The following is a 109989-nucleotide window of genomic DNA, read 5'->3' on the forward strand; positions in this document are numbered from 1 at the left end:
CCGCAGGATCCGGGAAGCTGGGACCCGGTCGACACCTTCCTCGTCAACTGGGCATCCGTCGCCACCAATATCTACGACGGCCTGACCTATCGCGGCCCGGACCTCAAGCTCGTGCCCGGCCTTGCAACCTCGTGGGAAGAGCTCGACGGCGGCAAGCGCCTGCGCTTCACGCTGCGCGAAGGTGTCAAGTTCCACAATGGTGAGCCCTTCAACGCCGAAGCGGTGAAATTCACTTTCGACCGCCTGCTCGGCGAAGAAGGCTCCAAGGGCCCGCAGAAATCCAACTATGCCGTCATCGAGAAGGTCGAGATCGTCGACGAAAAGACCGTCGACCTGGTTCTCAAGACCCCGGATCCGGTGCTGCTCACCAAGCTTGCCGGCTATGGCGCGATGATCGTGCCGCCGAAGTACATCCAGGAAAAGGGCGAGGACTATTTCAACGCCCATCCGGTTGGAACAGGCCCGTTCAAGTTCATCTCCTATGAGCCGAAGGTCGGGATCAAGCTCGAAGCCTTTGCCGAGCATTGGGGTGGCGCGCCGAAGCTTTCCAACCTCAACTACCGTTTCATCTCGGAGCCGGCGACCGCCGTTGCCGAACTGCAGGCCGGCCGCGTCGATCTCGTCATCCCGCCGACCATACCGATCGGCATGATCCCGACGATCCAGGACGACAGCAATCTGGAGATCGTCACCAGCGCCGGCCCGACGGTCTATGCTCTGCGCTTCAACACGCGCGACGGCATCACCAAGGATCCGAAGGTCCGCAAGGCGCTGATCCTCGGCGTCGACCGCGACACCATCATCCAGTCGATCCTCGGCGGCCAGGCAGACCCGATCGCCAGCTTCCAGGGCAAGCTCTCCTTCGGCTTCGATCCGGCGATGAAGCCGCTGCCCTATGATCCGGAACAGGCCAAGGCGCTCCTGAAGGAAGCCGGCGTCGCGCCGGGTGCCTCGGTGCAGATCGACGTTCGTGGAAACGAAGCGACCTTCAACGAGGTCGTGCAGGCGATCGCGAGCTATCTGCAGCTCATCGGCATCAACGCGACGATCAAGCCCTATGAAACCAACGTTCTCCTGAACGACATCATCCCCGCCGGCAAAACCGGCGCGATGTTCCAGCAGTCCTGGGGCGGCTGGACGCTCGACTACGACAACACGGCGTACTCGATGTACCACTCCGGCGAAAAGTGGAACCCCTACGACCAGGATCCGGAGCTCGACAAGCTGCTCGAATCCCAGCGTTCGATCACCGACCAGGCCAAGCGTGAGGAGATCCTCAAGCAGATCGCCAACTACGCCGCCGACCGTGCGCTCGAAATGCCGCTCTACAACCTCAACGCCATCTTCGGCGTGAGCAAGCGCGTCAAGAACTTCGTGCCGGTACCGGACAGCCGCCTGCGGCTGACGGATGTGACGGTCGAGTAAGCAAATCGGTCCGCCGCTCCACCTTTTGAGGCGGCGGACCATTCTCTTTAAAGGGCGGGTCACTTGGCCGGATTTCTGATCAAACGTTTTCTGCAGGCGGTCTTCGTCGTGTTCGTCGTGACACTGACCGTCTCCTATGCCATCCGGTTTACCGGTGACCCCGCGCTGATGCTCGCGCAGGGTGCGGGCAGCGTGACCGAGGCAGACCTCGTGCGCATCCGTGAGGGGCTCGGCCTCAATCAGCCGTTCCTCGCGCAATATGCCGATTTCATCAAAGGCATGTTTACCCTCGATTTCGGCCGTTCGTTCCTCGGCGGCACCCCGGTTTCGCAGCTGATTGCCACGGCACTGCCGGCAACCATGCTGCTCGCCTTCACCTCGCTGATCGTTTCGATCCTCATTTCCGTTCCGCTCGGCATCCGTGCCGCCGTCGCACGCGGCAAATGGGCCGACCAGGCGATCCGCATCCTGTCGCTGATCGGGCTTTCCTTCCCGAACTTCTGGCTGGCGATCATGCTGGTGCTGTTGTTCTCGATCGTGCTCAAATGGCTGCCGCCGAGCGGAATGGACGGTTTCGCGAGCTTTATCATGCCCGCGCTGACCATGGGCATCATCCTGACGGCGACGAACGTGCGGCTGGTGCGTACCGCCATGCTCGAAACCCTGCAATCGCAATACATCATGGTTGCCCGCGCCAAGGGCCTCAGCGAAAGCAAGGTGCTCTACAAGCATGCGCTTCGTAACTGCGCGATCCCGCTGATCACCTATTTCGGCCTGCAGTTCGGCGGCCTGCTCGGCGGCATCGTCGTCGTCGAGCTCGTGTTCAACTGGCCGGGCATGGGCACGCTCGCCTTCGATGCGGTCGCGTCCCGCGACTATCCCGTGCTCCAGGCGGTCATCACCGTGCTCTCGCTGATGATCGTGTTCGTCAATCTTCTGGTCGATATCGCCTATGGCCTCGTCGACCCGCGCATCCGGACGGAGTGAGCCGATGACGACCAAGGCTGCAAACTCCCGTTTCGCCCGTTTCCGCAATCTCGAATTCATCCTCGGCGCGCTTCTGACGGGTGGCATCTGCCTCGCAGTGCTCCTCTCCAGCGTGCTGTTTCCCGGTGGCGTCGACAAGATCGACCTGATGGCGCGGCTGACCCCGCCCTTCGTCAACTGGGCGCATCCGCTCGGCACCGACCCGCTCGGCCGCGACGTGCTTGCCCGGGTGGTTGCCGGCGGCAAGATCTCACTGCTGGTCGGCCTGACGTCGGTCGCCGGCGCTGTCGTCGTCGGCGTCGTCATGGGGCTCGTCTCGGGTTACTATCGCGGCTTCTGGGACATGCTCGTCATGCGCTTTGCCGACGTGCAGCTGGCGCTCCCCTTCATCCTGCTCGCGATCACCTTCATCGCCATCGTCGGCGGCGGGCTTGGCAATACCATCATCCTGCTGATCGTGTCGCAATGGGTGCAGTATGCCCGTCTCGTGCGCGGATCTGTGCTGTCGCTGCGCGAACGCGAGTTCATCCAATCGGCCCGCGCAATCGGCGTGCGCGACTACAAGATTCTGTTCCAGCACCTGCTTCCGAATCTCATCGGTCCGGTCATCGTGCTGATGACGTTGAACGTCGCCAACAACATTCTGCTCGAAAGCAGCCTCACCTTCCTCGGCCTCGGCGTCGATCCGCTGATCCCGAGCTGGGGCGGCATGCTCGCCGACGGCCGCACCTACCTGCAGAACGCCTGGTGGGTCAGCGTCTTCCCGGGCCTTGCGATCCTGCTCACCGTTCTCGGCCTCAATCTTCTCGGCGACTGGCTGCGCGACAGCCTCGACCCAACCGGTAGAACCTCACGATGACGACGATTTTCGAAGGCGCCTTCGAGCGCACGCTCGCTACCCTTCTCACCACCTACGGCAAGGAAGCCGCCCGCGGCACCAAGCTCGAAGCCTGGCTTTTCGACGATGCCGCCAGCCGCAAGGCCGCCGAACAGAAACTCGCAAGCTTCGGCGTCGAGGCGGCGCTCAGGAGCGCCTACAAGCCGCTGCTGCATTTCTTCCTCGAAGAGGTCGACCGCGCAGCGCTCGCCAGCGTCGTCATCCGCTATCCCCAGCATGAAGGCGCCGCACCGAACCGCTTCCTGCTCGAAGCCTATCCGCTGGCTGCCCTTGTCGGCGATGCCGAGATTAGCTTCGAAGCCGGCAGCGCCAGGGCTTTCACCTACGATGTGGCCCTGACCTTCCGCAGCGGACGTCAGGAAAATCACGCGGTCTTCGCACCGAACCGCATCCACACCGACTTCATCGGCGAGACGCTGCTGTCGCCGACCGGCTGGATCCGTCTGGACGAGGGTTGCGACAAGCATCGCGAATGCCACCTGGAGACCGATTACGAGCGGCTCTTTTCCGGCACGATGCGGGCGATCGCCGATCATGCCTGGGGCGACAGCGAGCCCTATTTCGAAGAGCTCAACATCCGCGTGACCCTGCCGATCACCGACTTCCGTCTGCCCGTCGGCGAAGAGGTCATCAGCCTCCGCGAGGCGCTGCACGAGGATTTCTATTTTTCGCTGCTCGAAGTCTTCCAGAAGAAATCGGGCCGCCCACTCGGCGACCGCGGTCTGAAGCCCGGCCAGATCGTGCCGGAGATCGTCTTCGGCGTCGGCAAGCCGACCGTCATCGTTGAGGCGCGGCCGCTGCAGGCGACGGATGTCGACGGCGAGGCCCAGCCGATCGAGACGGCCGAAGCGCCGCTGACGGTCGCTCAGATCCATGCCGAACTCGCCGCAATCGAAGGCCAGCCCTTCGAGGCGCAGTCGCGCGCCGGCCGCGCGGTGAAGGCCCGCTATCGCAAGGGTACCGATGCACCAGTCATGATCAGCGGCGGCCAGCATCCGAACGAGACGACGGGCATTGTCGGCGTGCTGCGCGCCGCCCAGACGCTCGCCGCCCGCGCCGGCAGCCACTTCACCATCTCGCCGCTCGAAAACCCCGACGGCTATGCGGTGCACCAGCGGCTGCGGGTGGACAACCCGCTGCACATGCACCACGCCGCACGCTACACAGCACTTGGCGACGACCTCGAATACCGCACCGGTGCCGCGCTCAACGAGCGCGAAATCCGTAAAGAAGCCGAGCGCCTGACCGGCGCGCAGCTGCACGTCAACCTGCACGGTTATCCCTCGCATGAATGGACGCGGCCGCTGTCGGGCTACGTGCCGCGTGGCTTTGCCATGTGGACCCTGCCCAAGGGCTTCTTCCTGATCATGCGCCATCACGCCGATTGGGCCGATCGCGCCGAGCAACTGATCGAAGCGGTTACCTTGCGGCTCGCGGCCGTACCGGGCCTGCTCGCCTATAACGATGCCCAGATCGCGCTCTACGAGATCCATGCCGGCGAAACCGGCTTCCGGATCATCAACGGTTTCCCGTGCATGATCTCGATCGACGATCGCCACACGGCACCGCTGACGCTGATCACCGAATATCCGGACGAGACGATCTACGGCGATGCGTTCATCGCCGGTCATGAAGCCCAGAAGGAAACGGTGCTTGCGGCCTACGACGCCTTCCAGCGGATGATGGCCATCGCATAAAGCCTTGCGGGGCGACGGCACCCGGTGCCGCCGCCCCGACATTGGCGCCTGGCCGCCACGTTTACGTTAATCCGACACCCTCGCCACCGAATACGGTAAAGCCCGACTGCGCCGCATTGCCGGGTCCCGGCCCGTGCCGCTAGAACCGGTACACGCCGCGCACGCATGCGCCGCAACGTTGCTGCAATCCTGGTCGCCCAGACGTTACGCAACATCTATCGTATTCGGAGAATTCAATGCGCCTGCTCCTTGTCGAGGACGAGCTGGAAATGGCGACGGCGCTCAGCGCCGCGCTCGGACGCTACGACATGATCCTGGATCATGCACCGACGCTCGACCATGCATTGGCGGCGCTCGCCAATCACGTCCATGACGGCATCATCCTCGATCGGCAATTGCCCGATGGCGACGGGCTCTCGCTGATCCCACGTGTCCGGGCGCTGAAGTCCGGAATTCCCGTGATCGTTCTGACCGCGCGTGGCGCTGTCGACGAGCGTGTCCGCGGCCTCGACATGGGTGCCGACGACTATCTCGCCAAACCTTTCGCGGTGGAGGAACTGTTGGCGCGCATCCGCGCCCTGATGCGGCGCTCGCCGGATATCGCCCCCATGACAGCGCGCATCGGCAAGCTCGTCTTCGATTTCGACGGCAGGCAGGCCCAGGTGAGCGGACAGGTGCTCGACCTGCCTCGCCGGGAACTGCTGGTGCTGGAAACGCTGGCGCGACGCCAAGGTCGCACTGTCCAGCGCTCGACGCTGGAGGAATCCGTCTACGGCTACGACGACGAGATCCAATCCAACTCGCTCGACGCTCATGTCTCGCGGCTGCGCCGGAAGCTTGCCGAGTCCGGCGCCGGTGTGGAGATCCACAGCATCCGTGGCGTCGGCTATCTGCTGAGGCCCACCCCATGAGCACGTCTTCGGTCAACTCGTTGAAGAAGCGCCTGATCTGGCAGATCCTCACCTTTCAGGTGCTGCTGCTGATGGCAGTCATTGCCGGCTTCATGGCCTTGCTGACCCGCGCCGATCTCGGCGGAAAGTTCCTCGATGCCGACGCAGCCTCGGTTGCGGCTGGCGCGATCCGCTCGCAACCCGCGGGCGGGCTGACGCTGGTCGAAACACCGCAGTTGCTCGCCATGCGAGCCGATTCTCCTGATTTCTGGTTCGTCGCCAGAGACGAACGGGGCGCCATGATCCGCAGCGGGCCCGTGCCGGACGCCTATGACAGCATTGGCGAACATCTGGATCGGATCGCCTTTGGCGACATGCGGGATAACGTCGAGCCCTACACCCTCTCGTCGATCGTGCGCTCGGTGACCACGCAGGACGGGACCTTTACGGTGCTCGCGGGCGGCGGCCGGCTCTGGAGCGCATCCTTCGCGGTCTTCCTGCTGGCCAACCTTCTGCTGCTTCCGATCGTGCTGATCGTCGTGCTGATCCCCGCCCTTGCGATCCCGATCATCGTCCGGCGCGCCTTTGCCGGCCTCGCCGACATGGTCGATCAGGCCAAGAAGATCGACGTCGATCGCCGCGGCGCCCGGTTGCCCGATCACCGGGTTCCCGGCGAAGTGCGTCCGCTCGTCGAGGCATTCAACGGTGCACTGCAGCGACTGGACGAGGGATACGAACGGCGGCAGCGCTTCATTCTGGATGCGGCACATGAACTGCGGACGCCGGTCGCCATCCTGCAGACGCGGCTTGAAAGCATGGACGCCGGGCCGCTCAGAAACCGCTTGCTCATCGATTCCAATCGTATCGCCGGACTTGCKGAACAGTTGCTGGACCTGGAGCGGATCGATCGCGACGGCGCGGACTTCGTCTCGCTCGATCTGGTATCGCTCTGCCGAGACGTGGCCGCCGATCTGGCACCGCTCGCGCTTTCGGCCGGTTGTGAGCTTTCCTTCGCACCGGGTGTCGACCAGGCACTCGTGCGCGGCGACGCCGGCGCGATAGCGCGGGCCGTCACCAACCTCGTTCGCAATGCCATCGAACACGCCGGCGGCCTCATCACCATCCGCGTCGAACGCGGCGGCGTCATCGAGGTTACCGATGAAGGTCCCGGCATTCCCGAACGCGAGCGCGAGCGGATCTTCGAGCCGTTTCACCGCCTGCAGCCGCGCGACCATGGCACGGGCCTCGGCCTGCATCTGGTGAGCGAGATCATCGGTCGCCACAAGGGACATATCTCAGTCGTCGATGAGCCCTCGGGCGGCGCCTGCTTCCGCATCAACCTGCCTGCGGCGTAGGCGGGTCCGGCGCGGAAAACGTGGTTAACATATAATTAATAGTAAAATCAGCAGCTTAGTCAATTTGTGCAATGTTGGCGCAATCCGTGGAGCCGACAAAGGACGGGCATCTTCCAAGGTTTGCGACCGCGCTACCCGGCACGAGACGCGAAACGGGAGAACGAAAGCGCCGCGAAGGGCGCCCTATCCAATCCACGGAGCAATATCATGCGGCATTTCAGCAAGTTTTCGATCTGGTCCAGTCTCACCCTGCTCACCGTCCTTGGCGCCCAGCAGTCCCATGCGGCCGACTTCTCTGCGCCCGATTATCAGGATCCGCCGGCCTTTAGCTGGAGCGGCGGCTATGTCGGCGCGCATGGCGGTCTCGGTTTCACCGGCAGCCCCAATCCCTTCGCCGATCGCAACGGCGTGGCGCTCGGCGTTCAGGCCGGTTACAACATGCAGGCCGGTCCCGGCATCGTCGGTGCGGAAATCGAGGGTTCCTATCTCGGCGACACCGAACACAAGGTCAACGGCGGCAAGCTCAAGGAGAAATGGCGCGGCGCGATCAAGGCGAAGGCCGGCCTGACCTTCGACCAGACGCTGGTCTACGGCACAGCAGGCTATGCCATGACCAGCTACAAGAAGGGCGGTGACGTGCGCAACGACGTCGGCTTCAAGGGCGGCTACCTGCTCGGCGCCGGCGTCGAACAGGCGTTTGCCGGCGGCCTTTCGGCCAAGCTCGAATACAACTACATCACGACGCCGGACGTCCGCACCAGCACCGTCTCAGGCTCCAGCGAGAAGGACATCAACAGCCACGTCATCAAGGCCGGCATCAACATGCGGTTCTGACGGCAGCTTCGGCTTGCCGAGGCGTTGCCTTCCCAGCGACACTCCCGACAAGCCAACAGCCTGGCCGAGAGCGGGCTTGCAATTGCAGGCCCGCGCTCGGCAAACCATCACTCCGCCGCTTCCCGCGCCTGGGGTTCAGGCGTCGCCAACCGACGCCAAATCGGCGCCATGGCGGCGGCGATGTCGCCGTAAAGCGCAAAGCGCCTCTCATAATGCGCGGCAAGCGCCGGGTTCGGCCGGTAGTGGCGCTCGGTCTTGACCATCGCCGCAGCGCCCGCAGAGATGTCGGCAAAGAGATCGATGCCAGCGCCCGCCGTGATCGCAGCACCGAGCGCGCCCGTCTCCCGCGAGCGCGCGACCGTCACCGGTACATCAAGCACATCGGCAAAGATCTGCGGCCAGATCTGGCTGCGCGATCCGCCGCCGGAAAGCACCGCCTCATCGAAGCGTGCCCCGGCCGCGCGTAGCGTCGCGATATGCTGGCGATGACCGAAGGCGACGCCCTCAAGCACGGCACGGACCAGATGCCCCTTGGTGTGCCAGCCGGCAACGCCGTAGAAGCCCGCCCGCGCATTGCCGTCCTGCTGCGCGCCATAGAGAAACGGGTGGTAGACCGGATCGTTCGCAGCCGGTTCGATCTCAGCCGCCAGCTGGCAGCAAAGGTCGAAGGGCGAGCGGCCATCGCTGCCGTCATGTGGAAAAAGCTCGCGCACCAGCCATTCGAGATTGGCCGCCGACGTCGCGCTTGCCTCGATCGCCATGTAGCGGTTTCGGTCGAAGGTCGAGAACATGAAGATCGGATTACTCAGATCCGGCTGATCGATGATGACCTGGTTGATGCTCCAGGTGCCGGCGATGATCGACGCCGCACCCGTGCGGGTGACGCCCGAGCCGATTGCCGAGGCCACGACGTCGAAGAGACCACCGACGACCGGCGTGCCGGCGGCCAACCCGGTCTCAATTGCCGCCTCTTGGCTGACCCGACCGACGACATCGGCGCTCTCGACAAGATCCGGCAACAGGCCCATGCAGTCGCCGAGACCGTAAGCCTTCATCAGCGCCGCATCATAGCGTCGGCCGGCAACGTCGAGCAAGCCTGCGCCGCTCATATCCGAAACGTCGCTGACGCGTGCGCCGGTCAGTCGATTGACGACGAAATCCTTGCAGAGAAAGACCGTGCCGATCTTTGCAAACTGTTCCGGGCAATGGCGTTTCAGCCAGGCAAGCAGCGTCGGCGTCTGCGACGGCCAGGGTCTCTGCCCGGCGATCGGGTAAGTCCGATCGCCGACGCCTTCCGCCTGCCACTCTTCGACGAGGCCGGCAGCGCGGGTGTCGAGCGACTGGATGCCGAGAAGCGGTGCGCCGTCGCGATTCAGCGCATAGAGGCCGTTGCCGTGGCCGGCGCAACCGATCGCCGCGATCTCGCTGGCATCAATGCCAGCGCGCTCGATGCAGGCCCGGATCACCACCTTCGCGTGACTCCAGAGTTCGCCGAGCCCGCGTTCCACATGGCCCGGCGTCGGCACATGACTGTGCCCCTCCTCTGCTGCCATCGCGATCTCGTTGCCGGTGCGATCGAAAATCACCGCCTTGATCACGGTGTTTCCGACGTCGATGCCGAGCAGATACTCTCCCATAGGCGAACCCCTCCCAAGGTTCTCAATCCATTCGCTGAAACGCCGCCGGTGTTCTTGCAGCGGCAGCGTTTCCTTTCGTCCCAGGTCATCGCTGCTCAAGCGAGATGCCGACCGGCGATGTTAACCGCGCTGGTAGAGCGCGTAGGCTTCCTCGCCGCATACATCCTGATGAATAATCGCCATCAGGCCGCGCACGACGGCGCTCGGATTGGCGTGCTGATAGATGTTGCGGCCATAGACCATGCCCATTGCGCCCTGGCGCATCAAGGCCGCAGACTTGTCGAAGACGTTGCGCAAGTCCTCCTTGCCGCCGCCGCGCACCAGAACCGGGCAGCGCGCCGCCTCGACCACCCGGTGGAAATCCTCGGCATTGGTCGTCGGATCCGCCTTGACGATATCCGCGCCCATCTCACGCGCGAGCCGGGTCAGCGTCACGATCTTCTCGGCATCGCCATCGACCATGTAGCCGCCGTGTTCGGTGACCGGCTGCATCACCAGCGGCTCGATCATCAGCGGCATGCCGTACTTGTCGCAATCGGCGCGCACGCGCGAAATGTTGGCGACGCATTGGCGGAAGAGATCGGGCTCATCCGGCAGCATGAACAGGTTGACGACGACGCAGGCCGCGTCCATTGCCAGCGCGCCGATCAACGGCTCGGCTTCGTTTTGCAGCACCGCCCACATATGCCGGTGGCGGATGCGATTATAGGGGTTGCCCATGTCGAGGCGCATGACCAGCGCCGGCTTGTCCTTGCCCGGCACCTCCTGCAGCAGATCCGACTGGCCAAAATTCATCTGGATCGCATCCGGTGCGGCCGCGACCAGCGCCTTTACAACGGCGGACATGTCTTCAAGACCATTGAGGAAGGACGGTTCGTTGCAGACGCCATGATCGATCGCCACGYCGAGGCAACGTCCACCGCCGAACAGACGGTTCATCCGGACCTTGCTGTTGTTTCGCATAATGCACTCCTTTGTTCGTTCCGTACGGATAGGGTTTCCTCATCGACGCCATGGCGTTCGGCGAGGATGGTAAGAAATCGCTTACGCTCTGCCGCCGTGAGTGCCGGCGACCAGTGTTTTTCGATCGCGAGCAGGCCGAGCACCGCGTCCGCCATGTCGAGCGAGAGCTCGCCGGTGATCGCGAGCGTCGTGCGGCGCAGCAACAGATCGTCGAGATGCTCCGCGCCTTCGTTGCGGATCAGGAACTGCATCTCGCCTGTCGAATACGCGGGATGCGGCAAGGCCTGATCCGTGCCAGCGGCGATGAAATCGGCGATCAAGGTGCAGTCGGTTCCATAGCGGGTCAGCAGAATATGCACCCGTTCCCTGGAGAGACCAGTCGCCGCGGCGACATCGTGAACCCAAGCGTCGCGGTCAGACGGAAAGTGCCGGCCACCACCAATGGTACGCTCGCCGGTCGACAAAAGACGCGGTCTTCCCAGGCGCTCCAGAGAGAGGTCGGCGGCAAGCTCGCCGAAGGAGCGGAACGTCGTCCACTTGCCGCCGATCATGCAGAGCACAGGCGGACCACCGTCAACACCCTCCACGAAGGTGCAGAAATGATCGCGCGGAATACGACCGGTGAAGCTGTCCTTGCTCGCCGGCAGCGGCCGCACGCCTGCGAACTGGAAGACCACCTCTTCCGGCCGGATTCGGATTTCGGGCAGGACGAAGGCGAGTGACTGCAGGATGTAATCGCGCTCGTCCCGCTCGCAGCGAACTGTCTCCGGGTCGTCGACGCGGATATCCGTCGAGCCCACCAGCACCTTGCCGAGATAGGGAAAGAGGATGCAGATCCGCCCATCCTCGTTCTCGTAATAGATCATGTGACCATCGAGCGCGTCCATGAGCTTCGCATTGTCGATGATCAGATGCGATCCCTTGGTGCCGCCCATCAGCGGCGCCGGCTTTGACGGTGAGGGAAACAGCGCGCCGTTGGCGATATCGATCCAGCCGCCTGTGGCGTTGATGATGAGGCTCGGCTCGATCGCGGCCACAGCATCTGTCGTGCCGTCCTTCACTTCGTAGCGTCCGGATGCAGCGAGCGTCAGTTCCGCGTAGTTGAGCGCACGGGCGTGAGAACCGGCGGCAAGGCCGTCCTTCAGAAGCTCGATGCCGAGGCGTTCCGGCTGGCTGACCCAGGCGTCGTAGTAGGTGGCGGAACTCTTGATGTCAGGGTTGAGCGCCGGCCAGCGGGCAAGCGTGGCGCGCCGCCCGCGAAAGGCGTGCTTGGGCATCAGCGCCCGCTTGCGCGTCAGGAAATCATAGATGCCAAGGCCCATCTTGACGGCGATGGCGCCACGGCGGCTCGGCCGGCGCGTCAGCCCCAGGAAGCGCACGGCGCCATTGGCAAGACCGGAAAAGATGTCGAAGACCGGCACCGTCGTCGGCAAGGGCGCCACGTAGTGCGGCGCGTTCTTCAGCAGCCGGTCGCGCTCGACCAGCGATTCCCTGACCAGGCTGAACTCGCCATTTTCGAGATAGCGAAGGCCGCCATGCACCATGCGCGACAGCGCAGCACTGGCGCCCGAACAGTAGTCGTGCTTTTCGACGAGCAGTACGCTCACCCCCTGCAGTGCCAGTTCGCGAAAGACGCTGAGGCCATTAATGCCGCCGCCGAGGACGCACACGTCCACCTTCGGGCTCTTGGCGAGCCCGTTGAAAATCTCTTCCCGGTTCATGATGGCAGTCCGTTAGCTGTCCATGTTGACGAGCGTCGCCGCGATCGCCGCGTCGATCCCCTTGAGATCGTCTTGGTCGAGCCGGATCGTCCCGGCCCGTGCATTGTCGAGCGCCTGTGCCGGATTGCGCGCACCGCAGAGCGCGAAGGTCACGCCGTCCTGCGCAAGCGTCCAGGCGATGACGATCTGGGCGATCGTCGCACCATGCTTCTCCGCGACCGGCCGGATAGCCTTGGCAAAGGCCGCGACCTTTTCGCGATTGCCGACCGAGAAGCGCGGATTGTCGCGCCGCTGGTCGTCGCCGGAAAACACCCGCTCCGGTCCGATGCCGCCGGAGAGAAGGCCGAGCGCCAGCGACGAATAGCTGAGCGTCGCGACGCCGCTGCGGCGCGTCAGCGGCAGCAGATCGGCCTCGATCTCGCGATCGATCATGCTGAAGCGCTCCTGGATGGCATCGAGCCCGCCGATCGCGATATATTGCTCCAGTTCGCCGCGAGCAACGTTGCTGGCGCCAATCGCCTTGATCTTGCCGGCCTTGCGCAGATCTTCGAGTGCGGCCATCGTTTCTTCGATCGGCGTCGTCGGATCCTGCCAGTGGGTGATGTAGAGGTCGATATAGTCGGTGCCGAGCCGCTTCAGGCTTTGTTCGACTTCGTGGTGGATGGCATCGCGACCGAGGTAGCGATGCACAGGCTTGCCGTCCTGATCGAAGAAGTGCCGCCCCTTGTCCGTATGCCAGACGAGCCCGCACTTGGTGGCGATGATTGCCTTRTCGCGGCGGCCGGCCAAGGCCTTGCCGACGATATCTTCCGAACGCCCGAGACCATAGGCAGGCGCCGTATCGATCAGCGTCACACCGGCGTCAAGCGAGGCCTGGATCGCCGCGATCGATTCCCGCTCGTCCGTGCCGCCCCACATCCAGCCGCCGATCGCCCAGGTGCCGAGCCCGACGGCCGAAGCCTTCACGCCCGATCGGCCGATCTCCCGCATCAATTGATCCCCGCTCATGCCAGAAGTCCCTTTTCTTGTGCCATGGCGAGCACGCGCTCGCCGGTCGCCTCGTCTGTCACCAGCGTGTCGAGGTGGTGTCCCCGCATGACGCTGAGGATCGGCCCCGCCTTGTTCGGTCCGCTCGCCACGCCGATCTTCGTCGGGATCGAGGCGAACTCCTCGAGCGTCAACGACACCAGCGAACGGTTGAGGCTGTAGTCGCAGACACGTCCCTCATCATCGAGCAGATGGGCGAGCAGTTCGCAGGTTGCGCCGGAGCGCTCGATCGCCGCCCGGTCGGTGCTCGAGGACGGATGCAGGTCGTAGTAACTCGAATCGTCCGAGAGGATCGAACCGATGCCGACGACCGCCACCTTTGCCTCGCGCGCCCTCCCGAAGACATCCGCCACCGAGCGCATGTTGATCAGCATCGCGCGCTCGGCAGCACTGTCGGCAAAGAGCGGCGCGTGGATCTGGAAGGATCGCCCGCCGAGCCGATCGGCCATCAGCGTCGAGACGTGGTTCACATCCGTATAGTGCTTGCCCTGGACGCAGCCGGTCGCCGGGATCACCTCGACATCGAAGCGGCGCGGCGCCTGCAGCCCGGCAACAACAGCGCTGACGCCCTTGCCGCCGGTAATGCAGATGGTGTCGCCATCGCCGATCTCTTCGAGCAACAGCCGGGCCGCCGCCTCGCCGACAGCCTGGAGGGCGGTCTGCTGGTTGTCGGAAACCGTCGGCACGACGATTGCCCGGCGGATACCGCCGATCGCAAGCAACTGCTCTTCCATGTCGACCAAGGGCTCGATCGGCGACTTGATCTTGATCTCGACCAGACCGAGCTGGCGGCCGCGCTTGATCAGCCGATTGACGGTGGGCTGCGAGATGCCGAGCCGTTCGGCGATCTGCGACTGAGTCAGCCCTTCGAGGAAATGCAGGACGAGCGCCTGGTGCATCTGCCGTGCGACGACGAGTTCTTCTCGCGCGGTTGAGGCCGGGGACAAAATGGGTTTGGCAATCGGCATGGTCAGGCGGCCTTCCGCTTGTGCAGCAAGTGGTCGATGGAAACGGCAGCCAAGAGAATGCAGCCTTTGATCATGTCCTGCCAATAGACGGAGACGTCGAGCAGGATCAACGAGCTGGTGACGACCGAGAGCAGGGCCATGCCGAGGATGGCGCCGAGGATCGTGCCGGAGCCGCCGTTGAGCGAGGCGCCGCCGATGACGGCGGCTGCGATGATGTTGAGCTCCATGCCGACGCCGAAGGTGGGGGTCGCGGCACCGAAGCGCGACATGTAGATGACGCCGGCGACGCCCGCGAGCGTCGAGCACAGCACCGTCACCCAGAACTTCACCTGCTTGGTCTTGATGCCGGAATAGAGCGCCGCCTTCTCGTTGCTGCCGGTGTAGAACACCTTGCGGAAGGCGGTCGCCCGCCGCAGCAGGAAGTCGAAGAGCACGACGACGGCGACGAAGATCAGGATGACATAGGGCACGCCGTGGAAGGTGCCCTGCCCCACCGCCTTGAACGACGCCGGCAGCGTGAAAAGCGACAACGGCGTGCCCTTGGTGATGACGAGGCAGAGGCCGCGTACGATTACCATGGCCGCCAGCGACGTGATGAAATGGTTGAGCCCGACGACAGTGACGAAGAAGCCCATGATCATGCCGATGATGCTGCTGGCGAGGATGCCGACCAGCGAGGCCGTCCAGGGGTCGACACCGGCGAGGAACAGCGAGCCGGCCAGCACCATGGCGAAGCAGACGACAGAGCCGACAGCAAGGTCGATGCCGCCAACAATGAGCAGGATCGTCATGCCGACGACGACGATGCCTTCGACCGAGAAGCTCATCAGCATGGCGCGCATGTTGCCGAAGGTGAGGAAGTGCGGCGAGGCGAAACTCATGACGATGCCGAGCGCCAGGATGATGGCGATCAGACCCGCCTCGCGCATCGTGCCGATGCGTTTCCAGGCGGGCGCCTGTGCTTGAGTTGCAACCATCGTATCAACAGCCATTTCCGCCTCCCCGGCTCTGTCAGTTCTTTCAGGCGACATGATCCACCATCCGGCCGGCCTCGGCCGTCTGCGTCACCCCTGAGGCCAGGCGGATCACCGCCTCCTCGCTCATTTCTGTGTCGTCAAGCTCGCCGGCAATCGCGCCCTCGCGGACCACCAGCACCCGGTCGCAAAGCCCGAGCAGCTCCGGCAATTCCGACGAGATCACGACAATGCCGATGCCGGTTTCTGCCAACTGCCGCAGCAACCGGTGGATCTCGGATTTGGCGCCGACATCGATACCGCGCGTCGGCTCGTCCATCAGAATGACTTCAGGTCGAACGGCCAGCTGCTTGGCGATCGCCACCTTCTGCTGGTTGCCGCCCGAGAGCGACGACACCGGCATGTCGATACCGCCCATGCGCACGCCGAGACGGCGGACGAAATCGCGAGCGAGATCCGCTTCAGCCCTGGCGTTCAACAGCCCGAGCGGGCCTGTCAGCGTCTTCAGGTCGAGGACTGAAATGTTCTGGGCGATCGACAGCTCGGTGAAGACGCCGGACCCCTTGCGATCCTCCGACAGATAGACGATGCCGGCATTGACGGCGTCCCGGTAGTTGCCGATACGCTGGACCTTGCCGCGCAGGCTCACCTCGCCCGTCGACTTTGTCCTGAGACCGCAGATCGCTTCGGCGATCTCCGTGCGGCCGGACCCGATCAGCCCGCCGATGCCGAGGATTTCGCCGCGTTTCAGCTCGAAGGAAACATCATCGATCCGGGTTCCGTCGCCCAACTTGCGGACCGAAAGGATGGTCTCGCCTGAGCGCGCTTCCACCGCCTGCTTCGGCGGATAGAGCTGGCTGATCTCGCGGCCGACCATGCGGCGCACGACGTCGTCGGGCGTCACGTCGGCGATCTTTTCGGTGACCACATGCCGCCCGTCGCGAAACACGGTGACCCGGTCGCAGAGCGAGAAAATCTCGGCCATGCGGTGGCTGATATAGATGATGGAAATGCCCGCGGCTTTCAGATCGCGGATGATGGCGAACAGGGCCTGGGCTTCGGCCTCGGTCAGCGCTGCGGTCGGCTCGTCGAGGATCAGCACGCGGCAATCGAGCGTCAGCGCCTTGGCGATCTCGACGAGCTGCTGGCTTGATATGGCGAGGTCTGCGACCTTGCGGCGGACGTCGATCGGCGCCAGCCGGTTCATGACGACCTGGGCTTCGCGTTCGAGCGCGCCGTAATTCATCAGCGGCGAACGCCGGCGGTTGGTGGCCGCCATGAACATGTTTTCCGCCACCGTCGCATCCGGGCAGAGGGCGATTTCCTGGTGGACGAGGCCGATGCCGAGCGTCTGGGCGATCGCCGGTGAGGCGATCTTCACGGGCGCTCCATCGACCAGCACCTCGCCGTCATTTGGCAGCAGCACCCCGGCAATGATGTTCATCAGTGTGGATTTGCCGGCGCCGTTTTCGCCGCAGAGCGCGTGGATTTCTCCCCGCTCGAGGCGAAAATCCACCTCCGCCAGCGCCTTCACCGCACCGAAATGCTTGGTGACGCGCCGGACCTCCAGAACCGGTTGTGCTGTCATGCTGTCCTCCACCCGCAGTCCTGGCTGCCCGGATTGAGCCGGGCAGCCAATTCACGATCTTACTCGTCGATGCCCTTGGTGCCACGACGCTTCAGGTACTTGTCCCAGTAGAAGTCGTCTGCATTTTCGGCGGTAACGATCGAAAGACCGTTGTCGACGAAGGGGATGCTCATCGGGTTGAAGCCGGAACGCTTGGCGTCGTTCATCGGATCGATCAGCTCCGGGTGCTTGGCCATCCACAGGAGCATGAAGCCCATGTAACCCTGCATGCCCTGGTTCGGGTTGATCGAGCCGAAGACTTCGCCGGCCTTGATCATGTCCAGGATGTTGGCGTTGACGTCGGCGCACATAACGAGCACCTTGCCGCCGCTTTCCTTGCTGGCCTGGGCCGCACCGATCGCGGAGTTGGCTTCCGGCATGAACACGGCGCCGAGGTTCGGATTGGCCTGGATAAGGCTCATCAGGCCCTGATAGGCCTTGTTCGGATCCTGGTTCGAGGCCGCGCGGCCGACAAGCTTCATGTCCGGCCACTTCTCGGCCATGCGGTTGACGAAGGCGGTGATGCGCTTGTCGTGGTTGTCCTGGCCGGGGTTTTCAAGCACGGCATATTCGCCCTTGCCGCCCATCTTCTCGGCAATCGCGTCGGCGGCATAAATGCCTTCGCGGGTGTTGTCCGAGGTGATGAAGGAGACGCGCTTCGACAGCGGCGAGTCCGCCGCAAAGGTCACGACCGCCGTGCCCTGGTCGATCGCCCTGTTGATCGGCTCGATGAACGGATCGGAGTTCATCGGGTGAACCAGAATACCGGCCGGGTTCTGGGCAAGCGCCTGGTCGAAAGTGGCGATCTGCTTGTTGACGTCATATTCCGGCGTGCCGGTATATTCGGTCTCGCAGCCGAACTGCTGGCCGGCCTGCTTGAACATTTCATAGACCGGGAACCAGTATTCGACGCCGGAAACCATGACGTTCATGACGTATTTTTCGCCGGGCTGGCAGCGAAACGGGTTTGCCGTTTCGGCACTTGCCGAACCTGCCCAGAACGAAGCTGCAATGACCGCCAGAGCGGTCGTGCTGAGAAATTTGCGCACGCGTCCTCCTCGAGGCCGAAGCCCCTCCCAAAAACCGATAGGGCCGTTTGCTTGCGGCCGCTGAATGTATGAGCTTGCCGGAACTCCTCCTCGACTTCCGACGATTGCGATTTAAGCCGGGGACTCATTTTCTGTCAATATAATTCATGGCATGAATAATAATTCATGCGCGACGTGGAAAACCTTGAGCCGGGTCCTTCAATCTGCTGTCACGCAGACCCGTTAGAGCGCGACCATGGTTACCCTGCAACAGATTGCCTTTCATGCCGGCTGCTCGCTGGCGACCGTTTCCCGGGTGCTGAAGGGCGAAGGCCCCGTCAGCGACGAGATGGTGCGCCGCGTGCGCCGGGCCGCGGCCGAACTCGGCTACCGGCCGCAGCCGGCCGCGGGCCGCACCGCCAACCGCAGCCAGCCGGTCGTCGGCGTGCTGGTGCCAAGCGTCACCAATCCGGTGTTTGCGGCATCCCTCGGAGGCATCCAGCACCGTTTGCAGGCGGCAAACCATGGCGTGCTGATTGCCCAGTCCAACTACGATCCTGCTCTTGAGGCACGCGCCGTGCGCTCGCTGCTCGAACAGCGGCCGACCGGGCTGATCCTGACGCTCTGCGACGCCAAGACCAGCGAGGCGCTTTCGGCGGCGCTGCCGCCGACGGTGCTTCTCAACAACCGGCCGGTCGCCCGCTTCGCCGCCGCCGTCACCGTCGACAATTACCGGGCCGGCTTCGATCTCACTCGCCACATCCTCGACCACGGTCATCGCCGTATCCTCGTCGTCTCCGGCCACTTCCGTTCGTCCGACCGCGCGCGCCTGCGCTACGACGGCTATTCCGCCGCCATGCAGGGGGCCGGTGTCGAGCCGATGGCCGCGGTGGAGATCCCCTTCGTCGACGGCTATGAGAACCTCGACCTCGCGACCGTTGTCGCACAGCACCGCCCGACGGCGATCATCGCTTCCAACGATCTTCTGGCGCTCGGCGTCATCGCCGCGCTTAGGCGCGAGGGTCTTGCCGTGCCGGAAGATGTCTCCGTCGCCGGCTTCGACGGCATCGCCCTTGGCCGGCTGATGACGCCTACGCTAACCACGATCTCCATGCCCGACGGCGATATGGGGCTTGCGGCGGCCGCCCTGCTGCTCGACATCGCCGAAAATGCGTCGGGCTGTCGCCATCTCAATCTCGACTGCCGCCTTTATCCGGGCGGGACGGTTCGCCACCTCGCCTGAGCAAACACGAAAACGCCGCCCCGAAATTTCCTTCGGGGCGGCGTCTATCGATTCGGCTATAGGATCAGCTGCGCGGCAGCAGGCTTTCGATTTCGGCCGCGGCTTCATCCAGCGCTTCCTTCGGCGTGGCCTGCTGCTCGACGATACGCGACAGGTTCTCAACGATCGTCTGCGTGACCTTCACGCCGTTGCTGCCCGGGAAGGCATACCAGGGGCGCATCAGCGGCATCTGATCGAGGCCGGCGCGGAACAGCGGGTTTTCCTTGTAGAAGTTGGCGAGATACTCCGGCGACTTGGCAGCCAGCTCGTTGTTCGGCACATAGCCGGTGCCGGGAACGACGACCGAGGCGCCGTAGGGGCCGGCGGCGAACTTCGCGAACTTCCAGGCGGCTTCCTGCTTCTCGGCGTCGCGCGTCAGGATGACGACGGCATTGCCGCCGGTCGGCAGCTTGCCCTTGGCCGGATCGATCAGCGGAATATGGGCGGTGCGCAGGTCGAACTTGTCGCCGACATTCTTGATGGTGTTGCGAAGCGCGCCCGTCGTCTGGAAGGCGAAGCCGACCTTGCCGGCAACGAAGGCCTGCTCGCCGGCCTGCTTGGTCAGAACCGGCAGCCCGCCTTCCTTGACCATGCGGTCGAGCACCTCGACGGCCTTCTGGCCTTCGGGACCGTTGAAGGTGACCTTGCTTTCGTCAGCGCTCAGCATGTCGCCGCCGGCGCCGAAGAGCAGGGCCGAGAGCATCCAGTCGTCACCCTGCCAGCGGAAGTCGATGCCCTCGTTGCCGTCGCCCAGCGCCTTGATCTTGCCCCCGAGCGCAATGACCTCGTCCCAGGTCTTCGGCGGGGTGTCCGGATCGCCGCCGGCTTTGCGCACCAGATCGGCGTTGTAATACATGATCGGGTTGGAGGTGGCGAAAGCAAGGCCCACCTGCTTGCCGCCCACCTGGGCGAGCTTCAGGATGTTTTCCGAAAAGCCCTGCTCGGCCATGTTGCCGTCCTTGGCGATGAACGGGCCGAGGTCGACAGGAATGTCACGCTCGTTGACCATGCGCAGGCGGTTGAGGCCGATGAAGGTCAGATCCGGCATCTCGGCGGTGCCCGCCTGACGGATGATCGTCTGGATGCCTTCCTCATAGGTCGCCGACGGATTGGCGAATGTGATCTTGATATCCGGGTTTTCTTCCATGAACTTCTKCGAGATCGTGTCCATCACGTCCTTGAAGAAGCCGGGCATCGGATAGTGGACCGTGAGCTGGGTCTCGGCGTTGGCGGGTGCGGCAAGCATCAGCGATGCGGCAGCCGCGGCAAAAAGCTGTCTCAGATGTGTCATGGGTTGCGCTCCAGGTTGGACCGTTCAGCCTTTGAGACCGGTCATGGTGATGCCCTCGACGAAGCGCTTCTGCGCCAGCAGAAATGCAGAAACGAGGGGAAGGGTGATGATGAGGGTGGCGGCCATCAGCGCACCGTAGTCGTCGCCGGCTTCCGCGGCACGGAAATAGAGAAGACCGAGCGGCGGGGTGGCGTAATCCTGGTTGGTGACGACGATCAGCGGCCAGAAGAGGTCGTTCCAGTGGGCGACGACCGAGAAGATCGCGAAGGCGGTAATCGCCGGCCAGGCGTTCGGCACGATGACGCGCACGACAATGCCCGCCTCGGACATGCCGTCGAGCCGTGCTGCATGGATCAGATCGTCGGGCATGGCACGAAAGAACTGCAGGAACAGGAAGATCGCGAAAACCGAGATCGAGAACGGCGCCACCAGCGCGGTATAGCTGTTGAGGACCGACAACCGGTCGAAAGCCACGTAGATGGGCAGCGCCGTCGCATGGATCGGCACGAGCAGGCCGAGCATGACCAGCACCATCATGGTGCGGGCGGCGCGGAACTTCAGCTTCGCCATGGCATAGGCACAGGGGATGGCGACGACGATCTGGATGACGAAGATCAGTGCGCAGACGATCACGCCATTGAAGAGCAGCTTCGACATCGAGACGCGCGACAGCGCCTTGGAGAAATTCTCGATATATGACCATTGCTGCGGGATCAGCGACAGCGACGAGGAGAAGATCTCGCTCTGCGCCTTGCCGGCGGTCGAGACCATGAAGATGTAAGGCGCAAGGAAGAGGAGAGCGCCAAGCGACAGCGCCGTCAGACGGGCGATGCGTGCGACGGAGAAGGCGTTGCTGGTCATGCGTAGTGCACCTTCCGGTCAAGCACGCGGTACTGCAGGAACATCAGGACGACGAGGATGGCGAGGAAGACCACTGTCATGGCCGAGGCGTAGCCGACGCGGAGATAGACGAAGCCTTCCTGGTAGATGGTGAAGAGCAGCACTTCCGACGCCTTGTTCGGGCCACCCTCGGTTAGCGTCTTCACCGTCTCGAACACCTTCACCGAATTGATGATGCTGATGGTGGTGACGAACAGCGTCGTCGGCCCGAGCATCGGCCAGGTCACCAGCCGGAAACGATCGAACCACGATTTGGCGCCATCGACTTCGGCGGCAGCGTAGAGTTCCCGCGGGATGGCGGTGAGGCCGGCGAGGAACAGCACCATGTTGAAGCCGACCGACTGCCAGATGCCGATGATCGAAAGGCCGTAGAGCACCGTGCCGGAAGCGCCGAGCCAGTTGGGACCGGCAATGCCGAAGAGCGCGAGGAAGGTATTGATCGGGCCGATGGTCGGGTGGAACAGGAACTGCCACACGGTCGCCATGGCGACGAGCAGCGAGGCGACCGGCAGGAAATAGACGGTGCGGAAGAAGGCCCTGCCCTTGGTTTCCGCCTCGATCAGCATGGCGATTGCCAGCGCCAGCACGATCGAAACCGGCGTGACGATCGCGGTGTAGACGGCGGTGTTCCACAGCGAGCGACGGAAGGTGCGGTCGCCGAGAAGCTCGGCATAGTTCTCGAAGCCGACGAAGCGCCAGTTGCTGTAGCCGAGCTCGAAATCGGTGAAGCCGAGCACGATCACGGCTGCGGTCGGCAGCAGGATGAAGAGGAAGAGGAGCGTGATGGCCGGCAGCGCCAGCAACCAGGCGATGCGAGCATCCCGCATCTCAGGCGCGGCGATCGCGGTTTCGAAGGTTGCGACACTAGCCATGAATCTTCTCCAGCGTCGCGGCGATGGCGACCGGCTCGGCTGCCACCCGGGTTCCCTCACCGTCGAACAGCATCGCCCGTTCCGGCATGAACTCGACATCGACGGGCTGACCGATCACAAGCGCCGCGGCCTCGGCAGGTGCTGACTTGGCGGTGACCACCTCGCCGATCGCATCGAGACGGGCGTAGACGATGACTTCGGAGCCGAGAAACTCCATGCGCTCGACCCGCGCAGTCAAGCGGCCGGCGCTTGCCGCATGGAAGCGGACAAATTCCGGACGGATTGCAAGCTTCACCGGCGCATCCGGCGCCTGTCCGCGGCCTGCCAGAAGCACCAGATCGCCGAAACGCACGATGCTCGCCGTATCCGTACGGGTCTCCAGCACGTTGATCTTCGGCTGGCCGAGGAAGCGCGCGACCTCGATATGGGAGGGGTTGTCGTAGATCTCCTTCGGGCTCGCCAGTTGCAGCAGGTTGCCGCCGATCATGACGGCGACCCGATCGGCCATCGATAGCGCTTCGGACTGGTCGTGGGTGACATAGAGCGTCGGCACACCGGCACGACGATGCAGATCCACGATCTCGCCGCGCGCATGGACGCGCAGGTTCGCGTCGAGATTGGACAGCGGCTCGTCCATCAGGAAGGCGGCCGGACGGCGCACCATGGCGCGGGCGAGCGCCACGCGCTGGCGCTGGCCGCCGGACATCTGGCCGGGCTTGCGATCAAGCAGCTGGTCAATCTTCAGCGCTCCGGCCATTTCCTTGACCTGACGCTGGATATCGCTGCGGATCTGCTTCTGGCCCGGCAGGAAATTTCCGATGACCGGCAGGCGCTGCATCGCCGTCAGGCGTCGCATGGCGAGCGGCACGGCGATGTTTTGACCTGCCGTCAGGTGCGGATAAAGCGCGTAGGACTGGAACACCATCGCAACGTTGCGGTCGGCCGCCGCCATGCGCGCGACACTGCGGCCACCGATGACGATCTCGCCGGCATCAGCGTGATCGAGGCCTGCGACAATGCGCAGAAGCGTGCTCTTGCCGCAGCCGGACGGGCCGACAAGGGCGATGAACTCACCGGCCTCAGCCTCCAAGCTGACGCCCTTCAGGATTGCGTTGCCGCCATAGGACTTGGTGATACCCTTTAGCGAAAGCACACTCATTGCGCCGCCTCCACTCGGACCTTCTTCTTCGCCGCTTGCGGATCGACGATCGGATCGAGCACATGGCTCGTCAGCCCCGGTACCGCGACGATCTCGCTCGTGACGCCGGCGTCGGTCAATTCGTGCACGACCACGCCGACCAGCCGCTCTCCCGGCATCGGCCGCTCCAGCGTGTCGATGATGAAGGAGGTCGGCGGCGCCCAGACGAGCGACGTCCCGGCATATTCGCCGGTCCAGGCCCAGTGCAGGTGGCCGCTTGCATGCAGCGCCACGTCGGAACCCTCGATCAGATCGAAGAGGCGCTGGCGCTGGTGGGGGCGAACGCTCCAGTATCCGGTGTCGCCTTCATCTGGCGCGTCGACGAAGAGCGGCTTGTGGGCGAAGATCGCCACTTGGCGCCCGCCGCGGCTCCGCAACTGCGCCTCAAGCCAGGCGAACTGCGTTTCTTCTTCCTCATCTTCGAAGCCGAGGAGCAGGCTGTTGAGCCCGATCAGCCGCCAGCCCGCGTGATCGGAGACCCAGTAATCCGGTCCGGCGAGGTGGCGCCAACGGGCAAGCCGTACCGGATCCACCGGCTGGTGCGAGCCTGGCAGATGGCCGACATCGTGATTGCCGGGCACGATCAGCATCGGCATCGACAGCTGACCGATCAGGTTGAGCGAAAAGGTGATGTCGTCTTCGTGGTCAGCGCCGTCGATGGTCACATCACCGGTGTGAATGACGAGATCAGGCGCCACCGCCTCGATCCAGGCGCGAAGTGGCTCCCAATTGTCGTTGAAATGGCTCTTCGCCGGGCTGAGATGGGTGTCGCTGATCTGGACGATCTTCATGGAAACGGCCTCCGACGATGGCTTCAAGGCAAGCGCTTCGGAGAGTTGTCATCTCCCCTCCGGCTGCGGTTGGCCGCAGTCTTTAGGGAGCTGCCATGTCAGTTTGGTAACAGCCGTTCTCAGCTGATTTTCAGATTTTCCATGAAAGTTTCACCTTCGCCCGAGAGCGCCAACCGAGAGTGGTTGCAGCGAAACAACCTGCAAGGGAAATCGTCACGGGGGTTTAGACCGAAACAGGCCCCTGCTCTCCCATCACGGACGAAAGAAGCGCATTCGACGCATCCGCCTCGGCGATGATCCAGTCGCGAAACGCCTGAATCTTCTTCTGCGGCCGACTGCTTTGCGGATAGACCAGCCAGTAGGCACGGCCGTCGCGAACCACATGGTCGAACGGCCTGATCAATCGGCCGCTCCTAAGTTCGTCCATCAGAAAGGTCGAAACGGCAATGGCGATGCCATGGTCGTTGAGTGTCGTGGTGACATCCATCGCCTGGACGTCGAAGATCAGCTCGGTACCGTTGCTTGCCGGCGGCTCCACCCCCGTCTCGATCATCCATCGCCGCCACCAGCTGGCATTGCCGAAGCGCCGCACGCGCAGCACGTCGGAGGGATGCCTGAGCTGGTGCTTTTCCCGGAAAGAAGGGGTGCAGACCGGCATGTAATCGATCGGGAAAAGCGGAAACACGTCGTTGCCGGGCCAGTCGCCATTGCCGCTACGCACGACAAGATCGATTGCATCACGCTTGAAGTCGATCAGCTCAGTCGACATGTGCACCCGAATGCTGATGTTCGGATGGGCCGTCTGGAAGGAGGCGAGCCTGGAGCGAGAAATCGCTTTGCGCGAAGCGGCAAAATTCCTCACTTTTTTCGCGAACACAACAGCAAAAACAAAGAGGATAGCAATGCTTAGCGCGCTGCGATCAACGATCCTTCATGTCCTGAAGCGGGCCGGGAACGTGCTCAGCCCAACCATCGCCATCGATACCTTCAGCGAGTTCCAGCTGAGGGATATCGGCCTGACGCGGGACCACGAGAACATTCGGGCGCGCGTCGGCGACGTTGCCGATCCGTGGCACTGGCCGAAGGACGACAACGCACAAAAGCCGCAGCCCTCACCGACGCGGGACTGCGTTGACATGCCGCGCGTGGCGCGGGCTTCGCCTCGCGCCCAGCCCGGAGAGAACAAAGACGTCAGCATGTCGCTCTGCGACTGAAGCGGTAACAATTCTCAGCTGTCGCAATCTGCCACCTGCCAGCCGCCGGATCGAATGAGCAGAAATTCGCTCCGGCGCTTCCTGGAATATCGTACCCTCCGCAAATGATGGACAAAGGCGCGAGCGCGCGGCATCGAAGCCGAGAGCGTCCCGCCAACGGGCTTTGCAGCGCCCCTTCATTTACGCCCTGTTATCCACATGGCGAAAGAAATCACCTCCCCACCCGGGCCGGAGGCACCTCACACCTATTGACGCGGATATGCGATCAACTACTATATGTAGTGTTCGAGGTTCTTCCGATTCGCAAGGATTGGGAGCTAAGACGGGAATACGGTGCGCCGGCGGGTTTCCGCCCGGCTATGCCGCAGCTGCCCCCGCAACTGTAGACGGCGAGCGACTGTCCGGAATTGGACCACTGAGGCATGAGGCCTCGGGAAGGTCGGGATGGAAGCTTTGACCCGTGAGCCAGGAGACCTGCCTCGAGCAACAAACGTCCACGGGCGGGGTGTCCGGAGGGGTTGAGTGCGTGGCAGGATGAGCCTGCCCGATCGTCTCGACATCTCCCCGGCAGCCTGTCGAAAGCTTCGGGGTGAAGTCATGTCAGTTTCTTCCAGTTCAGATCCACCTTCTGCGGACGGGTGCGCATTGTTGCGCGCCTGATCGAAAGGCCGCGCCCTGAAAGCCCGCACCCGCGGAAATCCTGAGCGCCCGACAAGAACGAGCCGGCCCGGTTGCGTAACCGACCTGGGGCCAGCTTACCGGCGTCAACTCCGGTCGAGGCGACCGGGGAACGATGTTTTGTGCCCTATCGCCAAGCCTGCGGTTCGCGTTCGCGCGACCCGACGACTTTTTGCGCCCATTTGCGAGACCCTCACGAGGAACCCATGTCGATCACCGTCTACAGCAAGCCCGCCTGCGTCCAATGCACCGCCACCACCCGCGCACTCGACCGCCAGGGCACCGATTACCGCCTCATCGATATCTCCGAGGATTCCGATGCGTTCGCGCTCGTGCAGGGTCTCGGCTACCGCCAGGTCCCGGTCGTCGTCGCCGGCGAGCGCCATTGGGCCGGCTTCCGCCCGGACATGATCAGTGCACTTGCTTGAGGGCTAGCGATGGGGCTGATCGTCTATTTTTCCAGCCGCTCGGAAAACACCCATCGTTTCGTCGAAAAGCTCGGCCTTCGCGCAACCCGCATACCGCTCAACGAAGGTAAGGGTTCGCTTACGGTTACGGAGCCCTATGTGCTCGTCGTGCCCACCTATTGCGGCGACGACGGCCGGGGCGCCGTGCCGAAACAGGTGATCCGCTTCCTGAACGATGCGGGCAACCGCTCCCACATCCGCGGCGTGATTGCCGCGGGCAATAGCAATTTCGGAGCGACCTACGGGATCGCCGGCGACGTGATCTCGGCCAAGTGCCAGGTGCCCTACCTCTACCGGTTCGAACTGCTCGGAACCGAAGAGGACGTCGCCAATGTCAAAAACGGGATGGAAAGATTTTGGACGTCTCAACACTCGAACGCCCCCTGAAGGCGACGGAACCGGCGCTGGACTACCATGCGCTCAACGCGATGCTGAACCTCTATGACGAAGAGGGGCGGATCCAGCTCGACAAGGACCGGCAGGCGGCGAAGCAATACTTCCTCCAGCACGTCAACCAGAACACCGTGTTCTTCCATAACCTTCGCGAGAAGCTCGATTATCTGGTGACCGAGGGCTACTACGAGCAAGAGGTTCTCGACCAGTATTCCTTCAACTTCGTGCGCGATCTCTACGACCACGCCTATTCGAAGAAGTTCCGCTTCCCGACGTTCCTTGGCGCGTTCAAATACTACACGTCCTATACGCTGAAGACCTTCGACGGAAAGCGTTACCTGGAGCGCTACGAGGACCGCGTCTGCATGGTGGCTATGACGCTGGCGCGCGGCGATGAAGAGCTTGCCCGCGACCTCGTCGACGAGATCATTTCCGGCCGCTTCCAGCCGGCAACACCGACCTTCCTCAATGCCGGCAAGAAGAGCCGCGGCGAACTCGTCTCCTGCTTTTTGCTCAGGATCGAGGACAACATGGAGAGCATCGGCCGCGCGATCAATTCGGCGCTGCAGCTTTCCAAGCGCGGCGGCGGCGTGGCGCTGTCGCTCACCAACATCCGTGAGATGGGCGCGCCGATCAAGCAGATCGAGAACCAGTCCTCCGGCGTCATCCCGGTCATGAAGCTTTTGGAGGACTCGTTCTCCTACGCCAACCAGCTTGGCGCGCGCCAGGGCGCAGGTGCTGTCTATCTCCATGCCCACCACCCCGACATCATGCGCTTCCTCGATACCAAGCGCGAAAACGCCGACGAGAAGATCCGCATCAAGACGCTGTCGCTCGGCGTCGTCATCCCGGACATCACCTTCGAGCTCGCCCGCAACAACGAGGACATGTACCTGTTCTCGCCCTATGACGTGGAGCGCGTCTACGGCGTGCCGCTCACCGAGATCTCGGTGACGGAAAAATATCGCGAGATGGTCGAGGATGCCCGCATCCGCAAGCGGAAGATCAAGGCGCGCGAATTCTTCCAGATCATCGCAGAGATCCAGTTCGAAAGCGGCTATCCGTACATCATGTTCGAGGACACGGTGAACCGGGCAAACCCGATCGCCGGGCGTATCACCATGAGCAACCTCTGCTCGGAGATCCTGCAGGTGAACGAGCCGAGCGAATTCAACGACGACCTCTCCTACGCCAAGATGGGCAAGGACATTTCCTGCAACCTCGGTTCGCTGAACATCGCAGCAGCGATGGACTCGGCCGATTTCGGCAAGACCATCGAGACCTCTATCCGGGCACTCACCGCCGTCTCCGAGATGAGCCACATCTCGTCCGTGCCCTCGATCGAAAAGGGCAATGACGACAGTCACGCGATCGGCCTCGGTCAGATGAACCTGCACGGCTATCTCGCCCGCGAGCGCATCTATTACGGCTCCGAGGAAGGCATCGATTTCACCAATATCTATTTCTACACGGTGACCTATCATGCCATCCGCGCGTCGAACCGGCTGGCGGTGGAGAAGGGCAAGAGCTTCGCCGGCTTCGAGAACTCGAAATACGCCTCCGGCGACTATTTCGACAAATACACCGAGGCCGAGTGGCTGCCGGCGACCGAAAAGGTGAAGGCACTATTCGAGGAAGCCGGCATCGCGATCCCGACGCAGGAAGACTGGCTGGAACTGAAACGGGCGGTGATCGAGGGCGGCCTCTACAACCAGAACCTTCAGGCCGTGCCGCCGACGGGCTCAATCTCCTACATCAACCACTCGACTTCCTCTATCCACCCGATCGTGTCGAAGATCGAGATCCGCAAGGAAGGCAAGATCGGCCGCGTCTATTACCCCGCAGCCTTCATGACCAACGACAATCTCGACTATTACCAGGACGCCTACGAGATCGGGCCGGAAAAGATCATCGACACCTACGCGGCGGCCACCCAGCACGTCGACCAGGGCCTGTCGCTGACGCTGTTCTTCCGCGACACGGCGACGACCCGCGACATCAACCGCGCTCAGATCCACGCCTGGAAGAAGGGCATCAAGACCATCTACTACATCCGCCTTCGGCAGATGGCGCTTGAGGGCACGCAGGTCCAGGGCTGCGTTTCCTGCGCGCTCTAACGCCGCGTTCCAGCAACTGCTCAAACGGCCCCCACCCTAACCCACTCCCCGCAGGCGGGGAGTGGGGACGTGCCATACCAACGCCCGAGATGCGGGCGGCCCTGATGATGTTAGGCGGTGCGGCATTGTCCCTTCTCCCCGTACGCGGGGAGAAGGTGCCGGCAGGCGGATGTGGGGCCATACCCGCACCGCGCAGATGTGGGGCACACACGATCACAAAGGTCCAACGACATGAACATGCACGCCAAACCCGCAAGCCGCATCCGCGCCATCAATTGGAACCGCATCGAGGACGACAAGGATCTGGAGGTCTGGAACCGCCTGACCGGTAATTTCTGGCTGCCAGAAAAAGTGCCGCTCTCCAATGACATTCCCTCCTGGGCGACGCTGAAGCCGGAAGAGCAGAAGCTCACCATCCGGGTCTTCACCGGCCTCACCTTGCTCGACACGATCCAGAACGGCGTCGGCGCCATCAGGCTGATGGAGGATGCGGCCACGCCGCATGAAGAGGCGGTGCTTTCCAACATCTCCTTCATGGAGGCGGTCCACGCCCGCTCCTATTCCTCGATCTTCTCGACGCTCTGCCTGACGCCCGACGTCGACGACGCCTATCGCTGGTCGGAGGAAAACGAGTTCCTGCAGAAGAAATCGGCGCTGATCATGGCAGAGTATGCCTCCGGAGATCCGCTGAAGAAGAAGGTCGCCAGCGTCTTCCTCGAAAGCTTCCTGTTCTATTCCGGCTTCTATCTGCCGATGTACTGGTCGAGCCGCGCCAAGCTCACCAACACCGCCGACATGATCCGGCTGATCATCCGCGACGAAGCGGTGCACGGCTACTATGTCGGCTACAAGTTCCAGCGCGCACTCGAGCGTTTGAGCGAAGAACGCCGGCAGGAGATCAAGGACTTCGCCTTCGACCTGCTTCTCGAACTCTACGACAACGAGGCGAGATACACCGAGGCACTCTATGACGGCGTCGGGCTCACCGAGGACGTGAAGAAGTTCCTGCACTACAACGCCAACAAGGCGCTGATGAACCTCGGCTACGAGGCGCTGTTCCCGGCGGAAGCCTGCAAGGTGAACCCCGCCATTCTATCGGCCCTGTCGCCCAATGCCGACGAGAACCACGACTTCTTCTCCGGCTCCGGCTCCTCCTATGTCATCGGCAAGGCGGTCGCGACCGAGGACGAGGACTGGGATTTTTAAAAGCGAGCCGATCGGTCACACCTGACAACAAAAGGCCGGCGAGGACACCCTCGCCGGCCTTTTGGTTTAGCGTTAGCAGTCCCTACTCCGCTGCCGCCACACGGCTGCGGCCGATCGTTGCCTGGGTCAGGAGGAAGGCGGCAAAGGCGCAAGCGGCGATCGCCCCGGCCATTGGCAGGGCCGTTCCGTCGAAGAAGAGGCTCGCGACCACCATGGCGACGGCGGCGGTGACGAAGTGCAGCGTACCCATCAGCGCCGACGCCGTGCCGGCGATCTCGCCATGGTCTTCGAGTGCCAGCACCGCCGAGGTCGGGATCACCAAGCCGAGCACCCCGTAGCCGACGAACAGGAAAGCGGCCATGACGGGCAACTGGTTGAAACCGAGGCTCATGACGACGAACATCGTGACCATGGTCAAAGCGAAGGCGCCGACGGCGAGATGCATGACCCGTACCAGGCCAAAACGCTCGCCGAGCCAGCCGGTCGCCTGCGACACCGCGAAGAACGACACGGCGTTCATCGAGAACGCCAGGCTATATTGCGTCGGCGTCAGCCCATAGTGGTCGATCAACACGAAGGGCGAGTTGGCGAGATAGACGAGGAACCCGGAGATCCCAAGCCCGCCGATGAAGGTAAGCGTCAGGAAGTTGCGGTCTGAAAGCAGCAGGCGGTAGGCGGCAAGCGCGCTTGCCACGCTGCTGCCGGCACGGTCCTTTTTCGGGCGGGTCTCCTGCAATTGCGTCGACAGGAGGATCAGGCCGATGAAGGCGGCGATCATCACCGCGTAGAAGACGCCCCGCCAGCCGTAGAACTGGATCACGGCGCTGCCGGCGAGCGGCGCCAGGATCGGCGAAATGCTGAAGACCAGCATCAGCAGCGACATCAGCCGCGCCGCCTGGACGCCGGTATGCATGTCGCGGACGACGGCGCGCGGAATGACCATGCCGGCGGCGCCACCAATGCCCTGCAGGAAGCGGAAGGCGATCAGGGTCTCGATGTCGGTCGCAAGGGCGCAGCCGATGCTGGCGACGGTGAAGAGGCCGATGCCGAGATAGAGCGGCGCCTTGCGGCCCCAGATATCCGACAGAGGGCCATAAATGAGCTGCGAAATGGCGAAGGAAATGAAGAACGACAGGAGGCTGAACTGTACCACGCCGTTTTCGGCCGCCAGGTCTTTGCCGATCGACGGTAAGGCGGGCAGATACATGTCTATTGCGAAGGGACCGATCGCCGAAATCAAACCGAGGACGATGGCCGTGCGGAGGAAGGACGCTGTCATGGCAATGATCTTTCAGAAATCGCGACAATGTTCCGGCGCAAGGCCGGCATCGCTGCCGCCAGGATTGAAACTCGAAAGATGACGGTCGTGCCAGGATCGAACGTTGGGAGACGCATCCTGCGCTGACTACTAAGTCCATTAATTTGGACACAGGTGTAAAATTAGACACCATTGTCTAAATCGTCAATGGGCCTTATCTTCGCTCCATGAAAAAACATGACCCCGCCTCGCCTGATGTCCGCGTGCAAAAAGGGCAGCTTGCGAAACGCGTCTCGATCCTCGAAGCCGCTGCAGACGTTTTTTGCCGCGAGGGCTTTTCCGGTGCGAGCATCGACGAGATCGCCGCCGAAGCCGGCGTATCGCGCCAGACGGTCTACAACCACTATCGCGAAAAAGAGACGCTGTTCATGGCGGTGATCCAGGACATCATGGATCGCACCAACGGCGTGCTCTTTTCGATCCTCGCGACCTTCCCTGAACGCGCCGACAATCTCGAAGAGGACCTTGCCGCCTTCGCGGTGCGTCTTAACAAGAACTGCATCTGCAACCAGGACGCAAAGTTCATCCAGAAGCTGATCGCGACCGAAGGCAATCGCTATCCGCATCTCTTTCAGTTCTGGCGCGAACAGGGGCCAGGCAAGACCGATCGTGCGCTGGCTGCACTTTTTGCGCGGCTTGCGCACCGGGCGCCGCTCGATATCGATGATTTTGACCTCGCCGCCCGGCAGTTCATCGCGCTGATCAAGGCGGACCTGCAGATGGGGGGACTGTTCGGCGAGGCTCCAGGCGGGGCCGAACTTGAGGAAAGTGCCCGCAAGGCGGTTCAGACTTTCCTGCGGGCCTATGGCCGACCGACGGGCGAGCAGAAAACGAGCAAGCTCGAAGCGCAACGTTGATTTCGCGCTTGGGCGATGGCCGCCCGGTCAAAACCAGGCGGCGGTAGTTTCGGCTGAAGGCCTGCCTATCGGGTGATTCGAAAGCCGCTGACACCCTCCGGCGCTTCGACGAACTCAGCAACAACCTTCGAAACCCATGCGGCCGGCGGGCCGTCATGCAGGCGCTCGAGCATAAGGGTGACCGCGTCCTCCGGGCCGCTGATCAGAGCGGCAACCGAGCCATCGGCCTCGTTTCGAACCCATCCGTCGAGACCGAGCTTCTGCGCCTCGTCCCGCGCCCAAACCCTGAAGCTAACACCTTGTACCCGCCCGAGGATTCGGACCAGCGCCGTCCTGTTGACCTTCGTCATGATCTCGTCTCCGTCGCCGTTTGCCACGCTATCTGGCGCAATGCGGGATAAAGGCAAGCCATCCCCGCTGCGAACTTGAACAACCTCGTCCCGCCACGCCGTCGGGCCAGTGACGAACGGTGGCGTGCTCATCTAAATTTTCTCGTTATACATTTAATTGTTTGTTTGCGTATTTTTAAAAATTGACGCGCGCAAAGTTTTGTGGTTTTTACGCCTTCACCAAGACGGCGGCGAGGGGGCCTCGCCAGCTTGGATCGCAACACGAAGGCCCACGCCGTTTCCAGGGAGGAAACCATGAACATGTCCCGCATTCTGAAGTCGCTCGTCGCCGGCACGGCGCTGTCGCTCCTCGCCTCCACCGCCTTTGCCGACGGCATCGGCGCATCGCTGCTGACCCAGCAGCATCCGTTCTACATCGAGCTCGCCGACGCCATGAAAGCCGAGGCCGAAGCCAAGAACGTCAAGCTCGAGGTTTCGATCGCCAACCAGGATCTCAACAAGCAGCTCGCCGACGTCGAGGACTTCATCGTCAAGGGCGTCGACGTCATCGTCATCTCGCCTGTCGACAGCCAGGGCGTGCGCGCCGCGATCGAGAAGGCCGAGAAAGCCGGTATCAAGGTGATCACCGTCGACGTTCCGGCCAATGGCGCGACCGTTACCTCGCATATCGGCACCGACAACTTCACCGGCGGCGTCAAGGCCGGCGAACTGATGGCCAAGGTTCTCGACAACAAGGGCAAGGTCGCCGTCATCGACTATCCGACGGTCCAGTCGGTGGTGAACCGCGTCAACGGCTTCAAGGAAGCGATCGCCAAGCATCCCGACATGGAGATCGTCGCGATCCAGACCGGCATCACCCGCGCCGAAGCACTGGCCGCCGCCCAGAACATGCTGCAGGCCAATCCTGATATCACCGGCATCTTCGGCTTTGGCGATGACGCGGCACTTGCCGCCGCCGTTGCGGTGAAGGCTGCGGGTCTCGAATCCCAGGTCAAGGTCATCGGCTTCGACGGCATGAAGGAGGCCCGCGACGCGGTCGACACCAACCCGGTCATGGTCGGCGTCATCCAGCAGTTCCCGGACCAGATGGGCAAGCAGGCGGTCGACACGGCCGTCAAGGTTGCCGCCGGCGAGACCGTTCCGGCCGAACAGCCGATCGTTCCGGGCGTCTACACCGCGAAGTAAGTCCTCCCAGGACTGCCGCCGCCTCAAGGGCGAGATCAGGAAAAGTGCGTGCGGTTGTCCGCCCGCGTCCTGCTCCGATCGAAAGGCGGCGGCAAACATTGGGGTGCACGCCCCGGCCCTTGGCCGGCGGCGTCCCCTCGGCTGACCCGAAGGAGGCCGCCATGCATGGTTCGAACACGGATACCATTCTCGAAATCGACAACGTCACCAAATCCTTCGGCCAGGTCGCGGCGCTGAAGGGCATGCGCCTCAAGGTCCGGCGCGGCCGGGTGCACACGCTGCTCGGCGAAAATGGTGCCGGCAAATCGACATTGATGAAGATCCTCGCGGGCGTACACGCGGCAACCTCGGGAGAAATCGCCCTCGATGGGCGCGCCTACCGGCCGCGCAATCCGCAGGATGCCGCCGCCCTCGGGCTCGCCATCGTCTTCCAGGAACTCAGCCTCTGCAGCAACCTGACGGTGGCTGAAAACATTCTCGCCACCCGCGAGCCGCGCCGCTTCGGCTTCATCAACGACAAGGAGCTCGTCGCCAGGGCCCGCGCGATCGTCGCCGATCTCGGCCTGCCTATCGATGTCAGCGAGAAGGTCGGCAATCTCTCGATCGCCCAGCGCCAGCTGGTCGAGATTGCCAAGGGCCTCAGCCACGAGGCCAAGGTCGTCATTCTCGACGAGCCGACGTCGTCGCTCAGCGACAGCGAGGCCGAGATCCTCTTCGACATCATCGCGCGGCTGAAGAGCCGCGGGGTCGCCGTCATCTACATCTCGCACCGCATGGAAGAGATCATGCGGCTCAGCGACGACATAACCGTCATCCGCGACGGCGAATATGTTTCCACCCATGATCGCGACGATGTCACCATCGAGGCGCTGATTGCGCTGATGGTCGGCCGCCGCATGGACGAAATCTATCCGCCAGCGGCGCATGAGCAGAAGCCGAGCATCGCCCCCGTTCTCTCCATCGATGGCCTCACCCGCGACGGTGAGTTCGAGGATATTTCCTTCGACATCAGACCCGGCGAGATCCTCGGCTTCTTCGGGTTGGTCGGTTCCGGCCGCTCGGAGGTGATGAACGCGCTCTTCGGCATGAAGGCCGCGACCGGCACGGTGCGCTTCGAAGGGCAACCTGTCCGCTTCCGTTCACCGGCAGAGGCAATTGCCCGCGGCATCGGCTTCGTCACCGAAAACCGCAAGGAAGAGGGCCTCGTGCTCAGCCACAGCGTCGGCTGGAACATCTCGATGGCCGCCCTTCCGGATTTCACCGGCCCGCTCGGCTTCACCCGCAACCGCGCCGAACGCACGGCGGCAGCCCAGGAAGTCGGCCGACTGGCGATCAAGACCCATTCGCTCGACACGCCCTCGGGGTCGCTCAGCGGCGGCAACCAGCAGAAGATCGTGCTCGCCAAGTGGCTGCTCACCCGGCCCAAGGTGCTGATCCTCGACGAGCCCACCCGCGGCGTCGACGTCGGTGCCAAGTTCGAAATCTACAAGATCATCCGCCAGCTGGCGGCCGAGGGAACGGCGATCCTGCTGATCTCCTCCGAGCTGCCGGAGGTTCTCGGAATGAGCGACCGGGTCGTCGTCATGCACGAAGGCGTCATCGGCGCAACGCTTTCCGGCGCCGACCTCAACCCGGAAACGATCATGGCGCACGCAACGGGATTCCAATCATGACACAGCAATCCGAGACCCAGGCCGCCTTCCTGCGCGCGCTGAAACAGTATGGCGGCATCCTTTTGTCGCTGGTGATGCTCTGCGTCATCTTCTCCTTCCTCAACCCGCGCTTCATGTCGGTCGTCAACTTCATGAACATCCTGCAGCAGGTGGCCGTGGTGGCGATCGCCGCCTTCGGCATGACCTGGGTGATCCTGCTTGGCGAGATCGACCTTTCGGTCGGCTCGATCATTGCGGTTGCCGGCATGGTCGGCGCACAGTGTTTCGCCTTCGGCCTCGGCTTTGCGCCGGCGCTCGTCGTTACGCTTCTCGCCGGCGCCCTGATGGGCATGCTGAACGGCGTGCTGACGGCGAAACTGCTGCTCCCCTCCTTCATCGTCACCGTCGCGACCATGGGCATCTACCGCGGCATGGTCAGCTTGCCGACCAACGGCGCGCCGGCGATGATCGAGAACTCGACCTGGACCGCCATCGGCACCGAAAGCTTCCTCGGCCTGCCGATCATCATCTGGGTCGTCGCCGTGTTCTTCCTCGTCAACCACATCCTTTTGAGCAAGACGAGCTTCGGCCGCCGCGCCTACCTCACGGGCGGCAACCGCGAGGCTGCCGTCTATTCCGGCATCAAGGTGGATCGACTGAAGATCACCATCTTCATGATCTCCGGCGTCATGGCGGCAATCAGCGGCGTGCTTTTGTCCTCCCGCCTGTTCTCCGCCCAGACCAATGCCGGCATGAGCTACGAGCTCGACGCGATCGCCGCGGCCGTACTCGGCGGCACCTCGCTTGCCGGCGGCGTCGGCACCATGGTCGGCACGCTGATCGGCGCGCTCATCATCGGCGTCATGAACAACGGCATGAACATGCTGTCGGTCCCCTACTTCTACCAGCTCATCGTCAAGGGCCTGGTGATCCTGATCGCCGTTTGGCTCGACGTGCGCGCCAAGCAGGCAAAGCGCTGATCTTTCCGAAGAGAAACAACCCCATGCACAAGATACTGACGATCGGCGAAATCCTCGTGGAGATCATCGCCACCGAAAAGGGCGATGGCTTTCGCCAGGCGACCCCTTTGATCGGCCCTTACCCCTCGGGCGCGCCGGCGATCTTCATCGACCAGGTCGGCAAGCTTGGCCAGGCAGCGGCCATGATCTCGCGCGTCGGCAACGACGATTTCGGCCACGTCAACCTCGATCGGTTGAAAGCAGACGGCGTCGATATCTCGGGTATATCAGTCGATCCGCTCGGCACCACCGGCAGCGCCTTCGTGCGCTATCGCGCCGACGGCAGCCGTGCCTTCGTCTTCAACATCCGTCACAGCGCCTGCGGTACGATCAGGCTCGATGAGGCAACCCGCGCGCTGGTCGGAACCTGCAGCCACCTGCATGTGATGGGCTCGTCGCTCTACGCCCCGAGCGTCGTCGAGAGCATCATCGCGGCGATCGAGATCATCAAATCGACGGGCGGCACGGTCTCCTTCGACCCGAACCTTCGCCCCGAAATCCTCGACAGCCCCGGCATGCGCGAGGCGCTCCGCACGGTGCTCGCCAAGACCGACGTCTTCCTGCCGAGTGGCGCGGAGCTCTTCCTCTTTACCGAGGCGAAGACCGAGGCCGAGGCGGTTTCGGAACTGCTCGCGACTGGCATCAAGGTCGTCGTCGTCAAGCGCGGTGCCGAGGGCGCCAGCTACTTCGATCGCGAAACGACGCTTTCGCACCCCGGCTTTGCGGTCGAGGAAATCGATCCCACCGGCGCTGGCGACTGCTTCGGTGCGACCTTCGTCACCTTCTGGCTGAACGGGGCGAAGCCGGCTGAAGCGCTGGAATTCGCCAATGCCTCGGGCGCGCGCGCCGTCTTGATTTCCGGCCCGATGGAAGGCGCCTCGACGCGCGCCGATCTCGAAACCTTCATCACCGCGAAAAAGGGCTGACCGCCATGCAACAGAATCTTCTGATCGACATCGCCCGCTGGTCCGAACGCCCCGGCCCGCGCGGTATTCCCTCCGTCTGCTCGGCCCACCCGCTGGTAATCGAAGCCGCCATGCTGCGCGCCCGCAACGAAGATGCCGCTCTGCTGATCGAGGCGACCTGCAACCAGGTGAACCAGGACGGCGGCTATACCGGCATGACGCCCGCTGATTTCACCCGCTTCGTCGCGGAGATCGCCGATCGCGTCGCCTTCCCCAAGGAAAAGATCATCCTCGGTGGCGACCATCTCGGCCCGAACCCGTGGAAGCACCTGCCGGCGGATGAGGCTATGGCCAAGGCCGAGACGATGATCAAGGCCTATGCGAAGGCCGGCTTCACCAAGCTACATCTGGACACCAGCATGGGCTGCGCCGGCGAGCCCGTAGCTCTGCCCGATGCCGTGACGGCGGAGCGCGCAGCGCGCCTCGCAGCGGCCGCAGAATCCGCCATTCGCGGAGAGAATGGCGTCGCCCCCGTCTATATCATCGGCACCGAAGTGCCGGTTCCGGGCGGTGCGCTGGAAGAGCTCGACACGCTGGAAGTCACCGCACCCGAGGCTGCAATCGAGACCGTATCGATACATCGTCAGGCCTTCGAAAAGGCTGGTGCTGCCGACGCCTTCGGGCGCGTCGTCGGCGCGGTGGTCCAGCCGGGCGTCGAGTTCGGCAACGAGAACGTCATCGCCTATGACAGGGCGAAAGCGGCAAAACTCAGCGACAGCCTGAAACAACTCGACGGCGTCGTCTTCGAGGCGCATTCGACCGACTACCAGACGCCGGAGGCGCTACGCGCTCTCGTCTCCGACGGCTTTGCCATTCTCAAGGTCGGTCCGGGTCTGACCTTCGCTCTGCGCGAAGCGCTTTACGGCCTCGACCAGATTGCTGCCTTCCTCTTTCCTGACGCCCGCAAGCAGACGCTGGCGTCGGTCACCGAGGCAGTGATGCGCGAGGAGCCGGCGAACTGGGGCAAGTATTACCACGGCTCGGCGGAAGCTCAGCGGCTGCAGCGGCATTTCTCCTATAGCGACCGCATCCGCTATTACTGGCCGCACCCGGAGGTCGCGGCGGCCGTCGAAGAACTTCTCGCACTGCTCGACGGCGTCACCATACCGGAAACGCTGATCAGCCAGTATCTCCCCGGCAGTTACGAGCGCGTTCGCGATGGCGAAGTCGCCGCCAAAGCAAAACCGCTGGCTCTTGCTGCGGTCGACAGGGTTCTTGAGGATTATTTCATGGCCTGCCGAGCGTAAGCGGCATGCGGAAAAGTGTATGCGGTTTTCCACCCGCATCCCGCTCTTGAGAGAAGCGGCCATGCATTCGGTGAATATTTGCCGGCCGGTACTGCCTATCCCCTCGAAATGAACCTATAAACGAAATCAAAACAATATGGGGCACAGCAACCGTGGACAGACAGATCAAGACCATGGAGGATTTTTCGGAGTTCGTCGGCCTGTCGCGCCCGACGGTCTCCAAATACTTCAATGATCCGGGCTCGGTCCGCAAGAAAACCCGCGATGCGATCGAGGCGGCGATCAAGCAGTCAGGTTTTCGCCCGAACATCTTCGCCGTCAACCTCAACCGTCGCCGCACCAATATCCTCGGCGTCATCGTGCCGAACTCGACCGACCCGTTCTACATGGCGCTGACGCGCCGGATCGAGCACATCGCCAACCAGGCGGGTTTCCTGGCCTTCGTGCTTTCCTCCGACGGGCGGCCGGAGATGGAGGAACGGGCGATCGAGACCTTCAAGTCGATGAACGTCGCTGGTGCCATCATTGCCCCGCTCGGCGTGCAATCGCACCACAGGACGCTGACGACGCTCGGCGACAGCATTCCGCTGATCTATGTGGACTCGCCGCTCGACGACAGTTCCTCCTTCGTCGGCACCGACAACCGCCAGAGCTTCCGGCTGATGGTCGACTACCTCTGCCGCTCCGGCAGCCCGCCCTGCTACTTCGGCATGCCGCCGGTCAACAACAACGCCATCGCCCGGCGCGACGCCTATCTGGAAGCGATGCAGCAATTGAAGATGGAGCCGGCGCTGGTCGAGACTACGCCGAATGCCGCCTGGGATTTCGAAAAATTCGGCTTCGACGAGACCCTGCGCATCCTCGGCGCCGGCGGTTTTCCAACGCAGACGGTGCTTTGCGCCAACGACCGCGTCGCCTTCGGCGTCATCGCCGCCGCCTTCCAGTCAGGCCTCAAGGTCGGGCGTGATGCCGACGCCGATATCAGGGTTGCCGGCCATGACGACCATCCGCTGTCGCGCTATACCTGCCCGCCGCTGACGACTGTGGCGCAGAACTACAACGAGATCGGCCGGCTGGCGATCGAACTCTTGCTGTTCAAGCTCGGGGAGACCGCCGACGATGGCGGCGCCTTCCCCGAGGACGAGCGCATTCTCTTGAGTGCCGAGATCATGCTGCGCGGCTCGGCCTAACAGACTTCGACCGGCAGTTCTGCCGGATCACGACCTTTCGGAAAAGTCCGCCCAGACAGGCGCCCGACAATCAGGACCGGCGCGCCAGCGCGAGAACCTCGTCGGTCGTCAGGATGTCGCCGAAGGTGTCGTCGATCGTCGCCAGCGACGAACGATGCAGCACCGCATGCGGAACGACGCCGCCATCACCCGTGTCGAGGTCGCGCGTGGCGCAGGCGTCCGAAGCGACGATGACGTTGAAGCCGAGCGGCACGGCATCGCGCGCCGCACCGGCAACACAGGCATGGGTCATCAGCCCTGACATGACGAGCGTATCGACGCCTTCCTGCTTCAGCTGCGCAGCGAGATCCGTACTGGCAAAGACACTGACCGACGATTTGCGCACCACCGAGTGATCGGCGGCCGGCTGAATGTCCCGGTGAAACGCAGCGGTCTCGCTATCCTCGGCGAAGACAGGGCTTCCGGCCGGCGTGACATGCTGGATATGATAGACCTTCATGCCCTCGGCATCGGCGAGCGCAATCAGCCGCTTTGCATTGGCGAGCGCCTTCTCCCCGTCCGGGATCGGCATGCGTCCGGCAAAATATTCGTTCTGGAAATCGATCGCCAAAAGCGCCGTCGTCTTGGGATCGAGGCTTTCGGGTACAGGGGCGCCGGCGATCGCCCGGATGGTCGGGTGTTGTGTCATGGGAGGTTCCTTTCGCGTTCGATATCCGCGAAAATCACCAATCCGACGCCATCACGAAAGTGGCCTGAATGACAATATATGTTAGGTTCCGGCCAAGTTGAGTGAATGAGTATCGGCCGGGACATGCACACCATCGCCATCGTCGCCTTTGAGGGTATCAGCCCGTTTCACCTCTCGGTGCCCTGCATCGTCTTCGGCGACGACCTCCTGAAGCTCGGCGCGCCGCGTTACCGCCTACTGATTGCCGGAGAAAAGACCGGCTCCATCCGCACCATGTCCGGCTTCAGCATCGAGGTGGAGCGCGATCTCGCGAGCCTTGCGGAGGCGGATACGATCATCGTGCCGGCCTGGAACGATCCGGGCACCCGTCCGTCGGAAAGGCTGCTTGAGGCCCTGCGCGCCGCCCACGGCCGTGGCGCCCGGCTCGTCGGCCTCTGTCTCGGCACCTTCGTGCTCGCCGAAGCCGGCCTGCTCGACGGGCGGGCAGCCTCGACGCACTGGGCCTGGGCCGATGAATTCGAGCGTGCCTACCCTCAGGTCGCGCTGAACCGGAACGCGCTCTATCTCGACGAGGGCAACATCCTGACGTCAGCTGGAACGGCGGCGGCGATCGACTGCTGCCTGCACATCGTGCGCAACGACCACGGCGCCGAGATCGCCAACCGCATCGCCCGCCGGCTGGTCGTAGCGCCCCATCGCCACGGCGATCAGGCGCAATATATCGAAGCGCCGCTCCCCGCCCCCGGCAGCGGCGACCCGCTCGGAGCAACAATCGCCTGGGCAATCGAACATCTCGACGAGCCGCTGTCGCTCGAACGGCTCGCCGATCACGCTGGCATGAGCCTGCGCAGCTTCACCCGTCATTTCCGCAAGAAGACCGGAACGACCTTTACCCAATGGCTGCTGGCGCAGCGCCTCGCTGTGGCGCAGCGCCTGCTCGAAACCGGCACCTGTTCCGTCGATCACATCGCCGACATGGCCGGCTTCGGCTCCACCGTCTCGCTCCGCCAGCATTTCACACGGGCGTTCTCGATTTCGCCGGCAAGTTATCGTCGGCAGTTCCGCAACCGATCGGCGTCGGAAACTGTACGCTGAGGGGGCTGCAAGCTTCCGGGTCTGCAGCAAGCCATGGGTCGGGGATGGAGGGCGGTGCCGCCCTCAGCTTCGCTTCGTCCCTGTCAGGACGCTTTCAATTGAGCTCAGATCCGACGCGATGCGCTCGATCAACAGCCGCACCCGACGTGGCTGCACGCTCAGCGGCGGATAGACGATCTGCAGCCCGGTCTCGCCGACCGTAAAGTCCTTGAGCAGTTCGACCAGCGCACCGGAGGCAAGGTCTTCGGCGATGTCCCATACCGATTTCAAGGCGATGCCGTGGCCGGCGCGGCACCACTCCGCCACCAGCCCGCCATCATTGGCGACGCGCCGGCCGCGCACCATGACCTTGTATGGCTTGCCGTCGACCTGAAAGGCCCATTCGCGGTCGAGATTGGCGCCGAAGCGCATGATGATGCAGTCGTGACGGGAGAGATCGTCGGGGTGCTCCGGTCTCCCCATGGCTTCGAGATAGGCCGGCGCCGCGCACACCACGCGCCGGTTCTCCCCGAGCGGACGCGACCGCAGCGTGCTGTCGGCAAGCACGCCGTGGCGGATCGCAAAATCCATGCCCTGGCCGACCAGGTCAAGGTAACCGTCGGTGAGGTTGAGATCCACAGTCACGTCAGGGTGCTCGGCAAGGAACCGGTCGAGGATCGGCACGATGTAGCGCCGCCCCATATCCTCCGGCGCGCTCAGCCGGATCGGCCCCGAAATTGTACGCGTGCCCGAGCGGATGCCGCTCTCCAGTTCGTCGGCCTCCGCCAGCAGCCGGCGGGCACCATCCGCCAGCAGGCGCCCCTCCTCCGTCAGGCTGATCGCCCGCGTCGTCCGTTTCAGAAGTGCCGCGCCGTAATGGGCCTCCAGCGCCGCCAGCCGCTCGGACACGGAGGCGGGCGACAATCCCTTTTCGCGCCCTGCGGCGGAAAGCCCGCCCTTTTCGACGATCAGCAGGAACAGGGCCAGATTGTCGAGCAGCATCTTTCATTTTCTCCGAAATATAATTTCGGATTTAAGCCAATTATCCGGATATGCCGCAAGAGCTAAGTTTCCTCTCGAAAGGAGACGCGCCATGCAACTCGACCATGTCACCATCCGCACGGCCGATATCCACGCAACGCGTGCGTTCTTCGAGACGGTCTTTGATCTGACCGTCGGTGAACGTCCCTCGGCGATCCGACGCATCCCCGGTTGCTGGCTCTACGCCGATGGCCAGCCGATAGTGCACATTATCGGCAGTCACGGTGCGGGCTTCGACATTGCTGCCGAGGCGATCGATCATGTCGGTTTCCGGCTCCAAGGCTACGCGGCGTTTCGCGCGAGACTCGACGGGTTCGCCATTCCCTATTCGACGATGGACCTTCCCGATATCGGCGAGCGCCGACTGTTCCTGCGTGCGCCCGGTGGCCACTTGCTCGAAGCCGTCTTTTCCGAACCCATTCCCGCGTTTCCCCTGGAGTATGACCATGACCTTCACTGATAAAACCGTCTCCGTCGTCATCGGCGGTACCAGCGGCATCGGCGCGGCCGTCGCCAAGGCCCTCGCCGAGCGTCCAGGCCGGGTGGAGATCGCCAGCCGCGCCACAGGCCTCGATATCGCCGATGCCGAGGCGGTCACTGCCTATTTCCAGCGGTTGGGGCCGATCGATCATCTGATCGTGACGGCCGGCTCGTCGGCTCCCGGCGGCAAGATCACCGACATCGACCTCGAAGCAGCCAAGGCAGCCTTCGACGTCAAGTTCTGGGGCTCGATCCTGCTTGCCCGCGAGGCGGCCAAAACCATCCGACCCGGCGGCACGATCACCTTCACCTCGGGCTTTCTCGCCCGCCGAACCGTCCCGGGAACCTTCGTCAAGACGGCGATGAACGCCGCGATCGAAGCATCGGCAAAGTTGCTCGCCAGAGAGTTGGCACCGCTGCGCGTCAACGTCGTCAGCCCCGGTCTGACCAATACGGAAGCCTATGCAGGCATGACCGGCGACGCGCGCGGGGCGATGTTCGATCGCGCCGCCGCAACGCTGCCGGCCGGCCGCTACGCCGAGCCGCAGGACATCGCCCTCGGCTACCTTTTCGCGATCGACAATCCCTCCGTCACCGGATCCGTCATCGATATCGAAGGCGGCGCGCTCATCAACTGACTTAGGACGCCGGAGGACTTCCCTCGCAGGCAGGACGCCGCCTATTCTTGGCCCGTCATCGTCGCTACCGCTACGGGCCGAGAGCGTTACGTAACTGCAGACCGTTTACCCGCCACAAGGAGCAAACCATGAAAGCTGTCGCCCTCACCCGCTATCTCCCGGTTTCCGACCCGCAGTGCTTCCTCGATGTCGAACTCCCGAAGCCGGAGCCCAAGGGGCATGACATTCTGGTTGCCGTCCACGCCGTCGCCGTCAATCCGGTGGACGTGAAGATGCGCGCGCCCAAGGACAAGATCGAGGCAACGCCGCGCGTGCTTGGCTGGGATGCGAGCGGAATCGTCGAAGCGGTCGGCCCGGATGTGACGCTGTTTCAGCCCGGCGACCACGTCTACTACGCCGGCGACCTGACGCGATCGGGCTCCAACCAGCAATACCAACTTGTCGACGAGCGCATCGTCGGACGCAAGCCGAAGTCGCTGAGCTTCGCGGAAGCCGCAGCGCTGCCACTGACGACCATCACCGCCTACGAAGCCTTCTTCGATCGGCTCCGCATCGACCGGGACGGTGCCGATCGCGGCCAATCGATCCTGATCGTCGGCGGCGCCGGTGGCGTCGGCTCGATCGGCATTCAGCTGGCCAAGCGCGCCGGACTTACCGTGATCGCCACCGCCTCGCGGCCGGAAACCATCGCCTGGGTCAAGGAGCTCGGCGCCGACCACGTCGTCAGCCATCGCGAGCCGCTGGTCGCGCAGGTTCGGGCGCTCGGCTTCACCCATGTCGACCATATCGCGATCTTCAACGACATGCGCCATTGGGACGCTGCGGTCGAGCTCATCCGGCCGCAAGGCGGCATCGTCTCGATCGACAACACCGACGTGCCGATGCCAATGGCCGGCATGAAGACCAAGGCGGCAAGTCTGCATTGGGAGTTCATGTTTGCCCGCCCGATGCATCAGACACCGGATATGATCGAGCAGCACCGGCTCCTGTCCTTCGTCGCCGACGAGATCGACGCCGGGCGGCTGAAGACGACGCTTGCCGAGGTGTTGACGCCGATCAACGCCGCGAACCTGCGCGAGGCGCATCGCCGCATCGAAACGGGTGCTGCCAAGGGCAAGATCGTCATCGAAGGTTTCGGGGACTGACGGCCCCAGGTTTAACTGAAATCGCTGGCCGCGACATAGATTGCGGCGAGCGCCTCGAAACCGGCCTGGTCCTCGGCATCAAAACGGCCGGGGGTCGGACTGTCGAGATCCAGCACTCCGAAATCTTTTCCGTCCTTGATCAGCGGCACGACCAGTTCCGAGCGGGATGCCGCATCGCAGGCGATGTGCCCCGGAAACGCATGAACGTCTGGAACCAGCATCGTCTGCCGTTGCGCGGCGGCAGCGCCGCAAACGCCTTTGCCAACTGGTATCCGCACGCAGGCGACCTTGCCCTGAAACGGCCCAAGCACCAGTTCGTCGTTCGGCCGCAGGAAGTAGAAGCCGGCCCAGTTCAGATCCGGCACGAGATCAAATACAAGGGCGGAGAGATTGGCCGCATTGGCGATGAAGTCGCGCTCGTCGTGCAAAAGCCCGCCGAGCTGGCTTGCCAGTTCGCGGTAGAATTCGGACTTGTCGCCCGTTTCGATTGTCTTTGCGGCAAACATCTCTCACCTTCCAAATCTCGGCATCATGCGGGCGCGTCTCGCGAGGCAACCCGCCATCGGGCATAAGCGACCGCCATGTACACACAGCAATACCACGAACGTTCGCCCTGATGAAATTGCGATCACTCCGCAGAATCGATATATCTATTTGAATATATCGATTCTGCGGACCGTCTTTTCAGGCCAATCCCACACTTTGAAAACACCCAAAATGCACGCTTTGCCGGTTGATGACGGCGAGCCTGCGTGCAACGACGTCGCAAATGCAAGGAGTACGACCGTGTCCTACGAACTCATCGTTTCCCAGGGGCGGATCGCCGACAGAACGACGGGCGCAATACCAGGGGCCGCGCTCACGGCGGAAGCGCTGAGCAAGCGCCTCGGACTGAAACCGACCGCCGTCGGCAGGCCGTCGCCGGCGAGGCAAGACGATTGGTCGGCGAGCCTGCCTGAGGCGAGGGAGACATTGGCCGGCCTACAACAGGCGCTGGAAGAAACAATGCGGCGCGGCAACAGGCCGCTTGTCGTTGCCAATACCTGTTCCGCAAGTCTGGCGACGTTGCCGGTCGTTGCCCGGGAACATGCCGATGCGGTCTTGCTCTGGATCGACGCGCATGGCGACTTCAACACGCCGCAAACCACCGAAAGCGGTTATCTCGGCGGCATGGTGCTCGCCGCCGCATGCGGTCTTTGGGACAGCGGACACGGCAGCGGACTGAACCCCGCTCAGGTCGTCATCATCGGCGCGCGCGACATCGATCCTGCGGAGGCGGATCTGCTGCGGCGGGCAGGCGTCCACACCCTTTCGCCTGCCGAAGCGACGCCGGAAGCCCTTCTGCCGCTGATCGGCGATGCGCCGGTCTGGATCCACGTGGACTGGGACGTGCTCGAGCCGAACCATGTACCGGCCGCCTATGCCATCGGCGACGGCCTGCTCCCGCAGAGCTTGCGCGCCATTTTCGAAAGCATCCCGAGACAGCAGATCGCCGGTATCGAGCTTGCCGAATTCGAGGCATCGCCGGACGATTTGAAGAGTGCATCCGCGATCGAATGCCTGCTCGATATCGTGGAGCCGCTGTTGGATGTGCGCTGATCGGCAGTGACAGGCGTGAGCGGCGCGCGCCCTCAGCCATCCGCCTCGGGATCGGCCTTCACCCTTGTAATGATCTCGCCGAGCACCAGATGCAGCGCGTCGCGGTAGCCATTACGGGCTGACGGTCCGCTCTCGGCTGAGGTCATCACCACAGTCAGATCGAGGCTCGGCACGATGTAGAGCATCTGGCCGCCATAGCCCCAGGCGAAGTGCACTTCTTCGCCGGCGATCTGGCGCTCGAACCAGCCATAGCCATACTCATCGCCGGAGAAGCGCGAATTGGTGCGATGCTGCCAGGACGCTGCGATCCATTCCGCCGATAGCAGCTGCTGGCCCGAAGCGGTACGACCGCCATTGCGGTAGAGCTCGCCGAAGGCAAGCAGGGAGCGAGGGCTCATCGCCATCTGGTTGCCGCCGAGATAGATGCCTTGCGGGTCGCGATCCCAGGCCCCGATGCGGAAACGGTCGAGCGGCCTCAGCCAGTCGCGCGCCAAGGCGAGGGTCGACTTGCCGCTGACCTTCGTCAGGATCGCCGAAAGCAGATGGGTCGAGGCGGTGGAATAGAGCATCTGCCCGCCCGGATCATCATCGAAGGGCTGGGCAAGTGCTGTGCGCACCCAGTTTCGGCTGGCGACCCATCGCCCGTAGTTCGGCCCCGACAGCCGACCGAGCCCGGCCTGCATCGACAGGAGATTGCCGATGGTGATGTCATTGATGCGCGGGTCTGGCGAAGCTGGCAGGTCGGCCTTGAGGATCGGCGCGATCTTCTGGTCCGGCCCTTCGAGCAACCCCTTGTCGATGGCAATGCCGACCAGCGCCGAGATGATCGATTTCGATGCGGATTTGATGTTGGTCGAGTCCGTCACGCGGTTGCCGCGATAGCCGCGCTCGGTGAGGATCTTGCCGTCGCGGGCAACGATCACGGTCTTCAGCGGCTCGAGTTCCGGCCGCTTAGCCAGTTCTTCCAGCAAGGCCGAAACCGGCGCCGGCGCCTGGGCAGCGGCCGGCAAGACGAAAAGCGTCGAGAGGACGAGTGCGGGTGCGGCGAGCCGCAGGAAAAGAGCAGCGACAAATCTGGTCATGGGTCAGCATCTAAGACGGCCCGGCGCCGCCGTCATCCATTGCACGGCCATCTCACGGCGATTTGACAGGTGGGTGACCGCGGTGCGCCGGCGCTGACTTCAGTCCGCCGGGCGCCTTGCGAAGGCTTCAACGAAGCGCGCAAGGCTTTGCTCGACGAAATCAGTGATCGGCACCCGCGGATCGAAACTCCACCACAGCAGCGATCCCTGCCATTGCGACGCCATCAAAAGCCCCAGCCCGGGGGCTGCTGCAGGAAGACCGGCGAGGCATTCGTCGAGTACGGCCGAGAGCACATCTCGCCACCTGGCGCCACGGACCCGCAACACGGGATCGCGCAGATCTTCCCGGAGTACCCGGAGGTCGTCGGCATAGCTGTCGATGCCGCCATAGTCGCCCGAGAGGCCAACGAGCAGCGCGACGGCACCCTCGGGCGTTCGCGGCACCGCTGCCATCAGTTCCGCCGTCTGGCGGTCGAGGCCGTCCCATGCCTGGATGAGTGCCCGCTGGATCAATTGCGTCTTGTTTTCGAAGCGCTGCACCAGGGTGGCACCGGAAAGGCCGGTGGCAGCGGCGAGTGCCGCAAAGGTCAATCCATCAGGACCATGCGATCGCATCAGCGCGAACGCTGCCGACAGCACCTCTTCGTCTGGCATCGTTTTTGGGCGTGGCATCTTGACTCTCATTTATAACCGAACAATCATTTATATATCATCACATCGACGGAACGGCCAGACAGCAATTGGCCTTGAAGGAGAAAAATCATGACGCTCGAAGGAAAAGTCGCACTGGTTGCCGGCGCGACGCGCGGCGGTGGGCGCGGCATCGCGACCGAACTTGGCGCCGCCGGCGCCACCGTCTACGTGACCGGTCGTACGACGCGGCAACAGCAGTCCGACTACAGGCGTCCCGAAACGATCGAGGAAACCGCCGAGATCGTCACCAGCCTCGGCGGCAAGGGCGTTGCCGTTCAGGTCGATCACCTGCAGCCGGCGCAGGTCAAGGCGCTTGTCGACCGCATCCGCAACGAACAGGGACGGCTCGACATCCTGGTCAACGACGTCTGGGGCGGCGAATTGCTGTTCGAATGGAACAAGCCCGTCTGGGAACACAATCTCGAAAATGGCTTGAAGTTGCTGCACCTTGGCGTCGACACCCACCTGATTACCGCCCACTACGCCCTGCCGCTGATGATCGAAAGGCCGGGCGGCCTGCTGGTCGAGGTCACCGACGGCACTGCCGAATACAATGCAGAGAACTATCGCTTGTCGCCCTTCTACGACCTTGCCAAGGTTTCAGCGAACCGCATGGCCTGGGCGCACGCCAAGGACCTGGCGCCGCATGGTGCGACCTCGGTTTCGATCACACCTGGCTGGATGCGCTCGGAGATGATGCTCGAACATTTCGAGGTCGGCGAAAACAACTGGCAGGACGCGACGAAAAACCAACCGCATTTCGTCATCTCGGAAACACCGCGCTTCGTCGGCCGCGCCATCGCAGCACTCGCGGCGGATGCGGAAAAGGCCCGCTGGAACAGCCAGTCGCTGTCGAGCGGTGGACTGGCTCAGGTCTACGGCTTCACCGATCTCGACGGCTCCCGGCCCGATTGCTGGCGCTACATGCGCGAGGTGATGGAGGCAAACAAGCCGGCCGATGCAACCGGTTATCGCTAGGGCGCACAGCCGGCAAGCCGTCACCGGCAAACTTGAAACGCCGAGCCGCCTCCTATAGTTCGGTGTTTCGGGCAAACCCAGCGCCGTCGCCTCCCCCGGGACACGGCAGCGCTATCGAGTGTGATTGAACATGGCATCGCGGGATCGGTATTCGAGAAAGCTGGAATGCGCCAAGTGCGGAGCCGCCGGCTTTGCCGAAGCGTCGGAAAACGACAGCGCCAAGGGCGGCAACCGCGGCTTCATCATCGACGTGATGCCCAAGGGTTTCTCGACCGAGCGCACCTCGCCCGATCCTGCCAAGCACATGGTCCGCTGCCGCTGCGGCAACGTCTTTGCCTTCAAGCAGAAGACCGTCTACGCACCCGGCAGCGAACCACGGGACTGAAGCGTCCGCGCGATCCGGACGCCTTCGTTGAGAAAAAATTCACCATCTTGTCTCAACATCGACCCAATCAGCGGGCAGCTATGACGGCGCGCGTTCAAGTATTGTTGATCGCCAGCGCCCAGGACAAAGGCTTGCCGCCAGGGCTGCCACCGCTTAATCGCTGAACTTGAAGCCGACCCGCCCTGCGTCGAACGCGAGCCGTCGGCAACCGCGCCGAGCGCAAGACGCTTGGCGGCGGCAGCATAGCCAGGAGCCCGCATGCGGCGCGAGACGATACAGAGCACCTCTCCCGAAACGCCCTATGCTGGCAAATTCTTCACGCAAGTCCGTCGGATGCGGCATGCGTTGGTGATCGGCGCGATGGCGATTGCGCTTTCCGGCTGCATGGCGCTCGATGCCGACGACGTGCGCGAACCGCCGCCGATCCCGGCCAAGCTGATCGCTGCCATGGCGAAGAACGGCAGCAAGCCGGAAAGCCCGGTGCTGGTGCGCATCTTCAAGCAGGAAAGCGAACTCGAGATCTGGAAACAGAACAGCCGAGGCCAATACGCACTGCTGAAGAGCTACCCGATGTGTCGCTGGTCCGGAAAGCTCGGCCCGAAGACGAAGGTGGGTGACCGCCAGGCGCCGGAAGGCTTCTACCATGTCTCCGCCGGCATGCTGAATCCGAAGTCGCAGTACTTCCTGTCCTTCAATCTCGGCTATCCGAACCGGTTGGAATCGGCCCTCGGCTACACCGGTGAAGCGCTGATGGTGCACGGCGCCTGCTCGTCGTCCGGCTGCTACGCCCTGACCGACCAGGGCGTCGGCGAAATCTATTCCGTCGTCCAGCGGGCGCTTGCCGGTGGCCAGGGTACCTTCCAAGTGCAGGCCTATCCCTTCCGCATGACGGCCGAAAACATGGCCAAGCACCGCGGCGACCCGAACTTCGACTTCTGGAAGAACATCAAGCAGGGCTACGACATCTTCGAGGCGACGAAGCGTCAGCCGAAGGTTTCCGCCTGCGGTCGCCGCTATGTCTTCAACACCGAATTCGCCGATGGCGAGCCGTCCGATCCGCTCGCCGCCTGCCCGGCGGCGACGGCAACACCCGACGCCGGGCTTGTTGCGAAGCTGCAGTCGGAAGACACAAAACTCGCCAATCTGATGGCAAACCAGACGCCGGTGCCGCTCAACGCCTATGTCGACGGCGGCATGCATCCGAGCTTCCGGGCGCTTCTTGAGAAAAACGGCGCAGAAAAGCTGGCCGCCAAGATCTCGGGAACTAAGTATCCTATTAGCCGACCCGAAGCGGCGCTGGCGGATCCTTACGCCGGCCTCTGATCGTTCGTCGGCTGGCGACGCAAAATTGACCTAATAGGTCGGTTGCATCGCCAGGAGCGAACAAGAGGACGATCGAGGGTTCCATGCCTGAAAGAGAGATCCGCCGCCGCACCTTCCTGCAACTCTCCGCGGGGCTCGCGGCCGTCGGTCTACCCGGCTGCGCCTCGACACGCCCAACGGTGACGCGCTCCTATGCGCCCGAACCGGTCCCCGAGGCGAACACGTTCCTTGCCGAGATGTATGGCGAGAAGCCGAACGAAACCTATCCGCTGCCGGCCATCCCCTACGAAAAGATCGATCCGCGCTTCTATCGCCAGATGGTCGCCGACCCGACCGGCGAAAAGCCGGGAACGCTGGTCGTCGATGTCGGCAGCCATTTTCTCTACCGGGTTTATGAAGGCGGCCAGGCGATGCGATACGGCGTCGGTCTCGGGCGCGCCGGTTTCGCCTGGGCAGGCCGCGGCGTCATCCAGTACAAGCGCGAGTGGCCGCGCTGGAAGCCGCCGAACGAGATGGTGGCGCGCCAGCCCGAGCTGCAGCAATTCAGCATCGAGGCGGGCGGCATGGATCCGGGCCTCAAGAACCCGCTCGGCGCCCGCGCCATGTACATTTTCCAGAATGGCGAGGACACGCTCTATCGCATCCACGGCTCGCCGGAATGGTGGACAATCGGAAAATCGGTGTCGTCCGGTTGCGTGCGCATGATCAACCAGGATGTCGTCGATCTCTACAACCGCGTGCCGAACGGCACGCCGATCGTCGTCGCCGACCTTTCGGGCGGCGGCATGGTGGAGTCGCAGCCGGTGCCGGGAGCACAGCCACTTCCGGACTCGCAGCCGTTGCCGCAGTCACCAAACTATATGCAAATGGGCCCGGACGGACTGCCGCTGCCTCAGCCGCTCTGAAGCAATCCGTCCCGGCAACGCTAGAAGATCACGCCGAAGCGCGGCACGTCACAGAACGAGCAGCGGCGTCTTGCCCCGAACGCGATCATAGAGATCGATCGCGTCCTGCTGCAGCATGCGCACGCAGCCAGCCGATGCGTTCTTGCCGATCGAGCGCCACTGCGGCGAGCCGTGGATGCGGTAGAGCGTGTCCTGACCGTCCTGGAAGATGTACATGGCGCGCGCGCCGAGCGGATTGTCGAGACCCGGATCCATGCCGCCGGCATCGATGCCGTATTTCTTGAGGTGCGGCTGGCGCGCGACCATGTCGTCCGGCACCGTCCAGCGTGGCCACTTGCGCTTCCAATGCACCACGGCGCGTCCCTTCCAGGCGCGACCCGCCGCACCGAGACCCACGCCGTAGCGGATCGCGCGGCCGCCCGGCAGCACGTAGTAGAGGAACATCGTCTGGGTATCGACGACGATCGAATAGGGCGGCTCGTTGGTGGCATAGGCCACTTCCTGGCGCAGGAACTGCGGCTTGATCTCCGTGTACTGGATGCCCGGAACGTCGTAGCCTTCATCCTTCACCGGCGCGTAGACCTTTGCATAATCGAAGGTCTTCGTCGGCACGCCCGCTGCATCGGCCGCCTTTTCCGGAGAGCCGCCGTCGCCCGTGATCGGCTCGATCAGCTTCGGCTTCGGTTCTGGTTTGGGGATCTGCGTACAAGCGCTCAAAACAGAGCTGGCGATCACCGCGAGCAGCGAGCGGCGGGACAAATTCATCGACACTTTATTCTATTCCAGGGTTGGAGATTTCGGTTGGGAGGTCCGAGGGGAGGCCCAAGGCTGTTGGGCCGAACCGTGACCGAAATGTGGTGAAAATCTTTCTTTGGCGTGGATCGCTTGCGCGAGGCGGTACTCGTTTTCGAAGTGTTGCAGAATTCCCGCGCTCGCCGCCTGCGCTCGCCTAACCGATCGCCATGTCGCCCTTGGTCGGATCCGGAATGACGACGATGGTGCTGCCGTCGCGGACCTGATCGTGAAGGTAGACGACATCCTGGTTGAGCAGACGAATGCAGCCGGACGAGACCGCCTTGCCGATCGAAAACGCCTCAGGACTGCCATGGATGCGGTAGAGCGTGTCCTTGCCGTCCTTGTGAATGTACAGCGCTCGCGCCCCGAGCGGGTTCTTGAGGCCCGGCGGCATGCCGCCATTGGCGATGCTGTAGGGAGCGAGCTTCGGCTGGCGCGCAACCATCTCGTCCGGCGGTGTCCAGCGCGGCCATTTGCGCTTGTAGGCAACGATCGCCCGGCCGGACCAGGCAAAACCCTCTCGGCCGACGCCGATGCCGTAGCGCATCGCCCGCCCACCGGGCAGCACGTGATAGAGGTATTTCGCCGGCGTATCGACGATCAGCGTGCCGGGCCGTTCGCCGCTCGGGTAATCTACTTCCTGCCGCCAGAACTTCGGATCGACCTCTGCGATCTTGACCTCGGGGATCGGAAACTGCTCACCCGGCATCGCATAATACATCGGCGGCACGGGCGACCCGGCCACGGCGCGGACGGGTGTTACCGCTGCCGGCATTATCGTCGGCGCCGGACGCGCGGTCGCGCAGCCGGTGACGAACAGCGAAGCCGCACCGACGAAAAGGCCGCGGCGGGTGAGCATGATGCCGGTCTTGTGATCGGCCGTGGGTGAAGAGGGCTCGTTTGGTTCGGTCATATCGGGCATTCAACGACTCGATTGTTGCAATGCCGCTTCAGAGGGAAGTCCTACCTTAAGGCTGCCTTAAGGGAGCGGGCCAAGAGTTCCGCTCTCAGAAATGTGAGGAATAACAATGCGAGTCCTGATCGTCGAAGACGACGATATCCTCAGAGACGGCCTGAAGGTCGGCCTGGCGCTGGCGGGCTTCACCACCGATGCCGTCGGCACCTGCGACGCGGCGACGACGGCGCTCGCCGCCAACTGCTTCGACGCGATCGTGCTCGACCTCATGCTGCCCGATGGTTCGGGCTTGGATGTCCTGAAGGACTTGCGCTCGAGTCAGAACGACACCCCCGTTCTCCTGCTGACGGCCCGCGATACGGTTCGCGATCGCGTGGCCGGCCTCGATACCGGCGCAGATGACTATCTCGGCAAACCCTTCGACCTCGACGAGGTCGCCGCAAGGCTGAGGGCGCTGGCGCGGCGGTCCACTGGCCGCGCGACCGCTGCGCTGGAGTGGGCTGGCTTGCGGCTCGATCCCGCCCGACAATCGGTGGAACAGGCCGGCAAGCCGGTGCAGCTTTCACGTCGCGAATATTCGATCCTGCACACGCTGATGTCGTACCCCGGCGTCATCTTCTCGAAGACCAAGCTCGAAGACAGGCTTTATGGCTGGCAAGAGGAGATCGAAAGCAACGCCGTCGAAGTTCACATCCACCACCTGCGCAACAAGCTCGGGCCGGGGCTGATCGAAACCGTGAGGGGCATCGGCTACCGGCTGGGTGGGGCCGGCTGATGCGGTCGCTGCGTACCCGCCTCTTCGCCATCCTCTTGCTCACGACAGGGTTGCTGTGGCTCTCGGCCACGATCTGGATCTTCCTCAGCACGCGCGCCGAGGTCGAGCGCGTGCTCGATGCACGGTTGATGGAAGCCGCGCGGATGGTGAATTCACTGATCGTCAGCCCCGACATCATGAAGGAAGAAGGCGACACTGATGCCAACCGTCTAGCGCAGAGCGCCATCAAGATTCCCCTGCTCGAGCACCCTCATTACGACCGCCAACTCTCCTGCCAGATCTGGTCGCTCGACGGCACTCTGATCGGCAAGTCGGACAGCGCCCCGGAAACCACATTGGCACCGCACGCGATGGGTTTTTCGGAAACCGTCATCAATGGCGAAACCTGGCGCGTCTTCGCGGTGGAGAATGCCAGCCTCGGTGTGCGCGTCCTTGTCGGCGACAACCTGCGCATCCGCGACCGGCTGGTCAACGATCTGGTCAAAGGCCTGCTGCTGCCCGCCCTGCTGATCATCCCCTTGCTCGCGGTGCTGATCTGGCTCAGTGTCGGACGCGGGCTGGCGCCGCTGCGGAAGCTCGCGGGCGAACTCGCCGCGCGGGAGGCCTCCGATCTGCACGCGATCCAAGATGTGGGCACGACGCGCGAGATCAGCCCGGTTCTGAAGTCGCTGAACGGCCTCTTCGCCCGCGTTGCCGGTGCCCGCGAGCGCGAACAGAACTTCATCGCCTTTGCCGCGCACGAACTGCGCACGCCGCTTGCCGGACTCAAGACGCAGGCACAGGTGGCTCTCGCCAGCGACGACGGCGAGATCCGCGAAAAGGCCCTCGGCCAGATCGTCGCCGGGGTCGACCGAACCGGAAAACTCGTGCGGCAATTGCTGGACATCGCCTCCGTCGAAGCCACCGAAAGCACCAAACCGGCAGGAACCTTCAATGTCGGCGATATATTGTCGAGTCTGCGGACCGAACTCGGTGGCCATCACCGGGTCAACGTCGCCATCGACGCACCGCTTTTCGATATAAAGATCGGCATGGATCCGGACCTCTTCCGATTGGCGGCACGCAACCTTCTGGAAAACGCCATCAACCATTCGCCATCAGGCGCAACGGTATCCTGCACCGGCGAGAAGGAGGCCGGCCGCCTCGTCATCGCGATCAACGACACGGGCCCCGGCATTCCCGACGAGGAAATGCCCCACGTGACCGAGCGCTTCTTCCGCGGCCGCTTCAAGACATCGGTCGGCAGCGGCCTCGGTCTCAGCATCGTCGAGCGGGCGCTGGACCGAACCGGCGCCGAACTCGAACTGCGCAACCGAGAGAGCGGTGGCCTGTCGGCGCGCATCGTATTGCCGCAGAGCCTTGTGCAATGAACCCGCTCGGCTCTGGTCCGAACACCAGCAGCGTTTCCTAGGCGCTTTTTCGCATCGGCGGGTCCGGCAGCGGCACCGCGGCCATCAGCGCCCGGGTATAGGCGTCCTGCGGATCCTCGAACACGGCGCGGCGCGTTCCCATCTCGACGATGCGCCCGCCGCGCATGACGGCGACATGATGCGACATACGCTCGATGACCGCCATGTCGTGCGAGACGAAGAGATAGGCGAGCCCCATCGTCTCCTGCAGTTCGAGCATCAGGTCCAGCACGCGTGCCCGAACCGAAACGTCGAGCGCGGCAACGCTTTCATCGGCAACGATCAGCTTCGGATTGACCGCCAGGGCGCGGGCGATGCAGATGCGCTGCCGCTGCCCACCGGAGAACTCGTGCGGATAACGGCTAGCTGCATCAGGCCCAAGGCCGACACGACGCAACAGGTCGGCGACGCGATCCGCCCGCTCACTGCGATTGCCGATGCCATGGATGAGCAACGGCTCGCCGACCGCCGCTCCAACGGCCATGCGCGGATCGAGCGAGGCATACGGATCCTGGAAGATCATCTGCGCGGACCGGCGCACCGGCCGCATCTGCCGTTGCGACAGCGCGCCGATCTGCTGGCCGTCGATCGCCACATCCCCTTCGAAAGGAATGAGGCCGAGCACCGCCTTGCCGGTGGTCGACTTGCCTGAGCCACTTTCACCGACGAGGCCCAGCGTTTCGCCAGGGAAGATATTGAAGGAAACGTCACTGACGGCGGCGGCCAGCTTCTTTCCACCCAGAAGACCACCCGGCTTTTTCCCGTAGTGGACGGCGAGATCACGCACGGAGAGGACCGGAACGCTTGTCCGCGGGAGCGACGTCGCAGCCGTTGCAGCGATGCGCGGCGGACCATCGGTGCCTGCATGCGCCCCCAGCCTGGGGACCGCCGCCAGCAGTTCCTGCGTGTAGCGCTCGCGCGGCGAGCGGAAGATCGGCAGCACGTCGCCCTGCTCGACGATGCGGCCCTGCTGCATGATGACCACCCGGTCGGCCATCTGCGCGACCACGCCCATGTCATGGGTGATCAGCACGATCGAAGCGCCGAACTCCCGCTTCAGCTCCTTCATCAACGTCAGGATCTGCGCCTGCACGGTCACATCGAGTGCCGTGGTCGGTTCGTCGGCGATCAGTACCTTGGGTCGGCACGAGAGCGCCATGGCGATCATCACGCGCTGCCGCATGCCGCCCGAAAGCTCGTGCGGATATTGCGTCATGCGCCGCGCCGGCTCGGTAATATGCACCGCGTCCAGCATACGCAGGGCGACGGCGCTCGCCGTTCCCCCTTCAGAACCCTGATGTTCGCGAATGGCCTCGGTCAGCTGCTCGCCGATCGACATCACGGGATTGAGCGATGTCATCGGCTCCTGAAAGACCATAGCGACATCGCCGCCGCGCACGCTGCGCATCGCGCTGTTGGAGAGCTTCGAGAGTTCGCGCCCTTCGAGCTTGATGCTGCCGGAGGCGATCCTGAGCGAGGCTTTCGGTAGCAGCCCCATGACGGCAAGCGAGGTCACGGATTTGCCCGAGCCGCTCTCGCCGGCAATGCACAGCGTTTCGCCACTCATGAGGTTGAAGCTGACGGCATCAAGGACCCTTCGCGGTCCTTGCGGCGTCAGTGCATCGACGCAGAGGCCATCGATGCCGAGCACGGGTACTGCCGTTGTCACGAAAAGACGATCCTCGGGAAATAGAAGGAAACGACCCAGTTCGGCGCGTCGACGATCTCGCTGATCCTGAGATCGCCGCAGACCGAGCAGAGCAGATAGGCATCTACAGGGCTCAGGCCATGCTCAGCTCCGAGCAGATCGATCATGCGCATCAGGCTTTCGCGCGCGCCGGTCATCAGATCCGGGCCGATGCCGGTTGTCACCTCATAGCCGGCGGCATCCAGATGACGGGTCACCGGACCCGGCGTGGTGAAGCGCGGGCTCGCGAGACGCGCGTCCTTGACAAGCTCGATCGTCGCTTCCACCTCCATCTGGCTTTCGATCGCCGTGCCGCAGACCTCGCCATCGCCCTGGGCTGCGTGGGTATCGCCGATCGAAAACAGCGCGCCCTCCACCTCGACCGGCAGATAGAGCATGACGCCCGATGTCAGATCGCGAATGTCGAGATTGCCGCCGACCCGGCGCGGCGGCACGACGGAATGCAGGCCGGGTTCTGCCGGTGCTACGCCGATCGTGCCGGCAAACGGCTTCAGCGGCACGCGCCCGCCAGGGCCGTAAAGCGCCGGCGCCATGGTGTTGGCATCATAGGACCACATGTGCAGCGCGGGATCGGTGAACTGATCGGCCAACAGGCCGAAGCCCGGAATATTGGCTGTCCAGCCGATGCCCGAGGGCACGAAGCGGCGGATCGTCACTTTCAGCGCATCGCCCGGCTTTGCCCCCTCGACATAAACCGGACCCGTCACCGGATTGATCTTCTCGAAATCGAGCGAGGCCAGCGTCTCGAGCGTCGAACCGGCGCCGAGCTGACCGCCGGAGGAATCCAGGCATTCGAAGTGGATGGTCTCACCGGGCTTGGCGATCAGCGTCGGCTTGAAGTCGCGGTTCCAGCCGAAATGGTGCTTGGCGCGATGGATGGTGTGTGTGCAGGCAACGCACATGAAATCTCTCCCAAACTCATGAAGAGCTCCCCGAAGACGACCTCCGGGGAGCCCGCCGCTTATTGCTTCACGAAGATCGCGTCGTAGTTGATCACCCGGGTTGGATCGACGTAGATCTCGCCCTCGCCGCCCATGCGCGGCGACTTGGCGACGACGCGGCGCTCGTTGGTGACGGGAACCCAGGGCGCATCGGCCATGATATCGGTGAAGATCTTGCCCCATTCCGCCTGGCGCTCTGCAGCCTTTGCCGGATCGGACATGGAATCGGCGGCAACCGCGCGCTTATCGAGCGCTTCGTTGCAGTACCACGACCAGTTCCAACCACCTTGAACTGCACCGGAGCAGCCGAGGATCGGCCCGTAGAAGTTCGACGGGTCCGGGAAGTCGGCAATCCAGGCCATGCCGCCCGACCAGATCATCGGCGCCTCGCCTTCCGTGCCGCCGGCCGCAATCACATTGGCCTGAGCGAGGGCGCGAACTTCCGCCTTGATGCCGATGGCCGCGAGATCCTGCTGGATCGCCTGGGCGATGCGCGGCTGCGGATCGGTGTTGGTCGAATAAAGCACCGTCTCGAAACCATCGCCATGACCGGCCTCGGCGAGCAGCGCCTTCGCCTTCTCGACGTCGTAGGCATAGCCGGTGAACGCCTTGTCGTAGCCCGGCATCAGCGGCGGCAGCGGCTGGTTGGCAGGCGTTGCGCGACCATTGAGGATGCGGGTGATGCGCTCCTTGTTGATCGCCATGTTGACGGCCTGGCGAACCTTCACGTCGTCGAAGGGCTTCACCTTGGTGTTGAGCGTCACATAGCCAGTATGCAGCTGCTGTCCGTCGACGATGATCTCCGCGCCCTCGGGCGAGGTCTTGATTTCGAGGAATTTGGCCGGCGGAATACCGTCGCCGGCGATATCGACTTCGCCCTTCTGCAGCCGGAGCAGCGCGACCAGCGGCTCCTGGCCAACCTCGACCGTGAACTTGTCGATATGCGGCATGTCCTTGACGAAATAGTCGGGGTTGCGCTCGAAGGTCAGGCTCTGGCCGACGGTCCAGTCCTTGAGGACGAAGGTGCCGGAGCCGACCGGCTTCTTGCCGAAGTCGCCGGCGGCGGCTTCGACCGCTTCCTTCGGCACGACCGAGGCGAAGTTGACGGCGAGCACGTGCAGGAAGGTGGCGTCCGGGCGCGACAGGTGGAAGACCACCGTGGCGTCGTCAGGCGCTTCGATGCCTTCCAGCGTCGTCGCCTTGCCGCCCGAGAGATCGTCGAAGCCCTTGATCGCGCCGAAGAAGCCGGCGCCGGGACCTTGTGTCTTCGGATCGACCGCCCGCTCGATCGAATACTTCACGTCCGAAGCGACGATCTCGCGGCCATTGGTAAATTTCACGCCCTTGCGCAGCTTGAAGGTATAGGTGAGGCCATCCGGGGCCACCTCGAAGGTCTCGGCCAAGGACGGCACCAGTTCGGTCGTGCCCGGCTTGTAGTCCATCAGGCGCGAGAACAGGCTCTTGATCATCGACCAGTTGACCCAGTCGTAGCCGATGGCGGGATCAAGCGTGGCGATATCGTCCTTGTAGGTGATGACGATGTCGCCGCCCTGTTTCGGCGCGTCCTGCGCCAGGGTCGTGAGCGGTGCTGCCACCAGTGCCGCAGCGACGGTTGAAGTTCGAAGCCAGCTTTTGAACATTGTTGTTCCCCTTTTTGGTTGCTGTGCGAGCTGGCGGTCTTCCGCCAGTAAATGCGTAAAAACAAAGAGATAGAGTGTTGGCAGGACTCCTAGCGGGCGCGAATGCGCGGATCGATGAGCGGCGCAATGAGGTCGGCAAGAAGGTTGCCGAGCACGATCGCCAGCGCCGAAACGAGCGTCACCCCCATGATGATCGGAATGTCGACCTGCTGGATCGCCTGCCAGGCGAGCTGGCCGATACCCGGCCAGCCATAGACCGCCTCGACGACCACCACGCCGCTCATGAACTGGCCGATATCGATGCCGATCATCGCGATGATCGGCAGAAGCGCGTTGGGAAGCGCGTGGCGAAAGATGATGCGGAACGAGGAAAGGCCCTTGGCGCGCGCGGTGCGCACATAGTCCTGGTTCAAGACGTCGATCATCGCCGAGCGCACCATGCGCGCATACCAGCCGGCACCGAGGATGCCGAGCGTCAGCGCCGGCAGGACCACATGGGCGAAGGTGCCGAAGCCGCTCATCGGGAACCAGGCGAGCGTAACCGCGAAGACATAGAGCAGCAGCAGCGCAGCGACGAATTGCGGCGCCGAGACGCCAACGAAGGACGCCATCATCACCAGCCGGTCAACGAAACCGCCGCGCCGGATAGCCGCGACGACACCGAGAAACACCCCGAGCAGGACTTCGACGAAGATACCGGCCGCCATCAGGATCAGCGTTGCCGGCAGGCGCGCTGCGATCAGCGTGCCGACATCTGTCTTCTGCGCGTAGGAGCGGCCGAGATCCCCTTGCACGAGGCCCTGGAGGTAGCTCCAGAATTGAACGAGCAGCGGCTGGTCGAGACCAAGTTCACGGCGGATATTAGCGACCGTCTGCGCCGTTGCGCTGCGCCCGGCGATCATGCGTGCCGGATCGGCCGGGAGTGCGTAGAGCAAAAGGAAGGTGATGGCGGCAACGCCGAGCAGGATGAGCGCGGTCTGCACGAGACGGCGGAAAAGCAGGAACGCCATCTCAGCCCCTCCCGCGTTGCGTCGGGTCGAGGATATCGCGCAGCGCATCGCCGACCAGATTGAAGGAGAGCGCGGTCAAGAGGATGACGGCGCCGGGAATGAAGACCAGCCATGGAGCCGCCTGGAAATAGCTCTGGCTCTCGAAAATGATGTTGCCCCAGGAGGGCGTCGGCGGCTGCACGCCGATGCCGAGGAAGGAAAGCGTCGCTTCGAGCAGCACGGTCGTCGCGATGCCGAGCGTGCCCCAGACGATCGCCGTCGGCACCAAATGCGGCAGGATGTGGTGAAACAGGATGCGGCCGTGGCCGGCGCCGAGCGAGCGCTCGGCGAGGATGAAGTCGCGTTCGACGAGGCCGCGGGTCTCGGTATAGACGATGCGGGCGACCTGGACCCAATTGACCAGCGCGATCACCATGGCGACGATCCAGAGGCTCGGGCGAAGCAGTGCGGCAAGCACGATCGCCAGCAGCAGCGCCGGAAATGCCATCATCAGATCAGTAAAGCGCATCAGCGCATTGCCGACCAGACCCCGCATGTAGCCCGAAAGAATGCCGATCATCAGACCGATCGAGACGGCCGCACCATTGGCAACGAGGCCGATGACGAGCGAGGTTCGGGCGCCGTAGAGCAGGCGCGAAAAGAGATCGCGGCCGAGCGTATCGGTGCCGAGCAGGAACTGCGCGCTCGGCGGCAGCGGCGCGCCTTCCAGTGTCAGCCCGTCGAACATCTGCTCGTCCGGGCTGTAGGGCGCAATCAGCGGTGCGGCCAGCGCGAGCAGAACGACCAGCGCGACGACGACGAGACCGAACAGCGCCGCCGGTTGCCTGAACATGGCTTTCAGAACCTGCATCAACCGGCCTCCGGCAGAGGCTCGGCACCGCCGAGAATGGAGCCGGCGATCTGCTCCATCGACAGGCGCTTCTTCATCGCGCAATTGCGCAGGATGCCGTAGGCCCGCTCCTCGTCGACATGGCAGGCCTGACCGATCTTCTGTACGGCGGCGTGAACGAGCGGGCGCATGCGCACGCGTTCTTCAAGATGCGCGAGCTTGTCGGCGACGGCGCGGCGCTCCTCGTGGATCCCAACCGCCAACACCAAGGCCGGGTAAACTGCCGAGGACGCGACGGGCTTGGCGATGATTGCCGCAACTCCCTGCCCCATGGCCCAGGCGACCCGCCCCGGTGCTTCCGAGCCGAGCAGGGCAATCAACGGCCGTGGCGCCTGTTCGTCCTTCCACGGCAGGAGCCCGCTCCAGCCCTGATCCGCATCGACCAGGATGATGTCGGGCAGGTCGCGCGCATCCAGCGGCTGCCACTGTACAGTGACGTCGAAGCCGAAGAGCCGGAGCTGTCGCACGAGCCGCTCCGTCGTCTGATCTTCGCGGTGCAGGATCGCCGCACGCCAGCCGGTGAAGTTCGGTGTTTCCCTCATGAGACGATCCGCAATTGGGGCACCTTGCGCTTGCGCTGGCCGGTCAGATAGGGGTCGGCGGCAATCGACGGCAGCGACGTGACGATGTCGAAGCCCCCGTCGTCGCTGATGCGACCGAGATGGAAAGGCAAGGCCGCATGGTGGGTCTGCGGATCGATCCTGAGCGGGCCGAGCACGCTCTGATGCGGCGCTGCTGAAACGAGCTGCGTGATCCTCGCGGGGTCGTCGGCACCGGCCTCGATGATCGCCTCAGCGCAGAGCTTGACGGAGGCGTAGGCGCTGGCAAACAGGCTGGAGATGCGCCGCTCCGGCCCGAAGCGGCTGGCGACGCGCAGCTTGAAGGCGGCATTGTCGGGTGAGACCACCGTGTCGAAATAGGAGGCGGCACAGAGCTGGCCGGTCGCTACCCCCAAGCCGATATCCGTGAGCTCACACTCCTGAAGGTCGCAGCTGACGACCGGGCAATTTTCCGGCCGGAACCCCGGGTCGCGCACGGCGAGCGCCCGGATCGCCGCATGAAAGGCGTAGCTGGAAGGCCCGACGAGGTTGTTGAGGATGAAGCTCGGCCGGCGCTGCTCGATTTCGGCAACGATGCGCTCTACCGCGGTCTCCTCGAGCGGCAGGTAGCGCTCGCCGAGCACAGCGCCGCCGGCCTCTTCCACCAGCTCGCGCGCCAGGCGATTCATCTCCCAGCCCCAGACATAGTTGGCGCCTATAAGATAGGGTCGGTTGCCGAAACGCGGCAGCAGATAATCGAGCAAGGGCAGCAGATGCTGGTTCGGGCAGCCGCCCGTGTAGATGACGTTGTCATTGGCCTCGAAGCCCTCATAAGGGCACATGTACCAGAGCAGGCCGTCGTGTTTTTCGACCAGCGGAATGACTTCCTTGCGGGCGAGCGAGGTGATGGTGCCGATGATGTGGCGGCATCCATGATCGCGCAGCAGCGATCTGGCGCCTTCGAGATAGCGGTCGATATTGGCTTCCGGATCGATGAAGACCGGCTCGATCCGGCCGGGATGGCTCGCCGCAATCTCCTCGATCGCCAGCTCCGCGCCGTCACGACAGTCGCGACCCATGGCCCCGTAGGGCCCGGTGGTCGAATAGAGGATGCCGATCTTTATCGCGTCACTCATGAACCCGCCAAAAACCAAAAGCCCCACGACGCCGGTCCCATCGAAGATGGGGGCATCATGGGGCGAAACTGCCCGTCGACCATCGAGGTCATGTGAATGGGATTGATCTGCTCAATCTGAGAGCATGATTAAGATACGGGCAACTGGCTGCTGTCAAGCGCGTTTCGCGCGGTTCAGTCGCGGGTTGGAACCGGGGCCATGACATAGCGCACTCGGCAACGCCGCCAAGTCTCTCCCGCCACGGAAAACTAGCTCGAAAGGAGGCGTTGACCTCAGGATCAGGAGTGACACGCTCAGGCATGGTTCACGTCGGCCATTCGCGAGAGCCCAGTCTCCGGATGGCGCGAACCGAAAGGAGAAAGTCATGGCAGCAAACGGCAGCTTCAACGGAAAGTGCTTCTGCGGTGCAGTCGAGATCGAAGTGAGCGGTGACCCGGCCGCCATGGGCTTCTGTCACTGCAACTCGTGTCGGACATGGTCGGCGGGTCCAGTCAATGCCTTCACGCTCTGGCCTCCGGAAAAGGTTCGGATCGTCAAGGGCGCAGACAATCTCGTTGGCTATCAGAAGACCGCGACCAGCGTGCGCAAATGGTGCAAGGCTTGCGGCGGTCACCTCATGACCGAACATCCGCTCTGGGGCGTGACCGACGTCTTTGCGGCGGTCATTCCAGCGCTGCCGTTCAAACCCGCGCTCCACGTCAACTATCAGGAGACGGTGCTGCCGATGAAGGACGGCCTGCCAAAGTATCGCGACTTCCCGCCGGCATTCGGCGGGACGGGAGAGATGATGGCGGAATAGGTCAGGCCGCCGCCGCGCTCGTCAGGTAGTGCTGGAGGGCTGTGCGGGTGTTGACGAACAGGCGATCGGGGCCGAGCTGATCGGCAAAGCCGGATGCGCGCACATAGGCAAGCACGTCCGGGTTCAACTCGGCCAGCCATACGGTGACGCCCTGCGCGCTGATACGACGCTCGCCCTCCATCATCATCTGCAGCGCCGAATATTCGATGTCGAAGACCCGGCTCATGTCGAGTACGAGAACCCGCGGCTTTTGCTGAGCAACCAGCAGCTGCGCCTGGTCTGCCACCTGCTGCGCATTGGCAAAGAACAGGCGCCCCTCCGGGCGGAGGATCAGCAGCCCTTCGAAGGTCTCGTCATCAGGGTGATCCGGTGACAGTGGGCGTAGCCGATCGGTGCCGCGCTTGCGGCCGACGACATAGACCTTCGCCGAAGCCGCCTGGCGCGCGAGCCCGATGAAGGAAAGGACGATCGCAACGATGATGCCCTGCAGCGTCCCGAAGAGCAGCACGCCGAGGAACGCCGCCAGCGCCCACTGGAACTCCATGCGCCGGACTTTGCGAACCGACCAGAAATCCGCCGGCTTGATGAGCCCGATCGAATAGACGATGACGATCGCCGCGAGGACGGCCTGCGGCAGCAAGCCGAGAAGAGGCGCCAGAACAAGCATGGTCGCCGCCGCTGCTGCCGCGGTGACCAGGGAGGCCACCTGCGAGTGGCCGCCGACGGCGCGTACGACGGCCGTTTGCGACGTGCCGCCGCCAGCACTCATGGCGCCGAAGAGCGCGCCGCCGAGATTTGCGGCACCTGTTGCCAGCAGTTCGCGGTTGGCCCGGATCGGCGGGTCGGAGGGAGCTGCGAAAGCGCGGCCGGCGGCAATGGTCTCCGTGAAGCTCATCAGGGCGATGCCGAGTGCGCCGGGCAGAAGCTCTTGAGCAAGACCAAGGCTCGGAAGCGTAATCGAAGGCAGCGACTGCGGGATGAAGCCTACGGTGGAGACGCCGAGCGCCGCCAGGCCGGCGAACCAGGAAAGCGCTATGCCGGCGGCGACCGCGAGCAGCGGCGCCGGCGAATGCGGCCAGAGCCGCTCCATCGCCAGAAGCGCCACCAAGGCCGCGGCCCCAATTGCGAGTGTCAGCGCCGAGGTCTCGGACAAGTGACCGGCGATGCTGAGGATATCCCGGAAGAAGCCTTCCTTGGTGATGTGAAGGCCGAGCAGCTTCGGCACCTGGTCGAGCACGATGACCAGGCCTATGCCGGCCTTGAAGCCGATCAGGACCGGCGAGGAAATGAAGTTGGCGACGAAGCCGAAGCGGAGAACCGAAGCCAGGATGAGGAGCCCGCCGGTCATGGCCGTCAACGTCGCGGTCGCGGTGATCAACTTGCCGGGGTCACCATCCGGCACGGCAAGGCCGAGCTGGGTTCCGGCAAGAATGGCAAGCGTCGTGGTGGACGAGACGCTCAAGACCCGAGATGTGCCGAGAAGCGCGTAGATGATCATCGGCACGAAGGCGGTGTAGAGACCGACACTGACCGGCAGGCCGGCTACCGTGGCATAGGCCATGGCCTTGGGCAGAACCACGGCGGCAGCCGTGAGACCTGCGATTACGTCCAGTCGCAAACCCGCGGTGAGACCGCGACCGTCGCTGACAAGCGAATGCTCGTTCGATGCCATCGGGACTGTCCTCTGACAGGAGCTTTCATGAAGTAATTCTAAAGCGATAGCACCGGGCCAAATCGCTTGCAAGGACACCTCGACCGGCGGCCGAACCTTGTTTTCCGTCGCACAAAGCAGGCGCTGGCAGGACGCTCGACTTGCGACTATCTTGAGACCGGTGGAGCTCGGCCGAGCGGAAATTTCGGCGGCTGCGAGCAAGCCGAGGCGATCCTTGCGAACGGTCGATATGGCTCTCTCCTCCACCCGGCAGAAGGGAGGAATGCGTGGCGAAATCATATCGCAGGAGCCAGACCAAGAGAATGCGGCGCCTGTTTTTCTCCAATCTCTACCAGCAGCTTCAGCTGCTCTGGCCGATCTTTTCGGCGGTCCTGATCGTGATGACCGGCGTCGGCTTCATCATTGGACAAATCGAAGACTGGCGGCTCGACGAAGCGCTCTACTTTACCTTCGTCACCGGACTGACGATCGGTTATGGCGACATCACGCCCAAGCACTTGAGCGCGCGCCTACTGGCGCTGGTGATCGGCTTTTCCGGCATCGTGCTTACCGGCCTGGTCGCCGCCGTCAGCGTACAGGCGTTGAACGCGACCAGCAAGGAAGAGCCGGACGACCGGTGAGGAGAGCGGACCGGCAAAGCGCGCCCGCTCCCTCGTGGGGGCTCTATCGCGGCTCAGCCGGCAACGAACCGTCCCTCGGATACGATTTCGGAGAGCGCCTTGCGCGGGCTCGGCTGCTCACGCTGCTGGAGGGCCTCTGGAAGGAGCGCCTTGTCGCCGAGGCGGCCGATCGCGACGGCTGCCTCGATCCGGTAGTTTTCGGGAATTTCGAGTTCGGCGCGAGCCCGATCATAGTCGAAGCCGGCCATGCCGTGGGCCTGCCAGCCGGAATGCGCGGCCTGCAGGGCGAGCGCGCCCCAGGCGGCACCCGTATCGAAGGAGTGGGTATAGGAAGGCACTTCTTCACTGGCGCCCGGCGGCAGCAACGAGGTCTTCGACAGGACGAAGATGAGCGCCGAGGCCTCTTTTGCCCAGCTCCGGTTGAACTCGTTCAGAAGGCCGAGCAGCTTCTCCCAGTCCTGTCCGCCGCGGCGCGCATAGACGAAATGCCAGGGCTGGGCGTTGTAGGCCGATGGCGCCCAGCGCGCCGCTTCGAGGATCTCAAAGAGTTCGGCCTGGGAAATCTCTTCGCCCGAATAGGCGCGCGGCGACCAGCGTTCGAGAAAGAGCGGATTGATCGCGTGATCCGCGACGCGTGAATTCACATGCAATGTCATGGGGATGGTCCATTCATCGACGACGTGTTACCGCCGTCCGGGTTGGTCATTGACGGCCGAAGCTTTCAAACCGGTCGCAACGACTTTTCAAGGTCGAGATTTCGTCGGAGAGTTCGGCGATACGATCCCTGAGCTCATTGGCCGTGCCGTCCTCGACATCGTCGAATCCGAAACAGTCCCGGGCCTCGTGGAGCTCCAAACGACCCTGCAGGACCTCGCGAATTGCGCTCAAACGCTCGAATTGCCGCAGCATACTGATCTCAGACCTCATTTCAGCCGATCGCCGCAAAGGCGCGCCGACCGGAGGGCGTTTCTGCCCCGCTCGATTCCTGACCGAGCCCGTCCGAGATTATCCACTCAAATAGTAGATTAAAGGAATTCTGACCCAAAGAGCAGGCGAGACGTGAAAAACTGCTCCCCCATTGGCGCACGTCATGGCGTGTGAGAAGGGAAGGAGGAGGCCGCGGCAAACAAGGCCCGCCCCCTGGCAGCGGGGGACCTGAGCGATGGGAGGCTCGCCCAGGTCGAGGCAGATCAAGCGCTCGGGAGGTCTTCCCCGTCGGGGCGATTGCCATCGAGAAAGCCCATGTCCCGCTTCAGATGGTCCGACAGGTCCCTGACGTCGACAACTTCTGGCGCACGGCTCTTCCGGGTAAACAAAAGCGCCAGCCAGGAGCGCGCGGAAAAATCGTTTGTCGACGAAAAACTACGTACTTGAATGGTTGTCATAGTCGTCATCCTCTTCATCAATCCGTCTAATGGACGGACCTTGAAAGTGGTTACGAACAGCATCACCTTCCAATCGAATATCGCGTACTATGCATAAGGCCATTTAATGCATAAGACTCTCCCGCTCCCACCATTGACGGCGACCCGCGTGTTTGAGGCGGTTGCCAGACATGGAAGCTTCACCAAGGCCGCGACCGAACTCGGCATGACGCAGGCCGCGGTTAGCTATCAGATCAAGGTTCTCGAGGATCGGGTCGGCGCACCCTTGTTTTTGCGCCGTCCGCGCCAGATCGCCCTGACCGAAATCGGACAACGGCTGGCTCCCGCGGTCACCCAAGCCTTCGAGCAGCTCAGCGAAGCCTATGTGTCGGCGCGCGGCGGCGCCCAGGGAACGCTTGTCATCAGCACGATCGCAACCTTCGCCTCCAACTGGTTGGCGCGGCGCCTCGGCTCCTTTCAGATCGCCCACCCTTCGCTTGCCGTCCGCCTTCAGACGGATCCGCATCTGGTGGACTTCAGCCGCGAGGAGGTCGATATCGGCATTCGCTCTGGCCTCGGAGAGTGGCCGGGGCTTGCGGCCCACCGGTTGATCAACGCCGATTTCTCGCCGATGCTCAGCCCGAGCCTCGCGGCAAGCATTGGCGGAGTGAAGGAGCCGGCCGATCTCCTGCGCCTGCAGTTGCTCGACCCCGGCGACCCCTGGTGGGCGAAATGGTTTGCGGCCGCGAATGTGCCTGTCGAGGGGCTTTCGAGCCGCCCCGGCGCCAGCATGGGCGCGCAGGTCTACGAGGGAAATGCGGCAATCGCCGGCCAGGGCGTAGCGATCCTGACGCCGGCCTTCTTCGCGGCCGAACTGGCAGACGGACGGCTCGTCCAGCCGTTTGGCCTCCTCTGCGACGATAGCCAGGCTTACTGGATGGTCTACCCGGAGACGCGCCGGAATTCACCGAAGATCGGCGCCTTTCGCCAATGGGTTCTCGGCGAACTCGCTGCATCGTCGAGTTGACGCGGAAGCCGAGAGGCGCATCCGCAGTGGACAGATCCAGCATGGAATTTTGATCCATTCCGGAACTCTCGGCGGTGCCCGGGAGTTGCATTCCCGAAGCGCCCATACTGAGGGCATGCGGGAGCGAACATGCAACGCGAGCCGACGGAACAGTTCCGTTCAGCGACAGAGAACGCTTGGTGGACCAGCTATCGCGGCGACGGACCGATCGTCGGCACCGCGATCCATAACGGGCATGCCATGCGCAGCGATGCCCGTGCGCTGGTGGCGTTGACGGACGAGGAAAGGTTGCGGGAGGAAGACCCGTTCACGGAGTTCATGATCCGTGACCTCGCCAACCGCATCGTCGTGCACCGTTCCCGCTTCGAGGTGGATCTCAACCGCGCCCGCACGGGCGCCGTCTATCTCCAGCCCGCGCAGGCCTGGGGCCTATCCGTCTGGCGAGAGCAGCCGTCTGCCGAGCTGATCGAGACTTCCCTTGCCGTGCATGACGAATATTACGCCATGCTGCGATCCATGCTGGCAGCGATCGAAAGGCGCCATCAGCGCTTCGTCGTGCTCGACGTGCACAGCTACAACCACCGACGCCGAGGGCCGGAGACCGAACCGGCTGACGTCGCCGAGGCGCCCGAGATCAACATCGGCACCGCCTCCATGGATCGGGCGAAATGGGCGGACGTCATCGATGCACTGATATCGGCCATCAGCGCCATCACGCTCGCCGGCCGGCCGGTGGATGTGCGTGAAAACATCGCCTTCCAGGGCCGCGGCGAGCAGACACGCTTCATCCACGAACACTTTCCCGATACGGGTTGCGCGATCGCGATCGAGTTCAAGAAGACCTTCATGGATGAGTGGACCGGCAAGCCGGACCTCGAAGCGCTGCGCTCGCTGCGGACACTGGTGGCTTCCCTCGTTCCGGTGTTGACCGAGGCGCTCGCGAGGCAGCGATGAAGGACGCTAGACCCATCTCCGCGGACCCGAGCCCGGAATGGCTGGAGGAGACCATTACCCGGCTAAATGACGGCCGCGCGGTGCGGCGGGACTTCGGCGATGGCGGACGGCTGCACATCGACCGCCTGCTTCCCTTCCTCTGTGTCCATATCGCCGCAGAGCACCAGCAGCCGGTCGCGCGCGACATAGCCCAGGCGAATGCCGCCTATCTGCTGGCGCCGAGCGTCGAGATCGCCGCCGCCGTCATAGAGCGGGTCGGCCGCGTGATCGAAGAGCGTCTGGGCATGTTCATCGTTCTCGAATTCGCGGAGCTTGAAAGCGATGACCCGCCGGCCAAGGATGCGCCCTTCCTGCCGCCGTTCCTGATCGAAGTCGTCGCCGGGGCACGCGCGCCCGAGCAGGCCGCGGCGAAGGCTCTGATCGAAACCGCTGCGACGATCGAAGGAAAGTTCCGGACCCCGCATGTGACCCTCGTCGAACGGCAGCCGGAAGCGCCGGCGAGCGGGAAGACCCTGGCGCTCGACCACCCGCACCTTACGGTCCGCTTCGCCCCGATCTATTGCGAACCGGGCACCCGCCGCATCTATCCGCAATTGCGTGAGCGCCTGGTCGCGAGCGTTTTCGACGCCGGCCTGCGGGCCATTGCAGCCTTCGCCCGCGCGAAGTCCGACGACTTTCGGCTGTCGACGCACCGCGCCTTCGGCCGCAAGGCCTTCGTCGATGCGGTGGTTCGCGCCGATCGCGGCATCGACGAGATTGCCTCGAGCTTCGATTTTCTGCTTGCGGTGACGCCGATCAACGCCGAAACGGCCTGGGCGGAATTCGCATCGAGCGGCTTTTCCAGAAGCCCTCGTCTCTACTATCGGCCGCTGACGCTGCAGATCGAAACGGCCAAGCGCAAGCTCTTCACCCTCAATTTCGAGCATCTCGAAGATCCGCTGCTCTACGCCCTCTATCGGGAAAAGCAGCAGGAGGTCGACCTGCAGCTTTCGATGATATCCGCGCGGGAAACCCGCAAATTCATCGAGCTCGGCCGCGCACTTTACGGCCCGGTGGAAAGCGGCCTTCTCAGCGCTGCGTCGGACATCCTTGCGCGGACGACAGCGGATGGCGACGCGCCCTCGACATCCGGCAACCGGCGCGACTGCACGTATATCAGGGACCGCGCCCAGGCGATGATATCGGCCTATCGACGCCAGTCGGCCGATTTCACCGCGTCGGTCGAAATTCGTGACGACCTGCCGGCCGGCCTGCTGGTTTCGCGCGGCCAGTTGCTGATCGCGCGAAGTTCGTCACTCGACCAGGATCGCGTCGAGGCGTTGCTCAACCACGAGATCGGCGTTCACCTGCTGACCTATTTCAACGGCTCAGCCCAGGGCCTCAGGGTTCTGCGCTCCGGGCTTGCCGGCTACGAGGGCATGCAGGAAGGGCTTGCCGTCTTCGCCGAGTATCTGAGCGCCGGAATGACCGCAGACCGGCTGCGCGTGCTTGCGGCGAGAGTCGTCGGCTGCGCGGCCCTGCTCGACGGCGCCCTGTTTCCCGAGACCTACCGGCTGCTCGTCGACGGCCATGGCTTTGGCACCGCCGAGGCCTTCAACATGACGCTACGCATCTATCGCGGCGGCGGGCTGGTCAAGGACGCGATTTATCTGCGCGGCCTCTTGCAGCTTCTCGACCATCTCGCCGACGGCGGCAGTCTTGAGCCCTTCTGGATGGGCAAGATCGCAGCCTCACATTTCGGCGCGATCCAGGAACTCAATTTGCGCGGCCTCCTTGGTGCCGCAGCAATTCGCCCTATTTTTCTCGATGACGTCAAAGCGCGCGACCGACTTCAGCGAGCCCAGAGGGGAATTACGCCGCTCGACATGGTCGCAGAGTAGGAAACTGAATGCGCATCGCCTTTCTCGTCAACTCCATCGAGGGCGAAGAAACGTTCTACGCGACGACATCGCTTGCGCTTGCGGCGCTCGCCCGCGGCCACCAGATCGTCTACCTGACCCCCGGCGATTTCATCCTGAAGCCCGATGGCCGCCTGATGGTCCACGCCCTCAACCTTGGTGCTGTGAAGCCGCGCAAGGCCGAAACCTTCATCGCCGCATTGAGGGGGGACGCGACTGGACGGGACATTCTCGACATCGCCGATGTCGACGTTCTGTTCCTGAGGAGCGACCCGTCGGAAGATGCAGGTCCCCGCCCCTGGGCCACCCAGGCGGGCGTGATCTTCGGGCGGCTTGCGGCCGAGCGCGGTGCGATCGTCGTCAACGATCCCGACGGGCTGGCACGGGCGCAGAACAAGCTCTATCTCCAGGACTTTCCCGAGATAGTCCGGCCGACCACTCTGATCTCGAAGCATGTCGAGGAGATCAGGGCCTTCGTCGATGAGCACCCGGGGGGCGTCATCCTGAAGCCGCTGCAGGGCTCCGGCGGCAAGAACGTCTTCAAGGTCAGTTCCAGCCACGAGACGAACCTCAACCAGATCTTCGAGGCCGTCAGCGAGATGGGCTATGTGATCGCACAGGAATACCTGCCCGCAGCAACCGAAGGCGACGTCCGACTGTTCCTGATGAACGGCTTGCCGCTCAAGCGCGGGGATACCTATGCGGCGGTTCGGCGCGTCCCGGCGGAAGGAGAGCTACGGTCCAACATGCATGTCAACGGTAGGCCGATGCCCGCCGTCGTCACACCCGAAATGCTGGCCGTCGCCGAACAAATGCGGCCGAAGCTGGTGAGCGACGGCATGTTCCTCGTCGGCCTGGACGTGGTCGGCGACAGGCTGGTGGAGGTCAACGTCTTTACGCCAGGCGCCCTGCCCGAGATCGCCGAACTTACATCGATCGAGTTCAGCGAGGACATCATGGCCTCGCTTGAACGCAAGCTCGACATCAAACGAGCCAATGGCGGCACGCTATCCAATCGCGAGCTTGCCACGCTCTGACGTCGGCCGGTGGCCGCGACGACTGGAGCTGTCGGGCTGCAACACCGCCGGGCTACAGGGACTCGTCGACGATCACGACCGGCCGCCCCATCGAACAGGCTTCCACCCGCGCCTCGACGCGGTAGACCGAGCGCAGCATGTCCGCGGTGATCACCTCATGGGTCGGACCGCTCGCCAGCACCGAGCCGCCGCTGATGACGATCGTGTCGTCGCAGTAGCGCAGCGCGTGGTTGAGGTCGTGCAGCGCGATCAGCACCGCCATGCCTGACTGCGCCGACAGGCGCTTCATGAAGCCGAGCACCTCGATCTGGCGGAAGAGATCGAGCGCCGAGGTCGGCTCGTCCATCAACAGCACTTCGGGCTTGCGCACCAGCGCCTGGGCGATGGAGACAAGCTGGCGCTGGCCGCCGGAGAGCTCACCGAGGCCGCGAAAGGCGAGGTCGGCGATCCGGAGTTCGCCGAGCACCCGGTCGATCTCGGAGAGCTCGGTGTCCTTCACCTTCCAGCCGGAACCCTGCTTGGCCGACAGAAGCACGGACTCGTAAACCGAGAGCACGGCATTGGCGCCGGTATCCTGCGGCATGTAGCAGATGCCGTCGGGCCCCTTGGCGGTATCCGAAAGGTGCACGGTACCGGGGCCGGACGTCAGGTTTGCGATGCGCTTGAACAGCGTCGACTTGCCGGCCGCATTGGGACCGATCACCGCCGTCAAGCCGCCACCGCGCAACACGCCGGTGTTGACGTCCGACAGCACCGTGCGCCGGCCATAGTTCGCGCCGACCTTTTCCAGCGACAGGCTTACCATGCGCGCCTCCTGTTGGTGAAAATCAGCACGAAGAAGAAGGGCACGCCGACGAGCGCGGTAATGACACCGATCGGCAGTACGGCGCCGGGGATCAGCATCTTGCTGACGACCGAAGTGACCGAAAGCAGAAGCGCACCGCAAAGCACCGAGGCCGGCAGGAAGAAGCGCTGATCCTCGCCGACGAGCATCCGGGCCATGTGCGGCCCGACGAGACCGACGAAGCCGATCGTGCCGACGAAGGAAACCGGGATCGCCGCAAGCAGGCTGACCGTCATCATCGCTTCGAGCCTTAGCCGGCGAACATTGATGCCGAAGCTCGCAGCTTTGTCGTCGCCGAGCCGAAGCGCCGTCAGCGCCCAGGCATGGCGCGCAAAGAGCGGCAAGGCGAAGAGGAGCACCGCACCGGTGATCCAGACCTTGGGCCAGGTCGCCTTGGTGAGGCTGCCCATCGTCCAGAAGACGACGGCGGCGAGCGCCTGTTCGGAGGCCAGGTATTCGAGCAGCGACAGCGCGGCATTGAAGGTGAAGACGAGCGCGATGCCGAGGAGCACGATCGTTTCCACCGTGACGCCACGCATGGTGGAGGCGAAGTGAATGAAGAGCGCCGCAAGCATCGCCATCAGGAAGGCGTTGATCGGCACCATGTATTGGACGGCGATGGGAAAGACCGCCACGCCGGCAACAAGACCGAGAGCCGCGCCGAAGCCGGCGGCCGCGGAAATGCCGAGCGTGAACGGGCTTGCCAGAGGATTGGCGAGGATCGTCTGCATCTGCGCCCCGGCAACCGACAGCGAGGCGCCCACCGTCACGGCCATCAGCGCGATCGGCATACGAATGTCCCAGATCACCACCCGGAGCTGGTCGCTCACGGTTTCCGGCCGGAACAGCGCGGTCAGCACATCCGCAAGCGGATAGTTCGCCGGGCCGAGTGCCATGTCGACCGCGACCGAGGCAAAGAGCCCACCGAGCAGACAGAAGATCAACACCAAACGGCGCAGGACGAGGGCGCGGTAGCGTCCCCGTCCTTCAATGCCGGAAATCTGGTCGGTCATCGCAACCATTATTCACCACCCTTCGGAAGCGAGGCGAAGTAGCCCGGGCGATAGGTCACCGGCAGAAACTTCTCGTGAAACTCGCGGAATGTCCGATCCGGGTCGAGGTCGGCAAAGAGCTCCGGATGGAACCACTTGGCAAACTGCTGGATCGGAATGAACTCGTAAGGCGCGCCGTAGAACTGGTGCCAGACGGCATGCACGTTGCCCTCTTTCACCGCCTTCAGGCCGGGAAAGCCCGGGCGCTGCATCAGGCCGCGCAGACGTTCTTCGGCCGCTGCCGGATCCGCGCCGCGACCGACGCTCACGAACTGGTTGAGATCGGATTCCGCCGACCAGTTGCTGCCGGTAATGATGACATGGTCTGGATCGCTGACGATCAGCTGCTCGGGATTGAGATCGCCGAAGGTGCCCTTGATTACGTCCGAGCCGATATTGTGGCCACCGGCCTCTTCAACCATCCTGCCGAAATTCGCGGGACCGAAGGTTCGGCAGCAGACGACGTCACCGGTAATGCCAGGAGAACGCTCGATGAAGACTTTCGGGCGCGCGATCGCCCCGGCCTTCTTAAGGCGGTCCGTCACCAGCGCGATCTGGGCATTGCGATATGCGATGAATTCGCGCGCCTTGCCCTCGGCGCCGAAAAGCTGGCCGAGGATTTCGACCGATTTTTCGCTGTTGGCCGCCGGATCGACGCGGAAATCGAGATAGACGACGGCGATGCCGGCGGCTTCAGCCTTTTCGATGAAGCCTGATTCCTCGACTGCCTTTTCGGCCTCGAGGTTGAGGGTCAGCACGTCGGGCTTGAGCGCAATCGCCGCCTCGAGGCTGAAATCACCAGATGGGATGTAGCCGAAGCGTGGCAGCTTCTCGATCTCGGGGAAGCGCTCGAGATAGGCGGCGTAGGAATCCGGATCCTTCTTCAGGAGATCGTCGCGCCAGCCGACGATCGTGTCGAAGACATGCTCGCCTTTCAGCGCTGCTGCCACATGGACCTGCCGGGCCTCACCCAGAAGCACGCGCTTGGCGGGCAGCGCGATCTCGACCCGGCGGCCGGTGACATCGATGATCTCCGCCGCGCTGGCCGGCAGAGCCGCCAGCACGATTGCGGCGATCGTCGCCGACGCGATTTTCCTGAAGATCGACATTCTCATTCCTTTCGGTCGTCTCGCCGGAGACCTCCCCTCCTCCGGCCGGCGATGCCCTTACTTGCTGGTCGTCAGCGAGACGAAGTAGCCGCTCTTGTAGGGAAGCGGCAGAAAGCGCTCATGCAATTCCTTAAACGTCGCTTCCGGGTCGAGATCGGCAAAGAGGTCCGGATGCAGCCACTTGGCGATCTGTTGGATCGCGACGAACTGGTAGGGGTTGTTGTAGAACTGGTGCCAGATCGCATGGACCTGGCCGTCCTTGACCGCCTGGACGCCGGTGAAGGCCGGTCGCTTGGTCAGGTTTTCGAGCTTGCGGGCAGCTTCCTTTTCATCGGCGCCATAGCCGACACCAACCCAGGCGCCGCCCGGCACGTATCCCTGCCAGTTGCCGCCCGTGATGATGATCTGATCCGGGTTGGCAGCGATGATCTGTTCCGGGTTGACCACGCCGAAGGTGCCGGGAATGATGTCCTTCGCCATATTCACGCCGCCGGCGAACTCGACCATCTTGCCGAAATTCTCGTTACCGAAAGACATGCAGCAATCGTCGGAATAGCCACCGGCGCGTTCGACGAAAACCAGCGGCTTCTTCGGGTTGGCCTTCGCCAGGACGTCGGTCACCTTGGCGATGCTCTCGGCGCGGAACTTGATGAACTCCTCGGCCTTCTCCTCCTTGCCGAGCAGCTTGCCCATCACGCGCATGCTCGGCTCGGTGTTTTCCATCGGCTTTTCGCGGAAGTCGACATAGACGAGCGGGATGCCGACCTTGGCGAGCTTCTCGATGTAGCCGGCCTCTTCCGTCGCCGTCTTGGCGTCGACGTTCATCAGGACGACATCGGGCTTCAGCGCCACCGCCTGCTCAATGTCGAAGGTGCCGTCCTTCATGCCGCCGAAGGTCGGCAGCTTGGCGATATCAGGGTATTTTTCGAGGTAGGCGGCGTAGCTTTCAGGATCCGCCTTCGCAAGATCGTCACGCCAGCCGACGACATGCTTGAACGGCTCGTCACGATCGAGCGCGCCGAGGAAATAGATCTGGCGCCCTTCGCCGAGGATCACGTGCTCGACCGGCACATTGACCTCGACATCCCGGCCGGTGACATCTTTCAACGTCACGACATCAGCGAAGGCTGCCGTTGAAAAAAGCACGCAAAGGCCCGTGGCGGCCGCAGCCACCCCATTGAAAAACCGCATTGTTTTTTGCTCCGCTGGGAAAATCGACGCGATCTAATGTTTCATGACTTTATTAGTCAACATTTATCTTTTAGAACGCCTCCAAACAGGGACGAGCGGGATCGACATGAGCGACGTAACGGATCGGCAGAACTACAACCTGCGGGATGAAATCAAGGCCTACTGGTCGGAGCGCGCCGCAACCTTCGACCTGTCGCCGGGGCACGAGATCTTCTCGGAAGAAGAACGCGCGGCCTGGCACGCCCTGTTTCTGCGCCACCTCGGAGCGGGCGCCGGTCGCGCCGCGCTGGACCTTGCGAGCGGCACGGGCGTCATCTCGCATCTGCTCGACGAACTCGGCTTCAAGGTGCAGGGCCTCGACTGGGCCGAACCCATGCTCGAGCGCGCCCGCGAAAAGGCACGCAAGCGTGGTCGCTCGATCCGCTTCGCCCTCGGTGATGCCGAAAACACCATGGAGCCCGACGGCCACTACGATGTGATCGTCAACCGGCATCTGGTGTGGACGCTCGTCGATCCGGCCGCGGCCTTTGCCGAATGGCTGCGCGTCCTCAAGCCCGGCGGAACGCTGCTGATCGTCGACGGTGACTTTGTGAATACCAGCGCGCTCGAACGGCTGTTCTCGAAGCTCAGCGTCTGGGGACAACGCTTCGGCGTGTTCAAGGCGGAGACGCCGACCGGATCATCTCAGATGATGGCGACGCATCGTAGCATCCTCTCGCGCGTCCACTTCTCCGAGGGCGCCCGGGCGGAAGCCGTCGTCGAGCTGTTGCGCGAGGCGGGCTTCACCGACATTGCGATCGACAGGGATCTTAGCGAGATACACCGCACCCAGGCGCGAAACTGGAACGTTTTCAAGGGTCTGGCACGGAAGAGCCAGCACCGCTACGCCATCTGCGCAACGCGACCCTAGCGGTTCGACGCGGCAGAACCTGGTTTCAGAAGGCTAGCCGCCGACGCGTTCTGCCAGGCGACGCAGACCCGGAATGTCCTTGAGGGTCAGCTTCTGGCGTCCACCCAAGACAAGGCCCTGCCCTTCCCAGGCGCTGAGAATGCGCGAAACCGTGTGCAGCGTCGTCCCCGTCATTTCCGCGATATCCTGGCGCGAGATCGGGAAATCGATACGGATGCCGCCGCCATCGGGCTTGCCGGCCTGTTCGGCGAGCCGCAGCACGGTATGCGCGACGCGGCGCTCGACTTCCTCCGTCGACATTTCACGGATGCGGGTATGTGCCTCGTCGAGGCGCTGTCCGATCGTGTGCATGGCGTTGACGGCGAGGTGGGGGTTCTTCTCGACGAAGACGTTCCAGAGTTCCGTCGGCCAGGCAAGCACCAGGCTCTCGGTCGCCGCCGTCGCCGTACCCGGATAGTCGTGGCGCTGCAGTGCCCGGGCAAAGCCGAAAAGGTCGCCGGGATTGACGACCCGTACGATGATCTGTTGCCCATCCTTGGTGACCTGGGTCACTTTCAGACGGCCGTGCAGCAGCAGAAAGAAGAAATCGGCCGTCGCTCCCTGTTCGAAGACGGCTTCGTTCTGCGGAACGCGCCGCACCGTGGCGCGCGTCAGCAGCGAATCCAGTTCCGGGTCGCTCATTTTCTGGAACAGAGGGAGCGATTTGACGAGAGTGCGATCGAGTGCAGCCACTTTGGCCCTACATCCTGCCGTTTGAGTTGCCCTGCTCTAGCACAGCCCAGGACCCGGCAAAAGGACCAGGGTGCCGCACGTCCCGTGAGACGCACAAAGGTCGCCGCAGCATCTCGATTTACCATGTGCCTTTGCCCCCAGATCGGTGACGATCCGGGGGCAGATAGCATTACGAAGTCCTGTGCTGGCCAAGACGCGAGAGGCCCCGCGCTCCACCGGCCATGCGATGTCACCCTGCGCCCTGCAGCCGGCGCTCGAAGGCGTAGAGGAAGCCCGAATACCAGCGGCCGTCTCTCACGAGCCGGAAGCCGAGATTATCCGGCGGCACACCGACGGCGCAGCCGCCGCTTTTCGGATCGCGGATGAAGAAGCTCATCGACGCCCGATGCTTGCCATTGACGACAAAGATGCCGCAGGCCGGCTGCTCCTTCAGCACCTTGCCGTCGTCAGCGATGGTGACGCGGCGATGGCAGGTCTCGGTCCATTCCCAGACATTGCCATCGAGGTCCGCAATCCCATACTCGTTTTCGCCAAAAGCGCCCGAGGGCTGCGGCATCGGGTTCTTCGCCCGCTGCCGGCTTGCCTCGCGCTCATAGTCCGCCAGCCAGCGCAGCGCCGGATTATCCTTGGTGCCATCGATCCCCAGCGCATCGTCGGGGAATTTGGACCCGGCGGCAAAGGCCCATTGCTGGTCGGTCGGAAGACGCCAGACTTCGCCGGTCTTCTTGGTCAGCCACGCCGCGTAGTCGGTCGCGTCGGTATAGTTGACCCCGGTCATCGGCACACCCGACAGGCCGGCGCCATGACCGCCCTCCGGCTGCTGGCAGGCGCCGTCGGCGACGCAGCGCTCGAAGTCCTCGCGCGTCACCTGATACTTCATGATCTCAAGCGGTTCCTTGAGCGCCGCGACGACGATCGGCGCATCGACGGCAAAGCCGTTCTTCAGGAAGTGTCCCTCAGCCCGATAGCTCATTTCACGCGGCGCGATCGTGACAGTCACCGGCGGCCGGATCGATAGGTCGACGCCATCCTTGAGATCGTCAAACAGCCCCACCTTTGCCGAAAGCACGCCACCGATTGCGGCCAAGAGAACGGCCGGGGCTGCGAGCGAGAGGAGCGAAACCGCAGATTTCTTGTTGCTGGGCATGGGAGGTCTCCGGGGGAACGGCACGCGCCGACGGGCGCGTGCCTTTGGTCGCGTGTGGGGCCGCCGAGATCGCGGCCCCACGATCACCTTGCATCAGCCGCCTACATCGATGCCGGCTTGACGACCGATGTCATCAGATCGTCGTTCCATTCGCCGGTGACCTTGAAGTGACCGGCTGCACCCAGTTCGAACGCCTCGATCAGATTGTGGTTCACGTAGGCGTAAACACCCGGCTGGCGGAAGGTGTAGAAGGCAGCGCCAGCGGTACCGCCTGGGATGAGCCAGGTTTCCTGGTCGAGGTCCGGCGGGTTGCGGAACTTGCCGGTCGCCCAGACATAGTCACCGTGCCCGCCGATCAGGTGCGGCCGCGTATCGCGGTTGGCCTGCGAATGGACGACCAGCACGCGCTCGCCCACCGCCGCGGTCAAGGCATTGTCGCCGGTCAGCGCGCCGACTGCGCCGTTGAAGACGATGTGGGTCGGGGTCAGCGTACGCATCGCCTTGACAGCATCCTCATAGGCATCGCCGGGGGTTTCGTACTTCTTGTAGTTCCCGGCCTCGTCCTTCGGCACGTAGAAGTCCTGCTCGCCGACATAGTAAATCTTGTCGTAGGTCAGCGGCTGACCCTTCTCGTCCTTCAGGCCTTCACGCGGCAGCACCATGATAGCGCCGTTCATGCCCGAGGTGACGTGCCACGGCACCATGCCTTCCGGCGCGCAATGGTAGACGAAGACGCCCGGCTTGGTGGCCTTGAAGCGAAGCGTGGTTTCCTCGCCCGGGTTCACCTGGGTCAGCGCACCACCGCCCAGCGCGCCGGTTGCGGCGTGGAAGTCGATGTTGTGCAGCAGCGTGTTGGTCTCCGGGTTGATCAGCCGAAGTTCGACATAGTCGTTCTCATGCACGACCATCAGCGGACCAGGAACCGAACCGTTGAAGGTCATTGCGTGGATCTCGGTGCCCTCACGGTCGATCACCAGCTTCTTTTCCTCGATCGTCATGGTGAATTCGACGACGCGCGGTCCAGTCTTGGCGACCTGTTCATGGGCGTGGACGAAAGGCGGCTTGACGAGATCGACCTTCACGCGCGGCAGGGTCGAGATGTCGACAGGGGTAGCGCCTGCCGCCGTAGCGGCGCCGGCCGCCTGTGCCGAAGCGGTATGGAGAAGCGGCGCAACCGCGCCCGCCAGGGCAGCGCCGGCAAGCATCGTCCGGCGGGTTATCTGAAGTTGTTCAGTCATCTTGCTCTCCTTCGACGCGCTCCAGCGGCCGGGATTGGCCTTCTGCGAAACGCGCCTGTATTCAACGAGTTAGAGTGGGCGGCGCCGACGCAGGCGGCCTCACCTCCGGTCTCGACCACCGGTCCCCCAGCAGTCACAAGAGAAGTAGAACCACAGACGAATCGCGTCTTTGTCTTGGAACAAATCGTTTCGACGAGATCGCTTTTCTTTCACGCCACATGAACACACGTGGCGGAGCGGGGCAGCGATACTTGCGTTTTCGCAAAGAGCCCCTGCGAAGCCATTGATAGATCAAGCCTCATCCGCAAGTCCGCAAGCACGCACGACGAGGACCACGATAATGTTGGACAGATTGATAAGACCGAAACCGAGCGGCGGTATTCCGCGCGGGCTCTCGACCACCGGCCCGGTGCTCTTTTCCTATGGCTTCCGGCCGTTCTTTTTCGGCGCCGCGCTCTGGGCGATCGCCGCCATGGTGCTGTGGATCTCTGCGCTTACTCTCGGCCTGGACGTTGCCGGCGACTACGGCGCCGCCCATTGGCACGCGCATGAGATGTTGTTCGGCTTCTCATCCGCCGTGCTCGGCGGCTTCCTTTTGACGGCGATCCCGAACTGGACGGGAAGACTGCCGGTCTCCGGCGGTCCGCTCGCCGCGCTCTTCGGGCTCTGGGTTGTCGGCCGGCTCGCGCTGCTGTCGAGCGGCGTCATCGGCCTGCCTGTCGCTGCCGGCATCGAAGCGCTGTTCCTGCCGGTGCTCCTGCTGATCTGCGCGCGCGAGGTGATCGTCGGCCGGAAATGGAAGGACCTGAAAGTCATCGGCGGGCTGGTGCTCCTGTCTGCAGCCAATATCTGGTTCCACCTTTCGGTGCTCCGGGACCTCGACGAGGATGCAGCAGCGCGGCTGGCGATCGCCGCCTACACCATGCTGATCATGATCGTCGGTGGACGCATCGTGCCGAGTTTCACGCGCAACTGGCTGAACAAGGTGGGGCGCACCAATTTCCCCGTGCCCTATAACCGCTTCGACACGGCAGCGATCCTGATCGGTGTCGCGGCCCTTGCCGCCTGGACCTTCGCACCGGATCACATCGTCACGGGGGCGATCGCGCTTACCGCCTGCGCCTTCCACACGGTGCGGCTGTTCCGCTGGCGCGGCTTGGCGACCTGGCCGGAGAAGCTGCTCTTCGTGCTGCACGCGGCCTACGCCTTCGTGCCGCTCGGCTTCCTGGCGATATCAGCCGGTGCGATCGAGCTCTTGGGCGAATACCCGGTCATGCACGTGCTGACCGTCGGCGTGATCGCATCGATGATGCTCGCCGTCATGACCCGTGCCAGTCGCGGCCACACCGGACGACCGTTGGTGGGATCGGCAATCACCAGCGCCTCCTACGTTGCGATCATGGCCGCGGCGCTGGTTCGGCCGCTGGCAGACCTACTGCCCGTGCACTTCCACCACCTGATCGCGCTGTCGGGCGTGTTGTGGATCGCCGCCTTCGCGCTGTTCACGCTCGAATACGGACCGATGCTCGTGTGCGATCGCCGCTCGCCCCGCGCCTCAGCCTGACCGCACGTTCGATCCCCAATGCAAAAGGCGCCGCTGATGCGGCGCCTTTTTTTTAAACAACACCAGTCTCAGAAGATGCTGCCGTGCGCGAATTCGACCGCGCTGTCGGCCATCATCTCGGGCGTCCAGGGCGGCTCATAAGTCAGGCGCACTTCTGCGTATTCGACGCCCGGTACATACCAGACGCAGTTCTGCACCGCTTCCTTAAGGAAGGCCGTCGCCGGGCAGCCTTTGATCGTCGTCGTCATGGTGACCCGGGCGATGCCGCCCTCCTGAACGTCGATGTCGTAGATCAGGCCGAGATCGACGACGTTCTTGCCCATTTCCGGGTCGATGATGATGCGCAGCGCATCGCGGATCCTCGCCTCGAGGTCCAGGGTTTCAAGCTCCGACATGGGAACGCCTCCCGCCGATGCGAATGAGGATCCGGTAGGTCTCGCCGGTCGCATCGAAATTGCCGGCCCATTTGTGCCCGCGCTTTGCGAGCTCCGGGTAAAGGAACAGCGGTTCGCGCGCGAGCAAGGCGAACAGCACTTCGCCCTCCGCCATCTTCTCGGCTGTCGCCAGAATGCGCACCATCGGCTCGGGCGGATCGAGCTCCGTCAGGTCGAGCTGGCGGCTCGGGTCGGGCCAGGTGTCCAGATCCGTTTCGCCGGCCGAAAGGCGGATCTCGTCAACCTCTCCTTCTGGCGTGAACAGAACCTCCCAGTCGCCGTTGTCGAGCGGGCGGTCCTGATGGCTGAAGCCGCGTCCGGCCATCACGCTGTAGAGCGGAACGGGCCGGAAGGTCGCGATCAGCTTCAGCGCCTGGCCCGGCGCCAAGCTGTCGACAGCGTTCATGATGGCCTGGAACGGATCACTGCCACCGCGCAACAGCGGCCGGACGTCGAGTTCATAGGGATCTTGGCTCATGGGAACCTCCGTGAGGAATGGGTGGCAGAAACAGGCCTGGTCGAACGAGTCCGTCAGGCAATCGAAGTTCGGCCGGAACGTTGATCAGTCGCCGTGTTCGCACGAACTCGAGGATGAGCGCATTGACGGCAATCAATTGGCCGAAACTCGCAAAACGAAAAAGGATGGCACTGCCAGTCAGCAACGCCAGAGTACCGAGCGCGACCGTCAGATAATAGAGCCAAAACCAGCGAAGGGCTGAGGCTTCGGTAACGAGATCCTGGACCCTGGGGGTCGGCATGCGCCCAAGCGCCGGCCCGTAGCATTCGAGCCAGGTCATGAACGGCACGATCTTGTAAAGCTGGGCGAGACCCATGCCGGTCAGCCAGCCGAACGTAACGAGATAGATGGCAGCGCCGGAACCGGTGTCGAGACGGCCTGCCGCAAGCAGCGCGACGAAGAGCACAGTCGCAGCGATCAGCGACACGAAGGCGCCGATGCTGGCGCGGCTATTGAGCTCGATCGCCTTGCGCCGGCGCTCCCGATAGATGCGCAGAATATCGCCGGCATAGATCGCCACCACGGCGGCGCCGGAAGCGACGGCAAGGACGAGAAGCGGCGCACGGCCGAAAGTGCCCACGAGTATGAGGAGCACCACCACCGCCAGAAGACCGAGGCAAAGGGCGCCAAGCACGAACACCACGCGGCTGCTTGTTCGCTCCTTGTCCGGCGACAGCATGAACATGGTCAAAAGCCGGTAGCTGACACCCATGGTGGTGAAGCTCAGCCAGCCGCAAAGGCCAAGGGAAGCATGAAGCGACAGCCCGTCGATCGTCAGGTCGATCGCGCCTTCCGCATCGATCAAGCCCGAGAGTACGCCGGCATAGGTGCCGCCGAGCAGCATCGTGCCGAAGAGTGCCGCAAGACCAACCGCGACGAACCGGGCCGGTAGTGGCAGCGGGCGCGCATGCCAGAGCGTGGCTGCGAAGGCAAAACCCAGCACCGAAAAGCCGACGATCGAAAAAGCAGCTCCCAGAGGAAGCAGCATTATCGGAAGATCGATCGCGCCGGAAAGGCTGACGAAGCCGAGCGTCAGGCTGGCGATGCCTGTGATGAGGAACAGGAGCGCCGGCAGCGCGATGCTCGGGAAGGATAATGCCTGGCCGACGAGAACGGGCACGAACTGCAGCAGCGCGCCGGTCATCAGCAGGCTCAGCCAGCCCAGCACGACGACATGGACGAGCGCCAGCGTTTCGGGCGCCTCAAGGGCTGAGACCGGGTGGCCGTAGCCGAAAACCATCATGATCTCGCCAAGGACGAGGAAGATCAGCGCGGCCGCGAAGTAGGACATCGTCCAGCGGGAAAGCGAGGCTGCGAACATGGCGGTTCATCCCCTGGATCACGATGGATTTGGCCGGGTCGGCCAAGGCCATGGACGTGATCGGTTCTCATGAGTGAGAGCGGGATGTGAGCGGAAAACGGCGAATGCCTTTCCTCATCCCGCTCTTGAGGCGCATCGAGGGCTCAGTGCCCGCCGCAGCAGCAATCGCAGCCGGAGGATTGCCGCCGGCCGATTTCGACACGCCAGACATCCGGTCCCTGCTCGAGGTATTCCCAGGTGAATTCGCCCGGATAGCGGGTTTCCAGCTGGTAGTGCAGCGGGCGCGGATCGTGGTCGTTGATGATGATGAAGGCGCCGCCCTCGGCAAGCGCGTTCAACATGCCGAAGATTTTCGGATGGCGTTCTACCGGCGGAATCGTCCGCACATCGATGAAGGGCATGTCGGTCTCTGCAATGGTCATGGTCATCCGCTTCTGAGCGCCGTCGTTTGATGATGGTCCGGGAAACGCCGGCGCACACGCCCCGGATTTCCGCAACCTAGCGACCACGCAGCCGCGACATTTTGTCGAAGCGCAAACAAATCCCGCTTTGGCCGAGACCATGCCCGTCCTTGACTTTTCGCAAAGAGGTGCCGCCCCGCACGGCCTAGAAAAGCTGCATCCATCGCCATCCAGATGAGGACGAAATGCAAGCTTCCGCGCTCCTGAAATACGGTGAAATGCGCCTGCCGCGCTACACGAGTTACCCAACCGCACCGCGCTTTGCCGCTGATGTCGACGATCACACCTACGGTGACTGGCTGAAGGCGATCCCCGAGGGGCAGGACGTGTCGCTCTACCTGCACATCCCCTTCTGTCGTTCCATGTGCTGGTACTGCGGTTGCCACACGACGATCACCAAGAAGGACGATCCGATCCTCGACTATCTCGATGTACTCCGAGACGAGATCCGCATGGTCGCCGATACCATTGGCCGGCCGCTTCCGGTCGCGGAGGTACACTTTGGCGGCGGCACGCCGACAATCATCGAGCCGCGTGAATTCCTGGCGTTGATGGCGTTGATGCGCGAGCGCTTCGCGCTGTCACCATCGGCCAATGTCGCCGTCGAGATCGATCCGCGCCGGCTGACGCTCACCATGGCCGAGGCACTCGGCGAAGGCGGCGTCCGACGCGCGAGCCTCGGCGTACAGAGCTTCGATCCCGTCGTGCAGAAGGCGATCAACCGCATCCAGAGCGAGAAGCAGACGGCCGAAGCCGTCGACCACCTGCGCGGCGCCGGCATCGGCGGGATCAATTTCGACCTGATCTACGGCCTACCGCATCAGACGGTGCGCTCCTGCGTCGAGACGGTCGAAGCGGCCGTTTCGATGCGGCCGGAACGGTTCGCGGTTTTCGGTTACGCCCATGTGCCGAGCTTCAAGAAGCACCAGCGCATGATCGACGAGACGGCGCTCCCCGACAGTGCCGCGCGCGCCGAACAGGCGATGGCGATCAGCGAGGCGCTGGTCAAAGCCGGCTACCGGCAGATCGGCCTCGACCATTTTGCCTTGCCTGACGACGATCTGGTGACGGCCCAGGCGAATGGACAGCTCCGCCGCAATTTCCAGGGCTACACGACCGACACCTGCGAGACCCTGATCGGTTTCGGTGCCTCGGCGATCGGCCGTTCGCGCGACGGTTATGTGCAAAACGAGGTGCCGCCCGGTGTCTATGCAAGCCGCATCGCCTCCGGTCGCCTCGCAACCACCAAGGGCTACCGACTGACCGACGAGGACCGTCTGCGGGCCGCGATCATCGAACGGCTGATGTGCGATTTCAGCGCGGATATTTCCGCAATCGCCGCAGCTTATGGCCGCGACTGGCAATCGCTGGTCGAAGGCAACGGCAAGCTGACCGAGCTACGAAAGGACGGCGTGATCGACATCGCCGATGGCGTCATCACCGTCCGCCCCGAACACCGCTTCGTCATACGCGCGGTGGCGGCGGCCTTCGACGCCTATATCGATGAGTCCCAGAGGGTTCACAGCAAGGCGGCTTGAAGGCGCTGATCGCCGGGAAGGCTTGGCTATTGCCGAGCCTTCAGCCGCCGTAATCACGCCGGCAAAGCGCCGCCCCGCTTCTTCCGTCGTGCTCGGGCTTGAGCCGAGCATCCAAACCCAGCCTCCCTCCCACGAAAATAGCCGCGAAGCGGCGGACTTGCGGCTGGCAAACGCCTTCCGCTGAATCTAAGAGGCCCGGCGGTTACCGGGCCTCTTGCTTCTCTTTCGACTGGCCGACCGCCTTACCCAACCAGATTGCGGTAGATCGCCGGCAGCGCCGCCGGCAGCCGCGAGATGTTGCCGATCACGGCATAGCCGTTCTGGCCGAACATGGCGGGCACGTAGGACTTCGCCTCCCGGTCCACGGTGACAGCGAAGGTGTTGATGCCGCTGCGCCGCGCCTCCGTGACCGCGCGGCGGCTGTCTTCAAGCGCGAAACGCCCCTCGTAGTGGTCGATATCGTTGGGCTTGCCATCGGTCAGCACCAGCAACAGCTTCTTGCGGTTCGGCTGCCGACGAAGCTCGGCCGAGGCGTGCCGGATCGCGGCGCCGATGCGAGTGTAATAGCCGGGCTTCAGCGCTGCGATGCGCGCTTCGACCAGCGGCCCCATCGCCTCATTGAAGGCCTTCACGGTTTCGACCCGCACCCAGTCGCGCCGCCTTGAGGTGAAGGTCAGGATCGAGTGGTTGTCGCCGCAGGCCGAGAGCCCGTGCGCAAGGATGAGCAGGGCCTCTTTTTCCACGTCGAGCACCCGCCGGTTGTCGGACCAGGAATCGGTCGACAGCGAAACGTCGACGAGGATCGTCACCGCCAGATCGTGCACCTGCGGCCGGCTCATCAGATGAATGCGGTCGCTGCCCTGGCCACCGGCGGCGAGATCGGTGCGGGCACGCACGACCGCGTCGAGATCGAGATCGGCGCCGTCGAGTTGCGCACGTAGCATCTCGTGCCGCGGGCGCAGCACTTCGAACTGGCGCCGCACCCGGCGGATAAGGCTCCTGCTTTCCTCGGTAAGTTCCGTCCGCTCTTCCTGGGCGGAAGCCGGCATGGCCAGCACGCGGCAATGGTCCTTGAGGTACTGGCCGGTCCGGTAGTTCCATTCGGGATAGGTCAGTTCGGCCGTCAGCGGCGTCGGGTCGACGGCTTCAGGCGGCAGATCGAGATCGAAGCGGAAGCGTGCCGAGGGCCGTCCCTTGCGCTCGCCGAGCGTCATGTCGTCGAGTTCCTCGGCAGCCTTGCTGTCGTGGTCGTCGCTGTCGTCGCCGGGCCGGTCGACATTGACCATCTCGGCCATCGCCAGGATCTTCTCGAAGCGATTGAGAATGAAGGGGCTGCGTTCGCCCTTGCGGTTCTCCGGATTTTCGCGCACCGCCACATGGCGCTCGACCTCGGCGCCCGCACTCTGCGTGCCCGGCGCCGCGGCAACATCTTCGTCGCGCGTGGTCATGGTTTCGGTGCGCAGCAGCGTGTCCGGCCAGAGCGGCATCGGCAGCATCGGCAGGTAACCGGGTGGCGCGCGATGCGGAAAGATCACCGGCAGCGTCGTATCCGCCTGGCCCGTGGCCTTGCGCAACAGGCGCAGGATGCGGTTTTCGACATGCTGCTCGATCGACGGCAGCCCAGCCCTCTGCCGCTCGGCAAGGACCGCCTCGGCCAGACGCCGATAGCGCCGCCGGAGCCCGGGGAACCGCTGGAAGACTTCGTCGACCGTTTCCTGCGCACGCGATACCAATGCCAGATCGCGGCGGAGTGGATCGGTTTCGCTGACGGGATCGACCGGCATCGTCGCCATATAGGCGACGAGCCAGTGATAGAGGTCCCGGTTCAGGTCTTTCGACGGAAAGATGTCGATCTCACCCGGCAGCATCAGCGACGCGTGGTCGCGCGCCGGCTGAACGAGCTTCTCTTCGCCAAGCCCCATGCGCTGCCGCCACCGCAAGCGATGGGTCGACGTGCGCCCGCGGGCGGGCACGATCTGCACCGCCGCCTCGCCGCCATGTCCGCGAAAGGAGACGCCGAGTACCGGCAGCATGTCGGCGAGCTTCACCGCCTCTTCCGGATACCGCCGCCAGGTTCTGGTGTTGCCGACGAAACGATGCCAGGCCCGTCCGACGGTTTCTTCGAGCTCGAGGAAATCAAGCATGGTTCACCTCACGCGATCAGCGAACCGGCCACTTCGAGAAGTGCGGCACGCACGTCCGGTTCATCGGTGAGCGGCTCGATCATCGCGGCCCGCACTGCATCCTTGACCGGCATGCCGGCATCAATCAGCGAGGCGCAGTAGACGAGCAGCCGGGTCGACACGCCTTCTTCGAGGTCATGCCCTTTCAGAGCGCGCAGGCGGTGCGCGAGGTTGACGAGCGGCGCCACCTGGCTCTCCAGCAGTCCGCTCTCTTGCGAAACGACCGATATCTCCTCGTTCCGCGGCAGGAAATCGAACTCGATCGCCACGAAGCGCTGCCTTGTGCTGGGCTTCAGGCTCTTCAGCAGGTTCTGGTAGCCGGGATTGTAGGAAACGATCAGCATGAAACTCGACGGTGCTTCGAGCAGTTCGCCGGTGCGCTCGAGCGGCAGCATTCGGCGGTCGTCGGTCAGCGGATGCAGGACGACGGCCACGTCCTTGCGGGCTTCGACGATCTCGTCGAGATAGCAGACGCCACCGTTGCGCACGGCCCGGGTCAGCGGGCCGTCGACCCAGACGGTGTCGCCGCCCTTGAGAAGATAGCGTCCGGTGAGGTCGGCGGCGGCCAGATCGTCATGGCAGGAAACGGTCGAAAGCGGCAGGCCGAGCTTCGCCGCCATGTGGCTGACGAAGCGGGTCTTGCCGCATCCCGTCGGTCCCTTCAAGAGGAGCGGCAGCTGCCGCACCCAGGCGCTTTCGAACAGCGCGGATTCATTGCCGGAGGGACTATAGGCGGGGATATCGAGCGCCGCGCGACTGACGGCAGATTGGACAGGGCTCATGGCAAGTTCTCCATGCTGGGAATTCTTCGGGAGATGCCGGCGCGGCGAACCGCGCCGGCTGATCGGTCATTCGGCGGGCTGGACGACGCCGGCGAGCTTCTCGCTGCGCTCGCGGCCGGGCATCAGAACTGCCCAGATGAACATCAGCGCCGAAATCAGGACGACGGCACCCGAGCCGAGGCGGATCCAGTAGAACAGCGCCAGCTGGTCCTGGACGTCCATGTAGCTTTCGCCGAGCACGCGCTGCAGATGCGCCTGAAGGACACCGGCGAAGGTGAGAGCGAAGGTCATGACCGACATGGCGGTGCACATGATCCAGAAGCTCACCATCGACAGCCACTGGTTATAGGGCGCACGGCCGCGGATTTCCGGAATGGCGTAGGCCATGACCGCGAGGTTCAGCATCACATAGGCGCCGAAGAAGGCGAGGTGTCCGTGGGCCGCGGTCACCTGGGTGCCATGGGTGTAGTAGTTCACCGAAGACAACGTGTGCAGGAAGCCCCAGACGCCGGCACCGAAGAATGCCATGACCGAGCAGCCGATCGACCAGAGGAGAGCTGCGCGGTTCGGATGCTTACGGCCGGCCTTCCAGGTCATCACGAAGGTGAAGACCACCATGGTGAAGAAGGGTGCCACTTCCAGCGTCGAGAACAGCGAACCGATCCACTGCCAGTAACCCGGTGCGCCGATCCAGTAGTAGTGGTGGCCCGTGCCGAGGATACCGGAGAAGAGCGCCAGGCCGACGATGACATAGAGCCACTTTTCGACGACCTCACGGTCGATGCCGTTGAGCTTGATCATCAGGAAGGCGAGCACCGATGCCATGATCAGTTCCCAGACGCCTTCGACCCAGAGATGGACGACGTACCACCAGTACATCTTGTCGAGCGCCAGGTTGATCGGATTGTAGAAGGCGAAGAGGAAGAAGATGGCCACACCCCAGAGCCCGAAGATCAGGATGTTGGTGACGGTCGTCTTGCGGCCTTTCAGCACCGTCAGCGTGATGTTGTAGAGGAACATCAGCGCGACGATGACGATGCCCACCTTAATCGCGAAGGGCTGCTCGAGGAATTCGCGCCCCTCGTGGATATGCAGGAGATAGCCGACGACGGCGACGGCCGCGGCGATCAGGAAGATCCAGAACTGCGCGACGGCGATCTTCGTGCTGTAGAGTTCGGTTTCGGCCTCTTCCGGCAGCAGGTAGTAGGTAGCACCCATGAAGCCCATGAGCAGCCAGACGATCAGCGCGTTGGTGTGGACCATGCGCACGATGTTGAAGGGTAGCAGCTCGGAGAGCGTATTGGGCAGGACGTAAATGGTGCCGGCAAGCACGCCGAACAGCACCTGGGCGAGGAACAGGCCGAGCGCTCCGTAGAAGTAGAGCATCGCGACCTTTTGGGTTTGGTATTTCATGGTGTCACACTCCAATCGGTTCGCTTAACCTGCCTCGTTCGGCGGCCAGTTCTGGGTCTTGATGCGGCTCGTCCATTCGAGGAAGTCGGCGAGGTCGTTGAGTTCCTGTTCGGTCAGGTTGAACTGCGGCATCTGCCGCCGTCCCTCGATGCCGGTCGGCTGGGCGGCCATCCAGGCTTTAAGCGTTTCGCGGGCGCCGTCCGGATCGGCCTCGCCGCCGAAGCGCTTCCAGACATTGCCGAGCTCGGGCGCGAAATAGGCGCCCTCGCCGAGCAACGTGTGGCAGTTGATACAGGAGTTCTTTTCCCAGACGTGTTTGCCGCGTGCGACCGCATCGGTCAGCGTCGTTTCGTCCGTCGAGGTCGTTCGCATGTAGTAGTGGCTGTGGGCGGTCAGCCCGACAAAGATTGCGAAGAAAAAGAAGGACCCGCCGTAAAAGACGTTACGGGCCCCGGTTTTGGTGAGGCGTTCTGCCATCACGTGGTCCTTTCGATTTCAGTTGGCCGCTGAGAGTGCGGCCGGCTGATCTGATCCCCTCCCCGTGCGGCGCAGCCGGCAACAATCGGGGCGAACCCATGTCTAGGGAAATCGGCGGCGGCTTCTTTGCGTTTCGGCAAACAAGTCCGCGGGTCGTCTCAGCTGAAGAGAGCGGTGCTCAGGACCAGCTTCGCTGCGGCAACGAGGACGAGCGCTGCTGGCCAGATCAAAAGTCCAAGACGAAGGGCCGACGGCGCCTGCCGGAGCCCCATGAAATCGAGCGCGACGAACCGGCTTTTGACGATGGCGAGCCCGAGCAACACGGCGATGACGAGGGTGGCAGGCCCGGCGATCGCCATCAGCGCTATGCCCGAAATCACGGCTCCGGCAAGCAGCAGCCAGGTATTGAACAATTGTCTGGGATTGCGATCGGTCATGGCACTCACACGAGATAGACGAGCGGGAACATCACGATCCAGACCAGATCGATCACGTGCCAGAGCGTGGTGATCAGCTCGACATTGCCGGGTTTCGGTCGCCAGGCAACGATGATGAGCACGAAGGCACCGAAGACGACGTGCAGCAGATGGAAACCGGTGACGAGAAAATAGAGCTCGAAGAAGGAGCCGAACTGAGGATCGCCGGCAACGCCAGCCTCGGCGCTATATTCGAACACCTTGATCGCCGCGAAGGCGAAGCCGAAAAGCGCCGCATTCACCAGCGCCCGCCTGCGCTGCTTAAGCGATGCCCTCGGCCTCGTCGCCAAGGCCGCCTGCCAGCCGCTTGTCAAAAGAACAAGCGTGTTGATACCGGCAAGCAGAGGATCGAGATGCGAGCGGGCGGCGGCAAACGCGTCCGGCTGGAGAAGGCCCACAATCAGGAAGCCGACAAGCAGAATGCCGAAGGCGGCAAGTTCGCTCCAGACGAGCACCCAGAGCAGCAAGGCGTCCGTCGTGTCCTCTTCCGCCGTTGCGGCAATCGGATGACTGCGGGCATCCATGTCAGCGCCTCCGTTCAAAAAACATCGTTCGAGCTAGGCGCGGGCGCACACCCTGTCTTTGCGATTGAGCAAAGAAGCCGGCAGGGGGCGGGGCTATTGGCTGACAACAAAGGAGCCTTCCGATGACAGACGCACAGATCGGCCTTTCCGTCGCTACCCCCATCATCATCGTCTTCGCCCTCGTGCTCTATCGCATGGGCGTGCTTCAGCGCGGCGCGACGCTGTCGGCGATCCTCTCCTCCGTTGCTATCGCCATCGTTCTCTTTCTCGATCGCTGATCTGCAAACTTTGAGAAATGTCAAAGAGGATCATTGCCGTCGGGTGTAGTTCGAACCAACACTCAACGGAGCAGATCGATGCAGCAGCAATTTTCAGAACATCACGAGCTGGGGCAGGCTTATCGCGAGCTTTTGTCCCTGTGTGATCGCCTCGAGACGCTTGCCGATTCCATCCCGCGCCGCATCGACCTGACGAGCTGCCGCGTGATCATGACGGAGCTGCCGGAAAAGCTCAGGCGCGTCCACGCGCTGGAGGAGATGATCCTGTTTCCAGCGGTCGAAATTCAGCGGGCGGACGACGGCCGCGACGCCTTGATCGCACGGCTGCGCGCCGAGCATGACCAGGACGATCGGGCAGCCGTCGAACTGGTGCGTGTGCTGAAGGCGGTTCACGACAACAGGGCATCGCTCAGCTGGGATGCGATCGGTTACATGTTGCGAGGCTTCTTCGAAACGGTTCGCCGCCATGTGGCAACAGAGCGCCTGCTTCTCTGGCGCCATGCGTGAGACAACCGATATGACCTATTTTCTCCTCGCCTTCGCCGTCTTCCTGCTGCTTCATCTGGTGCCGGCCTGGCCGGCGCTACGCCAGGGCCTGATTAACCGCCTCGGCCGCTCGACCTATTTCGCGGTCTATTCGCTTCTGTCCGTGCTCGCTCTCGGTTTCGTCTTTCACGCGGCCCTTCAGCTCGATTTCATCCCACTCTGGGAACCGGCGGCCTGGCAGGCCTGGGTGACCTTCGTTCTGGCGCCACTCGGCATCTTTCTCGTGCTGGCCGGCCTCTTCAGCGAGAACGCGCTGTCGATATCCATCTATCAGGGAAACGAACGGCCGGGCGCCATCGTGACGATCACCCGCCACCCGGTGCTCTGGGGCTTCCTGCTCTGGGCCGCCGGTCACATCGTGCCCAATGGCGACCTGCGCGCGCTGGTGCTTTTCGGCGGTTTCGCGCTGTTTTCCGTCGGTGGTTTCTTCATGCTTGAAAAGCGTGCCCGCCGACGTCTGGGTGACGGCTGGCAAGCGACCTCGAAGGGCACGTCAGTCTGGCCTTTCGCAGCGATCATCCGGGGCGAAACCCGTTTGCGCGCCGATCCCGTGATGATCATCGCCGCCTTTGCCACCGTCGCGATTGCCGTCTGGCTGCTGCTTGGCGGTCACGAGGTCCTGTTCGGCGCCGATCCGCTGCTTCAGGCAACCGCCTTCTAGATCACGATGATTTTTGGTCCTCACCCTGCCAGGCCCTCGCCAGCGGGGTGATCGGCAGCGCCAGCAGGTCAATCGCCCTGGCCGCCAGATGGTCGACGATGGCCTCGACGGTTTCAGGCCGATGATAGAAGGCCGGCACCGGCGGCATGATAATCGCCCCCATTTCCGTGACGGCGCACATATTGCGCAGGTGACCGAGATGCAGCGGCGTCTCGCGTGCCATCAGCACCAGCCTGCGCCGCTCCTTCAGATGCACGTCCGCTGCACGGACCACGAGGTTATCGGCCATGCCGGCAGAGATCGCAGCAAGTGTGCGCATGGAGCACGGCGCCACGATCATGCCGGCCGTTGAAAACGACCCGCTCGCAATCGCCGCGCCGATATCGGCGTGGTCATAGGTTCGCGTAGCCTTACGCAACAGGGAGGGAAGTGCCTCTGCGCCAACCTCATGCGCAAGCGTGCGGTGCGCCGCCGGCGATAGGACGAGATGCAGCTCGACGCTTTCGATTTCGCTGAGCCGCTCGGCGATGCGAACGGCAATCGCAGCGCCTGAAGCGCCGGTGACGCCGAGGACGATCTTCAACCGGTTCATCGCGTCAGCCCTCCAAGCCCGAGACCGGCCCAGATCGCATCGACCTGACCAATGACCTCGGGCGACATCTCCAGAACACGCCCCCATTCGCGGTCGGTCTCGGCGCCGATCTTGTTGGTGGCGTCGAGCCCGAGCTTGCCGCCGAGGCCGGAGCGCGGCGACGCGAAGTCGAGATAGTCGATTGGCGTCCCCTCGATCACGGTCACGTCGCGGCTGGCATCGAAGCGGGTGGCAAGCGCCCACATAACGTCGGACCAGTTGCGCACGTTGATATCCGGATCGACGGCGATGATCAGCTTGGTGTAGCTGAACTGCGGCAGGACAGACCAAAGCCCCATCATCACGCGCTTGGCCTGCCCGGGATAACGCTTGTCGATCGAAACGACCATGGCCCTGTAGGAGCAGGCTTCGGGAGGCAGATAGAGGTCGGATATCTCGGGAAACTGCTTGCGAACCAGCGGCACGAACAGCCTGTTCATCGCCTCTCCGAGCCGCGAAGGCTCGTCCGGCGGCCGGCCGGTATAGGTGGAAAGATAGAGCGGAGTCCGACGCATGGTGATCGCCGACAGACGCATGACCGGGAACGGCTCCACCGAATTAAAATAGCCGGTGTGATCGCCATAGGGGCCCTCCTCCGCGGTCTCGCTCGCTGAGACCGTCCCCTCCAGCACGATCTCCGCATTGGCCGGCACCGAAAGCGGCACGGTCTTCGCCTTCACGAGTTGCGTCCTGCCGCGCCGAAGCAGCCCTGCGAAATTCAGTTCGCTCAAGCCATCGGGCAGCGGCATGACCGCAGAAAGGATCGTCGCCGGGTCGGCTCCGACGACGACCGCGATCGGCATGTCCTGCCCCAGGCGTTGCCACAAGCGATGGTGACGGGCGCCGCCGCGGTGCGCGAGCCAGCGCACGATGGCGCGATCAGACCCCAGCACCTGCATGCGATAGATCCCGACGTTGACATCGAGCGGACCATCCGGCGCGCGCGTGATCACCAGTGGCCAGGTGATGAGCGGCGCCGGCTCGCCCGGCCAGCACCATTGAACCGGCAGGCGCCCGAGGTCGATTTCGTGATCGCGCCAGACGACCTCCTGACACAGCGCACGCGTTACCTTTCGTGGCCGCATATACATCGCCGATCGGAGCAGAGGCAGCCGGTCCCAGGCGTCACGCAGCGACTGCGGCGCTCTCGGATCGCGCAGTTCCGCAAGGTCGCCCGCAAGCGCATCGAGCCCACCCGGCGCCAGGCCGAAACCACGCTCGATCCGGCGTTCCGACCCGAAGAGATTGGTCAGAAGCGGGATCGGCTGTGCAGCGCCCGTCGCATCGATCGGCCGCTCGAAGAGAAGTGCCGGCCCGTCAGCGGCAAGCACGCGGCGGTGGATTTCGGTCACCTCATGCACCAGCGAAACCGGCCGCGAAATGCGCGTCAGATCGCCTTCGCGCTCGAGCGTGTCGACAAAATCCTGAAGCGTTGCAAAGCCCTGGGACGGGCGGAAGGTCCTGTTCATGGAGCCTGTTTGTGGCGGCGAATGGCCCTTGTCTTTGACGTGGCGCAAATAACCGGCCGCCCCGGGCGACTAGCATGCGGCGCATCGTCCGATTCTCCCTGCAGAGGTAGTCCCACAGGCCGTCATGACACTTCCCCTCGCGATCACCGCACCCCTCAACTTCGTTCCCATCATCGCCATCGAAAGCGTGGTGCAACGCGTCTTTGCCCGCGTGATCGAGACCCATCCCGGCCTCTTCGACCGTCTCGCGGATCACGCAGCCAAGCGCTACGCCTTCCTGCCGTCGGACCTGCCGATCGGCTTTCTTGTCGAACCGGCCGTGCCGCGCATCTCCGTGCATCGCAAGGAGCGCGCGCCGGTTTCCGATGCCTGCATGGAAGGCGAACTCGTGCTGCTTCTGGCGCTACTCGAGGGCCGCATCGACGGCGACGCCGTCTTCTTCTCGCGCGATCTTGCCGTCAGCGGCGACATGGAGGCGATGCTGGCGCTGCGCAACGCCCTCGACGACTGCGAGATCGACCTTCCAAGCGATCTCGCCGACATGGCCGGGCCTCTGGCGCCGCTCGTGCGCCGCGCGGGAGAACAGATCCGCGAGCGCGCGCTTGGCCGTGTTCTCAAGGAGGAGGCCCCCCAATGGAACTGATCTGCCCCGCCGGCACGCCTGCCGCCTTCCGCGAAGCCGTCGATGCCGGCGCCGACGCGGTCTATTGCGGCTTTCGCGACGAGACGAACGCCCGCAATTTTCCCGGCCTAAACTTCTCCCGAGACGAACTCCGAACGGCCATCGCCTATGCCAAACAGCGCAGGGTGATGACCTTCGTCGCGATCAATACGTTCATGCGCGCCGGCCAGGAGACGCTCTGGCATCAGGCGGTGGATGACGCCGTGGCGCTTGGTGCCGATGCCGTCATCCTCGCCGATTTCGGCCTGATGGCCTATACGGTCGAACGCCATCCCCAGCAGCGGCTGCATGTCTCCGTGCAAGCCTCGGCCTCGAACGCCGATGCCGTGCGCTTCCTCGTCGAGGCCTTCGCGGCAAAACGCGTTGTGCTGCCGCGCACGCTGACGATCGCCGACATCGCCCGCCTTGCCAGGCAGATCGATTGCGAGATCGAAGTCTTTGCCTTCGGCGGCCTCTGCGTCATGGCCGAGGGGCGTTGTTCGCTCTCTTCCTACGCCACCGGCAAGTCGCCCAACATGAACGGTGTCTGCTCGCCCGCGAGCCATGTACGCTATCGCCAGGACGGACGCGAGCTGGTGTCCGAGCTCGGCGATTACACCATCAACCGCTTCCCGGCGGGCGAAGCGGCCGGCTATCCGACGCTCTGCAAGGGCCGTTTCGACATTGCCGAGGAGCGCGGCTATGCCTTCGAAGATCCGGTTTCGCTCGACGTCATGGACCATATCGATGCCCTACGCAGCGCCGGCGTCAGCGCGTTGAAGATCGAGGGCCGGCAGCGCGGCAAGGCCTATGTCGCCGAGGTCGTCTCGGTCATGCGGCGGGCACTGACCGCCGGCGCCGCCGAGCGGCCTGCCTTGGTGTCGCGGCTGAAGGCGCTCAGCGAAGGCCAGAAGACGACAACAGGCGCCTATGAAAAGCGCTGGAGGTAATCGGCCCATGACCACATCTACGAACCTCACCAACCCCGCCTTAAGCCTCGGCCCGGTCTACTATCTCTGGGATGGCCCCAAATGGCGCGACTTCTATTTCCGCATCGCCAACGAAGCGCCGATCGCTCACGTCACGATCGGCGAGGCGGTGTGCTCGAAGCGGCTGCATTTCATCGAACCCTATGTCGGCGAGGTCATCGAACGGCTGGAGAATGCCGGCAAACAAGTGAGCCTCGCCTCGCTCGCGCTGGTGACGCTGGAACGCGAAAGCCAGTTGGTGCGCGGGCTGGTGCGTGACAGCACCCATCCGATCGAGGCCAATGACCTATCCGCGCTGCATCTGCTTGCCGGCAGGCCGCATTCGATCGGGCCGCTGGTCAACGTCTATAACGGCGCGACCGCCCGGCTCCTGGCTTCGAGGGGCGCAATCAGCATCTGTCTGCCGCCGGAACTGCCGATGGCATCGGTGCGCGGCATCCTTGCCGAGAACCCCGGCGTTGCCTTCGAGGTTTTCGCTTTCGGTCGCGTGCCGTTGGCGATCTCGGCGCGCTGCGCCCATGCCCGTTCCAAGGGGCTGATCAAGGACAATTGCCAGTTCATCTGCGGTGAGGATACGGATGGCCTGACCGTCGAGACACTCGACCGGCAGCCCTTCCTGTCGCTGAACGGCGTGCAGACCATGTCACACACCTGCCAGTCGCTGATGCAGGAGCTACCGGAACTGGCTGCAGCCGGCGTATCGCGCATCCGGCTATCGCCGCAGGACTGCGACATGGTCGCGGTCGCACAAATATACGACGATGCGATCACTGGCCGGTGCTCCACCAGCGAAAGCCTTGCCCGGCTCGCCTCCACCTATCCCGACGTACCGTTTTCCAACGGCTTCCACCACGGCCAGACCGGAGCCGCCTGGGTCAAGGTCTCGGCACGTGACGGTGTCCCGGCTGCTTAGGGCAGGATGCGGAAAGCGTATGCGGACCGCATCTCCCACCGGACTAGAAGCCGAGCAGCACTGCGCCTCCGGTGAGGCCGGCGCCCGCTGCCGTCAGCAGCACTTTCTCGCCCGGAGCGAACGGGCGCTTTTCATGCGCCAGCGATAGCGACAGCGGGATCGTCGCGGCGGATGAGTTGCCGTAATCCGCGATGGTGCGCACGGTTCTTGCCGGCGCGATGGCAAGGCGATCGCAGACTGCGTCAAATATCCGGGCGTTCGCCTGATGCGGCACGAAGCGGCTGACCGCTTGGGGTTTGCTGCCCGCGGCATCCAGAGCGCGGCTGGCACATTGCGCCATCATCTCCACCGCCCGGGTGAACATCTCCCGCCCGTCGCGCATCGTCATCAGGAAATCCTGCGGCCGCAGGTCCGCAGAGAACGGCAGGCTGCTACCGCCGGCGGCGATGGAGATCAGGTCGTAGCGGCTGCCGTCCGCCGCGAGATCGACGCCAAGGAGGCCGGTCTGCGAATCAGCGGACGGGGCCACGACGACCGCACCTGCCGCATCGGCAAAGAGCACGGCGCTTGCCCTTTCCGCTGGATTGATCCGCCGGCTGAGGATGTTGGCCGCCACCACCAGGACCGGCTTTCCCTGTGCCCGCACGAAGCCGTCGGCGAGCGCCAGGGCATAGAGAAAGCCCGAACACGCACCGGCCAGATCAATCGCACCGGAACGGGTGAGCCCGAGACGGTGAGCAAGCAAGGGTGCGGAGGGCGGCAGGAGATGATCGGGCGTCGAGGTCGCGAGCAAGGTCAGGGCGATATCGCCCCGCGAAACGCCTGCATTGTCGAGCGCTGCAGCCCCGGCGATCGATGCCAAGCCCGTCAGCGTCTCGCCGTCCTCTACCCAGCGCCGCTCGCGAATGCCGGTGCGACGTTCGATCCAGCCGGGTTCGAGACCGAGTTTCGTTTCAATCTCGGCGTTTGCGACACGCCGCTCCGGAACCGCATGGCCGAACCCAACAAGGCGGGATGACCTGGCAGCGCTCACAGTCGCCCCGCCGCGAAAAGCGATGCCGCCTCGTCGATTGCGCCATAGGCCTGCGCGAGTTCGGCTTCGGTGACGCAATAGGGCGGCATCAGATAGATGACATTGCCGAGCGGGCGGATCAGCAATCGGCGCTCGCGGAAGAACGCCCTGAGCCCTGGACCGACCTCAGAGAGATAGCCGCCTGCCGGAACCTTGAGGTCCAGCGCGGCAATCGTTCCGAGCTTGCGGACGTCGTTGAAGCGGGGGTCGTCGGCAAACCGCGCGACATGCCGACGCTGCCGTTCGCTCAAAGTATCGATACGTTCCCGCACTGGCTCCTCCTTCCAGACGATGAGATTGGCGAGCGCCGCAGCGCAGGCGATCGGGTTGGCCGTGTAGGAACTCGAATGGAAGAACGTCTTGCGCCGATCGCTCGAGAGATGGGCCTCGAAGATTTCGGCCGTTGAAAGCGTCGCCGCCAGCGGCAGCGCACCACCGGTCAGCCCCTTTGACGTGCAGAGGATATCCGGCGTGATCCCGATCTGTTCGCAGGCAAACAGACTGCCGGTCCGTCCCCATCCGGTCATCACTTCGTCGGCGATCAGCAGGCTGCCGTGCCGCTCGGCGATCCGTTTCAGTTCGGAAAGCACCGACGCCGGGTAGGTCTTCATGCCGCCGGCGCCGAGAAGCAGAGGTTCGATCAACAGGGCAGCCACTTCGCCGGAGCTGCAGGCCGCCTCAAAGGCATCGAGCGTCGCCTGCTCCCGGCCTGCCTCCGGAAACGGCAGCCGATCGACGGCAAAAAGCAGCGGCGCGTAAGGCGCGTTGAAGACGCCTCGTTCACCTGTCGACATCGTACCGATCGTGTCGCCGTGATAGCCATGTTCGAGCACGCAGATGCGGTTTCGCGGCCGGCCGAGATTGTGGAAGAAGCCGAGCGCCATCTTCAACGCGACTTCGACCGCCGTCGAGCCGCTGTCGGAATAGAACACATGGGCAAGCCCTTTGGGCGCGATCTCGATCAGCCCGCTTGCCAGTTCTTCCGCCGGGGCGTGGGTGTATTCCGCGAAGATGACCTGGTCGTGGGTTTCCGTGGCCTGGCGGATCGCTTCCATGATCGCCGGATGGCGGTGACCGTGGGTGACGACCCACCAGGACGAGATCGCATCGAGGACCGACGCGCCGTCCTCGTCGAGGAGATAGGCACCCTCGGTCCGGACGACGCGGCGCATCGTCGGCTCCAGCGCATGCTGGGTGAAGGGGTACCAGACTGCGGACGTTCTCATGCCGGCACCTGCTTAAAATCGTCGATGTCGAAATTGTCGCGAAAGGCTTGCCGCAGGCGATCCGGCGTCAACGGATCGAGCCGCGGCAGCCGCCCGAGCCGGCGCACGGCGCCCAATGCAGCGATGATCGCCTCGCTATCCGCCTGCTCGTCGCCAACGAAGGCGACACCAAGGACCGGGATCACACGGCGGCGCAGCGCCTCGAGCGACAGCAGCGTGTGATTGATCGTGCCGAGCCCGGTGCGGGCGCACAGGATCACCGGGATTTGCCAGCGTGCGAACAGATCGGCAAAGACCGTTTTCTCGGTGAGCGGCACCAGGAGCCCGCCTGCGCCTTCGATGACCAGCGGTCTGTTCACCGCCGGCGGCAAGAGGCTTTCAGGCGCGATCGACACACCGTCGATACGCGCCGAGAGGTGTGGCGATGCCGGCGTTCTGAGCCTATAGGCCTCGGGCAGAATGCGCTCGGGCGGGATCCGACCGAGCCGGGCGACAGCCTCGCTGTCGGTCTCTTCGTCGAGGCCCGACTGCACCGGCTTCCAGTAGCAGCCGCAAAGCGCATCGGTCAGGGCTGCAGAGAATAGGGTCTTGCCGATGCCGGTATCCGTGCCGGTTATGATGAAACGGGGCGTCATGGCCGCTCCTCCGCCATCGCCACCTTCAAGCGCTCCAGCATGCGCATGATCATCGGCCGGTCGACATTCAACGTGATCGCGATCCGAAGCCGCGCGGTCCCCTCGGGAACGGTCGGCGGACGGATCGCCCTGATATCGAAACCTTCGACGCGCATCCGCGCGGCAATCCGTACAGCGCGGCCGTTGTCTCCGACAATAACGGGGAGGATCTGCGAGCCGCTGCCTTCGATGCCAAGGGTTTCGGCAAGCGCCTGATTGGCGAAGGCCCTGAGGCCATCGAGCTCTTCCCGGCGCTGCGGCTCATCCGCCAGCAGCGCCAGCGCTTCGCGGACGGCGGCCGCGATCAACGGCGACGGCGCGGTGGAATAGATGAAGTTGCGGGCACGATTGACAAGGTAGTTGCAAAGCACCGCACTCCCACCGATGAGAGCGCCGGAAACCCCGAGCGCCTTGCCGCAGGTGTGCAGCACCACGAGATTTTCCCGACCTTCCAAGTCGGCCGTCAGCCCGCGTCCGTCCGGCCCGAAGACGCCGGTCGCATGTGCCTCGTCGACCACAAGAAAGCCATCGTGCCGCTCAGCAAGCGCGGCGAGATCTGCAAGCGGCGCCCGGTCGCCGTCCATGGAATAGAGGCTTTCGACGGCAATCCACGGATGCCCCATGCCGCCCGCCTTCCGCCACCGGCTGATCGTATCGGCGAAAGCATCGACATCGTTGTGCGCGACGGCACGTGTGATCGCCTTGCTTGCGGCAATACCCTCGTGAGCACTCGCATGGATCAAGGCATCATGAACGATGATATCGTCGCGCTGTGGGAGCGTCGAAAACAAGGCGGCATTGGCCGCGTAGCCGCTGGCGAAGAACAGCGTGCGCGGCACGCCGAAGAACGTCGCCGCTTCCGCCTCCAGCGCCTCATGTTCCTCGTGATTGCCGCGCAACAGCCGCGAGCCGCCGGACCCGACCGGCACCCCGCGTTCAATCGCTGCGGCGATTGCCGCCTTCAGGCGCGGCGATCCGGCAAGCGCCAGATAGTCGTTGGAGGTGAAATCCATACCACCGCCGACGACCAGTTCGCGTCGGCGCCCCTTTCGATCGAGGCCGCTAAGCGTCTTCTCGTGGCGCGCGAGGAGGGCCACGGTCATTCGGCCGCGTCCTCTTTTGCCGCAAGTGCCATCGGCTTCAGCCCGAGGCGGCGGAACAGGGACGCATCGTGATCCTCCCCGGGATTGTCGGCTGTCAGTAGCGTCTCTCCGACGAAGATCGAATTGGCGCCGGCAAAGAAACAGAGCGCCTGCGTCTCGTCGCTCATATCGGTGCGGCCAGCGGAAAGCCGGACATGCGACTGCGGCATCAGGATGCGCGCCAGCGCGATGGTGCGAACGAAATCGATCGGATCAACAGGTGCGGCATCGGCAAGCTTCGAGCCCGGGATCGGGATCAGCATGTTGATCGGCACGCTTTCCGGCGGCACCGGCAGATTGGCGAGCGTTACCAGCATCGAGATCCGGTCGTCTGCCGTCTCGCCCATGCCGAGAATGCCACCTGCACAGACCTTGATGCCGGCGTCGCGGACATTGGCGAGCGTCTCCAGCCGGTCGGCAAAGCTGCGGGTGGTGATGATTTCGCCGTAGAAGCGCTCCGACGTATCGACATTGTGGTTGTAGTAATCGAGCCCGGCGTCGGCGAGCCGCTCGGACTGTTCCGGGGTCAGCATGCCAAGCGTCATGCAGGTCTCCATGCCGAGTGCCCGCACGCCGCTGATCATGGCGACGATGGCCTCCATGTCACGCTCCTTCGGGCTGCGCCAGGCGGCGCCCATGCAGTAACGTGTCGCGCCGCCATCCCTCGCCTTCCTCGCTTCCGCAAGAACCCGCTCGACTTCCATCAATTTCGACGCCTTGAGCCCGGTCGGGTAATGCGCCGACTGGCTGCAATAGCCGCAATCTTCCGCGCAGCCGCCGGTCTTGATCGACAGCAGGCGGCTCATCTGGATGGCGTTGGGGTCGAACGCGGCGCGATGGGCGGACTGCGCGCGATAGAGGAGGTCGTTGAACGGCAGATTATAGATTTTTTTTGCATCAGCCAGAATCCAACGCGGCTCGGTCGCTTTAGCGGTGACTGAAGTCGACTCGGTCGAACTGTTTACGTCGAGCATGTGTGTTCATTTCCCCGTTCGCGAACCAGTAAAATAGATAGAATCCATAATTATCTATAATTTTCACAAGGACGGGTTACCGCAACCACTTTTAAGTAGGCCAGTGGGCATTTCAGCAATCCAAGGATGCATTATCACAATCCAGCAGGTGACATGAAGGCAACAAACGGCATCGTTTTCCGCTCGGTGAATTGAATTCGGGATAGCAGCAATGAACTCGCAACATCCTGCTCTAATGAGCTTTCCTCCCAACTCATCTGCAGATCTATCGACGCGAGCCGCCTCAACAACGCAGAGACTCAGCGACTTGTGCCTCATCCAATTTTTATAGATAATTTTTGGCTGGAGACACTCGGCGTGATACTCGCATCGGCGGCTCTTGACAAAATCCGGTCCAGCCGTTCAGTTTGAAGCATTCACCAGGGGTGTCCCGGCAAGGGGCTGAGATTCTGCCAGGCGGTTTCCGCGGCGCAGTGACCCGTTGAACCTGATCCAGTTCATACTGGCGTAGGGACGGTGCAGACATCGCTGCCGCATTCGCGTTCGCGCGAGCCTATCGCGGCAAGGCGTCCTTCCATCCCCTACGGCGCGAACTGGGTCTCCAACTATGGAGCCTCGGCAGTGCGTATCATCATCGCGACTTTGCTTCTTTCGGGCCGGCGGCCGGTTCCGCACCGTGGGGCGCATTGACCATGCGCGTCCTGATCAAAGGCGCCGGCGTCGTCGGACTGGCCTTGGCGCATGAACTGAATGGTCGCGGCGTCGAAGTTGCCGTTGCGGAGCGGCAGGCGGGCTTCGGCGGTGCAGCATCCTGGTTTGCCGGCGGCATGCTGGCGCCCTGGTGCGAGCGCGAAAGTGCCGAGGAAGCGGTACTGACACGCGGCATCGGCGCCATCGACTGGTGGGACCGGGCGCTTCCGGGCGAAGTATCGCGCAACGGCACGCTGGTCGTCGCCCCGGCACGAGATGCCGGCGAACTCAAACGCTTCGCTTCGCGCACGTCCGGCTTCGAATGGCTTGACGCAGAGGCGATCGCGCGGCTGGAGCCGGCGCTTGCCGGGCGCTTCCAGCAGGCGCTGTTCTTTCCCGGCGAAGCACATATCGATCCTCGCCGGGCACTTGTCTTGCTGCGGCAAAAGCTGGTCGAGCGTGGCGTTGCCTTCGTCGAAGAGACGGATGACGGCAGCGGCCACGATATGATCGCCGACTGTAGCGGCGCGTCTCGGATCGGCGCCATTGCCGGCCTGCGCGGCGTGCGAGGCGAGATGCTCTATCTGCAGACAGGCGAAGTGGAGCTGTCGCGACCGGTTCGGCTCATCCATCCGCGCATCCCGCTCTACATCGTGCCGCGCGGCGATGGGCTCTTCATGTGCGGGGCGACCATGATCGAAACGGACGATGGCGGGCCGATTGCCGCCCGCTCGTTGATGGAACTCCTGAACGCCGCCTACACGCTGCACCCGGTCTTTGGCGAAGCGCGACTCATCGAAACCGGAACCGGCGTCCGGCCGGCCTTTGCCGACAACCTGCCGCGCGTCATGTGCGCCGGAAACACCATCACGCTCAACGGGCTTTACCGCCACGGTTTCCTGCTCTCGCCAACTCTGGCCGAGGAGGCGGCGGATCTTGCCCTTGCCCGGAACCTGAAGGGAGATGCCGCATGAAACTGATCGTCAACGGCGAGGATCACGACCTCGCAGTCGCAAACCTTGCCGAACTTCTGGCCGCACTCGACTTTGAAGGCGATTGGCTTGCCACCGCCGTCAACGGCGAGCTGGTACATCGGACGGATCGCTCGGCCCATGCCCTCAACGATCGCGACCGGATCGAAATACTCTCACCGATGAAGGGAGGCTGAGACATGCTGACGCTTTATGGACAGGAATTGCGCTCGCGCCTGCTTCTGGGTACCGCCCGCTACCCCTCGCCGGCCGCCCTTGAAGACGCGGCTCGCGCGTCTGCGACCGAGATCCTCACGGTTTCGCTCCGCCGCGAAACCGCCGGCGGCCGCCAGGGCGGCGCCTTCTTCGAACTGATCCGGTCTCTCGGCGTGCATGTGCTCCCGAATACCGCCGGCTGCCACTCGGTATCGGAAGCGGTACTGACGGCGAAGATGGCACGCGAAGTCTTCGGCACGAACTGGATCAAGCTCGAGGTGATCGGCCATCAGGATACGCTCCAGCCCGACGTCTTCGGACTGGTGGAGGCAGCGCGCATTCTCTCAGCCGAAGGCTTCGAGGTCTTTCCCTATACGACCGACGACCTGGTGGTCGGCGAGCGGCTCGTTGAGGCCGGGTGCAAGGTGCTGATGCCCTGGTGCGCGCCGATCGGCAGTGCCATGGGGCCGCAGAACCTCCCGGCGCTCAGGGCCATGCGGGCGCACTTTCCGGATATGCCGCTGATCGTCGATGCCGGCATCGGCCGCCCTTCACACGCAACCATCGTGATGGAGCTTGGCTTCGACGCGGTCCTGCTGAACACTGCCGTTGCCGGCGCAGCAAAACCGGCTCTCATGGCCGCGGCCTTCGCCCGGGCGATCGATGCAGGACGTGACGCCTTTGAGGCCGGCATGCTGGAGCCACGCGATTTTGCCGTCCCCTCCACCCCCGTCATCGGAAAGGCGGTGTTTGCGTGAAACTTGATCCCTTCTACCTCATCGTCGACAGCGCCCGGTGGATCGAGCGGCTGGTGCCGCTCGGCGTCAAACTGGTGCAGCTTCGCGTCAAAGACCGCCCGGAAGCGGAGCTTCGCGACGAGATCCGTGCGGCCAAGGCAGTATGCAAACGTCATGGCTGCCAGCTTGTCGTCAACGACTACTGGCGCCTCGCGATCGCCGAAGGCTGCGACTTCGTCCATCTCGGCCAGGAGGATCTGGCGGAGGCGGATCTTGCCGCGATCCGCGCAGCCGGCCTGAAGCTCGGCCTTAGCACCCACGACGAGGCAGAGCTTGAGACGGCGATTGCCGCGAAACCCGACTATGTTGCGCTCGGGCCGATCTATCCGACGATCCTGAAGCAGATGAAATGGGATCCGCAGGGGTTGCCGCGGCTCTCCGCCTGGCGGGAACGCGTCCAGCCGCTGCCGCTCGTTGCGATCGGCGGCCTCAACATCGAGCGGATCGCCGGCGTCTTCGAGCACGGCGCGGACAGCGCCGCCGTCGTCACCGATATCACGCTGAATGCCGACCCCGAGGGGCGGACACGGGAATGGATCGCACGCACGCAGCCGTGGCGCTGCCTCAGGCAATCGCAAGTTCGGAAAGCCAGGCCGACCCCAGGCCGTGCCTGTCGCAATAGGCCGTGAGGCGGTCGCGCGTCTTGCCCGGTCGGTCAATCCCGAGAAAGCGCGAGGCGTTTCTCCAGAGGATGTTCTGCTGGTGCTCGTCGCTGACGCTGGCGAGCGTCAGTTGCTCGGCAATCCTCGATACATAGGCGTTGTAGTCTTTTTCCAGCGCCATCATCGACCAGTCGGTGCCAAACATGAGGTGACGGGCGTCGGGGTCGTAGTCATCAAGCCATTTGTCCAGCAACTGCCGGATCTCTGCGTGAAGATTCTTGTCGTCGCTGCTGACCAATTCACTGAGATAGCTCAGATCCGCAAAAAGGTTCAGGCGACGCTCGTGGTCGATTGTCCTGCCGATGATGTCCTCCCAGGTCGGCGGCCCGGAAAACTTGTCCTGGGCACAGGAAACCATTACGCCCGTCGGCGCGCCCGGGCGTATGACTTCGTCGAAAGCGCCAAAATGCGCGAGATTGATCCGCAGCTTGTCGTACTGGTTGGTGTCGAGCAGATCCTTCCAATAGGCGGGGCTTGCCAGGTTGCCGTAGCCACAGCCGGCCCCGATGCTGTTTTCCGCATGGGCCATGATCGGCACATCGTTGTCGCGGCACCAGACGTAAAGCCGCTTCAGAGCGGCATCGATCGCCGGATCCGCATTGCCCCATGCCTTGAAGCCCATCGGCGGGTAGATCTTGACGCCGATGAAGCCCTTTTCCATGATCGCATACTGGACATTTGCCAGCGACGAACCCGGCCTTTGCGCCTCGCGGTGCGGATCGAAGCCGACGAAGCTATGCATGCGGATGCCGTGCTTCCTGGTGACGAGCTGCTGGACCTCGTCCATCACGTCGATCTGGTCGCGCTGAGGCGATGATCGACCGTGCAGCGATTTGTCGAAGTCCAGGATACTCGGCGTGATCAGCGACAGCCGGCATTTGGACGCGAAGATCTTGATATAGGCCTCGGCCAGGTTTTCCCGGTAGTCCTGCATCAGCCGGACGAAAGAAAGATAGGTGCCGATCTGGTCGTGCGCCTTTGCGTTGTTGGCGAGAGTATCGACCTCCGCGTCACTCATGGCGCCGCCCGAACGCCGCTGGTCCAGTCGCCTCTGGAATGTCTGCGGCAGATTGGGGGTGCCGCCGAGTTGCTGCAGCAGGCCGTCATAATCGGGGGATTCGCCAAGGCTGCGCCGTGAGAATGTGGAGCGCTGTTCGTTGGCGCGCGAGATCAGCTCCCTGATCGCGACACGCAATTGCTCGTCCTTGCGCCGCGCAAGTTCGGCGTCGGAAATGCGCCGGGCACCCTTCCTTAGGACAGCGAGCTCATGCTTGGCTTTGGGCGCGACGTCGCCAAGCGCGGTCACGAGAAAGACCACCAGCGCGTTTTCCAGTCCCTTCGCTTCCTGCGCGTTCGCCGAGAGCCTTTTCTCGGGCATCTTCTCACGCAGCGCCACGTAGCGAACGAGCCCTTCCACCGGCACATCGGCCGCGTTGAAGAAATGACAATGCACGTCGATGATCGGATGACTGAGACTGCAGGCGCCGGGCGAAGGCAGATGCCGGCATCCGGAAAGCACATTTGCAAGCACGCCCGCCGAAACCAGCCGCAAGACATCACGGCGCGTCACGGCGGCAACCGGACCAGCCCAGTCGACCCCCATCGTCCCCTCCTGTTGCGAGACCCCCTCGAACAATCGGGGAAACATTACTCCGTCCGAAGGCCGCGCGAAACAGCTATTTACTTGCCGTTACTGACATCTCGTAGATCAGCGCGAGTCGTCTTTCAGTCAGACAGGAGGCGTGTTACTCTAAAATCTTGGGGAGAATTTTGCGTGGTTGGTGGCGCCGGCAAATATGAATTCCAACGTTACCTGTCCGGAGCCCTGGTCCAATGGTCCTCCCCGGCAGCGACGGAATCGGCTGCCCCCGCACGGGAAGACTTTCTCGGTTCGCTGCTTTTCGCCGACATTTCCGGCTTCACCCGCCTGACGGCCAAATGGTCCGAAAGCGACCGTGCCGCCGGTGCGGAGCGCGTCAGCCTGCTCCTGAACGCCTTCATGGGCGAGCTCATCAACCATATTGAAGAGCATGGCGGTACGGTCTTGAGTTTCGCGGGCGACAGCCTGATTGCCGGCTGGCGGGCACCCTCCCCAGAGGAA

The 109989-nt window shown here is 63.5% G+C and carries 110 protein-coding genes and 2 riboswitches (2 of these 112 running past the window's edge); of the genes, 51 read left to right on the forward strand and 59 right to left on the reverse strand.

Annotated features, from left to right (window positions below):
- The 7 genes from AB4Z53_RS11735 to AB4Z53_RS11765 form a co-directional block, all read left to right on the forward strand.
- Window positions 1-1425, forward strand: the 3' portion of a protein-coding gene (locus AB4Z53_RS11735) for an ABC transporter substrate-binding protein (protein WP_441596113.1). Its footprint begins 63 nt before the window's first position; 1425 of the gene's 1488 nt are visible here — the last part of the coding sequence; its start codon lies beyond the left edge, outside the window; it ends in the stop codon at window positions 1423-1425.
- Between the two features lie 63 nt (window positions 1426-1488).
- Window positions 1489-2412 (forward strand): ABC transporter permease, encoded by a 924-nt coding sequence (locus tag AB4Z53_RS11740; RefSeq protein WP_113538388.1) that lies wholly within the window; start codon window positions 1489-1491, stop codon window positions 2410-2412.
- A gap of 4 nt (window positions 2413-2416) precedes the next feature.
- On the forward strand, window positions 2417-3271 hold the full coding sequence (locus tag AB4Z53_RS11745; RefSeq protein ID WP_441595945.1) for an ABC transporter permease: 855 nt from the start codon (window positions 2417-2419) through the stop codon (window positions 3269-3271).
- Window positions 3268-5007, forward strand: coding sequence for a M14 family metallopeptidase (locus tag AB4Z53_RS11750; RefSeq protein WP_441595947.1), 1740 nt, complete (start codon window positions 3268-3270; stop codon window positions 5005-5007). Before AB4Z53_RS11745 ends, AB4Z53_RS11750 begins: the two co-directional genes overlap by 4 nt.
- A gap of 236 nt (window positions 5008-5243) precedes the next feature.
- On the forward strand, window positions 5244-5918 hold the full coding sequence (locus AB4Z53_RS11755; protein WP_113538385.1) for a response regulator transcription factor: 675 nt from the start codon (window positions 5244-5246) through the stop codon (window positions 5916-5918).
- Window positions 5915-7252: a sensor histidine kinase gene (locus tag AB4Z53_RS11760; protein WP_441595949.1), complete on the forward strand. Its 1338-nt coding sequence runs from the start codon at window positions 5915-5917 to the stop codon at window positions 7250-7252. Before AB4Z53_RS11755 ends, AB4Z53_RS11760 begins: the two co-directional genes overlap by 4 nt.
- Before the next feature lie 207 nt (window positions 7253-7459).
- On the forward strand, window positions 7460-8086 hold the full coding sequence (locus AB4Z53_RS11765) for an outer membrane protein (protein ID WP_441595951.1): 627 nt from the start codon (window positions 7460-7462) through the stop codon (window positions 8084-8086).
- A gap of 107 nt (window positions 8087-8193) precedes the next feature.
- On the opposite strand, the gene AB4Z53_RS11770 is transcribed toward AB4Z53_RS11765, so the two are convergent.
- From AB4Z53_RS11770 to AB4Z53_RS11805, 8 genes are all read right to left on the reverse strand, one after another.
- Complete coding sequence (locus tag AB4Z53_RS11770; protein ID WP_441595953.1) at window positions 8194-9723, reverse strand: FGGY-family carbohydrate kinase; 1530 nt, start codon at window positions 9721-9723, stop codon at window positions 8194-8196.
- 120 nt (window positions 9724-9843) lie between these two features.
- Window positions 9844-10686 carry a class I fructose-bisphosphate aldolase gene (locus AB4Z53_RS11775; RefSeq protein WP_441595954.1) on the reverse strand — a complete coding sequence of 281 codons (843 nt, stop codon included), beginning with the start codon at window positions 10684-10686 and terminating at the stop codon, window positions 9844-9846.
- The gene (locus AB4Z53_RS11780) at window positions 10659-12407 is read right to left on the reverse strand and encodes an FAD-dependent oxidoreductase (RefSeq protein ID WP_441595956.1); all 1749 of its coding nucleotides are present in this window, start codon (window positions 12405-12407) and stop codon (window positions 10659-10661) included. The genes AB4Z53_RS11775 and AB4Z53_RS11780 overlap by 28 nt, the downstream gene beginning before the upstream one ends.
- A 12-nt stretch (window positions 12408-12419) precedes the next feature.
- Window positions 12420-13415 (reverse strand): aldo/keto reductase, encoded by a 996-nt coding sequence (locus AB4Z53_RS11785; RefSeq protein WP_441595957.1) that lies wholly within the window; start codon window positions 13413-13415, stop codon window positions 12420-12422.
- Window positions 13412-14422: a sugar-binding transcriptional regulator gene (locus AB4Z53_RS11790; protein ID WP_441595959.1), complete on the reverse strand. Its 1011-nt coding sequence runs from the start codon at window positions 14420-14422 to the stop codon at window positions 13412-13414. Before AB4Z53_RS11790 ends, AB4Z53_RS11785 begins: the two co-directional genes overlap by 4 nt.
- Before the next feature lie 2 nt (window positions 14423-14424).
- Window positions 14425-15414 (reverse strand): ABC transporter permease, encoded by a 990-nt coding sequence (locus AB4Z53_RS11795; protein WP_113538377.1) that lies wholly within the window; start codon window positions 15412-15414, stop codon window positions 14425-14427.
- A 28-nt stretch (window positions 15415-15442) separates the two neighbouring features.
- On the reverse strand, window positions 15443-16984 hold the full coding sequence (locus AB4Z53_RS11800) for a sugar ABC transporter ATP-binding protein (RefSeq protein WP_441595961.1): 1542 nt from the start codon (window positions 16982-16984) through the stop codon (window positions 15443-15445).
- Window positions 16985-17043: 59 nt separating this feature from the next.
- On the reverse strand, window positions 17044-18072 hold the full coding sequence (locus tag AB4Z53_RS11805; RefSeq protein WP_034805587.1) for a substrate-binding domain-containing protein: 1029 nt from the start codon (window positions 18070-18072) through the stop codon (window positions 17044-17046).
- A gap of 235 nt (window positions 18073-18307) precedes the next feature.
- Between AB4Z53_RS11805 and AB4Z53_RS11810 the strand changes: the two genes are divergently transcribed.
- Complete coding sequence (locus AB4Z53_RS11810; RefSeq protein WP_441595963.1) at window positions 18308-19294, forward strand: LacI family DNA-binding transcriptional regulator; 987 nt, start codon at window positions 18308-18310, stop codon at window positions 19292-19294.
- Window positions 19295-19358: 64 nt separating this feature from the next.
- Here the strand turns inward: AB4Z53_RS11810 and AB4Z53_RS11815 are convergent, their stop codons facing one another.
- The 6 genes from AB4Z53_RS11815 to AB4Z53_RS11840 form a co-directional block, all read right to left on the reverse strand.
- On the reverse strand, window positions 19359-20624 hold the full coding sequence (locus tag AB4Z53_RS11815; RefSeq protein ID WP_441595964.1) for an ABC transporter substrate-binding protein: 1266 nt from the start codon (window positions 20622-20624) through the stop codon (window positions 19359-19361).
- Window positions 20625-20648: 24 nt separating this feature from the next.
- A complete protein-coding gene (locus AB4Z53_RS11820; RefSeq protein ID WP_441595966.1) occupies window positions 20649-21485 on the reverse strand; it encodes a carbohydrate ABC transporter permease in 837 nt (278 codons plus the stop codon).
- Entirely contained in the window at window positions 21482-22396 is a 915-nt protein-coding gene (locus tag AB4Z53_RS11825; RefSeq protein ID WP_441595968.1) for a carbohydrate ABC transporter permease, read from the reverse strand. Before AB4Z53_RS11825 ends, AB4Z53_RS11820 begins: the two co-directional genes overlap by 4 nt.
- Complete coding sequence (locus AB4Z53_RS11830; RefSeq protein WP_441595970.1) at window positions 22389-23555, reverse strand: ABC transporter ATP-binding protein; 1167 nt, start codon at window positions 23553-23555, stop codon at window positions 22389-22391. The genes AB4Z53_RS11825 and AB4Z53_RS11830 overlap by 8 nt, the downstream gene beginning before the upstream one ends.
- On the reverse strand, window positions 23552-24385 hold the full coding sequence (locus AB4Z53_RS11835) for a metallophosphoesterase family protein (RefSeq protein ID WP_441595972.1): 834 nt from the start codon (window positions 24383-24385) through the stop codon (window positions 23552-23554). Before AB4Z53_RS11835 ends, AB4Z53_RS11830 begins: the two co-directional genes overlap by 4 nt.
- Before the next feature lie 223 nt (window positions 24386-24608).
- Entirely contained in the window at window positions 24609-25154 is a 546-nt protein-coding gene (locus tag AB4Z53_RS11840) for a LysR substrate-binding domain-containing protein (RefSeq protein WP_441595974.1), read from the reverse strand.
- A gap of 10 nt (window positions 25155-25164) precedes the next feature.
- Between AB4Z53_RS11840 and AB4Z53_RS11845 the strand changes: the two genes are divergently transcribed.
- From AB4Z53_RS11845 to nrdF, 5 genes are all read left to right on the forward strand, one after another.
- Window positions 25165-25599: a hypothetical protein gene (locus tag AB4Z53_RS11845; RefSeq protein WP_441595975.1), complete on the forward strand. Its 435-nt coding sequence runs from the start codon at window positions 25165-25167 to the stop codon at window positions 25597-25599.
- Between the two features lie 271 nt (window positions 25600-25870).
- Window positions 25871-26095, forward strand: a riboswitch (cobalamin riboswitch).
- 388 nt (window positions 26096-26483) lie between these two features.
- Window positions 26484-26705: a glutaredoxin-like protein NrdH gene (nrdH, locus tag AB4Z53_RS11850; RefSeq protein ID WP_223730270.1), complete on the forward strand. Its 222-nt coding sequence runs from the start codon at window positions 26484-26486 to the stop codon at window positions 26703-26705.
- Between the two features lie 9 nt (window positions 26706-26714).
- A complete protein-coding gene (gene nrdI / locus AB4Z53_RS11855) occupies window positions 26715-27131 on the forward strand; it encodes a class Ib ribonucleoside-diphosphate reductase assembly flavoprotein NrdI (RefSeq protein WP_441595977.1) in 417 nt (138 codons plus the stop codon).
- On the forward strand, window positions 27101-29254 hold the full coding sequence (gene nrdE / locus AB4Z53_RS11860) for a class 1b ribonucleoside-diphosphate reductase subunit alpha (RefSeq protein ID WP_441595979.1): 2154 nt from the start codon (window positions 27101-27103) through the stop codon (window positions 29252-29254). Before nrdI ends, nrdE begins: the two co-directional genes overlap by 31 nt.
- A 231-nt stretch (window positions 29255-29485) precedes the next feature.
- Window positions 29486-30460: a class 1b ribonucleoside-diphosphate reductase subunit beta gene (gene nrdF / locus AB4Z53_RS11865; RefSeq protein WP_441595981.1), complete on the forward strand. Its 975-nt coding sequence runs from the start codon at window positions 29486-29488 to the stop codon at window positions 30458-30460.
- 82 nt (window positions 30461-30542) lie between these two features.
- Here nrdF and AB4Z53_RS11870 read toward each other — a convergent pair whose 3' ends face one another.
- A complete protein-coding gene (locus AB4Z53_RS11870) occupies window positions 30543-31739 on the reverse strand; it encodes a multidrug effflux MFS transporter (protein WP_441595983.1) in 1197 nt (398 codons plus the stop codon).
- A 206-nt stretch (window positions 31740-31945) separates the two neighbouring features.
- Here AB4Z53_RS11870 and AB4Z53_RS11875 point away from each other — a divergent pair, with 206 nt between their 5' ends.
- Window positions 31946-32635, forward strand: coding sequence for a TetR/AcrR family transcriptional regulator C-terminal domain-containing protein (locus AB4Z53_RS11875; RefSeq protein WP_441595985.1), 690 nt, complete (start codon window positions 31946-31948; stop codon window positions 32633-32635).
- Window positions 32636-32700: 65 nt separating this feature from the next.
- Here AB4Z53_RS11875 and AB4Z53_RS11880 read toward each other — a convergent pair whose 3' ends face one another.
- A complete protein-coding gene (locus AB4Z53_RS11880) occupies window positions 32701-32985 on the reverse strand; it encodes an acylphosphatase (RefSeq protein WP_441596115.1) in 285 nt (94 codons plus the stop codon).
- Window positions 32986-33279: 294 nt separating this feature from the next.
- Between AB4Z53_RS11880 and AB4Z53_RS11885 the strand changes: the two genes are divergently transcribed.
- The 6 genes from AB4Z53_RS11885 to AB4Z53_RS11910 all read left to right on the forward strand — a co-directional run bounded on the left by AB4Z53_RS11885 (window position 33280) and on the right by AB4Z53_RS11910 (window position 40243).
- Entirely contained in the window at window positions 33280-34170 is an 891-nt protein-coding gene (locus tag AB4Z53_RS11885; protein ID WP_192450180.1) for a substrate-binding domain-containing protein, read from the forward strand.
- Between the two features lie 161 nt (window positions 34171-34331).
- Entirely contained in the window at window positions 34332-35843 is a 1512-nt protein-coding gene (locus AB4Z53_RS11890; RefSeq protein WP_441595987.1) for a sugar ABC transporter ATP-binding protein, read from the forward strand.
- The gene (locus tag AB4Z53_RS11895) at window positions 35840-36802 is read left to right on the forward strand and encodes an ABC transporter permease (RefSeq protein ID WP_441595989.1); all 963 of its coding nucleotides are present in this window, start codon (window positions 35840-35842) and stop codon (window positions 36800-36802) included. The genes AB4Z53_RS11890 and AB4Z53_RS11895 overlap by 4 nt, the downstream gene beginning before the upstream one ends.
- Before the next feature lie 23 nt (window positions 36803-36825).
- Window positions 36826-37767 carry a tagatose kinase gene (locus AB4Z53_RS11900; protein ID WP_441595991.1) on the forward strand — a complete coding sequence of 314 codons (942 nt, stop codon included), beginning with the start codon at window positions 36826-36828 and terminating at the stop codon, window positions 37765-37767.
- Between the two features lie 5 nt (window positions 37768-37772).
- Complete coding sequence (locus AB4Z53_RS11905) at window positions 37773-39053, forward strand: D-tagatose-bisphosphate aldolase, class II, non-catalytic subunit (RefSeq protein WP_441595993.1); 1281 nt, start codon at window positions 37773-37775, stop codon at window positions 39051-39053.
- Window positions 39054-39226: 173 nt separating this feature from the next.
- On the forward strand, window positions 39227-40243 hold the full coding sequence (locus AB4Z53_RS11910) for a LacI family DNA-binding transcriptional regulator (protein WP_162768793.1): 1017 nt from the start codon (window positions 39227-39229) through the stop codon (window positions 40241-40243).
- A gap of 70 nt (window positions 40244-40313) precedes the next feature.
- Here AB4Z53_RS11910 and AB4Z53_RS11915 read toward each other — a convergent pair whose 3' ends face one another.
- Window positions 40314-40931: an isochorismatase family protein gene (locus AB4Z53_RS11915; protein ID WP_441595994.1), complete on the reverse strand. Its 618-nt coding sequence runs from the start codon at window positions 40929-40931 to the stop codon at window positions 40314-40316.
- Window positions 40932-41036: 105 nt separating this feature from the next.
- Here AB4Z53_RS11915 and AB4Z53_RS11920 point away from each other — a divergent pair, with 105 nt between their 5' ends.
- Window positions 41037-42026, forward strand: coding sequence for a GlxA family transcriptional regulator (locus AB4Z53_RS11920; protein ID WP_441595996.1), 990 nt, complete (start codon window positions 41037-41039; stop codon window positions 42024-42026).
- Between the two features lie 63 nt (window positions 42027-42089).
- Here AB4Z53_RS11920 and AB4Z53_RS11925 read toward each other — a convergent pair whose 3' ends face one another.
- Window positions 42090-43007 (reverse strand): LysR substrate-binding domain-containing protein, encoded by a 918-nt coding sequence (locus AB4Z53_RS11925; protein WP_441595997.1) that lies wholly within the window; start codon window positions 43005-43007, stop codon window positions 42090-42092.
- A gap of 91 nt (window positions 43008-43098) precedes the next feature.
- Here AB4Z53_RS11925 and AB4Z53_RS11930 point away from each other — a divergent pair, with 91 nt between their 5' ends.
- From AB4Z53_RS11930 to AB4Z53_RS11940, 3 genes are all read left to right on the forward strand, one after another.
- Window positions 43099-43506 (forward strand): glyoxalase, encoded by a 408-nt coding sequence (locus AB4Z53_RS11930; protein ID WP_441595999.1) that lies wholly within the window; start codon window positions 43099-43101, stop codon window positions 43504-43506.
- Window positions 43493-44164, forward strand: coding sequence for an SDR family oxidoreductase (locus tag AB4Z53_RS11935; RefSeq protein ID WP_441596000.1), 672 nt, complete (start codon window positions 43493-43495; stop codon window positions 44162-44164). The genes AB4Z53_RS11930 and AB4Z53_RS11935 overlap by 14 nt, the downstream gene beginning before the upstream one ends.
- Window positions 44165-44292: 128 nt before the next feature.
- Window positions 44293-45309: a zinc-binding alcohol dehydrogenase family protein gene (locus AB4Z53_RS11940; protein ID WP_441596002.1), complete on the forward strand. Its 1017-nt coding sequence runs from the start codon at window positions 44293-44295 to the stop codon at window positions 45307-45309.
- A gap of 11 nt (window positions 45310-45320) precedes the next feature.
- Here the strand turns inward: AB4Z53_RS11940 and AB4Z53_RS11945 are convergent, their stop codons facing one another.
- A complete protein-coding gene (locus tag AB4Z53_RS11945; RefSeq protein ID WP_113538353.1) occupies window positions 45321-45815 on the reverse strand; it encodes a GAF domain-containing protein in 495 nt (164 codons plus the stop codon).
- Window positions 45816-46095: 280 nt separating this feature from the next.
- Here AB4Z53_RS11945 and AB4Z53_RS11950 point away from each other — a divergent pair, with 280 nt between their 5' ends.
- The gene (locus tag AB4Z53_RS11950) at window positions 46096-46908 is read left to right on the forward strand and encodes an arginase family protein (RefSeq protein ID WP_441596004.1); all 813 of its coding nucleotides are present in this window, start codon (window positions 46096-46098) and stop codon (window positions 46906-46908) included.
- Window positions 46909-46940: 32 nt separating this feature from the next.
- Here the strand turns inward: AB4Z53_RS11950 and AB4Z53_RS11955 are convergent, their stop codons facing one another.
- A complete protein-coding gene (locus tag AB4Z53_RS11955; RefSeq protein WP_441596006.1) occupies window positions 46941-47990 on the reverse strand; it encodes a serine hydrolase domain-containing protein in 1050 nt (349 codons plus the stop codon).
- Between the two features lie 99 nt (window positions 47991-48089).
- Window positions 48090-48662 carry a TetR family transcriptional regulator gene (locus AB4Z53_RS11960; RefSeq protein WP_441596008.1) on the reverse strand — a complete coding sequence of 191 codons (573 nt, stop codon included), beginning with the start codon at window positions 48660-48662 and terminating at the stop codon, window positions 48090-48092.
- Window positions 48663-48752: 90 nt separating this feature from the next.
- Between AB4Z53_RS11960 and AB4Z53_RS11965 the strand changes: the two genes are divergently transcribed.
- From AB4Z53_RS11965 to AB4Z53_RS11980, 4 genes are all read left to right on the forward strand, one after another.
- Window positions 48753-49661, forward strand: a complete 909-nt coding sequence (locus tag AB4Z53_RS11965) for an SDR family oxidoreductase (protein ID WP_113538349.1) — start codon at window positions 48753-48755, stop codon at window positions 49659-49661.
- Between the two features lie 130 nt (window positions 49662-49791).
- Window positions 49792-50046, forward strand: a complete 255-nt coding sequence (locus tag AB4Z53_RS11970) for a hypothetical protein (RefSeq protein WP_113538348.1) — start codon at window positions 49792-49794, stop codon at window positions 50044-50046.
- 333 nt (window positions 50047-50379) lie between these two features.
- The gene (locus AB4Z53_RS11975; RefSeq protein ID WP_441596117.1) at window positions 50380-51369 is read left to right on the forward strand and encodes a hypothetical protein; all 990 of its coding nucleotides are present in this window, start codon (window positions 50380-50382) and stop codon (window positions 51367-51369) included.
- An 83-nt stretch (window positions 51370-51452) separates the two neighbouring features.
- Window positions 51453-52274 carry a L,D-transpeptidase gene (locus AB4Z53_RS11980; RefSeq protein WP_291157598.1) on the forward strand — a complete coding sequence of 274 codons (822 nt, stop codon included), beginning with the start codon at window positions 51453-51455 and terminating at the stop codon, window positions 52272-52274.
- 48 nt (window positions 52275-52322) lie between these two features.
- Here the strand turns inward: AB4Z53_RS11980 and AB4Z53_RS11985 are convergent, their stop codons facing one another.
- Both AB4Z53_RS11985 and AB4Z53_RS11990 read right to left on the reverse strand, forming a co-directional pair.
- Window positions 52323-53039: a L,D-transpeptidase gene (locus AB4Z53_RS11985; protein WP_113538347.1), complete on the reverse strand. Its 717-nt coding sequence runs from the start codon at window positions 53037-53039 to the stop codon at window positions 52323-52325.
- 184 nt (window positions 53040-53223) lie between these two features.
- Window positions 53224-53844, reverse strand: a complete 621-nt coding sequence (locus tag AB4Z53_RS11990) for a L,D-transpeptidase (protein WP_441596119.1) — start codon at window positions 53842-53844, stop codon at window positions 53224-53226.
- 253 nt (window positions 53845-54097) lie between these two features.
- Here AB4Z53_RS11990 and AB4Z53_RS11995 point away from each other — a divergent pair, with 253 nt between their 5' ends.
- Window positions 54098-54760, forward strand: a complete 663-nt coding sequence (locus tag AB4Z53_RS11995) for a response regulator (protein ID WP_113538346.1) — start codon at window positions 54098-54100, stop codon at window positions 54758-54760.
- Window positions 54760-56130 (forward strand): ATP-binding protein, encoded by a 1371-nt coding sequence (locus AB4Z53_RS12000; protein ID WP_441596011.1) that lies wholly within the window; start codon window positions 54760-54762, stop codon window positions 56128-56130. The genes AB4Z53_RS11995 and AB4Z53_RS12000 overlap by 1 nt, the downstream gene beginning before the upstream one ends.
- A 37-nt stretch (window positions 56131-56167) precedes the next feature.
- Here AB4Z53_RS12000 and AB4Z53_RS12005 read toward each other — a convergent pair whose 3' ends face one another.
- The 7 genes from AB4Z53_RS12005 to AB4Z53_RS12035 all read right to left on the reverse strand — a co-directional run bounded on the left by AB4Z53_RS12005 (window position 56168) and on the right by AB4Z53_RS12035 (window position 64032).
- Window positions 56168-57838: an ABC transporter ATP-binding protein gene (locus AB4Z53_RS12005; protein ID WP_441596013.1), complete on the reverse strand. Its 1671-nt coding sequence runs from the start codon at window positions 57836-57838 to the stop codon at window positions 56168-56170.
- Window positions 57835-58779: an acetamidase/formamidase family protein gene (locus tag AB4Z53_RS12010; protein ID WP_113538343.1), complete on the reverse strand. Its 945-nt coding sequence runs from the start codon at window positions 58777-58779 to the stop codon at window positions 57835-57837. Before AB4Z53_RS12010 ends, AB4Z53_RS12005 begins: the two co-directional genes overlap by 4 nt.
- A gap of 59 nt (window positions 58780-58838) precedes the next feature.
- A complete protein-coding gene (locus AB4Z53_RS12015; protein ID WP_441596015.1) occupies window positions 58839-60458 on the reverse strand; it encodes an ABC transporter substrate-binding protein in 1620 nt (539 codons plus the stop codon).
- Window positions 60459-60547: 89 nt separating this feature from the next.
- On the reverse strand, window positions 60548-61468 hold the full coding sequence (locus tag AB4Z53_RS12020) for an ABC transporter permease (RefSeq protein ID WP_441596017.1): 921 nt from the start codon (window positions 61466-61468) through the stop codon (window positions 60548-60550).
- A gap of 1 nt (window position 61469) precedes the next feature.
- Window positions 61470-62318 (reverse strand): ABC transporter permease, encoded by an 849-nt coding sequence (locus tag AB4Z53_RS12025; protein ID WP_441596019.1) that lies wholly within the window; start codon window positions 62316-62318, stop codon window positions 61470-61472.
- Window positions 62318-62899: an ANTAR domain-containing response regulator gene (locus tag AB4Z53_RS12030; RefSeq protein WP_113538339.1), complete on the reverse strand. Its 582-nt coding sequence runs from the start codon at window positions 62897-62899 to the stop codon at window positions 62318-62320. Before AB4Z53_RS12030 ends, AB4Z53_RS12025 begins: the two co-directional genes overlap by 1 nt.
- Window positions 62896-64032 (reverse strand): transporter substrate-binding protein, encoded by a 1137-nt coding sequence (locus AB4Z53_RS12035; protein ID WP_441596021.1) that lies wholly within the window; start codon window positions 64030-64032, stop codon window positions 62896-62898. The genes AB4Z53_RS12030 and AB4Z53_RS12035 overlap by 4 nt, the downstream gene beginning before the upstream one ends.
- Before the next feature lie 364 nt (window positions 64033-64396).
- Here AB4Z53_RS12035 and AB4Z53_RS12040 point away from each other — a divergent pair, with 364 nt between their 5' ends.
- Window positions 64397-64831, forward strand: coding sequence for a GFA family protein (locus AB4Z53_RS12040; protein WP_113538337.1), 435 nt, complete (start codon window positions 64397-64399; stop codon window positions 64829-64831).
- Window position 64832: 1 nt separating this feature from the next.
- Here the strand turns inward: AB4Z53_RS12040 and AB4Z53_RS12045 are convergent, their stop codons facing one another.
- Complete coding sequence (locus AB4Z53_RS12045) at window positions 64833-66503, reverse strand: SulP family inorganic anion transporter (protein WP_441596023.1); 1671 nt, start codon at window positions 66501-66503, stop codon at window positions 64833-64835.
- 302 nt (window positions 66504-66805) lie between these two features.
- Between AB4Z53_RS12045 and AB4Z53_RS12050 the strand changes: the two genes are divergently transcribed.
- Window positions 66806-67123 carry a potassium channel family protein gene (locus tag AB4Z53_RS12050; RefSeq protein WP_113538335.1) on the forward strand — a complete coding sequence of 106 codons (318 nt, stop codon included), beginning with the start codon at window positions 66806-66808 and terminating at the stop codon, window positions 67121-67123.
- 53 nt (window positions 67124-67176) lie between these two features.
- On the opposite strand, the gene AB4Z53_RS12055 is transcribed toward AB4Z53_RS12050, so the two are convergent.
- The 3 genes from AB4Z53_RS12055 to AB4Z53_RS12065 form a co-directional block, all read right to left on the reverse strand.
- Entirely contained in the window at window positions 67177-67779 is a 603-nt protein-coding gene (locus AB4Z53_RS12055) for a nitroreductase family protein (RefSeq protein WP_441596025.1), read from the reverse strand.
- 46 nt (window positions 67780-67825) lie between these two features.
- Entirely contained in the window at window positions 67826-68032 is a 207-nt protein-coding gene (locus AB4Z53_RS12060; RefSeq protein ID WP_441596027.1) for a hypothetical protein, read from the reverse strand.
- Between the two features lie 281 nt (window positions 68033-68313).
- Complete coding sequence (locus AB4Z53_RS12065) at window positions 68314-68508, reverse strand: hypothetical protein (RefSeq protein ID WP_113538512.1); 195 nt, start codon at window positions 68506-68508, stop codon at window positions 68314-68316.
- Window positions 68509-68614: 106 nt separating this feature from the next.
- Here AB4Z53_RS12065 and AB4Z53_RS12070 point away from each other — a divergent pair, with 106 nt between their 5' ends.
- From AB4Z53_RS12070 to AB4Z53_RS12085, 4 genes are all read left to right on the forward strand, one after another.
- Window positions 68615-69514 (forward strand): LysR substrate-binding domain-containing protein, encoded by a 900-nt coding sequence (locus AB4Z53_RS12070; protein ID WP_441596029.1) that lies wholly within the window; start codon window positions 68615-68617, stop codon window positions 69512-69514.
- A 129-nt stretch (window positions 69515-69643) separates the two neighbouring features.
- Window positions 69644-70468: an N-formylglutamate amidohydrolase gene (locus AB4Z53_RS12075; protein ID WP_441596031.1), complete on the forward strand. Its 825-nt coding sequence runs from the start codon at window positions 69644-69646 to the stop codon at window positions 70466-70468.
- Window positions 70465-72348: a flavohemoglobin expression-modulating QEGLA motif protein gene (locus tag AB4Z53_RS12080; protein ID WP_441596032.1), complete on the forward strand. Its 1884-nt coding sequence runs from the start codon at window positions 70465-70467 to the stop codon at window positions 72346-72348. The genes AB4Z53_RS12075 and AB4Z53_RS12080 overlap by 4 nt, the downstream gene beginning before the upstream one ends.
- An 8-nt stretch (window positions 72349-72356) precedes the next feature.
- Window positions 72357-73403 (forward strand): glutathione synthetase, encoded by a 1047-nt coding sequence (locus tag AB4Z53_RS12085; RefSeq protein ID WP_113538330.1) that lies wholly within the window; start codon window positions 72357-72359, stop codon window positions 73401-73403.
- A 52-nt stretch (window positions 73404-73455) separates the two neighbouring features.
- On the opposite strand, the gene AB4Z53_RS12090 is transcribed toward AB4Z53_RS12085, so the two are convergent.
- Genes AB4Z53_RS12090 through AB4Z53_RS12105 form a run of 4 tightly spaced genes read right to left on the reverse strand, consistent with a single transcriptional unit; the run spans window position 73456 to window position 77599 of the window.
- Window positions 73456-74208, reverse strand: a complete 753-nt coding sequence (locus tag AB4Z53_RS12090; protein WP_113538329.1) for an ABC transporter ATP-binding protein — start codon at window positions 74206-74208, stop codon at window positions 73456-73458.
- Window positions 74202-75269, reverse strand: coding sequence for a FecCD family ABC transporter permease (locus AB4Z53_RS12095; RefSeq protein WP_441596035.1), 1068 nt, complete (start codon window positions 75267-75269; stop codon window positions 74202-74204). Before AB4Z53_RS12095 ends, AB4Z53_RS12090 begins: the two co-directional genes overlap by 7 nt.
- Window positions 75269-76408, reverse strand: coding sequence for an ABC transporter substrate-binding protein (locus AB4Z53_RS12100; RefSeq protein ID WP_441596037.1), 1140 nt, complete (start codon window positions 76406-76408; stop codon window positions 75269-75271). The genes AB4Z53_RS12095 and AB4Z53_RS12100 overlap by 1 nt, the downstream gene beginning before the upstream one ends.
- Window positions 76409-76465: 57 nt before the next feature.
- Window positions 76466-77599 carry an ABC transporter substrate-binding protein gene (locus tag AB4Z53_RS12105; RefSeq protein WP_113538326.1) on the reverse strand — a complete coding sequence of 378 codons (1134 nt, stop codon included), beginning with the start codon at window positions 77597-77599 and terminating at the stop codon, window positions 76466-76468.
- A gap of 106 nt (window positions 77600-77705) precedes the next feature.
- Between AB4Z53_RS12105 and AB4Z53_RS12110 the strand changes: the two genes are divergently transcribed.
- Window positions 77706-78509 (forward strand): class I SAM-dependent methyltransferase, encoded by an 804-nt coding sequence (locus AB4Z53_RS12110; protein ID WP_441596039.1) that lies wholly within the window; start codon window positions 77706-77708, stop codon window positions 78507-78509.
- Window positions 78510-78542: 33 nt separating this feature from the next.
- On the opposite strand, the gene AB4Z53_RS12115 is transcribed toward AB4Z53_RS12110, so the two are convergent.
- The 3 genes from AB4Z53_RS12115 to nirK all read right to left on the reverse strand — a co-directional run bounded on the left by AB4Z53_RS12115 (window position 78543) and on the right by nirK (window position 81626).
- Window positions 78543-79241 carry a Crp/Fnr family transcriptional regulator gene (locus AB4Z53_RS12115; RefSeq protein WP_223729887.1) on the reverse strand — a complete coding sequence of 233 codons (699 nt, stop codon included), beginning with the start codon at window positions 79239-79241 and terminating at the stop codon, window positions 78543-78545.
- Window positions 79242-79470: 229 nt separating this feature from the next.
- The gene (locus AB4Z53_RS12120) at window positions 79471-80388 is read right to left on the reverse strand and encodes an SUMF1/EgtB/PvdO family nonheme iron enzyme (protein ID WP_223729886.1); all 918 of its coding nucleotides are present in this window, start codon (window positions 80386-80388) and stop codon (window positions 79471-79473) included.
- A gap of 101 nt (window positions 80389-80489) precedes the next feature.
- Entirely contained in the window at window positions 80490-81626 is a 1137-nt protein-coding gene (nirK, locus tag AB4Z53_RS12125; RefSeq protein WP_441596041.1) for a copper-containing nitrite reductase, read from the reverse strand.
- A gap of 340 nt (window positions 81627-81966) precedes the next feature.
- Between nirK and AB4Z53_RS12130 the strand changes: the two genes are divergently transcribed.
- Window positions 81967-83190: an NnrS family protein gene (locus AB4Z53_RS12130; RefSeq protein ID WP_441596043.1), complete on the forward strand. Its 1224-nt coding sequence runs from the start codon at window positions 81967-81969 to the stop codon at window positions 83188-83190.
- 68 nt (window positions 83191-83258) lie between these two features.
- Here AB4Z53_RS12130 and AB4Z53_RS12135 read toward each other — a convergent pair whose 3' ends face one another.
- The 4 genes from AB4Z53_RS12135 to AB4Z53_RS12150 form a co-directional block, all read right to left on the reverse strand.
- Window positions 83259-83585, reverse strand: coding sequence for a metal-sulfur cluster assembly factor (locus AB4Z53_RS12135; RefSeq protein WP_113538321.1), 327 nt, complete (start codon window positions 83583-83585; stop codon window positions 83259-83261).
- Window positions 83572-84102 carry a DUF2249 domain-containing protein gene (locus AB4Z53_RS12140; protein WP_223729883.1) on the reverse strand — a complete coding sequence of 177 codons (531 nt, stop codon included), beginning with the start codon at window positions 84100-84102 and terminating at the stop codon, window positions 83572-83574. Before AB4Z53_RS12140 ends, AB4Z53_RS12135 begins: the two co-directional genes overlap by 14 nt.
- Window positions 84083-85462, reverse strand: coding sequence for a hypothetical protein (locus AB4Z53_RS12145; RefSeq protein ID WP_441596045.1), 1380 nt, complete (start codon window positions 85460-85462; stop codon window positions 84083-84085). Before AB4Z53_RS12145 ends, AB4Z53_RS12140 begins: the two co-directional genes overlap by 20 nt.
- A gap of 143 nt (window positions 85463-85605) precedes the next feature.
- Entirely contained in the window at window positions 85606-85884 is a 279-nt protein-coding gene (locus AB4Z53_RS12150; RefSeq protein ID WP_441596047.1) for a DUF2249 domain-containing protein, read from the reverse strand.
- 224 nt (window positions 85885-86108) lie between these two features.
- Here AB4Z53_RS12150 and hemN point away from each other — a divergent pair, with 224 nt between their 5' ends.
- A complete protein-coding gene (gene hemN / locus AB4Z53_RS12155) occupies window positions 86109-87461 on the forward strand; it encodes an oxygen-independent coproporphyrinogen III oxidase (RefSeq protein ID WP_441596048.1) in 1353 nt (450 codons plus the stop codon).
- Between the two features lie 242 nt (window positions 87462-87703).
- Here the strand turns inward: hemN and AB4Z53_RS12160 are convergent, their stop codons facing one another.
- From AB4Z53_RS12160 to AB4Z53_RS12185, 6 genes are all read right to left on the reverse strand, one after another.
- A complete protein-coding gene (locus AB4Z53_RS12160) occupies window positions 87704-89605 on the reverse strand; it encodes a nitric oxide reductase activation protein NorD (RefSeq protein WP_441596050.1) in 1902 nt (633 codons plus the stop codon).
- Between the two features lie 8 nt (window positions 89606-89613).
- The gene (locus tag AB4Z53_RS12165; RefSeq protein ID WP_441596051.1) at window positions 89614-90426 is read right to left on the reverse strand and encodes a CbbQ/NirQ/NorQ/GpvN family protein; all 813 of its coding nucleotides are present in this window, start codon (window positions 90424-90426) and stop codon (window positions 89614-89616) included.
- 66 nt (window positions 90427-90492) lie between these two features.
- Window positions 90493-91839, reverse strand: coding sequence for a nitric-oxide reductase large subunit (locus AB4Z53_RS12170; protein ID WP_113538314.1), 1347 nt, complete (start codon window positions 91837-91839; stop codon window positions 90493-90495).
- A gap of 24 nt (window positions 91840-91863) precedes the next feature.
- Window positions 91864-92316 carry a c-type cytochrome gene (locus AB4Z53_RS12175; protein WP_113538313.1) on the reverse strand — a complete coding sequence of 151 codons (453 nt, stop codon included), beginning with the start codon at window positions 92314-92316 and terminating at the stop codon, window positions 91864-91866.
- 158 nt (window positions 92317-92474) lie between these two features.
- Window positions 92475-92753: a cytochrome C oxidase subunit IV family protein gene (locus AB4Z53_RS12180; protein WP_441596054.1), complete on the reverse strand. Its 279-nt coding sequence runs from the start codon at window positions 92751-92753 to the stop codon at window positions 92475-92477.
- Window positions 92754-92758: 5 nt separating this feature from the next.
- A complete protein-coding gene (locus tag AB4Z53_RS12185) occupies window positions 92759-93316 on the reverse strand; it encodes a cytochrome c oxidase subunit 3 (protein ID WP_441596056.1) in 558 nt (185 codons plus the stop codon).
- A 122-nt stretch (window positions 93317-93438) separates the two neighbouring features.
- Here AB4Z53_RS12185 and AB4Z53_RS12190 point away from each other — a divergent pair, with 122 nt between their 5' ends.
- The 3 genes from AB4Z53_RS12190 to AB4Z53_RS12200 all read left to right on the forward strand — a co-directional run bounded on the left by AB4Z53_RS12190 (window position 93439) and on the right by AB4Z53_RS12200 (window position 94801).
- Window positions 93439-93594 (forward strand): hypothetical protein, encoded by a 156-nt coding sequence (locus tag AB4Z53_RS12190; protein ID WP_089044838.1) that lies wholly within the window; start codon window positions 93439-93441, stop codon window positions 93592-93594.
- Between the two features lie 78 nt (window positions 93595-93672).
- Window positions 93673-94101 carry a hemerythrin domain-containing protein gene (locus AB4Z53_RS12195; protein ID WP_441596058.1) on the forward strand — a complete coding sequence of 143 codons (429 nt, stop codon included), beginning with the start codon at window positions 93673-93675 and terminating at the stop codon, window positions 94099-94101.
- Window positions 94102-94111: 10 nt separating this feature from the next.
- On the forward strand, window positions 94112-94801 hold the full coding sequence (locus AB4Z53_RS12200; protein ID WP_113538309.1) for an NnrU family protein: 690 nt from the start codon (window positions 94112-94114) through the stop codon (window positions 94799-94801).
- Between the two features lies 1 nt (window position 94802).
- Here AB4Z53_RS12200 and AB4Z53_RS12205 read toward each other — a convergent pair whose 3' ends face one another.
- On the reverse strand, window positions 94803-95393 hold the full coding sequence (locus AB4Z53_RS12205) for a UbiX family flavin prenyltransferase (RefSeq protein WP_113538308.1): 591 nt from the start codon (window positions 95391-95393) through the stop codon (window positions 94803-94805).
- On the reverse strand, window positions 95390-96901 hold the full coding sequence (locus AB4Z53_RS12210) for a UbiD family decarboxylase (RefSeq protein WP_441596061.1): 1512 nt from the start codon (window positions 96899-96901) through the stop codon (window positions 95390-95392). The genes AB4Z53_RS12205 and AB4Z53_RS12210 overlap by 4 nt, the downstream gene beginning before the upstream one ends.
- Window positions 96902-97025: 124 nt before the next feature.
- Between AB4Z53_RS12210 and ubiT the strand changes: the two genes are divergently transcribed.
- The 3 genes from ubiT to ubiV are packed head-to-tail and all read left to right on the forward strand — an operon-like array spanning window position 97026 to window position 99464.
- Complete coding sequence (gene ubiT, locus AB4Z53_RS12215; RefSeq protein WP_441596063.1) at window positions 97026-97544, forward strand: ubiquinone anaerobic biosynthesis accessory factor UbiT; 519 nt, start codon at window positions 97026-97028, stop codon at window positions 97542-97544.
- On the forward strand, window positions 97535-98512 hold the full coding sequence (gene ubiU, locus AB4Z53_RS12220; RefSeq protein WP_441596065.1) for a ubiquinone anaerobic biosynthesis protein UbiU: 978 nt from the start codon (window positions 97535-97537) through the stop codon (window positions 98510-98512). The genes ubiT and ubiU overlap by 10 nt, the downstream gene beginning before the upstream one ends.
- A 7-nt stretch (window positions 98513-98519) precedes the next feature.
- Window positions 98520-99464, forward strand: coding sequence for a ubiquinone anaerobic biosynthesis protein UbiV (ubiV, locus tag AB4Z53_RS12225; protein WP_441596067.1), 945 nt, complete (start codon window positions 98520-98522; stop codon window positions 99462-99464).
- A gap of 43 nt (window positions 99465-99507) precedes the next feature.
- Here ubiV and AB4Z53_RS12230 read toward each other — a convergent pair whose 3' ends face one another.
- The 5 genes from AB4Z53_RS12230 to bioB are packed head-to-tail and all read right to left on the reverse strand — an operon-like array spanning window position 99508 to window position 104552.
- Window positions 99508-100497: a beta-ketoacyl-ACP synthase III gene (locus tag AB4Z53_RS12230; protein WP_441596069.1), complete on the reverse strand. Its 990-nt coding sequence runs from the start codon at window positions 100495-100497 to the stop codon at window positions 99508-99510.
- Window positions 100494-101762 carry an adenosylmethionine--8-amino-7-oxononanoate transaminase gene (locus AB4Z53_RS12235; RefSeq protein WP_441596071.1) on the reverse strand — a complete coding sequence of 423 codons (1269 nt, stop codon included), beginning with the start codon at window positions 101760-101762 and terminating at the stop codon, window positions 100494-100496. The genes AB4Z53_RS12230 and AB4Z53_RS12235 overlap by 4 nt, the downstream gene beginning before the upstream one ends.
- The gene (gene bioD, locus AB4Z53_RS12240; protein WP_441596073.1) at window positions 101759-102397 is read right to left on the reverse strand and encodes a dethiobiotin synthase; all 639 of its coding nucleotides are present in this window, start codon (window positions 102395-102397) and stop codon (window positions 101759-101761) included. The genes AB4Z53_RS12235 and bioD overlap by 4 nt, the downstream gene beginning before the upstream one ends.
- Window positions 102394-103539: an 8-amino-7-oxononanoate synthase gene (locus tag AB4Z53_RS12245; RefSeq protein ID WP_441596074.1), complete on the reverse strand. Its 1146-nt coding sequence runs from the start codon at window positions 103537-103539 to the stop codon at window positions 102394-102396. Before AB4Z53_RS12245 ends, bioD begins: the two co-directional genes overlap by 4 nt.
- A complete protein-coding gene (gene bioB, locus AB4Z53_RS12250) occupies window positions 103536-104552 on the reverse strand; it encodes a biotin synthase BioB (RefSeq protein ID WP_441596076.1) in 1017 nt (338 codons plus the stop codon). The genes AB4Z53_RS12245 and bioB overlap by 4 nt, the downstream gene beginning before the upstream one ends.
- A gap of 411 nt (window positions 104553-104963) precedes the next feature.
- Window positions 104964-105084: riboswitch (TPP riboswitch) on the forward strand.
- 160 nt (window positions 105085-105244) lie between these two features.
- Between bioB and thiO the strand changes: the two genes are divergently transcribed.
- Genes thiO through AB4Z53_RS12270 form a run of 4 tightly spaced genes read left to right on the forward strand, consistent with a single transcriptional unit; the run spans window position 105245 to window position 107855 of the window.
- Window positions 105245-106216, forward strand: coding sequence for a glycine oxidase ThiO (thiO, locus tag AB4Z53_RS12255; RefSeq protein WP_441596078.1), 972 nt, complete (start codon window positions 105245-105247; stop codon window positions 106214-106216).
- Window positions 106213-106410: a sulfur carrier protein ThiS gene (thiS, locus tag AB4Z53_RS12260; RefSeq protein ID WP_113538297.1), complete on the forward strand. Its 198-nt coding sequence runs from the start codon at window positions 106213-106215 to the stop codon at window positions 106408-106410. The genes thiO and thiS overlap by 4 nt, the downstream gene beginning before the upstream one ends.
- A 3-nt stretch (window positions 106411-106413) precedes the next feature.
- Window positions 106414-107187, forward strand: coding sequence for a thiazole synthase (locus AB4Z53_RS12265; RefSeq protein ID WP_441596080.1), 774 nt, complete (start codon window positions 106414-106416; stop codon window positions 107185-107187).
- Entirely contained in the window at window positions 107184-107855 is a 672-nt protein-coding gene (locus tag AB4Z53_RS12270; RefSeq protein WP_441596082.1) for a thiamine phosphate synthase, read from the forward strand. The genes AB4Z53_RS12265 and AB4Z53_RS12270 overlap by 4 nt, the downstream gene beginning before the upstream one ends.
- Here the strand turns inward: AB4Z53_RS12270 and AB4Z53_RS12275 are convergent.
- The gene (locus AB4Z53_RS12275; RefSeq protein WP_441596083.1) at window positions 107791-109491 is read right to left on the reverse strand and encodes an amidohydrolase family protein; all 1701 of its coding nucleotides are present in this window, start codon (window positions 109489-109491) and stop codon (window positions 107791-107793) included. The two genes, AB4Z53_RS12270 and AB4Z53_RS12275, sit on opposite strands and share 65 nt — an antisense overlap.
- An 81-nt stretch (window positions 109492-109572) precedes the next feature.
- Here AB4Z53_RS12275 and AB4Z53_RS12280 point away from each other — a divergent pair, with 81 nt between their 5' ends.
- Window positions 109573-109989, forward strand: the beginning of a protein-coding gene (locus tag AB4Z53_RS12280; RefSeq protein WP_441596085.1) for an AAA family ATPase. The gene runs 3789 nt beyond the window's last position; 417 of the gene's 4206 nt are visible here — the first part of the coding sequence; it begins with the start codon at window positions 109573-109575; its stop codon lies off the right edge, out of view.

It is taken from the genome of Ensifer sp. 2TAB8, from assembly GCF_052115125.1.
GTDB lineage: Bacteria > Pseudomonadota > Alphaproteobacteria > Rhizobiales > Rhizobiaceae > Ensifer.

What these genes read in the sequence shown, in the direction of transcription:
- AB4Z53_RS11870 (WP_441595983.1), bottom strand. Translation starts at nt 31,739, where the DNA reads ATGACAGCGTCCTTCCTCCGCACGGCCATCGTCCTCGGTTTGATTTCG.
- ubiV (WP_441596067.1), top strand. Translation starts at nt 98,520, where the DNA reads ATGACCACATCTACGAACCTCACCAACCCCGCCTTAAGCCTCGGCCCG.
- AB4Z53_RS11880 (WP_441596115.1), bottom strand. Translation starts at nt 32,985, where the DNA reads ATGACGAAGGTCAACAGGACGGCGCTGGTCCGAATCCTCGGGCGGGTA.
- AB4Z53_RS12015 (WP_441596015.1), bottom strand. Translation starts at nt 60,458, where the DNA reads ATGTTCAAAAGCTGGCTTCGAACTTCAACCGTCGCTGCGGCACTGGTG.
- AB4Z53_RS11750 (WP_441595947.1), top strand. Translation starts at nt 3,268, where the DNA reads ATGACGACGATTTTCGAAGGCGCCTTCGAGCGCACGCTCGCTACCCTT.
- AB4Z53_RS12100 (WP_441596037.1), bottom strand. Translation starts at nt 76,408, where the DNA reads ATGTCGATCTTCAGGAAAATCGCGTCGGCGACGATCGCCGCAATCGTG.
- AB4Z53_RS12040 (WP_113538337.1), top strand. Translation starts at nt 64,397, where the DNA reads ATGGCAGCAAACGGCAGCTTCAACGGAAAGTGCTTCTGCGGTGCAGTC.
- AB4Z53_RS12090 (WP_113538329.1), bottom strand. Translation starts at nt 74,208, where the DNA reads ATGGTAAGCCTGTCGCTGGAAAAGGTCGGCGCGAACTATGGCCGGCGC.
- AB4Z53_RS12120 (WP_223729886.1), bottom strand. Translation starts at nt 80,388, where the DNA reads ATGCCCAGCAACAAGAAATCTGCGGTTTCGCTCCTCTCGCTCGCAGCC.
- nirK (WP_441596041.1), bottom strand. Translation starts at nt 81,626, where the DNA reads ATGACTGAACAACTTCAGATAACCCGCCGGACGATGCTTGCCGGCGCT.
- AB4Z53_RS11795 (WP_113538377.1), bottom strand. Translation starts at nt 15,414, where the DNA reads ATGGCTGTTGATACGATGGTTGCAACTCAAGCACAGGCGCCCGCCTGG.
- AB4Z53_RS11935 (WP_441596000.1), top strand. Translation starts at nt 43,493, where the DNA reads ATGACCTTCACTGATAAAACCGTCTCCGTCGTCATCGGCGGTACCAGC.
- AB4Z53_RS11835 (WP_441595972.1), bottom strand. Translation starts at nt 24,385, where the DNA reads ATGAAGATCGTCCAGATCAGCGACACCCATCTCAGCCCGGCGAAGAGC.
- nrdH (WP_223730270.1), top strand. Translation starts at nt 26,484, where the DNA reads ATGTCGATCACCGTCTACAGCAAGCCCGCCTGCGTCCAATGCACCGCC.
- AB4Z53_RS12085 (WP_113538330.1), top strand. Translation starts at nt 72,357, where the DNA reads ATGCGCATCGCCTTTCTCGTCAACTCCATCGAGGGCGAAGAAACGTTC.
- bioD (WP_441596073.1), bottom strand. Translation starts at nt 102,397, where the DNA reads ATGACGCCCCGTTTCATCATAACCGGCACGGATACCGGCATCGGCAAG.
- AB4Z53_RS11975 (WP_441596117.1), top strand. Translation starts at nt 50,380, where the DNA reads ATGCGGCATGCGTTGGTGATCGGCGCGATGGCGATTGCGCTTTCCGGC.
- AB4Z53_RS12030 (WP_113538339.1), bottom strand. Translation starts at nt 62,899, where the DNA reads ATGAGGGAAACACCGAACTTCACCGGCTGGCGTGCGGCGATCCTGCAC.
- AB4Z53_RS11840 (WP_441595974.1), bottom strand. Translation starts at nt 25,154, where the DNA reads ATGTCGACTGAGCTGATCGACTTCAAGCGTGATGCAATCGATCTTGTC.
- AB4Z53_RS11925 (WP_441595997.1), bottom strand. Translation starts at nt 43,007, where the DNA reads ATGCTGCTCGACAATCTGGCCCTGTTCCTGCTGATCGTCGAAAAGGGC.
- AB4Z53_RS11885 (WP_192450180.1), top strand. Translation starts at nt 33,280, where the DNA reads ATGAACATGTCCCGCATTCTGAAGTCGCTCGTCGCCGGCACGGCGCTG.
- AB4Z53_RS11810 (WP_441595963.1), top strand. Translation starts at nt 18,308, where the DNA reads ATGGTTACCCTGCAACAGATTGCCTTTCATGCCGGCTGCTCGCTGGCG.
- AB4Z53_RS12135 (WP_113538321.1), bottom strand. Translation starts at nt 83,585, where the DNA reads ATGTCGGAGCTTGAAACCCTGGACCTCGAGGCGAGGATCCGCGATGCG.
- thiO (WP_441596078.1), top strand. Translation starts at nt 105,245, where the DNA reads ATGCGCGTCCTGATCAAAGGCGCCGGCGTCGTCGGACTGGCCTTGGCG.
- AB4Z53_RS12200 (WP_113538309.1), top strand. Translation starts at nt 94,112, where the DNA reads ATGACCTATTTTCTCCTCGCCTTCGCCGTCTTCCTGCTGCTTCATCTG.
- AB4Z53_RS12145 (WP_441596045.1), bottom strand. Translation starts at nt 85,462, where the DNA reads ATGTTCGCAGCCTCGCTTTCCCGCTGGACGATGTCCTACTTCGCGGCC.
- AB4Z53_RS11965 (WP_113538349.1), top strand. Translation starts at nt 48,753, where the DNA reads ATGACGCTCGAAGGAAAAGTCGCACTGGTTGCCGGCGCGACGCGCGGC.
- AB4Z53_RS12165 (WP_441596051.1), bottom strand. Translation starts at nt 90,426, where the DNA reads ATGAGCCCTGTCCAATCTGCCGTCAGTCGCGCGGCGCTCGATATCCCC.
- AB4Z53_RS12195 (WP_441596058.1), top strand. Translation starts at nt 93,673, where the DNA reads ATGCAGCAGCAATTTTCAGAACATCACGAGCTGGGGCAGGCTTATCGC.
- AB4Z53_RS12055 (WP_441596025.1), bottom strand. Translation starts at nt 67,779, where the DNA reads ATGACATTGCATGTGAATTCACGCGTCGCGGATCACGCGATCAATCCG.
- AB4Z53_RS11790 (WP_441595959.1), bottom strand. Translation starts at nt 14,422, where the DNA reads ATGCCGATTGCCAAACCCATTTTGTCCCCGGCCTCAACCGCGCGAGAA.
- AB4Z53_RS12000 (WP_441596011.1), top strand. Translation starts at nt 54,760, where the DNA reads ATGCGGTCGCTGCGTACCCGCCTCTTCGCCATCCTCTTGCTCACGACA.
- AB4Z53_RS12105 (WP_113538326.1), bottom strand. Translation starts at nt 77,599, where the DNA reads ATGCGGTTTTTCAATGGGGTGGCTGCGGCCGCCACGGGCCTTTGCGTG.
- AB4Z53_RS12010 (WP_113538343.1), bottom strand. Translation starts at nt 58,779, where the DNA reads ATGTGCGTTGCCTGCACACACACCATCCATCGCGCCAAGCACCATTTC.
- AB4Z53_RS12025 (WP_441596019.1), bottom strand. Translation starts at nt 62,318, where the DNA reads ATGCAGGTTCTGAAAGCCATGTTCAGGCAACCGGCGGCGCTGTTCGGT.
- AB4Z53_RS12160 (WP_441596050.1), bottom strand. Translation starts at nt 89,605, where the DNA reads ATGCTTGATTTCCTCGAGCTCGAAGAAACCGTCGGACGGGCCTGGCAT.
- AB4Z53_RS12080 (WP_441596032.1), top strand. Translation starts at nt 70,465, where the DNA reads ATGAAGGACGCTAGACCCATCTCCGCGGACCCGAGCCCGGAATGGCTG.
- AB4Z53_RS12180 (WP_441596054.1), bottom strand. Translation starts at nt 92,753, where the DNA reads ATGACCGATCGCAATCCCAGACAATTGTTCAATACCTGGCTGCTGCTT.
- AB4Z53_RS11915 (WP_441595994.1), bottom strand. Translation starts at nt 40,931, where the DNA reads ATGACACAACACCCGACCATCCGGGCGATCGCCGGCGCCCCTGTACCC.
- AB4Z53_RS11765 (WP_441595951.1), top strand. Translation starts at nt 7,460, where the DNA reads ATGCGGCATTTCAGCAAGTTTTCGATCTGGTCCAGTCTCACCCTGCTC.
- AB4Z53_RS11770 (WP_441595953.1), bottom strand. Translation starts at nt 9,723, where the DNA reads ATGGGAGAGTATCTGCTCGGCATCGACGTCGGAAACACCGTGATCAAG.
- AB4Z53_RS11845 (WP_441595975.1), top strand. Translation starts at nt 25,165, where the DNA reads ATGCTGATGTTCGGATGGGCCGTCTGGAAGGAGGCGAGCCTGGAGCGA.
- ubiU (WP_441596065.1), top strand. Translation starts at nt 97,535, where the DNA reads ATGGAACTGATCTGCCCCGCCGGCACGCCTGCCGCCTTCCGCGAAGCC.
- hemN (WP_441596048.1), top strand. Translation starts at nt 86,109, where the DNA reads ATGCAAGCTTCCGCGCTCCTGAAATACGGTGAAATGCGCCTGCCGCGC.
- nrdI (WP_441595977.1), top strand. Translation starts at nt 26,715, where the DNA reads ATGGGGCTGATCGTCTATTTTTCCAGCCGCTCGGAAAACACCCATCGT.
- AB4Z53_RS11875 (WP_441595985.1), top strand. Translation starts at nt 31,946, where the DNA reads ATGAAAAAACATGACCCCGCCTCGCCTGATGTCCGCGTGCAAAAAGGG.
- AB4Z53_RS11995 (WP_113538346.1), top strand. Translation starts at nt 54,098, where the DNA reads ATGCGAGTCCTGATCGTCGAAGACGACGATATCCTCAGAGACGGCCTG.
- AB4Z53_RS12050 (WP_113538335.1), top strand. Translation starts at nt 66,806, where the DNA reads ATGCGGCGCCTGTTTTTCTCCAATCTCTACCAGCAGCTTCAGCTGCTC.
- AB4Z53_RS12170 (WP_113538314.1), bottom strand. Translation starts at nt 91,839, where the DNA reads ATGAAATACCAAACCCAAAAGGTCGCGATGCTCTACTTCTACGGAGCG.
- AB4Z53_RS11920 (WP_441595996.1), top strand. Translation starts at nt 41,037, where the DNA reads ATGAGTATCGGCCGGGACATGCACACCATCGCCATCGTCGCCTTTGAG.
- AB4Z53_RS12175 (WP_113538313.1), bottom strand. Translation starts at nt 92,316, where the DNA reads ATGGCAGAACGCCTCACCAAAACCGGGGCCCGTAACGTCTTTTACGGC.
- AB4Z53_RS11955 (WP_441596006.1), bottom strand. Translation starts at nt 47,990, where the DNA reads ATGACCAGATTTGTCGCTGCTCTTTTCCTGCGGCTCGCCGCACCCGCA.
- AB4Z53_RS11970 (WP_113538348.1), top strand. Translation starts at nt 49,792, where the DNA reads ATGGCATCGCGGGATCGGTATTCGAGAAAGCTGGAATGCGCCAAGTGC.
- bioB (WP_441596076.1), bottom strand. Translation starts at nt 104,552, where the DNA reads ATGCTCGACGTAAACAGTTCGACCGAGTCGACTTCAGTCACCGCTAAA.
- AB4Z53_RS12140 (WP_223729883.1), bottom strand. Translation starts at nt 84,102, where the DNA reads ATGAGCCAAGATCCCTATGAACTCGACGTCCGGCCGCTGTTGCGCGGT.
- AB4Z53_RS11990 (WP_441596119.1), bottom strand. Translation starts at nt 53,844, where the DNA reads ATGCCGGCAGCGGTAACACCCGTCCGCGCCGTGGCCGGGTCGCCCGTG.
- AB4Z53_RS11980 (WP_291157598.1), top strand. Translation starts at nt 51,453, where the DNA reads ATGCCTGAAAGAGAGATCCGCCGCCGCACCTTCCTGCAACTCTCCGCG.
- AB4Z53_RS12075 (WP_441596031.1), top strand. Translation starts at nt 69,644, where the DNA reads ATGCAACGCGAGCCGACGGAACAGTTCCGTTCAGCGACAGAGAACGCT.
- AB4Z53_RS12070 (WP_441596029.1), top strand. Translation starts at nt 68,615, where the DNA reads ATGCATAAGACTCTCCCGCTCCCACCATTGACGGCGACCCGCGTGTTT.
- AB4Z53_RS12235 (WP_441596071.1), bottom strand. Translation starts at nt 101,762, where the DNA reads ATGAGAACGTCCGCAGTCTGGTACCCCTTCACCCAGCATGCGCTGGAG.
- thiS (WP_113538297.1), top strand. Translation starts at nt 106,213, where the DNA reads ATGAAACTGATCGTCAACGGCGAGGATCACGACCTCGCAGTCGCAAAC.
- AB4Z53_RS12020 (WP_441596017.1), bottom strand. Translation starts at nt 61,468, where the DNA reads ATGGCGTTCCTGCTTTTCCGCCGTCTCGTGCAGACCGCGCTCATCCTG.
- AB4Z53_RS11985 (WP_113538347.1), bottom strand. Translation starts at nt 53,039, where the DNA reads ATGAATTTGTCCCGCCGCTCGCTGCTCGCGGTGATCGCCAGCTCTGTT.
- AB4Z53_RS11830 (WP_441595970.1), bottom strand. Translation starts at nt 23,555, where the DNA reads ATGAGTGTGCTTTCGCTAAAGGGTATCACCAAGTCCTATGGCGGCAAC.
- AB4Z53_RS12065 (WP_113538512.1), bottom strand. Translation starts at nt 68,508, where the DNA reads ATGACAACCATTCAAGTACGTAGTTTTTCGTCGACAAACGATTTTTCC.
- AB4Z53_RS11960 (WP_441596008.1), bottom strand. Translation starts at nt 48,662, where the DNA reads ATGCCACGCCCAAAAACGATGCCAGACGAAGAGGTGCTGTCGGCAGCG.
- AB4Z53_RS12045 (WP_441596023.1), bottom strand. Translation starts at nt 66,503, where the DNA reads ATGGCATCGAACGAGCATTCGCTTGTCAGCGACGGTCGCGGTCTCACC.
- AB4Z53_RS11900 (WP_441595991.1), top strand. Translation starts at nt 36,826, where the DNA reads ATGCACAAGATACTGACGATCGGCGAAATCCTCGTGGAGATCATCGCC.
- AB4Z53_RS12245 (WP_441596074.1), bottom strand. Translation starts at nt 103,539, where the DNA reads ATGACCGTGGCCCTCCTCGCGCGCCACGAGAAGACGCTTAGCGGCCTC.
- AB4Z53_RS11890 (WP_441595987.1), top strand. Translation starts at nt 34,332, where the DNA reads ATGCATGGTTCGAACACGGATACCATTCTCGAAATCGACAACGTCACC.
- AB4Z53_RS12095 (WP_441596035.1), bottom strand. Translation starts at nt 75,269, where the DNA reads ATGGTTGCGATGACCGACCAGATTTCCGGCATTGAAGGACGGGGACGC.
- AB4Z53_RS11745 (WP_441595945.1), top strand. Translation starts at nt 2,417, where the DNA reads ATGACGACCAAGGCTGCAAACTCCCGTTTCGCCCGTTTCCGCAATCTC.
- AB4Z53_RS12210 (WP_441596061.1), bottom strand. Translation starts at nt 96,901, where the DNA reads ATGAACAGGACCTTCCGCCCGTCCCAGGGCTTTGCAACGCTTCAGGAT.
- AB4Z53_RS11800 (WP_441595961.1), bottom strand. Translation starts at nt 16,984, where the DNA reads ATGACAGCACAACCGGTTCTGGAGGTCCGGCGCGTCACCAAGCATTTC.
- ubiT (WP_441596063.1), top strand. Translation starts at nt 97,026, where the DNA reads ATGACACTTCCCCTCGCGATCACCGCACCCCTCAACTTCGTTCCCATC.
- AB4Z53_RS12205 (WP_113538308.1), bottom strand. Translation starts at nt 95,393, where the DNA reads ATGAACCGGTTGAAGATCGTCCTCGGCGTCACCGGCGCTTCAGGCGCT.
- AB4Z53_RS11910 (WP_162768793.1), top strand. Translation starts at nt 39,227, where the DNA reads ATGGAGGATTTTTCGGAGTTCGTCGGCCTGTCGCGCCCGACGGTCTCC.
- AB4Z53_RS11820 (WP_441595966.1), bottom strand. Translation starts at nt 21,485, where the DNA reads ATGACCAGCAACGCCTTCTCCGTCGCACGCATCGCCCGTCTGACGGCG.
- AB4Z53_RS12275 (WP_441596083.1), bottom strand. Translation starts at nt 109,491, where the DNA reads ATGGGGGTCGACTGGGCTGGTCCGGTTGCCGCCGTGACGCGCCGTGAT.
- AB4Z53_RS12130 (WP_441596043.1), top strand. Translation starts at nt 81,967, where the DNA reads ATGTTGGACAGATTGATAAGACCGAAACCGAGCGGCGGTATTCCGCGC.
- AB4Z53_RS11825 (WP_441595968.1), bottom strand. Translation starts at nt 22,396, where the DNA reads ATGGCTAGTGTCGCAACCTTCGAAACCGCGATCGCCGCGCCTGAGATG.
- AB4Z53_RS11905 (WP_441595993.1), top strand. Translation starts at nt 37,773, where the DNA reads ATGCAACAGAATCTTCTGATCGACATCGCCCGCTGGTCCGAACGCCCC.
- AB4Z53_RS12060 (WP_441596027.1), bottom strand. Translation starts at nt 68,032, where the DNA reads ATGCTGCGGCAATTCGAGCGTTTGAGCGCAATTCGCGAGGTCCTGCAG.
- AB4Z53_RS11755 (WP_113538385.1), top strand. Translation starts at nt 5,244, where the DNA reads ATGCGCCTGCTCCTTGTCGAGGACGAGCTGGAAATGGCGACGGCGCTC.
- AB4Z53_RS12265 (WP_441596080.1), top strand. Translation starts at nt 106,414, where the DNA reads ATGCTGACGCTTTATGGACAGGAATTGCGCTCGCGCCTGCTTCTGGGT.
- nrdF (WP_441595981.1), top strand. Translation starts at nt 29,486, where the DNA reads ATGAACATGCACGCCAAACCCGCAAGCCGCATCCGCGCCATCAATTGG.
- AB4Z53_RS12185 (WP_441596056.1), bottom strand. Translation starts at nt 93,316, where the DNA reads ATGGATGCCCGCAGTCATCCGATTGCCGCAACGGCGGAAGAGGACACG.
- AB4Z53_RS12190 (WP_089044838.1), top strand. Translation starts at nt 93,439, where the DNA reads ATGACAGACGCACAGATCGGCCTTTCCGTCGCTACCCCCATCATCATC.
- AB4Z53_RS11780 (WP_441595956.1), bottom strand. Translation starts at nt 12,407, where the DNA reads ATGAACCGGGAAGAGATTTTCAACGGGCTCGCCAAGAGCCCGAAGGTG.
- AB4Z53_RS11945 (WP_113538353.1), bottom strand. Translation starts at nt 45,815, where the DNA reads ATGTTTGCCGCAAAGACAATCGAAACGGGCGACAAGTCCGAATTCTAC.
- AB4Z53_RS12110 (WP_441596039.1), top strand. Translation starts at nt 77,706, where the DNA reads ATGAGCGACGTAACGGATCGGCAGAACTACAACCTGCGGGATGAAATC.
- AB4Z53_RS12035 (WP_441596021.1), bottom strand. Translation starts at nt 64,032, where the DNA reads ATGAGTGACGCGATAAAGATCGGCATCCTCTATTCGACCACCGGGCCC.
- AB4Z53_RS11895 (WP_441595989.1), top strand. Translation starts at nt 35,840, where the DNA reads ATGACACAGCAATCCGAGACCCAGGCCGCCTTCCTGCGCGCGCTGAAA.
- AB4Z53_RS12150 (WP_441596047.1), bottom strand. Translation starts at nt 85,884, where the DNA reads ATGACCATTGCAGAGACCGACATGCCCTTCATCGATGTGCGGACGATT.
- AB4Z53_RS11940 (WP_441596002.1), top strand. Translation starts at nt 44,293, where the DNA reads ATGAAAGCTGTCGCCCTCACCCGCTATCTCCCGGTTTCCGACCCGCAG.
- AB4Z53_RS11930 (WP_441595999.1), top strand. Translation starts at nt 43,099, where the DNA reads ATGCAACTCGACCATGTCACCATCCGCACGGCCGATATCCACGCAACG.